This is a genomic window from Leucobacter sp. GX0328 (assembly GCF_053567315.1).
Genome location: NZ_JBSGPC010000005.1, coordinates 1 through 102,721 on the forward strand (window position 1 = coordinate 1; position 102,721 = coordinate 102,721).

96 protein-coding genes, 1 tRNA gene and 1 rRNA gene are annotated in these 102,721 nt (G+C 70.1%); 83 read left to right on the forward strand and 15 right to left on the reverse strand.

Annotation, left to right across the window (positions count from 1 at the left end):
* The 7 genes from rrf to mnhG all read left to right on the forward strand — a co-directional run.
* Positions 1-108, forward strand: a 5S ribosomal RNA gene (rrf, locus tag ACUYTF_RS12915); the annotation flags it as partial.
* A 219-nt stretch (positions 109-327) separates the two neighbouring features.
* Entirely contained in the window at positions 328-3,204 is a 2,877-nt protein-coding gene (locus ACUYTF_RS12920) for a Na+/H+ antiporter subunit A (protein WP_434144107.1), read from the forward strand.
* Positions 3,201-3,719 (forward strand): Na(+)/H(+) antiporter subunit C, encoded by a 519-nt coding sequence (locus tag ACUYTF_RS12925; RefSeq protein ID WP_434144105.1) that lies wholly within the window; start codon positions 3,201-3,203, stop codon positions 3,717-3,719. The genes ACUYTF_RS12920 and ACUYTF_RS12925 overlap by 4 nt, the downstream gene beginning before the upstream one ends.
* Positions 3,716-5,398, forward strand: coding sequence for a Na+/H+ antiporter subunit D (locus ACUYTF_RS12930; RefSeq protein ID WP_449279906.1), 1,683 nt, complete (start codon positions 3,716-3,718; stop codon positions 5,396-5,398). Before ACUYTF_RS12925 ends, ACUYTF_RS12930 begins: the two co-directional genes overlap by 4 nt.
* Positions 5,391-5,960 (forward strand): Na+/H+ antiporter subunit E, encoded by a 570-nt coding sequence (locus ACUYTF_RS12935; protein ID WP_449279907.1) that lies wholly within the window; start codon positions 5,391-5,393, stop codon positions 5,958-5,960. The genes ACUYTF_RS12930 and ACUYTF_RS12935 overlap by 8 nt, the downstream gene beginning before the upstream one ends.
* A complete protein-coding gene (locus ACUYTF_RS12940) occupies positions 5,957-6,271 on the forward strand; it encodes a monovalent cation/H+ antiporter complex subunit F (RefSeq protein ID WP_434144098.1) in 315 nt (104 codons plus the stop codon). Before ACUYTF_RS12935 ends, ACUYTF_RS12940 begins: the two co-directional genes overlap by 4 nt.
* Entirely contained in the window at positions 6,264-6,638 is a 375-nt protein-coding gene (gene mnhG / locus ACUYTF_RS12945) for a monovalent cation/H(+) antiporter subunit G (protein WP_449279908.1), read from the forward strand. Before ACUYTF_RS12940 ends, mnhG begins: the two co-directional genes overlap by 8 nt.
* An 86-nt stretch (positions 6,639-6,724) precedes the next feature.
* On the opposite strand, the gene aceB is transcribed toward mnhG, so the two are convergent.
* A complete protein-coding gene (gene aceB / locus ACUYTF_RS12950) occupies positions 6,725-8,365 on the reverse strand; it encodes a malate synthase A (RefSeq protein WP_449279909.1) in 1,641 nt (546 codons plus the stop codon).
* 152 nt (positions 8,366-8,517) lie between these two features.
* Between aceB and ACUYTF_RS12955 the strand changes: the two genes are divergently transcribed.
* From ACUYTF_RS12955 to ACUYTF_RS12970, 4 genes are all read left to right on the forward strand, one after another.
* The gene (locus tag ACUYTF_RS12955) at positions 8,518-9,987 is read left to right on the forward strand and encodes a helix-turn-helix domain-containing protein (protein WP_449279910.1); all 1,470 of its coding nucleotides are present in this window, start codon (positions 8,518-8,520) and stop codon (positions 9,985-9,987) included.
* Between the two features lie 110 nt (positions 9,988-10,097).
* Positions 10,098-10,562, forward strand: coding sequence for an FHA domain-containing protein (locus ACUYTF_RS12960; protein WP_434144090.1), 465 nt, complete (start codon positions 10,098-10,100; stop codon positions 10,560-10,562).
* Between the two features lies 1 nt (position 10,563).
* Positions 10,564-11,238 carry a transcriptional regulator FtsR gene (gene ftsR, locus ACUYTF_RS12965; protein WP_434144088.1) on the forward strand — a complete coding sequence of 225 codons (675 nt, stop codon included), beginning with the start codon at positions 10,564-10,566 and terminating at the stop codon, positions 11,236-11,238.
* Between the two features lie 151 nt (positions 11,239-11,389).
* Positions 11,390-11,965, forward strand: coding sequence for a MerR family transcriptional regulator (locus ACUYTF_RS12970; RefSeq protein ID WP_434144086.1), 576 nt, complete (start codon positions 11,390-11,392; stop codon positions 11,963-11,965).
* An 85-nt stretch (positions 11,966-12,050) separates the two neighbouring features.
* Here ACUYTF_RS12970 and ACUYTF_RS12975 read toward each other — a convergent pair whose 3' ends face one another.
* Entirely contained in the window at positions 12,051-12,893 is an 843-nt protein-coding gene (locus ACUYTF_RS12975; protein WP_434144084.1) for an AAA family ATPase, read from the reverse strand.
* Between the two features lie 184 nt (positions 12,894-13,077).
* Here ACUYTF_RS12975 and ACUYTF_RS12980 point away from each other — a divergent pair, with 184 nt between their 5' ends.
* Together ACUYTF_RS12980 and def are read left to right on the forward strand one after the other, a co-directional pair.
* On the forward strand, positions 13,078-16,476 hold the full coding sequence (locus ACUYTF_RS12980) for a pyruvate carboxylase (protein WP_449279911.1): 3,399 nt from the start codon (positions 13,078-13,080) through the stop codon (positions 16,474-16,476).
* 97 nt (positions 16,477-16,573) lie between these two features.
* A complete protein-coding gene (gene def, locus ACUYTF_RS12985; RefSeq protein ID WP_434144080.1) occupies positions 16,574-17,065 on the forward strand; it encodes a peptide deformylase in 492 nt (163 codons plus the stop codon).
* Between the two features lie 104 nt (positions 17,066-17,169).
* Here the strand turns inward: def and ACUYTF_RS12990 are convergent, their stop codons facing one another.
* Entirely contained in the window at positions 17,170-18,999 is a 1,830-nt protein-coding gene (locus tag ACUYTF_RS12990; protein ID WP_449279912.1) for an AMP-dependent synthetase/ligase, read from the reverse strand.
* A 151-nt stretch (positions 19,000-19,150) separates the two neighbouring features.
* Here ACUYTF_RS12990 and ACUYTF_RS12995 point away from each other — a divergent pair, with 151 nt between their 5' ends.
* Positions 19,151-19,825, forward strand: coding sequence for a 1-acyl-sn-glycerol-3-phosphate acyltransferase (locus ACUYTF_RS12995; protein ID WP_434144076.1), 675 nt, complete (start codon positions 19,151-19,153; stop codon positions 19,823-19,825).
* A 101-nt stretch (positions 19,826-19,926) separates the two neighbouring features.
* Entirely contained in the window at positions 19,927-21,297 is a 1,371-nt protein-coding gene (locus tag ACUYTF_RS13000) for a class II 3-deoxy-7-phosphoheptulonate synthase (RefSeq protein WP_434144075.1), read from the forward strand.
* Positions 21,298-21,391: 94 nt separating this feature from the next.
* Here ACUYTF_RS13000 and pknB read toward each other — a convergent pair whose 3' ends face one another.
* Positions 21,392-23,299, reverse strand: a complete 1,908-nt coding sequence (gene pknB / locus ACUYTF_RS13005) for a Stk1 family PASTA domain-containing Ser/Thr kinase (protein WP_449279953.1) — start codon at positions 23,297-23,299, stop codon at positions 21,392-21,394.
* 137 nt (positions 23,300-23,436) lie between these two features.
* Here pknB and ACUYTF_RS13010 point away from each other — a divergent pair, with 137 nt between their 5' ends.
* Positions 23,437-23,784, forward strand: a complete 348-nt coding sequence (locus ACUYTF_RS13010) for an Rv2175c family DNA-binding protein (protein ID WP_434144073.1) — start codon at positions 23,437-23,439, stop codon at positions 23,782-23,784.
* Between the two features lie 6 nt (positions 23,785-23,790).
* On the opposite strand, the gene ACUYTF_RS13015 is transcribed toward ACUYTF_RS13010, so the two are convergent.
* Entirely contained in the window at positions 23,791-24,891 is a 1,101-nt protein-coding gene (locus ACUYTF_RS13015) for a polyprenyl synthetase family protein (protein ID WP_449279913.1), read from the reverse strand.
* Positions 24,892-24,966: 75 nt separating this feature from the next.
* Between ACUYTF_RS13015 and ACUYTF_RS13020 the strand changes: the two genes are divergently transcribed.
* The 11 genes from ACUYTF_RS13020 to ACUYTF_RS13070 all read left to right on the forward strand — a co-directional run bounded on the left by ACUYTF_RS13020 (position 24,967) and on the right by ACUYTF_RS13070 (position 37,329).
* Positions 24,967-25,350 carry a DUF3040 domain-containing protein gene (locus ACUYTF_RS13020; RefSeq protein ID WP_434144070.1) on the forward strand — a complete coding sequence of 128 codons (384 nt, stop codon included), beginning with the start codon at positions 24,967-24,969 and terminating at the stop codon, positions 25,348-25,350.
* A 347-nt stretch (positions 25,351-25,697) separates the two neighbouring features.
* Positions 25,698-26,129, forward strand: coding sequence for a division/cell wall cluster transcriptional repressor MraZ (gene mraZ, locus ACUYTF_RS13025; protein WP_449279914.1), 432 nt, complete (start codon positions 25,698-25,700; stop codon positions 26,127-26,129).
* Between the two features lie 12 nt (positions 26,130-26,141).
* Complete coding sequence (gene rsmH, locus ACUYTF_RS13030) at positions 26,142-27,110, forward strand: 16S rRNA (cytosine(1402)-N(4))-methyltransferase RsmH (RefSeq protein WP_434144066.1); 969 nt, start codon at positions 26,142-26,144, stop codon at positions 27,108-27,110.
* Entirely contained in the window at positions 27,107-27,682 is a 576-nt protein-coding gene (locus ACUYTF_RS13035) for a hypothetical protein (RefSeq protein ID WP_449279915.1), read from the forward strand. Before rsmH ends, ACUYTF_RS13035 begins: the two co-directional genes overlap by 4 nt.
* Positions 27,682-29,475 carry a penicillin-binding transpeptidase domain-containing protein gene (locus tag ACUYTF_RS13040; RefSeq protein WP_434144063.1) on the forward strand — a complete coding sequence of 598 codons (1,794 nt, stop codon included), beginning with the start codon at positions 27,682-27,684 and terminating at the stop codon, positions 29,473-29,475. The genes ACUYTF_RS13035 and ACUYTF_RS13040 overlap by 1 nt, the downstream gene beginning before the upstream one ends.
* Positions 29,476-29,492: 17 nt before the next feature.
* Positions 29,493-31,055, forward strand: coding sequence for a Mur ligase family protein (locus ACUYTF_RS13045; protein ID WP_449279916.1), 1,563 nt, complete (start codon positions 29,493-29,495; stop codon positions 31,053-31,055).
* Complete coding sequence (locus ACUYTF_RS13050; protein ID WP_449279917.1) at positions 31,052-32,461, forward strand: UDP-N-acetylmuramoyl-tripeptide--D-alanyl-D-alanine ligase; 1,410 nt, start codon at positions 31,052-31,054, stop codon at positions 32,459-32,461. Before ACUYTF_RS13045 ends, ACUYTF_RS13050 begins: the two co-directional genes overlap by 4 nt.
* The gene (gene mraY / locus ACUYTF_RS13055; RefSeq protein ID WP_434144058.1) at positions 32,458-33,543 is read left to right on the forward strand and encodes a phospho-N-acetylmuramoyl-pentapeptide-transferase; all 1,086 of its coding nucleotides are present in this window, start codon (positions 32,458-32,460) and stop codon (positions 33,541-33,543) included. Before ACUYTF_RS13050 ends, mraY begins: the two co-directional genes overlap by 4 nt.
* Positions 33,544-33,563: 20 nt before the next feature.
* Positions 33,564-35,078 (forward strand): UDP-N-acetylmuramoyl-L-alanine--D-glutamate ligase, encoded by a 1,515-nt coding sequence (gene murD / locus ACUYTF_RS13060; RefSeq protein WP_434144055.1) that lies wholly within the window; start codon positions 33,564-33,566, stop codon positions 35,076-35,078.
* Positions 35,050-36,246 (forward strand): putative lipid II flippase FtsW, encoded by a 1,197-nt coding sequence (gene ftsW / locus ACUYTF_RS13065; RefSeq protein ID WP_449279918.1) that lies wholly within the window; start codon positions 35,050-35,052, stop codon positions 36,244-36,246. The genes murD and ftsW overlap by 29 nt, the downstream gene beginning before the upstream one ends.
* A 12-nt stretch (positions 36,247-36,258) precedes the next feature.
* A complete protein-coding gene (locus ACUYTF_RS13070; protein WP_449279919.1) occupies positions 36,259-37,329 on the forward strand; it encodes a UDP-N-acetylglucosamine--N-acetylmuramyl-(pentapeptide) pyrophosphoryl-undecaprenol N-acetylglucosamine transferase in 1,071 nt (356 codons plus the stop codon).
* Positions 37,330-37,475: 146 nt separating this feature from the next.
* On the opposite strand, the gene ACUYTF_RS13075 is transcribed toward ACUYTF_RS13070, so the two are convergent.
* A complete protein-coding gene (locus tag ACUYTF_RS13075; protein WP_449279920.1) occupies positions 37,476-38,306 on the reverse strand; it encodes an endonuclease domain-containing protein in 831 nt (276 codons plus the stop codon).
* A 389-nt stretch (positions 38,307-38,695) separates the two neighbouring features.
* Between ACUYTF_RS13075 and ACUYTF_RS13080 the strand changes: the two genes are divergently transcribed.
* The 10 genes from ACUYTF_RS13080 to ACUYTF_RS13125 all read left to right on the forward strand — a co-directional run bounded on the left by ACUYTF_RS13080 (position 38,696) and on the right by ACUYTF_RS13125 (position 47,854).
* On the forward strand, positions 38,696-39,895 hold the full coding sequence (locus ACUYTF_RS13080) for an MFS transporter (protein ID WP_449279921.1): 1,200 nt from the start codon (positions 38,696-38,698) through the stop codon (positions 39,893-39,895).
* Positions 39,896-40,006: 111 nt separating this feature from the next.
* Positions 40,007-41,440: a UDP-N-acetylmuramate--L-alanine ligase gene (gene murC, locus ACUYTF_RS13085; RefSeq protein ID WP_434144047.1), complete on the forward strand. Its 1,434-nt coding sequence runs from the start codon at positions 40,007-40,009 to the stop codon at positions 41,438-41,440.
* A gap of 8 nt (positions 41,441-41,448) precedes the next feature.
* Entirely contained in the window at positions 41,449-42,615 is a 1,167-nt protein-coding gene (locus ACUYTF_RS13090; RefSeq protein ID WP_449279922.1) for an FtsQ-type POTRA domain-containing protein, read from the forward strand.
* Positions 42,616-42,785: 170 nt separating this feature from the next.
* On the forward strand, positions 42,786-44,018 hold the full coding sequence (gene ftsZ / locus ACUYTF_RS13095) for a cell division protein FtsZ (RefSeq protein ID WP_434144043.1): 1,233 nt from the start codon (positions 42,786-42,788) through the stop codon (positions 44,016-44,018).
* A gap of 51 nt (positions 44,019-44,069) precedes the next feature.
* Positions 44,070-44,723, forward strand: a complete 654-nt coding sequence (locus ACUYTF_RS13100) for a YggS family pyridoxal phosphate-dependent enzyme (RefSeq protein ID WP_449279954.1) — start codon at positions 44,070-44,072, stop codon at positions 44,721-44,723.
* Between the two features lie 30 nt (positions 44,724-44,753).
* Positions 44,754-45,266 carry a cell division protein SepF gene (locus tag ACUYTF_RS13105; RefSeq protein WP_434144041.1) on the forward strand — a complete coding sequence of 171 codons (513 nt, stop codon included), beginning with the start codon at positions 44,754-44,756 and terminating at the stop codon, positions 45,264-45,266.
* A gap of 3 nt (positions 45,267-45,269) precedes the next feature.
* Positions 45,270-45,566 (forward strand): YggT family protein, encoded by a 297-nt coding sequence (locus tag ACUYTF_RS13110; RefSeq protein ID WP_434144039.1) that lies wholly within the window; start codon positions 45,270-45,272, stop codon positions 45,564-45,566.
* 86 nt (positions 45,567-45,652) lie between these two features.
* Positions 45,653-46,318, forward strand: a complete 666-nt coding sequence (locus tag ACUYTF_RS13115) for a DivIVA domain-containing protein (RefSeq protein ID WP_434144037.1) — start codon at positions 45,653-45,655, stop codon at positions 46,316-46,318.
* A gap of 47 nt (positions 46,319-46,365) precedes the next feature.
* Positions 46,366-46,950: a signal peptidase II gene (gene lspA, locus ACUYTF_RS13120; RefSeq protein ID WP_449279923.1), complete on the forward strand. Its 585-nt coding sequence runs from the start codon at positions 46,366-46,368 to the stop codon at positions 46,948-46,950.
* Complete coding sequence (locus tag ACUYTF_RS13125; protein ID WP_449279924.1) at positions 46,937-47,854, forward strand: RluA family pseudouridine synthase; 918 nt, start codon at positions 46,937-46,939, stop codon at positions 47,852-47,854. Before lspA ends, ACUYTF_RS13125 begins: the two co-directional genes overlap by 14 nt.
* Positions 47,855-47,872: 18 nt before the next feature.
* Here ACUYTF_RS13125 and ACUYTF_RS13130 read toward each other — a convergent pair whose 3' ends face one another.
* Both ACUYTF_RS13130 and ACUYTF_RS13135 read right to left on the reverse strand, forming a co-directional pair.
* The gene (locus tag ACUYTF_RS13130; RefSeq protein ID WP_449279925.1) at positions 47,873-48,703 is read right to left on the reverse strand and encodes a hypothetical protein; all 831 of its coding nucleotides are present in this window, start codon (positions 48,701-48,703) and stop codon (positions 47,873-47,875) included.
* Positions 48,694-49,572 carry a DUF2690 domain-containing protein gene (locus ACUYTF_RS13135; RefSeq protein WP_449279926.1) on the reverse strand — a complete coding sequence of 293 codons (879 nt, stop codon included), beginning with the start codon at positions 49,570-49,572 and terminating at the stop codon, positions 48,694-48,696. The genes ACUYTF_RS13130 and ACUYTF_RS13135 overlap by 10 nt, the downstream gene beginning before the upstream one ends.
* Positions 49,573-50,139: 567 nt before the next feature.
* Between ACUYTF_RS13135 and ACUYTF_RS13140 the strand changes: the two genes are divergently transcribed.
* Together ACUYTF_RS13140 and ACUYTF_RS13145 are read left to right on the forward strand one after the other, a co-directional pair.
* Positions 50,140-50,940, forward strand: a complete 801-nt coding sequence (locus ACUYTF_RS13140) for a DUF4190 domain-containing protein (protein ID WP_449279927.1) — start codon at positions 50,140-50,142, stop codon at positions 50,938-50,940.
* A gap of 52 nt (positions 50,941-50,992) precedes the next feature.
* Positions 50,993-51,820: a hypothetical protein gene (locus ACUYTF_RS13145; protein WP_449279928.1), complete on the forward strand. Its 828-nt coding sequence runs from the start codon at positions 50,993-50,995 to the stop codon at positions 51,818-51,820.
* Positions 51,821-51,865: 45 nt separating this feature from the next.
* Here ACUYTF_RS13145 and ACUYTF_RS13150 read toward each other — a convergent pair whose 3' ends face one another.
* Positions 51,866-53,413: a glycosyltransferase family 2 protein gene (locus ACUYTF_RS13150; protein ID WP_449279929.1), complete on the reverse strand. Its 1,548-nt coding sequence runs from the start codon at positions 53,411-53,413 to the stop codon at positions 51,866-51,868.
* A 542-nt stretch (positions 53,414-53,955) separates the two neighbouring features.
* Between ACUYTF_RS13150 and ACUYTF_RS13155 the strand changes: the two genes are divergently transcribed.
* From ACUYTF_RS13155 to msrA, 7 genes are all read left to right on the forward strand, one after another.
* Positions 53,956-54,363, forward strand: coding sequence for a hypothetical protein (locus ACUYTF_RS13155; RefSeq protein ID WP_449279930.1), 408 nt, complete (start codon positions 53,956-53,958; stop codon positions 54,361-54,363).
* Positions 54,364-54,395: 32 nt separating this feature from the next.
* Positions 54,396-55,709, forward strand: coding sequence for a hypothetical protein (locus tag ACUYTF_RS13160; protein WP_449279931.1), 1,314 nt, complete (start codon positions 54,396-54,398; stop codon positions 55,707-55,709).
* 52 nt (positions 55,710-55,761) lie between these two features.
* On the forward strand, positions 55,762-56,394 hold the full coding sequence (locus ACUYTF_RS13165) for a hypothetical protein (RefSeq protein ID WP_449279932.1): 633 nt from the start codon (positions 55,762-55,764) through the stop codon (positions 56,392-56,394).
* Between the two features lie 5 nt (positions 56,395-56,399).
* Positions 56,400-57,011: a hypothetical protein gene (locus tag ACUYTF_RS13170; protein ID WP_449279933.1), complete on the forward strand. Its 612-nt coding sequence runs from the start codon at positions 56,400-56,402 to the stop codon at positions 57,009-57,011.
* 87 nt (positions 57,012-57,098) lie between these two features.
* On the forward strand, positions 57,099-60,668 hold the full coding sequence (dnaE, locus tag ACUYTF_RS13175; RefSeq protein ID WP_449279934.1) for a DNA polymerase III subunit alpha: 3,570 nt from the start codon (positions 57,099-57,101) through the stop codon (positions 60,666-60,668).
* Positions 60,669-60,714: 46 nt separating this feature from the next.
* On the forward strand, positions 60,715-61,572 hold the full coding sequence (gene nadE / locus ACUYTF_RS13180) for an ammonia-dependent NAD(+) synthetase (protein WP_449279935.1): 858 nt from the start codon (positions 60,715-60,717) through the stop codon (positions 61,570-61,572).
* The gene (gene msrA / locus ACUYTF_RS13185) at positions 61,569-62,090 is read left to right on the forward strand and encodes a peptide-methionine (S)-S-oxide reductase MsrA (protein ID WP_449279936.1); all 522 of its coding nucleotides are present in this window, start codon (positions 61,569-61,571) and stop codon (positions 62,088-62,090) included. Before nadE ends, msrA begins: the two co-directional genes overlap by 4 nt.
* A 22-nt stretch (positions 62,091-62,112) precedes the next feature.
* Here the strand turns inward: msrA and ssb are convergent, their stop codons facing one another.
* The gene (gene ssb / locus ACUYTF_RS13190) at positions 62,113-62,682 is read right to left on the reverse strand and encodes a single-stranded DNA-binding protein (protein ID WP_449279937.1); all 570 of its coding nucleotides are present in this window, start codon (positions 62,680-62,682) and stop codon (positions 62,113-62,115) included.
* Positions 62,683-62,902: 220 nt separating this feature from the next.
* Between ssb and ACUYTF_RS13195 the strand changes: the two genes are divergently transcribed.
* The 3 genes from ACUYTF_RS13195 (at position 62,903) to ACUYTF_RS13205 (ending at position 65,695) form a co-directional block, all read left to right on the forward strand.
* Positions 62,903-63,391 carry a DUF6993 domain-containing protein gene (locus ACUYTF_RS13195; protein ID WP_449279938.1) on the forward strand — a complete coding sequence of 163 codons (489 nt, stop codon included), beginning with the start codon at positions 62,903-62,905 and terminating at the stop codon, positions 63,389-63,391.
* Positions 63,392-63,449: 58 nt separating this feature from the next.
* Positions 63,450-65,129, forward strand: coding sequence for an energy-dependent translational throttle protein EttA (gene ettA / locus ACUYTF_RS13200; RefSeq protein WP_449279939.1), 1,680 nt, complete (start codon positions 63,450-63,452; stop codon positions 65,127-65,129).
* 98 nt (positions 65,130-65,227) lie between these two features.
* Positions 65,228-65,695, forward strand: coding sequence for an acyl-CoA thioesterase (locus tag ACUYTF_RS13205; RefSeq protein ID WP_449279940.1), 468 nt, complete (start codon positions 65,228-65,230; stop codon positions 65,693-65,695).
* Positions 65,696-65,759: 64 nt separating this feature from the next.
* Here the strand turns inward: ACUYTF_RS13205 and ACUYTF_RS13210 are convergent, their stop codons facing one another.
* Positions 65,760-66,650, reverse strand: coding sequence for an acyl-CoA thioesterase (locus ACUYTF_RS13210; RefSeq protein WP_449279941.1), 891 nt, complete (start codon positions 66,648-66,650; stop codon positions 65,760-65,762).
* Between the two features lie 86 nt (positions 66,651-66,736).
* Between ACUYTF_RS13210 and ACUYTF_RS13215 the strand changes: the two genes are divergently transcribed.
* From ACUYTF_RS13215 to ACUYTF_RS13275, 13 genes are all read left to right on the forward strand, one after another.
* Complete coding sequence (locus tag ACUYTF_RS13215; RefSeq protein WP_449279942.1) at positions 66,737-67,378, forward strand: hypothetical protein; 642 nt, start codon at positions 66,737-66,739, stop codon at positions 67,376-67,378.
* Positions 67,378-68,265, forward strand: coding sequence for a hypothetical protein (locus tag ACUYTF_RS13220; RefSeq protein WP_449279943.1), 888 nt, complete (start codon positions 67,378-67,380; stop codon positions 68,263-68,265). Before ACUYTF_RS13215 ends, ACUYTF_RS13220 begins: the two co-directional genes overlap by 1 nt.
* Positions 68,262-69,101 (forward strand): hypothetical protein, encoded by an 840-nt coding sequence (locus ACUYTF_RS13225; RefSeq protein ID WP_449279944.1) that lies wholly within the window; start codon positions 68,262-68,264, stop codon positions 69,099-69,101. Before ACUYTF_RS13220 ends, ACUYTF_RS13225 begins: the two co-directional genes overlap by 4 nt.
* On the forward strand, positions 69,098-69,922 hold the full coding sequence (locus tag ACUYTF_RS13230; RefSeq protein ID WP_449279945.1) for a hypothetical protein: 825 nt from the start codon (positions 69,098-69,100) through the stop codon (positions 69,920-69,922). Before ACUYTF_RS13225 ends, ACUYTF_RS13230 begins: the two co-directional genes overlap by 4 nt.
* Entirely contained in the window at positions 69,919-70,806 is an 888-nt protein-coding gene (locus ACUYTF_RS13235; RefSeq protein ID WP_449279946.1) for a hypothetical protein, read from the forward strand. The genes ACUYTF_RS13230 and ACUYTF_RS13235 overlap by 4 nt, the downstream gene beginning before the upstream one ends.
* Complete coding sequence (locus ACUYTF_RS13240) at positions 70,803-72,437, forward strand: AAA family ATPase (protein ID WP_449279947.1); 1,635 nt, start codon at positions 70,803-70,805, stop codon at positions 72,435-72,437. Before ACUYTF_RS13235 ends, ACUYTF_RS13240 begins: the two co-directional genes overlap by 4 nt.
* Before the next feature lie 42 nt (positions 72,438-72,479).
* Complete coding sequence (locus ACUYTF_RS13245; RefSeq protein WP_434143993.1) at positions 72,480-72,707, forward strand: DUF2997 domain-containing protein; 228 nt, start codon at positions 72,480-72,482, stop codon at positions 72,705-72,707.
* The gene (locus ACUYTF_RS13250; RefSeq protein ID WP_449279948.1) at positions 72,704-73,516 is read left to right on the forward strand and encodes a 4Fe-4S single cluster domain-containing protein; all 813 of its coding nucleotides are present in this window, start codon (positions 72,704-72,706) and stop codon (positions 73,514-73,516) included. Before ACUYTF_RS13245 ends, ACUYTF_RS13250 begins: the two co-directional genes overlap by 4 nt.
* Complete coding sequence (locus ACUYTF_RS13255; protein WP_449279949.1) at positions 73,513-74,067, forward strand: hypothetical protein; 555 nt, start codon at positions 73,513-73,515, stop codon at positions 74,065-74,067. The genes ACUYTF_RS13250 and ACUYTF_RS13255 overlap by 4 nt, the downstream gene beginning before the upstream one ends.
* Positions 74,064-74,918 (forward strand): ComEA family DNA-binding protein, encoded by an 855-nt coding sequence (locus tag ACUYTF_RS13260; RefSeq protein ID WP_449279950.1) that lies wholly within the window; start codon positions 74,064-74,066, stop codon positions 74,916-74,918. The genes ACUYTF_RS13255 and ACUYTF_RS13260 overlap by 4 nt, the downstream gene beginning before the upstream one ends.
* A 105-nt stretch (positions 74,919-75,023) precedes the next feature.
* Entirely contained in the window at positions 75,024-75,278 is a 255-nt protein-coding gene (rpoZ, locus tag ACUYTF_RS13265) for a DNA-directed RNA polymerase subunit omega (protein ID WP_434143985.1), read from the forward strand.
* A gap of 100 nt (positions 75,279-75,378) precedes the next feature.
* The gene (gene metK / locus ACUYTF_RS13270) at positions 75,379-76,572 is read left to right on the forward strand and encodes a methionine adenosyltransferase (protein ID WP_434143983.1); all 1,194 of its coding nucleotides are present in this window, start codon (positions 75,379-75,381) and stop codon (positions 76,570-76,572) included.
* A 21-nt stretch (positions 76,573-76,593) separates the two neighbouring features.
* A complete protein-coding gene (locus ACUYTF_RS13275) occupies positions 76,594-78,804 on the forward strand; it encodes a primosomal protein N' family DNA-binding protein (protein WP_434143981.1) in 2,211 nt (736 codons plus the stop codon).
* Between the two features lie 365 nt (positions 78,805-79,169).
* Here the strand turns inward: ACUYTF_RS13275 and trpB (ACUYTF_RS13280) are convergent, their stop codons facing one another.
* The gene (trpB, locus tag ACUYTF_RS13280; RefSeq protein WP_434143979.1) at positions 79,170-80,378 is read right to left on the reverse strand and encodes a tryptophan synthase subunit beta; all 1,209 of its coding nucleotides are present in this window, start codon (positions 80,376-80,378) and stop codon (positions 79,170-79,172) included.
* Positions 80,379-80,589: 211 nt separating this feature from the next.
* Here trpB (ACUYTF_RS13280) and ACUYTF_RS13285 point away from each other — a divergent pair, with 211 nt between their 5' ends.
* The 3 genes from ACUYTF_RS13285 to ACUYTF_RS13295 are packed head-to-tail and all read left to right on the forward strand — an operon-like array spanning position 80,590 to position 84,112.
* Positions 80,590-81,540, forward strand: a complete 951-nt coding sequence (locus ACUYTF_RS13285; RefSeq protein ID WP_434143977.1) for a formyltransferase family protein — start codon at positions 80,590-80,592, stop codon at positions 81,538-81,540.
* Entirely contained in the window at positions 81,537-83,063 is a 1,527-nt protein-coding gene (locus ACUYTF_RS13290; protein WP_434143975.1) for a transcription antitermination factor NusB, read from the forward strand. The genes ACUYTF_RS13285 and ACUYTF_RS13290 overlap by 4 nt, the downstream gene beginning before the upstream one ends.
* Positions 83,060-84,112: a CPBP family glutamic-type intramembrane protease gene (locus ACUYTF_RS13295; protein WP_434143973.1), complete on the forward strand. Its 1,053-nt coding sequence runs from the start codon at positions 83,060-83,062 to the stop codon at positions 84,110-84,112. The genes ACUYTF_RS13290 and ACUYTF_RS13295 overlap by 4 nt, the downstream gene beginning before the upstream one ends.
* On the opposite strand, the gene ACUYTF_RS13300 is transcribed toward ACUYTF_RS13295, so the two are convergent.
* Complete coding sequence (locus ACUYTF_RS13300; RefSeq protein ID WP_434143971.1) at positions 84,099-85,580, reverse strand: hypothetical protein; 1,482 nt, start codon at positions 85,578-85,580, stop codon at positions 84,099-84,101. The two genes, ACUYTF_RS13295 and ACUYTF_RS13300, sit on opposite strands and share 14 nt — an antisense overlap.
* A 101-nt stretch (positions 85,581-85,681) precedes the next feature.
* On the opposite strand from ACUYTF_RS13300, the gene rpe reads away from it, so the two are divergent.
* The 15 genes from rpe to ACUYTF_RS13375 all read left to right on the forward strand — a co-directional run bounded on the left by rpe (position 85,682) and on the right by ACUYTF_RS13375 (position 97,993).
* Entirely contained in the window at positions 85,682-86,344 is a 663-nt protein-coding gene (gene rpe, locus ACUYTF_RS13305; RefSeq protein WP_434143970.1) for a ribulose-phosphate 3-epimerase, read from the forward strand.
* A gap of 59 nt (positions 86,345-86,403) precedes the next feature.
* Positions 86,404-86,667: a phosphoribosyl-ATP diphosphatase gene (locus ACUYTF_RS13310; RefSeq protein WP_434143968.1), complete on the forward strand. Its 264-nt coding sequence runs from the start codon at positions 86,404-86,406 to the stop codon at positions 86,665-86,667.
* Positions 86,668-86,687: 20 nt separating this feature from the next.
* A complete protein-coding gene (gene hisG, locus ACUYTF_RS13315; RefSeq protein ID WP_434143966.1) occupies positions 86,688-87,530 on the forward strand; it encodes an ATP phosphoribosyltransferase in 843 nt (280 codons plus the stop codon).
* Between the two features lie 31 nt (positions 87,531-87,561).
* The gene (gene hisF / locus ACUYTF_RS13320) at positions 87,562-88,344 is read left to right on the forward strand and encodes an imidazole glycerol phosphate synthase subunit HisF (RefSeq protein WP_434143964.1); all 783 of its coding nucleotides are present in this window, start codon (positions 87,562-87,564) and stop codon (positions 88,342-88,344) included.
* Complete coding sequence (gene hisI, locus ACUYTF_RS13325) at positions 88,341-88,718, forward strand: phosphoribosyl-AMP cyclohydrolase (RefSeq protein ID WP_434143962.1); 378 nt, start codon at positions 88,341-88,343, stop codon at positions 88,716-88,718. Before hisF ends, hisI begins: the two co-directional genes overlap by 4 nt.
* Before the next feature lie 59 nt (positions 88,719-88,777).
* On the forward strand, positions 88,778-90,322 hold the full coding sequence (locus ACUYTF_RS13330; RefSeq protein ID WP_434143960.1) for an anthranilate synthase component I: 1,545 nt from the start codon (positions 88,778-88,780) through the stop codon (positions 90,320-90,322).
* Position 90,323: 1 nt separating this feature from the next.
* Positions 90,324-90,917, forward strand: a complete 594-nt coding sequence (locus ACUYTF_RS13335; protein WP_434144110.1) for a Trp biosynthesis-associated membrane protein — start codon at positions 90,324-90,326, stop codon at positions 90,915-90,917.
* Between the two features lie 199 nt (positions 90,918-91,116).
* Positions 91,117-91,350 carry a DUF6704 family protein gene (locus ACUYTF_RS13340; protein ID WP_434143958.1) on the forward strand — a complete coding sequence of 78 codons (234 nt, stop codon included), beginning with the start codon at positions 91,117-91,119 and terminating at the stop codon, positions 91,348-91,350.
* A 1-nt stretch (position 91,351) separates the two neighbouring features.
* A complete protein-coding gene (gene trpC / locus ACUYTF_RS13345) occupies positions 91,352-92,122 on the forward strand; it encodes an indole-3-glycerol phosphate synthase TrpC (RefSeq protein ID WP_434143957.1) in 771 nt (256 codons plus the stop codon).
* 19 nt (positions 92,123-92,141) lie between these two features.
* Positions 92,142-93,362, forward strand: coding sequence for a tryptophan synthase subunit beta (gene trpB, locus ACUYTF_RS13350; RefSeq protein ID WP_434143956.1), 1,221 nt, complete (start codon positions 92,142-92,144; stop codon positions 93,360-93,362).
* 2 nt (positions 93,363-93,364) lie between these two features.
* Positions 93,365-94,153, forward strand: a complete 789-nt coding sequence (gene trpA, locus ACUYTF_RS13355; protein ID WP_434143954.1) for a tryptophan synthase subunit alpha — start codon at positions 93,365-93,367, stop codon at positions 94,151-94,153.
* Positions 94,154-94,240: 87 nt separating this feature from the next.
* The gene (gene lgt, locus ACUYTF_RS13360; RefSeq protein ID WP_434143952.1) at positions 94,241-95,227 is read left to right on the forward strand and encodes a prolipoprotein diacylglyceryl transferase; all 987 of its coding nucleotides are present in this window, start codon (positions 94,241-94,243) and stop codon (positions 95,225-95,227) included.
* A 28-nt stretch (positions 95,228-95,255) separates the two neighbouring features.
* Positions 95,256-96,728, forward strand: coding sequence for a pyruvate kinase (gene pyk, locus ACUYTF_RS13365; protein ID WP_449279951.1), 1,473 nt, complete (start codon positions 95,256-95,258; stop codon positions 96,726-96,728).
* A gap of 161 nt (positions 96,729-96,889) precedes the next feature.
* Entirely contained in the window at positions 96,890-97,180 is a 291-nt protein-coding gene (locus tag ACUYTF_RS13370; protein ID WP_434143949.1) for a DUF4287 domain-containing protein, read from the forward strand.
* Positions 97,181-97,381: 201 nt separating this feature from the next.
* The gene (locus tag ACUYTF_RS13375; protein ID WP_434143948.1) at positions 97,382-97,993 is read left to right on the forward strand and encodes a hypothetical protein; all 612 of its coding nucleotides are present in this window, start codon (positions 97,382-97,384) and stop codon (positions 97,991-97,993) included.
* Positions 97,994-98,172: 179 nt separating this feature from the next.
* On the opposite strand, the gene ACUYTF_RS13380 is transcribed toward ACUYTF_RS13375, so the two are convergent.
* Positions 98,173-98,254 (reverse strand) — tRNA-Leu (locus ACUYTF_RS13380).
* A gap of 144 nt (positions 98,255-98,398) precedes the next feature.
* Between ACUYTF_RS13380 and ACUYTF_RS13385 the strand changes: the two genes are divergently transcribed.
* On the forward strand, positions 98,399-99,007 hold the full coding sequence (locus ACUYTF_RS13385) for a response regulator (protein ID WP_434143212.1): 609 nt from the start codon (positions 98,399-98,401) through the stop codon (positions 99,005-99,007).
* A gap of 48 nt (positions 99,008-99,055) precedes the next feature.
* On the opposite strand, the gene ACUYTF_RS13390 is transcribed toward ACUYTF_RS13385, so the two are convergent.
* Positions 99,056-99,466, reverse strand: coding sequence for a hotdog fold thioesterase (locus ACUYTF_RS13390; RefSeq protein ID WP_434143213.1), 411 nt, complete (start codon positions 99,464-99,466; stop codon positions 99,056-99,058).
* A 106-nt stretch (positions 99,467-99,572) separates the two neighbouring features.
* Here ACUYTF_RS13390 and polA point away from each other — a divergent pair, with 106 nt between their 5' ends.
* Both polA and ACUYTF_RS13400 read left to right on the forward strand, forming a co-directional pair.
* Positions 99,573-102,206, forward strand: coding sequence for a DNA polymerase I (polA, locus tag ACUYTF_RS13395; RefSeq protein ID WP_434143610.1), 2,634 nt, complete (start codon positions 99,573-99,575; stop codon positions 102,204-102,206).
* 248 nt (positions 102,207-102,454) lie between these two features.
* Positions 102,455-102,718 (forward strand): helix-turn-helix domain-containing protein, encoded by a 264-nt coding sequence (locus ACUYTF_RS13400; protein WP_449279952.1) that lies wholly within the window; start codon positions 102,455-102,457, stop codon positions 102,716-102,718.
* The last annotated feature ends 3 nt before the right edge of the window (positions 102,719-102,721 follow it).

Genomic DNA, 102,721 nt, shown 5'->3' on the forward strand with positions numbered 1-102,721 from the left:
TATAGCGTCAGGGAAACGCCCGGTCACATTCCGAACCCGGAAGCTAAGGCTGACTGCGCTGATGGTACTGCGAGGGGGACCTCGTGGGAGAGTAAGACACCGCCGAACTCCTTTTCACGGAGAAGCCCTGGGAGGGGAGGTCCACGGACCGTCCTTCCCGGGGCTTTTCTTATTTCTGCCCCGATTCCCGCACGCGTATATTGCTCCCTGCGCGGCCGGTGGAACTGATCGGCTTCCGGCCCGCGACACTCAGCGGGGGAGTGCGGATTTCCGATAAACTCAACAGAAGTGCCACCGAGCGGGAGCGAGATGCATTTGAGTGCGATGATGGGAGTCCTTCTCGTCCTCGCGACCGTTTCGATCATCGTGCACCCGGTGATGCGCCGCTACGGCCGGCGCGTCTTCATCGGCCTCGCGGCACTGATGGCCGGCTGCTTCATCGTGCTCCTCGGGCTCGTCGGCCGGGTCTTCGGCGGGGAGACATTGGTCGAGGCCATCCCGTGGGTGCCGGAACTGCATCTCACGCTGACCCTGCGGCTCGACCCGCTCTCCGCGATCTTCGCACTGCTCGTCACCGGGGCGGGCGCACTCGTGCTGCTCTACTGCACGCACTACTTCGAAGACGGCGAGGTCGGCCTCGCTCGGTTCGGGGCCGTCTTCATGGGCTTCGCGACCTCGATGCTCGGGCTCGTGCTCGCCGACGACGTCTATCTGCTCTTCATCTTCTGGGAAGCGACGACCGTCTTCTCCTTCCTGCTGATCGGGCACGCGATCCGCCTCCGCACTGCGAACGCGGCGGCGCTCCAGGCGTTGATGGTGACGACGCTCGGCGGCCTCGCGATGCTCGTCGGCTTCGTGCTGCTCACCCAGGCCGCGGGTACTTCACTGCTCTCGGAGATCGTCGCCGCACCGCCGCGTGGGACGCTCGCGACGGTCGCGGTCTACCTGCTCCTCGCCGGAGCGCTCTCGAAGTCCGCCATATTCCCCTTCAGCTTCTGGTTGCCGGGCGCCATGGCGGCGCCGACCCCGGTCAGCGCCTACCTGCACGCCGCGGCGATGGTGAAGGCCGGCGTCTACCTGATCGCGCGCATCTCGCCCGGGTTCGCCGACGTGCCCGGTTTCCGAGAAACCCTCGTCGTGCTCGGCGCGATCACGATGCTCCACGGCGGCGTGCGCGCGCTGAAGCAGTACGACATCAAACTGATCGTCGCCCACGGCACCGTCAGCCAGCTCGGCCTGCTCATCATGGTCTTCGGCGTCGGCGACCCCCGCGCCAGCTTCGCCGGGCTCGCGCTGCTGCTCGCGCATGCGGTCGCGAAGGCCCCGCTGTTCCTCGCCGTCGGCATCATCGACCACTCGACGGGCACGCGCGATCTGCGCCGCCTCAGCGGGCTCGGGCGCAAGATGCCGGCGCTCGCGGTCGTCACGACCGCGGCCGCCCTGTCGATGGCCGGCTTCCCGCCCCTCATGGGCTTCGTCGCGAAAGAGGCCGCCTTCACCGAGCTCCTCGCGATCGGGGCGGATCACCCGATCGCATATGCTGCCTTCGCAGTCGTGTTCGTCGGCAGTATGCTCACGGTGGCATACATGGGGCGCCTCCTCTGGGGCGCCTTCGCCCGCAAGCCCGGCGTCGTCGAATGCTCGTTCGTGCACCCGCCCGGCTGGAGCATCGGAGCGGCTCCGTTCGTCTTCTCCCTCCTGGCGCTCGCCGGGGGCGTGGCCGCGCCGGCCGTCGACCGATACCTTCAGACCGCGTTCGCCGGGCCCGCCACCGAGCATCTAGCGCTCTGGCACGGGTTCACCCCGGCGCTCTGGTGCTCGCTCGCCGTGCTGGCGCTCGGCAGCGTCATCGCCCTCGTCTCCGTCAGGCGGGGCCGCATGTTCCCGACCCTGCCCGAACGCTACTCGGCGTCGCACGCCTACTGGGTGGTCACCCATTGGATCGACATCGTTGCGGTGCGGCTCACCTCGCTGACGCAGCGCGGATCGCTGCCGTTCTACCTCGCCGTCATCCTCATCGTCGTGGTGCTCGCGCTCGGCGGGTCCGTGCTCGCGACCCCCATGTGGCCCGAGGAGATCGTGTTCGCGGAGTCGCTCATCGAGTGGCCGATCGCCGCCATCATGATCCTCGCCGCGATCTTCGCCCTGCGCGCCGACACCCGATTCCACGCCGTCGTGCTCGTCGGCATCACCGGCTACGGCATGGCCGCGGTCTTCGCCACCCACGGCGCCCCCGACCTGGCCCTCACGCAGGTGCTCGTCGAAACGGTGACGCTCATCGCCTTCGTCCTCGTCATCAGGCGCCTGCCCAAGAAACTCGAACTCCGCGCGACCAGGCGCGTGCGCTGGCTCCGACTGCTGCTCGGCCTCTCGGTCGGTCTCGTGCTCGGCTGCGTCGCCCTCGTCGCCCTCGGCTCGCGCGTCGCCGACCCGATCTCGCTGCAGCTGCCGGCGCTCGCGGTGAACGGCGGTCACGGAGAGAACGTCGTCAACGTGATGCTCGTCGATATCCGCGCCTGGGACACCATGGGCGAGCTCTCGGTGATCGTCGCCGCGGCGACCGGCGTCGCCTCGCTCGTGTTCCTGCGCACCCGCGCCGATCTGCGCCCCATGATCAGCCGGCGCGCGGCACGCTCGCAGGCGCAGGAGCACCTGCTGCGCGTCGCCGATCCCGAGGACCCGACGAGCCGCGGGTCGTGGCTGCTCGCCGGCCCGCACCTCGACCCGTCGCGCCGCTCGATCATCCTCGAAGTGGTCGTGCGCCTCATCTTCCACGGCCTGATCATCCTGTCGATCTACCTGCTGCTCGCCGGCCACAACGCCCCGGGCGGCGGCTTCGCCGGCGGCCTCGTCGCGGGCCTCGCCCTCGTCGCCCGCTACCTCGCCGGCGGACGGCACGAGCTCGGGGCGACCGTTCCGCTCGATGCCGGCCGCATCCTCGGCATGGGGCTCGCGCTCGCCGTGACGATGGGCATCCTGCCGCTCTTCTTCGGGCAGTCCGCCCTCGCCTCGGCCTGGGTCGACGTCGACCTCGGTCCCTTCGGATCCCTGCCCTTCGTCACCTCGACGCTCTTCGACATCGGCGTCTACCTCGTCGTGTTCGCGCTCGTGCTCGATGTGCTGCGCAGCCTCGGAGTCGAGATCGACGAGCATGCCGAAGCCGAGGCGGCGGGCTTCGAAGAAGAGGAGGTGAAGACGCCATGACGATGCCGTTGATCCTGGTCATCGCGATGGTGGTGCTCTACACCGTCGGAATCTATCTCATGCTCGACCGTACGCTCACGCGTCTGCTGCTCGGCTTCCTGCTCGTCGGCAACGCCACGAACCTGCTCATCTTCCTCATGAGCGGCAGCTTCGGCGACGCGCCGATCGCGGGGGCGACGTCGCCCGACGACATGAGCGACCCGCTGCCGCAGGCGTTCATCCTGACCGCGATCGTCATCACCTTCGGCGTGAGCGCCTTCCTGCTCGCCCTCATCTACCGCTCGTGGCGCCTCGCGCACGACCGCGACGACGCCGTGCTCGACGACGAGGCCGACCTCGAGATCGCCACGACCGAGGCGCTCACGACCATCGAGGTCACCGATGAAGACCTCGAGGAGGCGGACGAGTTCGCCGACGACGACGGGCCCGACGACGAGGACGACGATGGCGCCGATCGAGCGGCCGACGCCTCCGGGACCGCGGCCGCGCCTGCGGGAGAGGAAGGAGCGCGATGATCGCACTGGTTCCCCTCGTCGTGCTGCTGCCGCTCGCCGGCGCCGCGCTGACCCTCGCGCTGCCCGGCTACCGGCGGCTGCAGCAGGCGCTCACGCTCGTCGTGCTGGTAGCGACCGTCGTGCTCAGCGGCGTCTACATGTGGCTCGTCGACGCCCACGGCACCCTCGTGATGGAGGTCGGCGGGTGGGCGGCGCCCTTCGGGATCGCGCTCGTCATCGACCGGGTCTCGGCGCTCATGCTCGCGGTCTCATCGGTGGTGCTGCTCGGCGTCTTCCTGTTCTCGCTCGGCCAGGGCCTCGCCGACGGCGATGACGATACCCCGGTGTCGATCTACTACCCGACCTACCTGGTGCTCGGCGCGGGCGTCTTCAACGCCTTCATCGCGGGCGACCTCTTCAACCTCTACGTCGGCTTCGAGATCCTGCTCGTCTCGAGCTACGTGCTGATCACCCTGAGCGGCACGGCGCACCGCATCCGCGCCGGCATCACCTACGTGGTCGTCTCGCTCGTCTCCTCCGTGCTCTTCCTCGCCGCGATCGCCTTCATCTACGGCGCGACCGGCACCGTGAACATGGCGCAGCTGACCCTGCGCATCGCCGAGCTGCCGGCCGACGTGCAGCTGCTGCTGAACCTCGCGCTGCTCATCGCCTTCGGCATCAAGGCCGCGGTCTTCCCGCTCTCATTCTGGCTGCCCGACTCCTATCCGACCGCGCCCGCGCCCGTGACCGCGGTGTTCGCCGGCATCCTGACGAAGGTCGGCGTCTACGCGATCATCCGCACGCAGACCGGGCTCTTCCCGCATTCGAGCGTCGACGGGCTGCTCTTCGTGATCGCCGGCCTCACCCTTGTCGTCGGCATCCTCGGGGCGGTGTCGCAGCTCGACATCAAACGTCTGCTCTCGTTCACCCTCATCAGCCATATCGGCTACATGATCTTCGGCATCGCGATGGCGAATGCGGCCGGTTTCGGGGCGACGGTCTACTACATCGCGCACCACATCATCGTGCAGACCACCCTCTTCCTCGCGGTCGGCCTCATCGAGCGCAACGGCGGTACGACGTCGCTCTCGGAGCTCGGAGGCATGATGCGGCGCGCGCCCGTGATCGCCGTGCTCTTCTTCATCCCGATGCTCAATCTCGGCGGCATTCCGCCGTTCTCGGGCTTCCTCGGCAAGGTCGGCCTGTTCACCGTGGCCGCCGAGCTCGCTTCGCCGGGCGCCTACTGGCTGATGGGCGTCGGCGCGCTCGTGTCGCTGCTCACCCTCTACGCGCTGGCCCGCGCCTGGGTGCTCGCGTTCTGGCGCCCGCGCAAGCGGGTCGAACCGGTCGACGGCGCGGGCAGCACCGGCGCAGTGCCGGCGCTCAGCGCCGAGGCGGTCATGCTGCGCGAGCGCGAGGAGGCGATGCTCGAGCAGCTGCACAATGCGCCGCACGAGCGGCCGCAGCAGGAGCAGAAGGAGATTCCCCGCCTCATGACCGGGGCGACCGCCGGCATGATCGCGGTGAGCATCGCCCTGACGGTCTTCGCGGGCCCGCTGATGGCGTACTCCTGGCGCGCGGGCGACGAGCTCGCCGCACCCGAGGGCCTCGTGGTCTCGGTGCTCGGCGAATCGCCCGCCGGCAGTCCCGGCGGCGGCAGCGGCGACACCCATCCCGGTGGGGAGGTGTCGCATGAGTGAGCACGATCGCGCCGAGGCGCCGCGCTCGGCGAAGCGCATCGAATGGGGCGTGCGCCTGCACGAGCTCCCGCTCCTCGTGGGCCTCATCCTGCTGTGGACGATGCTGTGGCGCGAGATCACGCCGATGTCGGTCGTGAGCGGACTCATCGTCTCGATCGTCGCAATGCGCGTGTTCTACCTGCCGCCCGCGTGGCTCGCCGATCGCTTCAACCCGTGGCGCGCGCTGCAGTACCTCGGCTACTTCTTCTGGCACCTGATGATCGCGTCGTGGCAGGTCGCCTGGCTCTCCGTGCGCCCCGGCCCGCCGCCGCGGACCGCGATCATCGCGGTGCGGCTGCGCACCCGGTCCGACTTCATCATCACGATGGTCGGGCTCACGATCTCGCTCATCCCGGGCTCCCTCGTCGCCGAGGTCGACCGGTTCGCGTCGACGCTGTACCTGCACGTGCTGAACACGCCGACCCAGCGCGAGATCCGGATCATGCGCGAGACGGTCGCGAAGATCGAACGGCTGATCACCCTGACGGTCGGTTCGGCGAGGGAAGTGGAGCGGTGGCGATGAGCACGACGATGACGGTCCTGGTGATCGCGGCGGGGGCCGGGTTCACGGTGACGGCGCTCGCGGCGCTGGTGCGCATCGTGCGCGGCCCGACGATCCTCGACCGCATGGTCGCCTCGGACGTGCTGCTGACGACGCTGATGCTCGCGGTCGGCACCGACATGATCGTGCGCGGCCACACGGCGAGCATCCCGCTCATGACCGTGATCGCGGCGACGGCGACGCTCGCGACCATCGTGGTGGCGCGCTACGTGAAGCGGCGGGCCGAGCAGGAGGAACGTCGCGGCCCGGGCCGGGGGGTGGGGCATGTCTGAGCAGCTGTTCGATATCGCGGCGATCATCTGCGTGGTCGGGGCCGCAGCCCTCTCAGTCGCTGCAGGGATCGGCCTGCTCCGCTTTCCCGACGTGCTGAGCCGCCTGCACGCCGCGACGAAGCCGCAGGTCTTCGGCCTGCTGCTCATCATCGCGGGAATCGCCTTCGACCAGCGCTCGTTCACCACGCTCTTCGCGCTGATTCCGGTATTCGTCTTCCAGTCGCTCACGGCGCCGGTCGCCGCTCACATGGTGGGGCGCGCCGCCTACCGCACGGGGCAGCTCGATGACGAATCGCTCGTGATCGACGAGCTCGAGCCCGCGATCCGCCGGGCGCGGGGCGGCGACGGACCCGTCGACACCGAGTAGCGGCGCAGCCGAGCCGCGGCCGCGCACCCGACGAAGCGGCGGCCGATCGGAGGGACTCCGACCGGCCGCCGCATTCGAATCGGGGTCTACCCCTCGACGAGGTAGCGGTCGTAGGCGTGCACCGTGAAGAACGGTGGGAAGTCGCTGCCGAGCGCGTTCTCGGTGAAGATCTGCGCCGCATCGTCGTAGCGGTCGCCCGCGAAGCGCTCAACCTCGCCGAGCGTCTCGTGCAGCAGGGTCTCGACGCGCTCGCGGGTGATGGGCTGGCCGTCGAAAGTGGTCTGATCCTGGTGGATCCACTGCCAGATCTGCGAACGGCTGATCTCGGCCGCCGATGCGTCCTCGACGATGCCGTCGATGACGACCGATCCCTGGCCCCGCAGCCAGGCCTCGACGTAGCGGAGCGTCGCCGTGATGTTGCAGCGGATGCCGGCCTCGGTGATGCCGCGGCCGATGCGCACGTCGAGCAGCTGCGATGCCGTGACCTCGACGTCCTCGCGCAGCCTGTCGAGCTGGTTGCTGCGCTCGCCGAGCACGGCGTCGAACTCCTCCTGCGCGATCGGGATGAGGCCCGGATGGGCGACCCAGGTGCCGTCGAAGCCGTCGTAGGCCTCGCGGCGCTTGTCCGCCCGCATCAGCTCCTCGGCCTCGGCGGTCGCCTCGGGGTGCTCGGTGTTCGGGACGAAGGCGCTCATGCCGCCGATCGCGAAGGCGCCGCGCTTGTGGCAGGTGCGCACGAGCAGCTCGGTGTAGGCCTTCATGAAGGGCACCGTCATCGCGACCTCGTTGCGGTCGGGGAGCACGAAGCGGGCGCCGCGGCCGCGGTAGTTCTTGATGATCGAGAAGAGGTAGTCCCAGCGGCCGGCGTTCAGACCCGCGATGTGATCGCGCATCACGTACAGGATCTCCTCCATCTCGAACGCGGCGGGCAGCGTCTCGATGAAGACCGTCGCGCGGATGGTGCCGTGCTCGAGCCCGAGCGCCTCCTCGGTCCAGGCGAAGACGTCGTTCCAGAGGCGGGCCTCCTCGCTCGACTCGATCTTCGCGATGTAGAAGTAGGGCCCGCGGCCGCGGGCGACGAGCTCGCGCGCATTGTGGAAGGCGTAGAGGCCGAAGTCGAAGAGGCTGCCCGAGGCCGAACCGGCCTGGCCGCGGTCGTCGACGAAGCGGATGTGGCGCTCGCTCAGGTGCCAGCCCCGGGGGCGCATCACGATCGTCGGCGTGCGCTCGGCCGTCACCCGGCGGGTCCCGCCGTCGGTGCCGGTGCACACGAGCTGGTCGCGCACCGCGTCGTAGAGCGAGATCTGGCCGCCGATGATGTTGCGCCAGGTCGGGCTCGTCGCATCCTCGAGGTCTGCGAGCCAGACCTTCGCGCCCGAGTTCAGGGCGTCGACGCTCGAACAGGGGTCGGTCGGGCCGGTGATCTCGACGCGGCGGTCCTCGAGCCCCGGTGCCGGGGGAGCGACGCGCCAATCCGCATCCTCGCGGATATGACGGGTGTCCTCGCGGAACACCGGATCGCTGCCGTTGCCGACCTCGTAGCGGCGGCGCTGGCGGTCGGCGAGGCGGTCGTAGCGCCGGCTGCCGAAGCGGCGGTGCAGTTCGGCGACGAACTGCAGGGCCTCGGGCGTGAGGATCTCGTCGCTGCGGTCGAAGGCGGCGCCGAGGACCTCGACGCGAGCGCCCGTCGCGGTGGGTGGGGCTGCGGTGGCAGTGAGCGGGTTCATGATGCCTCCATGAGGTTCGGGCCGTGAGGGGCGCTGTTTCGGTGTGGTTCTATCTTGAAGGCCTCCGAACTGCTGAGCAGGTCGATATCGAGGGTGAAGAAGTCAGTTTTTTCTGCTTGTCGAAAGAATCGGCATCTGGCAGCATGGTGAGCATGACGATGACTGATGCTGACCTCCGTGCCGCAGAAGAACCCGGCGATGCGCTGACGCTCGGCCGGCGCATCCGCGAGCGCCGGCTCGCGCTCGGCATGAAGCTCGAGCAGCTGGCGCAGGCGGTGGATCGCGCTCCCTCGCAGCTCTCCGCGATCGAGAACGGCAAGCGCGAGCCGCGACTGCCGCTGCTGCGCGCACTGGCCCAGGCGCTCGATTCGACCGTCGACGAACTGCTGATCGACGAGGCTCCGAGCAAGCGGGCGGCGCTCGAGATCGCGGTCGAGCGCGCGCAGCGCGGCGCGGTGTTCCGCTCGCTCGGCATCGACCCCATCCGCGTGTCGAAGGCGACGAGCGACGAGACCCTCAACGCCATCCTGGGCCTGCACCAGGAGGTGGAGCGGCTGCACAGCGAGCGAGCGGCGACGCCGGAGGAGGCCCGTCGCGCCAACACCGAGCTGCGCGAGGAGATGCGCGCCGCGAACAATTACTTCGCTCACCTCGACCGCGAGGCCTCCGAACTGCTCGCGGGCGTCGGCTACACCGGCGGCCCGGTGTCGCAGCAGGCCGTCGCGGGCATCGCCGAGCGCCTCGGCTTCCAGCTGCACTACGTGCCCGACGTGCCGCATTCGACGCGTTCGGTGATCGATCGCCGCAACGGCCGCATCTACCTGAACAGCAATCTGCCGTCGCGCGACGCGCGCGCCCCGATCGTGCGCGCGCTCGCCAGCATCGTGTTCGGGCACGAGGAGCCGCGCAACTACCGGGACTTCCTGCGCCAGCGCGTGGAGATCAACTACCTGGCGGGCGCCGTGCTCGTGCCCGAGGCCGCTGCCGTCGAGATGCTCGCCGAGGCGAAGCAGCAGCGGCGTATCTCGATGGAGGATCTGCGCGATGCATTCGCGGTGTCGTACGAGATGGCCGCGCACCGCTTCACGAACCTCGCCACCGAGCATCTGGGGCTGCCGGTGCACTTCATGAAGGCGCACGAGTCGGGCACGCTCATCAAGGCGTACGAGAACGACGGCGTGCGCTTCCCCTCCGACGCGCTCGGCAATCTCGAGGGTGCGACGGTGTGCCGCAACTGGACGGCCCGTACCATCTTCACGCAGCCCGACCGCTTCAACCCGTGGTACCAGTACACCGACATGGCGTCGGGCGGCACCTACTGGTGTACCTCGCGCGTCGAGAAGGCGAAGGAGGGGCTGTATTCGGTGAGCGTCGGCGTGCGTTTCGAGGATGTGAAGTGGTTCCGCGGCCGGGAGACGTCGCATCGCAGCAAGTCCGACTGCCCCGATGACGCCTGCTGCCGTCGCGCCTCGAGCACGCTGACGCGCAAGTGGTCGGCGGCGGCCTGGCCCGAGGCGGCGACCCCGACCAGTCTGCTCGCCGCACTGCCGACGGGTACTTTCCCGGGCGTCGATACGCACGAGGTGTACGAGTTCCTTGAGTCCCATGAGCGGAGGCCGTGAGAAACGGGCGGATGAGTGCGAGAAGGTGCGCTGCCGGCCCTGCCTGCGCTAGCGTAGAGGCACGGACCGAACGGTCCAGCGCCAGCACGAGCAGAGGGAATGGTGAGAAATTGGACGCCGAGAACCGAGCCCGTCGCGCAGACGATACCGAGGTGCGGGCCACCCAGCAGTTCCGTGACGATCTCGGCGCGATGATCCGCGCCCGTGCGACCGATCTCTCGGTCGACGAGCGCGAGGCCGTCGAGGCGCTGCCCTCGGGCGCAGCGCTGCTGGTGGTGCGACGCGGCCCCGATCAGGGCGCGCGCTTCCTGCTCGACCGGGACATCACCGTCGCGGGTCGCCACCCGGCCGTCGACATCTTCCTCGACGACGTGACGGTGTCGCGCAAGCACGCCGAGTTCCGCCGTGCGGGCACGCAGTTCAGCGTCGTCGACCTCGGCTCGCTCAACGGCACCTACTGCGACGGCGAACGCATCGACGGCGAGCTCGTGCTCCGCGACGGAATGGAAGTGCAGGTCGGCAAGTTCCGCTTCACCTTCTTCGGTTCGCGCTTCGACCTCTCCGCCGAGGGCTGACGTGGCGGCGGCAAACGCGCGCCCCGAGTCCTCCCACCTGCTCAGCATCGGGCAGGTGCTCGCCCGGCTGCAAGACGACTTCGCCGACGTCACCCCGTCGAAGCTGCGCTTTCTCGAAGAGCAGGGCCTCGTCGCCCCCGAACGCACGAAGTCGGGCTACCGCAAGTTCTCGCAGGAGCACATCGAGCGCCTGCGGCTGATCCTCACGCTTCAGCGCGACCATTACCTGCCGCTCAAGGTCATCGCGGAGGTGCTGGAGGAGATCGATGCGGGCAACGACCCGATCATCCCCGGTGCGGCCGCGCGCAGCGCCTCGAGCGTGCTCGTGCCGAAGCACGTGCTCAGCGGCGACGAGCTGCGACGCGCGACCGGCGCGAGCGCCCGGTTCCTGGGCGAGTCGATCGCCGCGGGGCTGCTGCCGGCGGCCGAGGTCTTCCCGCACGACGCCGTGGCGCAGCTGACCGCCCTCATGAAGCTCGCGGAGCGGGGGATCACCCCGCGTCACCTGCGCGCGGTGCGGGTCGCGGCCGAGCGCGAGGCCGAACTCGTGGCGCACGCGGTGTCGACCCGCGGGGTGAAGAGCAGCACTCCGGCGGGCATCGAGGATTCGCTCGAGATCGCCGGATACCTCGAAACGGTGCGCTCCGGCGTGTTGCGGCGCCGCTTCGGGTCGTAGGGGGAACCGCGATTTCCGCATGAATTCAACCTTAAGGTTCAACTTGAGGTCGACACGCGGAAGATGGAGCCCGGCGGTCGTTGCACGGGGGTGCCCGGCTGGGTACGGTTGATGAAGTTCGACGCGTCGTGTGTCGGTGGAAAGGACCCGCATGGAGACCCCCGAGCAGACCCCCGGTACTCCGGAGCCGGTCTCCATCGACCCCGACCTGCTCTTCGACGACGGTCTGCCGAAGCCGAATCAGGACGGCGGTTTCAAGGGCGCGACCGCTGCGCGCGCGGCGGGTATCAGCTACCGGCAGCTCGACTACTGGGCCCGCACCGGGCTCGTCGAACCGACCGTGCGCGGTGCTGCGGGATCGGGGTCGCAGCGCCTGTACGGCTTCCGCGACATCCTCGTGCTCAAGCTCGTGAAGCGCCTGCTCGACACCGGAATCTCGCTGCAGCAGATCCGCACCGCGGTCGCGCAGCTGCACGAGGCGGGCGTGCGCGACCTCTCGCAGACGACCCTCATGAGCGATGGGGCGAGCGTCTACCTGTGCACCTCGAACGACGAGGTCATCGACCTCGTGAGTCGCGGTCAGGGCGTCTTCGGCATCGCCGTCGGCAAGGTCCTGCGCGAGGTGGAGACTTCGCTCGTCGATATGGACGACCATCGCGACCAGGCGGCGGGAGCCGCGAACGATGAGCTCGCCGCTCGCCGCTCCGCGAAGAAGAAGACGTCGTAGTTCTCGCGGGCACGGCCCGCCGACGAGAACGGCCCCGCGAGCTTTCGAGCTTGCGGGGCCGTTCTCGTTCCGTGACGGGGAGCGCCTATTCGGCGGCCTCCGCGTCGACGGTGACCGTCGTCATGCGGCTCGCGGCCCCGCCGGCCTGCGGCGCGTCCATGCCCGCCGACCGCAGCACCCGGTCGAGCACCGCGTCGAAGTTCGCCGCCATCTCCTGCGATGCCTCGCCCGGCCACATGTGCACGGGCTTCGCGGCGCCCTGCGCCTGCTGCAGCGACGGGCGTTCGGGCAGCTGCGGGTTCAGAATGAGCGGCCCGAACATCTCGCGCAGCTCGCGGATGCGGAACTGGTGCTCGAGCGAACTCGGCTGCGTGCGGTTGATCAGCACGCCGAGGGGCTGCAGCCTGGGGCTCACGCCGCGGCGGATCTCCTCGATCGCGCGCAGGGCGCGGTCGGTCGCGGCGACCGCGAAGAGGCTGGGCTCCGACACGACGAGCACGCGGTCGCTCGCGGCCCAGGCGGTGCGCGTGAGCGCGTTCAGCGACGGCGCGCAGTCGATGAGTACGAGGTCGTACTCGGACTCGACCATCGCGAGCGCCTCCTCCAGCTTCCAGATGTCGCGGGTAGAGGGGTGCGGGCCGTCGAAGTTGATCGCCGACGGGCTGCCGACCAAAAGGTCGATCTTGCCGCCCTCGTGGTACCGGTTCCACCCGCTCTCGGCGATGGCCGCGCGAACGGTCTTCTCCTTCGGGCTCTCGAGCACCTCCGCGACATTCGCGTGGCCCTCGGGGTTCACGTCGAGCCCGGTCGAGACATCGGACTGGGGGTCGAAATCGACCACCAGGGTCCGCAGCCCGCGGGAGAACGCGGCCGAGGCGAGGCCAAGTGTCACGGTCGTCTTGCCGACGCCGCCCTTTAGGGAACTCACACTCAATACATGCACACCACGAGTTTAGTCGATACCCGCGGAATGATCGCTGGAGAAGTGCGGAGCATGACGACCGGTGACCCGCGGCGTGCGCGTGGGCACGTGAATCCATGTATCTTGATATCGAAAGTTCTTCGGTCTGGGCAGCCGCTGATCCGGTCAGATTACAGAGGGGTACTCCTGCATGTTCAAGAAAGTTCTGGTCGCCAACCGTGGCGAGATCGCGATTCGAGCGTTCCGCGCCGCTCATGAGCTGGGCGCTTCCACCGTCGCGGTGTTCCCGTACGAAGACCGGAATTCGCTGCACCGCCTGAAAGCCGATGAGGCGTACCTCATCGGCACCGAGGGGCACCCCGTGCGCGCCTACCTCGATGTCGACGAGATCGTGCGCGTCGCGGTCGAATCGGGCGCCGACGCCATCTACCCGGGCTACGGCTTCCTCTCGGAGAACCCCGAGCTCGCGGGCGCCGCGGAGGCCGCGGGCATCCGCTTCATCGGCCCGGGCCGCCTGGCCCTCGAGATGGCCGGCAACAAGGTCGCCGCGAAGGAGCACGCGATCGCCGCGGGCGTTCCCGTGCTGAAGTCGACCCCGCCGTCGAAGGATATCGAGGCCCTCGTCTCGGGCGCCGCCGAGATCGGGTTCCCGGTCTTCGCGAAGGCCGTCGCCGGCGGCGGCGGGCGCGGCATGCGCCGCGTCGAGCGCGCCGAAGACCTGCGCGACGCACTCGAATCGGCCATGCACGAGGCCGAGAACGCCTTCGGCGACTCGACCATGTTCATCGAGCAGGCGGTGCTGCGCCCCCGCCACATCGAGGTGCAGGTGCTCGCCGATAAGACCGGTGCCACGGTGCACCTCTTCGAACGCGACTGCTCGGTGCAGCGCCGCCACCAGAAGGTCGTCGAGATCGCGCCGGCGCCGAACCTGTCCCAGGAGAAGCGCGACCAGCTGACCGCCGATGCGATCGCGTTCGCGAAGTCGATCGGCTACGAGAACGCCGGCACCGTCGAGTTCCTGCTCGACACCGAGGGCGAGCGCTCGGGCGAGCACGTGTTCATCGAGATGAACCCCCGCATCCAGGTCGAGCACACCGTCACCGAAGAGGTCACGGACGTCGACCTCGTGCGCGCGCAGATGCTCATCGCCTCGGGCTCGACGCTCGAGGAGCTCGAACTGCGCCAGGAGGACATCCAACTGCGCGGCGCGGCGCTGCAGTGCCGCATCACGACCGAGGATCCGGCGAACGGCTTCCGCCCCGACCTCGGCCGCATCACGGCATACCGCTCCCCGGGCGGCGGCGGCGTGCGCCTCGATGGCGGCACCACCGCGACCGGCGCGCAGATCAGCCCGCACTTCGACTCGATGCTCGCGAAGCTCACCTGCCGCGGCCGCAGCTTCGAAGACGCGGTCATCCGCGCCCGTCGTGCGCTCGCCGAGTTCCGCATCCGCGGCGTGGCCACCAACATCCCGTTCCTGCAGGCCGTGCTCGCCGACGCCGACTTCCGCGCCGGCGACCTCTCGACCTCGTTCATCGAGGAGCGCCCCGAGCTGCTCTCCATGAACAAGCCGAAGGACCGCGCGACGCGCATCCTGCAGCACGTCGCCGGCGTGACGGTGAACCGCCCGAACGGCGAGCGCGGCAATCACGGCGACCCCGCCGCGAAGCTGCCGGCCGTCGACCTGTCGCAGACCGTGCCGGTGGGCCACCGCGAGAAGCTCGTCGAGCTCGGCCCCGAGGGCTTCGCCCGTGCGCTGCGCGAGCAGAAGGCGCTCGCCGTGACCGAGACGACCTTCCGCGATGCGCATCAGTCGCTGCTCGCGACCCGCGTGCGCACGAAGGACCTGGTGCGGGTCGCCCCGCACGTCGCACGGCTGACCCCGCAGCTGCTCTCGGTCGAGGCCTGGGGCGGCGCCACCTACGACGTGTCGCTGCGCTTCCTCGGCGAAGACCCGTGGGAGCGTCTGGCGAAGCTGCGCGAGGCGATGCCGAACGTGCCGATCCAGATGCTGCTGCGCGGCCAGAACACGGTCGGCTACACGCCGTATCCCGCGAAGGTCGCGCAGGCCTTTGTGAAGGAGGCCGCGGAGACCGGCATCGACATCTTCCGCATCTTCGACGCCCTCAACGACGTCGACCAGATGCGCGTCGCGATCGACGCCGTGCGCGAGACGGGCACTGCCGTCGCCGAGGTCGCCATGGCCTACACCGGCAACCTCGCCGACCCGGCCGAGACGAAGTACGACCTCGACTACTACCTGCGGCTCGCCGACGAGATCGTCGCCGCCGGCGCCCACGTGCTCGCCATCAAGGACATGGCGGGCCTCCTGCGCCCGGCCGCCGCGACGAAGCTCGTCACCGCACTGCGCGAGCGCTTCGACCTGCCGGTGCACCTGCACACGCACGACACCCCGGGCGGCCAGCTGGCCACGCTGCTCGCGGCCTCCGCTGCGGGCGTCGACGCGGTCGACGTCGCCTCGGCGCCGATGTCGGGCACGACCTCGCAGCCGTCGCTGTCGGCGCTCGTCGCGGCCCTCGCCGACACCGAGCGCGACACTGGGCTGTCTCAGGAGGCGGTCTACGCGCTCGAGCCGTACTGGGATTCGGTGCGCAGCCTGTACAAGCCGTTCGAGTCGGGGCTGCCGTCGCCGACCGGCCGCGTCTACACGCACGAGATCCCGGGCGGTCAGCTCTCGAACCTGCGCCAGCAGGCGATCGCCCTCGGCCTCTCCGACAACTTCGAGAAGATCGAGGACATGTACGCGGCGTCCGACCGCATCCTCGGCCGTATCCCGAAGGTGACCCCGTCGTCGAAGGTCGTCGGCGACCTCGCGCTGCACCTGGCGGCGGTCGACGCCGACCCGGCCGATTTCGAGGCAAACCCCGAGAAGTACGACGTACCCGACTCGGTCGTCGGCTTCCTCGCCGGCGAGCTCGGCGAGATCCCCGGCGGCTGGCCCGAGCCCTTCCGCTCGAAGGTGCTCGCCGGCCGCACGGTCGACATCGCGATCGCCCCGATCTCGGAAGAGGACGCGGAGCTGCTGGGCGGCACGAGCGACGAGCGCCGTTCGGCGCTCAACCGCCTGCTGTTCCCGCAGCCGACGCGGCAGTTCGAGGCGTCGCGCGAGCAGTACGGCGACCTCTCGGTGCTCGAGACCGTCGACTACCTCTACGGGCTCGAGCCCGGCGAGGAGCGGGCCATCGACCTCGCGAAGGGCGTGCGCCTCTACGTCGCGCTCGAGGCCATCGGCGCCGCCGATGAGAAGGGTATGCGCACCGTGATGCTGCGCGTCAACGGTCAGGGCCGCCAGGTCTTCGTCAAGGACGAGCACGTGACCGTGTCGGTCGTCGCGGCGGAGAAGGCCGACCGCACGGTTCCCGGTCAGGTCGCGGCGCCGTTCTCGGGCACCGTGACCCAGAAGGTCGAGGTCGGCGATCAGGTCGAGGCGGGCCAGCCCGTCGCGACGATCGAGGCCATGAAGATGGAGGCCGCGATCACCGCCCCGGTCAGCGGCACCGTGCAGCGCCTCGTCTTCACGGGCGCGCGTCCCGTCGATGCGGGCGACCTCGTGCTCGTCATCGAGTAGGCCGCGGGCCGCGGCCCGCCCATCGCACGCGCAGCGCCCGCCCCTCGGTTCGTCCGGGGGCGGGCGCTGCGCGTGCGTGCGTCTAGACTGGAGTGCTATGGCGATTCGAGATATCCGAGTGTTCGGCGACCCGGTTCTGCGCACCGTGTGCGAGCCGATCGATCAGATCGACGACGGGGTGCGCGCGCTCGTCGCCGATCTCTGCGAGACGGTGGCGTTCGACGGCCGCGCCGGCCTCGCCTCCACGCAGATCGGGTACACCCAGCGCGCCTTCAGCCTGCACATCGACGGGGAGGTCAGCTACGTGCTGAACCCCGAGATCGTCGAGCTGCGCGGCGAACCGGCGCCGACGGGGGAGGGCTGCCTCTCGGTGCCCGAGCTGTGGTTCGATGTGCCGCGCTACCCGTACGCCAAGGTGCGGGGCACCGACCTCGACGGTCGCGAGGTCGTGATCGAGGGGGAGGGTCTCCTGGCGCAGGCGCTGCAGCACGAGTGCGACCACCTCGACGGCAAGCTCTACCTCGCGCGCCTCGACCGCGAGACGCGAGGCGAGGCGATGCGCCGCATCCGCACCTCGCCCTGGTTCTGATGGGGCTCTGCTTCTGACGAGGCCCTGATGCTGACGGGTCCCTGTTCTGAAGCCGCGCAGACGCGTGCGGGCGGCCGGCGACCCGGCCGCCCGCACGACTCGCCCTAGTGGGGCAGCGTGACGGCGATCGTCTCGGGGTTGTCGCCGTAGAGCTTCGCGATCTCATCGGAGAAATCGCGCAGGATGTTGTCGCGCTTGATGCTCATCTTCGGCGTCAGGTGCCCGTTCGCCTCGATGAACTCGGTCGGCAGGATGACGAACTTGCGGATCGACTCTGCCCGTGAGACGTAGGCGTTGCCGCTGTCGACAGCGCGCTGCACTTCCGCGAGCACCTTCGGGTGCTTCGCCGCCTCCTCGAGCGTCATGCCCGGATCCTCGCCCTGATTCTTCAGCCACGCGGGCAGCATCTCGGGGTCGAGGGTGACGAGGGCGGCGATGAAGGGCTTCTGGTCGCCGACGACGACGACCTGGCCGATGATGGTGTTCGAACGGATCGGATCCTCGAGCACGGCCGGTGCGACGTTCTTGCCGCCTGCAGTGACGATGATCTCCTTCGTACGGCCGGTGATCGAGAGGTAGCCGTCCGCGTCGAGCGACCCGAGGTCGCCGGTCTTGAAGAAGCCGTCGTCGGTGAACGTGGCGCGCGTCGCCTCGGGGTTCTTCCAGTACTCGCGGAAGACGTCGATGCCCTTGACCTCGATCTCGCCGCTGTCGGCGATGCGCACGGTGTGCCCGGGCAGGGCCGGGCCGACCGTGCCGATCTTGAACTTGTCGGGCAGATTCACCGTCACCGGCGCCGTCGTCTCCGTGAGGCCGTAGCCCTCGAGGATCTTGACGCCGAGGCTCCGGTAGAAGTGACCGAGGTAGCGGCTGAGCGGCGCCGACCCCGAGATCGCGTACTTGACGCGGCCGCCGAGCTTCTCGCGCAGCTTCGAGTACACGAGCTTGTCGAAGATCTTGAACTTCAGGCCGAGCATGAACGGCACGCTGCCGGCGTCGAGCGCCTCGGAGTGCGCGACCGCGACCTTCGCCGCCGTGCGGAAGATCTTGCCCTTGCCCTCTGCCTCGGTCGACTGCTCGGCCGAGTTGTAGACCTTCTCGAACACGCGGGGCACCGCGAGCAGGAAGGTCGGCTGGAACGTCGCGAGCGACGGCAGCAGCTTGCTCGTATCGGGCTGGTGGCCGACGCGTACGCCGGAGTGCACGGCGAGCACCGAGATGAAGCGGGCGAAGACGTGCGCGAGTGTCACGAAGAGCAGGGTCGACGCCCCCTTTTCCTCGACCACCTCGGAGAGCGAGGCCGCGGCGTTGCGCGAGAGGTCGACGAAGTTCGAGTGGGTGAGCACGCAGCCCTTCGGCCGCCCGGTCGATCCCGACGTGTAGATGAGGGTGGCGATGTCGCTGCCGACCGCGATGCCGCGGCGGCGTTCGATCTCCTCGTCGGTCACGTCGCGGCCGCGCTCCTGCAGCTGCGCGATGCCGCCCTCGTCGAGGCGCCAGCGCAGCGAGATTCCGGGCAGCTCGGTGACGATCTCCTCGAGCCGCTCCGCATGCTCGGGGCTCTCGGTCATCATGCCGCGCGCTTCGGAGTCCTCGAGGATCCAGTGGATCTGCAGCGGCGAAGAGGTCTCGTACACCGGCACCATGATCGCGCCGGCGTAGTGCAGCGCGAAGTCGATCAACGTCCACTCGTAGCTCGTCTTGCACATGAACCCGATGTGGTCGCCGGGCTCGACCCCGTCTGCGACGAAGCCCTTCGCCGTCGCGATGACCTGGCGGCGGAACTCGGCGGCGGTCACATCCTGCCAGCCGCCGTTCGCCGGGACGGCGAAGAGATGCCGTTCGGGCGTCGCCGCCACGCGCTGCTCGAGCAGATCGGTGATGTTGTCCTCGGGAACGGGGTTCACGAGAATCGGGGACTCAGACAGTTGCACGGCAGCTCCTTCGATACCTTCAGTGCCGGTCACTTCCAGGGATCGACGAGTGCGTCCGCGATCCCTGCGCGTACCCATCAGCCTATACTCATTCCCGACGACGACCCGGGCCTCGGCTAGGGTTGTGCGAGTCGAGAGGAAAACGCCGCGCGTGCTGTACTGGATATTCAAACACCTGATCATCGGGCCGTTTATGAAGACCGTCTATCGGCCGTGGGTGGAAGGAGCCGAAAATATTCCGGCCTCCGGGCCGCTGATTATTGTAGGTAATCACCTTTCTGTGATCGACTCCTTCATCCTCCCGCTGATGATCGATCGGCGCGTCTACTTCCTCGCGAAGAGCGACTACTTCACGGGCAAGGGGCTGAAGGGCCGGCTCATCGCATCGTTCATGCTCGGCGTCGGCCAGCTGCCCATCGACCGCTCGGGCGGCAAGGCCTCTGAAGCCTCGTTGAACACCGGCCTCAGCGTGCTCGACCGCGAGGACGTGCTCGGTATCTATCCCGAGGGCACCCGCAGCCCCGACGCGAACCTCTACCGCGGGCGCACCGGCGTCGCGCGCCTCGTGCTCGAATCGGGTGCGCTCGTCGTGCCCGCCGTGATGATCGACACCGAGAAGGCCATGCCGATCGGCGCGCGGCTCCCCAAGATCCGACGCATCGGCACCGTGATCGGCAAGCCGCTCGACTTCTCGCGGTTCCAGGGCATGGCCGCCGACCGTTTCGTGCTGCGCAGCGTCACCGACGAGATCATGCTCGAGATCCAGAAGCTCAGCGGGCAGCAGTACGTGGACGTCTACGCTTCGAGCGTACGGGCCCGCGGGTGATCTTCGCGGCGGGGTTCGGGTAGTAGGCTGAAAGGGTTGCCCGAACCCGGGCGACGCGCGCGACCGCGCGCACTCTCTTCCGATTGATCGAGGGAATCCCGATGACGATGCAGACTCACGACACCGCCTCCGCCAGCGCGTTCGCCGAGCTCGACGCCTATCGGGCTCTCGAAGCGAAGCAGCAGCCGACCTGGCCCGATCCCGCGGCCCGCGATGCGGCCGTCGCCGAGCTTGCCACCCAGCCGCCGCTCGTCTTCGCCGGCGAAGCCGACCAGCTGCGCGAGCGCCTCGCGGCCGCGGCTCGCGGCGAAGCGTTCGTTCTTCAGGGCGGCGACTGCGCCGAGACCTTCGCCGCGGCGACCGCCGACAAGATCCGCGACCGCGTGAAGACGCTGCTGCAGATGGCCGTCGTGCTCACCTACGGCGCGTCGATGCCCGTGATCAAGGTCGGCCGCATGGCGGGCCAGTTCGCGAAGCCCCGCTCGAGCGACTCCGAGACCCGCGAGGGCGTCACGCTGCCCGCATTCCGCGGCGACCTCGTCAACGGCTACGACTTCACCGAGGAATCGCGCACCGCCGACCCGTCGCGCCTCGTGCGCGGCTACCACGTCTCGGCCTCGACGCTGAACCTCATCCGCGCCTTCACCCAGGGCGGCTTCGCCGACCTGCGCCAGGTGCACGAATGGAACAAGGGCTTCGTCTCGAACCCGGCGCGCCAGCGCTACGAGTCGCTCGCCGCCGAGATCGACCGCGCATTGAAGTTCATGGACGCGTGCGGCGTCGACCACACCGCCCTCACGCAGACCGAGTTCTACGTCAGCCACGAGGCGCTGCTGCTCGACTACGAGCGGCCGCTCGTACGCGTCGACTCGCGCACCGGCGACCTCTACGACACCTCGAGCCACATGCTGTGGATCGGCGAGCGCACCCGCGACCTCGACGGCGCGCACGTCGACTTCCTGTCGAAGGTGCGCAACCCGATCGGCGTGAAGCTCGGCCCGACGGCCACCGTCGACGACGCGCTGCGCCTGATCGACAAGCTCGACCCCGAGCGCGAGCCCGGCCGCCTCACCTTCATCACCCGCATGGGCGCCGGCAAGATCCGCGACGTGCTGCCCGGCCTCCTCGCCGGCGTGCGCGACGCTGGCGCCCAGCCGCTGTGGGTCACCGACCCGATGCACGGCAACGGCATCACCACGGCGACCGGCTACAAGACGCGCCGCTTCGACGACGTCATGGACGAGATGCTCGGTTTCTTCGAGGCGCACCGCGAGGCGGGCACCTTCCCGGGCGGCATCCATATCGAGCTCACCGGCGATGACGTGACCGAGTGCCTCGGCGGCTCCGAGAACATCGATGAAGAGGCGCTGGCGACGCGCTACGAATCGCTCTGCGACCCGCGCCTCAACCACATGCAGTCGCTCGAGCTCGCCTTCCTGGTGGCCGAGGAGCTGAAGCGCATCCCGCGCTGACGCACGGATTCCGGCCGACGGGGCGGGGGAGCGGTTCGCCGCGCCTCCGCCCCTCTCGTCTTCGGCCCCGTGCGCGCCGCGGGCGGAAGAATGCTCAGAGGTCGAGGGCGGCCTTGACACGCACGGCCGTGCCCGCGGGTACTTCTTCGCCGGCCTTCGGGTCGGTGCCGCTCGCCCGCGCGAGCGGTCGCAGCGAGTCGGGCACCAGCGTCGATGGCGAGAAGCCGGCCTGGGCGAGCGCGTCCATCGCCTCCTGCAGCCCCATGCCCGAGACGTCGGGCACGGGGAAGAGCTCGGGGCCGAGCGAGACGCGCAGGCCCACGGCGTCGCCCGGGCGCACCGGGTCGGTGGTCGGGATCAGCGCGATCACGCGGTCCTCGGGCACCTGGGCGTCGTACGCCTCTTCACGCAGGCCCTGATCGAGCGTGAGGCCGGCGGCGCTCAGCACCGACTCCGCCTCCTTGGGCTTCAGGCCCGCGACGTCGGGCAGCGGGCCGGCCGAGGCGATCAGGTCGACGCGTCCCTGCTCGGCGTAGGTCTCGCCGAGGCCTGCGCCGTCGCTGTCGAGGGCCGCCACTACGGTGTGCTCGGCCTCGGCCCCGAAGCGCTGCTCGATCACCGAGCCGAAAGTGAACCCGGCGTCCGTGATCGCGCGTTCGGCCTCGTCGACGGTGAGGCCGACGAGGGTCGGTACTGCGATCTGCTCGGGTCCGCTCGACCGGCACAGCCGCACGGTGCTGCCGCGATCGAGACGCGTTCCGGCCTCGGGCTCCGTGCGGGCCGCGAGACCCGCGGCGACGTCGAGGCTCGAGCAGTCGAACACCTCGGCCTCGAGGCGCGCTTCCGCGAGCGCCGCGACGGCCGCATCGACCTCGGCCCCCGTGACCTCCGGCACCGTCGCCTGCGAGCCCGGGCCGAGCCCGAACCACCAGCCGACGCCGCCCGCGAGCAGCACGAGCAGCACCACGACGAGCGCGATCACCCGGCCGCGCACCGCACGGGCCCGCCCGGCGGATCGCGCCCGCTCCGTGGCCGGCGCCGGCGCGATCCGGCCCGTCTCCTCCTGCGATGCGGCGGGATCCTCCGCGAGCAGCTCCCGCTGCGCGGGCGCGAGCACGGCGGTCGCCGGAGTGGCGAGCACCGAGGTCTCATCGGCATAGGGGAGCACGCGGGTGCTCGTCAACGGCGATCCCTGGCGGATCGCCGCCAGATGCTCGAGCGCCTCACCCGCATCGCGGGGCCTGAGCTCGGGGTCGCGCTGCGTCGTCCAACGCACGAACTCGTCGAGCTCGGGCGTCGACTCGGGGCTCTTGAGCGACGGCACCGGCACATCGGAGTGGGCGTGCTGGTAGGCGATCTGCATCGGCTGTTCGCCGGTGAAGGGCTGCTCTCCGGTCAGCATCTCGTAGAGCATGATGCCGAAGGCGTAGAGGTCGCTGCGCGCATCCGCGACGCCGCGCGTCACGAGCTCGGGGGAGAGATAGGCGATGGTGCCGAGCAGCGCCTGGCCCGTGGTCGTATTCGCGCTCACCGCACGGGCGAGGCCGAAATCGCCGAGCTTGATGCGGCCGTCGTCGGCGAGCAGCACGTTCTCGGGCTTCAGATCGCGGTGCACGATGCCCGCGCCGTGAGCCGCTGCGAGGCCCGAGAGCACCGCCTCGCCGATCTCGAGCGCCTGCTCGGTCGTGAGCCGCTTCTGCTGCTTCAGCAGGTGCCGCAGCGTGATGCTCGGCAGATACTCCATCACGAGGTAGGTGCGGCCCGCGTCGTGGCCCTGGTCGAGCACGCTCACGAGGTTCGCGTGCGAGAGCCCGGCGGCGCTGCGGGCCTCCTGCTCGAAGCGCCGCGTGAAGTTCTCGTCCTCGGCGAGGTGCGCGTGCATCACCTTGACGGCGACGCGGCGCTCCAGGCGCAGGTCGTGGGCGAGGTACACCATCGCCATGCCGCCGCGGGCGATGCGCGAACGGATCGCGTATCGCTCGTCGAGCGTCTGCCCGATCATCGGGTCGGTCGGCACGGAGTTCACGCGGTGAGTCTACGGGGAGAAGAGGGGAAGACGCGCGACGCGCGCCGGGGGCGGCGAGAAGTCGTGACGGCTTCGTGTTCCGCGAGCGGTGCGCGCTGCCGTAACATCGAAGCGTGCCCGAGAACATCACGCCCGAAACCGAGTACCTGACGATCCCCGACCTGGTCGAGCTCTTCGAGCTGAACCAGAGCAAGGTGCGCCGGCTGCTCGAAGACCATCACCTCGCCGCCGTGCGCGTGGACGGCGTGCTCAAGGTGCCGGCGCTGTTCGTGAAGGACGGCGAGCCGCTCGCCTCGCTGCGCGGCACGCTGCTCGCCCTGCACGACGCGGGCTTCTCGAGTGACGAGGCGGTGGCGTGGCTGCTCGCCCCGAACGACGAACTCGACGGGCGACCCGTCGACCTGCTGCGGGCGGGGAACAAGAGCGCGGTGCGCCGCGCCACCCAGTCGCTCGCGTTCTGACACGCCCTAACGGCTGCGCTGCGTCGCCCGCTCGGCGAGCTGTGCGAGCTGCGCCGACACGTCGCCCCTGAGCGGCGACTGCTGCAGCGCCCCGATGGCGCGCGCCACGTTGCGCGAGATCATCTCCTCGACCTGCTCGACGGCGCCGCTCTCGCGGATGGTGCGCTGCAGCAGTTCGACCTGCTCGGGGTCGAGGGGGCTGCCCAGCATGTCGTCGAAGATGCGGCGCTGGGTGTTCGGCAGGCTCTCGCGGGCGAGGGCCACGAGCACCGTGCGCTTGCCCTCGACGAGGTCGTCGCCGCTCGGCTTGCCGGTGACCTCCTCGTCGCCGAAGACGCCGAGCAGATCGTCGCGCAGCTGGAACGAGACGCCGATCGGCAGGCCGAAGTCGGCGAGGGTCTCCTCCTGCGCATCGTCCGCGCCGGCGAGGGCCGCGCCGATGAGCAGCGGCGCCTCGACGCTGTACTTCGCGGACTTGTACACGAGCACCCGGGTCGAGCGTTCGAGCTGCACATCGTGCGCGGCGAAGACCGGCTGCTGCTCCTCGAGCACGTCGAGGTACTGGCCGACGGCGACCTCGCTGCGCATGCGGTTGAAGTGGCCCCGCGCGCGACGCGCGGCCTCGCGGTCCGGGGTGGCGTCGCAGGCGCGCTCGAACTGCTCGTCGGCCCACGACTGCAGCAGATCGCCGAGCAGGATGGCGGTCGCGAGGCCGAAATGGTCGGAATCGCCGCGGAGGCCGCCGTCGCGGTGCACGGCGGCGAAATGCCGGTGCACGGCGGCGCGCCCGCGACGGGTGTCCGAGCGGTCGATGACGTCGTCGTGGATGAGGGCGGCGGCGTGGAACAGCTCGAGCGCGCAGGCCGCGTCGAGCACGGCGCCGAATTCGATGCCGACGTCGCCCGCGAGATCGAGCGGGCTCACCGCGCGATAGCCGAGGGCCGCGAACTGGGCGCGGAAGCGCTTGCCGCCCGTGAGGAAGCCGAGCGCCTCCTGCAAGAGCGGTTCGGCGTCGGGGCCGAGCACCTCGAGGGCCTGCCGATGATCGGCGACGATGTCTCCGATGCGCTCCTGTACGAGCCCTGCGAGTCGCGTTGTTTCCTGCACACGACTAGCCTAGCCGGGCCGCGGTCGCGGTAGACTCTCTGGGAACAGCAGTTACATTCTGGACGAGGAGGCGTCATGGCTCTTTCCGAGCACGAGCAGCGGCTGCTCGACGAGATGGAGCGGGGCTTCTACCGGAGCGAGGCCGATGTCGTGGAGACCGGCTCCGTCACCCGCAGGCGGCTGAACTATCGCTCGCTGGTGCTGGGCATCGTCGTGATGCTCGTCGGCATCGGCGCGCTCGTCGCGGGCGTGGCCGCGCAGCAGCTGTGGCTCGGTCTGATCGGGTTCGCAGCGATGGTGGGCGGCGTGCTGCTCATGATGTCGCGCGGCTCCGAGACCGACGAGATCGGCGACGACGCCCGCCGGGTCAAGCGGGGCGGGCCGCAGGCGCAGCCGAGCGAGTCGTTCAGCGAACGCATGGAGCGCCGATGGAACGAACGCATGGGCGAGGACAGCTAGGCGCGGCAGGCGCCGCACTCTCGGCCTGAAGGGATCGTGGTTCGCCACGGTCCCTTTTTTGCTGCCCGGAAACGGGCGGCGGCGCGCTGCCCGGCCGCGCGCCGCCCCGAGGCTCCACTTCGCTCCACCCCAGGCCCCCGAAGCGCCGGAAGCGGTATCGGCGGGCCGGAAACGGAGTGTTCTGGCGCACGGGCGCGGCGCGAGTGCGCCCGACGCAGCGGCCTCCATGCCCCCGGATCTCGCGGGTTTCGAAAGAAAAGGGAGCTTTCGGGAATAAAAAGTCATTGAAGTGGAGGAAAGTGGAGTAGTCTGGGGCGGCAAGGCGCGGCACTGGAAGGAGGACCCGGATGTTTCTCGGTACCTTCACGCCCAGGCTGGACGACAAGGGCCGCATCATCCTCCCCGCCAAGTTCCGCACCGAACTGGCAGACGGCCTCGTCGTCACGCGCGGCCAGGAGCGCTGCCTCTACGTCTTCAGCGAGCGCGAGTTCTCCGAGATGCACGAGCGCATCAGGCAGGCGCCCGTGAACTCCAAGCAGGCCCGCGACTACCTCCGTGTGTTCCTCTCGGGCGCGCACCCCGAGACGCCCGACAAGCAGCACCGCATCACGATCCCCGCCACGCTCCGCGAGTACGCGGGCCTCGACCGCGAGCTCGCGGTGATCGGCGCCGGCTCCCGCGCCGAGATCTGGGACGCGGGCGTCTGGCAGCAGTACCTCGCCCAGCAGGAATCCGCATTCGCCGAGATCGAGGAAGAGGTGATCCCGGGCATGTTCTAGCCCGGAACCACGATGAACGACACCGAACGCGATCCCGCCATGCTCCACACCCCCGTACTGCTCGAACGCTGCCTCGAACTGCTCGCCCCCGCCCTCGGGCGCCCCGGCGCCGTGGTCGTGGACGCGACCCTCGGCATGGGCGGCCACAGCGAGGCGATGCTCGAGGCGTTCCCCGGGCTCACCCTCATCGGTCTCGACAGGGATCAGGACGCGCTCGCACTCGCGGGCCGGCGCCTCGCCCGCTTCGGCGACCGCGCGATCCGCGTGCACGCCGTCTACGACGAGATCGAGCGCGCGGTGCGCGAATCGGGCTTCGACGCGATCGACGGAGCCCTCTTCGATCTCGGCGTCTCATCGCTGCAGCTCGACGAGGCCGACCGCGGTTTCGCCTACGCCCAGGATGCGCCGCTCGACATGCGCATGGACCAGAGCCGCGGCGAGACGGCGGCCGAGGTGCTCGCCACCGCGCCCGAGGGCCGGCTGCGCGCGATCTTCGAACGCTACGGCGAAGAGCCCCTCGCCGGGCGCTACGCGCGCGCCATCATCGCGGCGCGCGCCGAAGCCCCGATCGAGCGCAGCGGTCGCCTCGTCGACGTGCTGCAGCAGGCCACGCCCGCAGCCGTGCGCGACGCCCGCCACCCGGCGAAGCGCGTCTTCCAGGCGCTGCGCGTCGAAGTGAACGGCGAGCTCGTCGCGCTCGAAGCCGCCGTCCCCGCCGCGATCGATCTGCTGAACCTCGGCGGACGCATCGCCGTGATGTCGTACCAGTCGCTCGAGGACCGCATGGTGAAGCGCGAGCTCGCCGGCCGTTCGAAGTCGACCGCCCCGCCCGGGCTGCCCGTCGAACTTCCCGAGCACCGGCCCGAGCTGAAGCTCCTGACCCGGGGCGCCGAGCTCGCCTCAGAATCCGAGCGCGAGCGCAACCCGCGCGCCATCCCCGTGCGGCTGCGCGCCGCCGAACGAGTAAGGGACGTCCGATGAGCGGCATGGCACCGGCAGGGATCGACCTCTCCCGTCTGCTGAGCCCCGCGCCCGCCGAGCGCGACGAGCAGCGGGCCGAACGGCCCCTGCGCCCGGTTTCGGCACCGACGGCGCGTCGCCAGAAGAACCCGCTCACGGGCGCGCTCCTCGCCGTCGGCATCGTGCTCGTGATCCTCGCGACGCAGCTCGGCCTCAGCATCGCCGTCTCGCAGGGAGCCTACGAGAAGCGCGCGCTCGAGCTCGAGCAGCGCGACCTCAGCCGCGTCGAGCGCCTGCTCGCGCAGAACGTCGACAAGCTCTCGTCGCCGCAGAACCTCGCGGAGAACGCCGCGCAGCTCGGCATGGTGCAGAACGCCCGCCCCGCGGCGCTGCGCCTCAGCGACGGGGCGATCCTCGGGTCGCTGGAGACCTCGGCGAGCGAGGCCCAGGCCAACCTCGTGCCCAACTCGACCCTCGCCGACATGCCCGTCGTCGACGCCGAAGGCCTGCTCGTGCCGCGCCAGGCCGCCGCGGCGGCCACGGAGCCCGCGGTGCGCTGGAAGGGCAAACTGCCGGCGCCGGAGACGCACTGATGCGCGACCGCGCCGCGCGGGCCCGCCGCGTCATCGCCCTCGCACTGATCGTGATCGCGGCGCTCGCCTTCGTCGTGCGCCTCGTCGACGTGCAGCTCGTCTCGGCATCGGCGCTCACCGCCGATGCGAAGGACAAGCGGGCCGTGCCGGTCGCCATCCCGAGCGTGCGCGGCGACATCGTCGACCGCGACGGTGACGTGCTCGCGACGACCGACGAACGCTACGACGTGCAGCTGTCGCCGAAGAACACGAAGGTGCAGGGCGGCACGTTCTACCGGATCGACCCGAACGGCAACGGCATCGCCACCGTCGAGGTCACCTCGCAGCAGGCCTTCGCCGAGATCGGCGAGATCACCGGGCAGACCGCCGAGGACATCCAGAAGATCGTCGAGGACGCGCTCGCCGACAACCCGAAATCCGACTTCGCGTACGTGAAGCGCTCGATCGACCTCACCCAGCTGAACCGGCTCAAGGAGCTGCAGATCCCGTGGCTCACCTTCGAGAGCCAGCACACCCGCAGCTACCCGAACGGCGCGATCGCCGGCAACATCCTCGGCTTCTCGGGCAGCGACGGCCTGCCTCAGTCGGGCGTCGAGGTGTCGCAGGACGCATGCCTCGCCGGCGTCGACGGCTCCGAGGAGTACGAGCGCAGCGCCGATGGCGTGCCGCTGCCCGGCAGCGTCGTCGTGACGAAGCAGGTCGAGAACGGCGGCACCGTCGAACTCACCATCGACCGCGACCTGCAGTGGGAGGCGCAGCAGGCGATCAACGAGCAGGTGCAGAAGGTATCCGCAGAGTGGGGCTTCGTCGTCGTGATGGACGTGCAGACCGGCGAACTCGTCGCGGTCGCGGAGGACGGGTCGGTCGACCCGAACGACGTCGACGCCTCCGACCCGACGAAGCGCGAGGCGCGCTCGTTCGTCGCCCCCTACGAGCCCGGCTCGACCTTCAAAGCGATCACCGCGGCCGCGCTCATCGATCAGGGCCTCGCGACGCCGCAGACGCAGCTGCTCACCCCCGACTACGCCGAACCCGAGCCCGGGGTGCGCTTCGGCGACTCGTTCAACCACCCGCCGATGCAGTGGACCCTCACCGGCATTCTCACGCAGTCGTCGAACGTCGGCACCGCGACCCTCGGCACGCAGCTCTCGCCCGAGGTGCGCTACGACTACCTGCGCAAGTTCGGCATGGGGGAGTCGACCCGGGCGGGCATGCCGCTCGAGGATTCGGGCTTCCTGCTGCCGGTCGAGGATTGGGACCGACAGACCGACTACAACACGACTTTCGGGCAGGCGGTGTCGTCGACGATCGTGCAGACCGCGGGCGCCTACCAGGCCCTCGCGAACGGCGGAGTGCGCATCCCGCCGTCGATCGTGCGCAGCTGCACCGATGCCGACGGTCAGAAGACGGCCCTCGATCACGGCGACCCCGTGACGGCCGTCGCGCCCGAGACGGCGTCGCAGATGATGCAGATGCTCGAGACCGTCGCGACCGAGGCGTGGGTGCAGAAGTTCGTCGGCGTGCCGGGCTACCGCATCGCGGGCAAGACGGGCACGGCCGAGCAGCCCGACGGCGCCGGCGGCTACCGGAAGGACTTCGTCAGCTCGTTCGCGGGCATCTTCCCGGCGGACGACCCCCAGTACGTCGCGGTAGCATCGGTGGCGTTCCCGACATCGGGCGACGGCGGCGTCGCAGCGGCCACCGCGTTCCACGACACGGCCGAGGCCACGATCCGCACGTTCCACATCCCGCCGTCGACCGGAACCTACGTCCCACTCCCGACCGAGTACTGAACGCCGCAGGAGGCACCTTGAGCATCGGAGATGCGCTGAGCATTCGCCCTAAGAACCCGCGGCAGGCCCCGCTCGTCGAGATCGCCGCGAAGTTCGCGCTGCGGGCGACCGCGCCGCTCGAGGGGCTCACCGCGAACGGCGTCACCCTCGACTCCCGCGACGTGCGCTCCGGCGATCTCTACCTCGCGCTCCCCGGCACGAACCGGCACGGCGCCGACTTCGCAGCGCAGGCCGCCGACCGCGGCGCGGTCGCGATCCTCACCGACGCGGCCGGCGCGAAGATCGCCCGCGCGGCGAAGACGCCGATCCCTGTGCTCGTCACCGATGCGGCCCCCCGCAGCATCGCCGGAGCGGTCGCGGCCGCCGTCTACGGCACCGCCGAGACCACGGCGAAGACCTTCGGCATCACCGGCACGAACGGCAAGACGAGCGTCGTCTACATGCTTGCCGAGCTGCTCGGCGCCGCCGGCTACACGACCGGGCTCAGCTCGACCGCCGAACGCCGCATCGGCGACGAGGTCATCGTCTCGAACCTCACGAGCCCCGAAGCCCCCGAGCTGCACGGCCTGCTCGCCCGCATGGCCGAGAAGCACGTCGACGGCATCGCCCTCGAAGTCTCGGCCCACGCCGTGGAGCGCCACCGCATCGACGGCGTGCGCTTCGACGTCGTCGCCTTCAACAACTTCTCGCAGGACCACCTCGACGACTTCGGCGACATGGAGACCTACTTCGCGGCGAAGCTCGCGCTGTTCTCGCCCGAGCACGCCGAGCGCGGCGTCGTCGTCGTCGACTCGCCCCACGGCCAGCGCATCGCCCGGGAAGCGCAGATCCCGGTCACGCGCCTGTCGACCGAGTACGGGCAGGAGGCCGACTGGCACCTCGCGATCACGAACCAGAACCTCGACGGCGTCTCGTTCGTGCTGCAGGGCCCCGAGGGCGCGATGTTCCGCGGCAGCGTCCCCGTCTTCGGCCGCTTCATGGCCGAGAACGCGGCCCTCGCCCTCATCATGCTGCACGAGGCCGGCATCCCGCTCGAACAGGTCGACGGCGGCCTCGACCGCGGGCGCATCCCCGTCTACATCCCGGGCCGCCTCGAGCTCATGTCGAACCCGGAGCCCGGGGCGACCGGCCCCCGGTTCTACGTCGACTACGGCCACACGCCCGGCGCGTTCGGCGCCATGCTCGACGCGCTCGGCGAGGTCGCACCCGGCCGCATCATCTTCATGTTCGGCGCCGACGGCGACCGCGACACCACCAAGCGCGAGGAGATGGGGCGCATCGCCGCCGCAGGCTCCGACGTGCTCATCGTCTGCGACTACCATCCGCGTTCGGAGCCGCCCGAGTCGATCCGTGCGCAGCTCATCGCGGGTGCCCGTTCGGCGAACCACGCCGAGATCATCGAGGAGGGCGACCCCCGCGCCGCGATCAGGCTCGCCATTTCTCTCGCGGGCCCCGATGACGTTATCCTGTATGCCGGTCCCGGACACGAGGACTACCAGGAGGTCGCGGGACAGTACATCCCCTATTCCGCGCGAGACGAAGTACGCGGCGCGCTCCGCGAGGCAGGATTGCTCAAGTGATCGAACTGACACTCGCGGAAGCGGCTGCGGCGATGCAGGGCCGCCTGGTCCAGGGATCCGGCGGCGCCGGCCCCGACACCGTCGTGAGCGGCATCTCGCAGACGGACTCCCGCGAAGTGCAGCCCGGCGAGATCTTTTTCGCCCGGCGCGGCGAGGAGACCGACGGCCACCTCTTCGCGAGCAAGGCCGTCGACGCCGGAGCCGCTCTGCTCGTCGTCGAGCGCGAGGTCGACGACCGCGTGCCGCAGATCGTCGTGGCGGAAGCCACCGAGGCGCTCGGCGCCCTCGCGACCGAGGTCGTGCGCCGCGTGCGCGAGGCCGGCCGGCTGACCATCGTCGGCATCACCGGCTCGAACGGCAAGACCACCACCAAGAACCTCGTCGCGGCCATGGCCGAGCGCGTCGGCGAGACCGTCGCCTCCGAGAAGTCGTTCAACAACGAGGTGGGCGGCCCGCTCACCATGCTGCGCGTGCAGCACACCACCGACACCCTCGTCGCCGAGATGGGCGCGAGCGCGGAGGGCGAGATCGCCCGCCTCACCGCGATGGCGCCGCCGCACATCGGCGTCGTGCTCACCGTCGGCCTCGCCCATGCGGGGGAGTTCGGCGGCATCGAGACCACCTTCCGCACGAAGCGCGAGATGGTGCAGGGCCTCGGCGAGACCGACCTCGCCGTGCTCAACCGCGACGACGCCTACGTCTCGCGCATGGCCGAGGCGACCCGGGCCCGCGTGCGCTGGTTCGGCCAGCACCCCGAAGCCGACGTGCGCGCCGACGGCATCGAGTCGGGGGCCGACGGCACCCGGTTCACGATCCATGCCGATGGGCAGAGCCTCCCGGTGCGCTTCCCGGTGCTCGGCGAGCACCACGTCATGAACGCGCTCGCGGCCGCCGCGGTGGCGCTCGAACTCGGTCTGCCGCTCGCCGACATCGTCGAGGTGCTCGAGCACCACACGCGGGCCGCGCGCTGGCGCATGGAGGTCATGGGCGGCCGCGACGGCATCACCATCATCAACGACGCGTACAACGCGAGCCCCGACTCGATGAGCGCAGGTCTCCGCACGCTCGCGCAGGTCCGCCGCGCCGACGGCCGCTCGGTCGCCGTGCTCGGCGCGATGAGCGAACTCGGCGAGTACTCGATCGAAGAGCACATCCGCATCGGCCTGCAGGCCGTGCGCCTGCGCATCTCCGAGCTCGTGGTTGTCGGCAGGGAGGCCCGCCACCTGCACATCAGCGCCATCAACGAGGGTTCGTGGGACGGCGAGAGCGTGTTCTTCGAAGAGCAGGACGAGGCCTTCGAGTACCTGCGCGGCACCCTGCGGCCGAACGACACCGTGCTCGTGAAGTCGTCGAACTCGGCGGGGCTGCGCTTCCTGGGCGATCGACTCGGGGAGACCTTCGCATGATCGCACTGCTGATCGCCGGTGCCGTGTCGCTGCTGTACTCCCTGCTGCTGACGCCCGTGTTCGTGCGCGTCTTCAACCGCCTGCGGTGGGGCCAGCCGATCCGCGTCGACGGGCCGAAGGAGCACGAGGTCAAGCGCGGCACCCCGACCATGGGCGGCCTGATCTTCCTCTCGGGCTCGATCATCGCCTACCTCATCGGCAAGTTCCTCATGGGCGAGACCCCGAGCCCCTCGGCGCTGCTCGTGATCCTCATGGCCGTGGGCGCGGGCCTCGTCGGCTTCATCGACGACTACATGAAGGCCCGCATGCAGAACTCGGCCGGCCTCAACGGCTGGGCGAAGATCCTCGGCCAGGTGGCCATCGCCGTCGCCTTCGCGCTGCTCGGTGTGCGCTTCGCGAACGAGGCCGGGGTGACCCCGGTGTCGACCCGCATCTCGGTGTTCCGCGACCTGCCCGTCGACTTCATGGCGCTCGGCGCCATCGCGGGCACGGCGCTCTTCGTCATCTGGATCGTGCTCATCGTGACGTCGACCACGAACGCCGTCAACGTCACCGACGGCCTTGACGGCCTCGCCACCGGCGCCGCGATCTTCGCGTTCGGCTCGTACCTCGTGATCGGCTTCTGGCAGGCATCGCAGAACTGCCTCACCACCGCGTACGAGGCCGGCTGCTACGTCGTTCGCGACCCCATGGACCTCGCGGTCATCTCGGCCGCCTTCCTCGGCGGCCTCGCCGGGTTCCTGTGGTGGAATACGAATCCCGCGCAGGTGTTCATGGGCGACACCGGCTCGATGGCCATCGGCGGCGCGATCGCGGCGCTCGCGATCCTCACCCGCACCGAAGTGCTGCTGCTGCTCATCGGCGGCCTCTTCATCATCGAGACCGGCTCCGTGATTCTGCAGCGCGCCTACTTCAAGGTCACGAAGGGCAAGCGCATCTTCCTCATGAGCCCCATCCATCACCACTTCGAGCTCAAGGGCTGGGCGGAGGTGACGGTCGTCGTGCGGTTCTGGATCGTCGCGGCGCTGTTCGTCGTCGTCGGAGTCGGCGCGTTCTACGGCGAATGGTTGTTGCAGCAGTGAGTGAGAACGGGAAGGCAGCGATGCACGATCGAGTAGCGGCGCTCAGCAGCTGGCACGACGACTGGACGGGCCTGCGCGTCGCCGTGCTCGGCCTCGGCGTCACCGGGTTCTCGGTCGCGGATACGCTGGTCGAACTCGGCTCGCAGGTGCGCGTCATCGCCGGCGCTCCCGACCCCGACCGCGAGCGCCTGCTCGACGTGATCGGCGCCGAGCGCTTCTGCGCCGAGACGCACCCCGAGCAGCTCGGCGACCTCGCCGCGTTCGGCCCCGACCTCGTCGTGGTGTCGCCCGGCTACCGCCCCGACCACCCGCTCACCGCCTGGGCGGCCGAGCGCGGCATCCCGGTGTGGGGCGACATCGAGCTCGGCTGGCGCCTGCGCGACAAGACGCCGCGCATCGCCGACTGGATCTGCATCACCGGCACCAACGGCAAGACCACCACGACCGGCCTGACGGCGCACATGCTCGCCGAGGCCGGCCTGCGGGTGACTCCCGCCGGCAACATCGGCACTCCCATCCTCGATGCCCTGCGCGACCCGCAGGGGTACGACGTCATCGTCGTCGAGCTCTCCAGCTTCCAGCTCGAGCGGCTCGGCTCGGGCGGGGCGCAGGTGTCGCCCTACGCGAGCGCGTGCCTCAATTTCGCGGCCGACCACCTCGACTGGCACGGCGGCTTCGACGGCTACTGGGCGGCGAAGGCGAAGGTCTACGAGAACACCCAGGTCGCCTGCGTCTACAACCGCGCCGACCCCGAGACCGAGCGCATGGTCGAGCAGGCCGACGTCGTCGAGGGCGCCCGGGCCATCAGTTTCGGCCTCGACACGCCGCCCCCGAGCGGCTTCGGCATCGTCGAGGGCATCCTCGTCGACCGCGGTTTCCACGCCGAGCGCCGCAACGAGGCGTACGAGCTGGTAACGCTCGACGAGCTTGCCGAGCGCGGCATCGGCGCCCCCCATATGGCGCAGAACGTGCTCGCCGCGAGCGCCCTCGCCCGTGCCCGCGGCGTCGAGCCCGCCGAGATCGCGCGCGCCGTACTGAGCTTCCACCCCGACCCGCACCGCGCCCAACTGCTCGGAGTGCACGCCGGCATCCGCTACATCGACGACTCGAAGGCGACGAACGCGCACGCCGCAGACGCGTCGCTGCGCGCAATGCACGACGTCGTCTGGCTCATCGGCGGCCTGCTCAAGGGCGTCGACATCGACGAGCTCGTGAGCGAGCACGCGTCGCGCCTGCGCGGCGCCGTGGTGATCGGAGTCGAGCGCGCCGAAGTGCTCGCCGCGCTCGCACGCCATCTCGGCGACCGCCCGGTGCTCGAGGTCGATGTCGTCGGGGGCGGCGGCGCCGTGATGGCCGAGGCCGTGCGCCTCGCCGCGCAGATCGCCGAACCCGGAGACACGGTTCTGCTGGCACCCGCGGCGGCGTCGATGGATCAGTTCTCCGACTACGCCGATCGCGGCCGCGCATTCCAGGCCGCCGTGGCCGAGCACACCGGGGGTGAGGCGGGTGGCGGCGCCGCACGAGCCGAGGGCTGACGGCCCCGGCCAGGCGCGCATCAGGCTCGGCGGCCTCGCAGGCGGGTCGACCGACGCCACGGTGGTGGCGCTCTACGCGCTCACGTTCCTGCTCGTCGGGTTCGGCCTGATCATGGTACTCTCGTCGTCGTCGATCACCTCGTACCTCGACGACCAGGGCTTCTTCGGCGGCTTCTGGCGCCAGGCGACGTTCGCGCTGATCGGCATTCCGCTGATGCTGATCGCGGCGGCGATGCCGATCTCCTTCTGGAAGCGCTGGGCGTGGGTCGTCCTGTTCGCGGGCATCGTGCTGCAGCTGCTCGTGTTCACGCCGCTCGGCATCGAGGTCTACGGCAACCGCAACTGGATCCAGATCGGCAGCTTCGGCGGTCAGCCCTCCGAAGCGCTGAAGCTCGCGCTCGTCGTGTGGATCGGCGCCGTGCTGCTGAAGAAGGAGCCGCTGCTCGGGCAGATGCGCCACGAGATCATCCCGGTCATTGTGCCCGGCGCGGTACTCGTGCTCGGCCTCGTGCTGCTCGGCAAGGACCTCGGGACGACGATGATCATGGCGGCGCTCGTCATCGGCGCGATGTTCTTCGGCGGCGTCAGCTGGAAGACGCTCGGCGTGATCGCGGGCGGCGGACTCCTCGCCGTGCTGCTCTTCGTCGTGACGAGCCCGAACCGCCTGCAGCGCATCTTCGGTTTCGCGGGCGGGCACGAGGACTACAGCGGGCTCGGCTGGCAGCCGCTGCACGGCCTGTGGGCGCTCGCAGGCGGCGGTCTCTTCGGCGTCGGGCTCGGCGGGTCGAAGGCGAAGTGGTCGTGGCTGCCCGCTGCCGACAACGACTACATCTTCGCGATCATCGGCGAGGAGCTCGGCCTCATCGGCGCGCTGCTCGTGATCGTGCTGTTCATCGCGCTCGCGCTCGTGATGCTGCGCGTCATCTCCCGTGCCCGAGACCGCTTCGGCCGTGCGGTCGTCGGCGGCGTGCTCGTGTGGATCATCGGCCAGGCCTTCGTGAACATCGGCGTCGTCATCGGCATCCTGCCCGTGCTCGGCGTGCCGCTGCCGCTCATCAGCGCGGGCGGCACCGCGCTCCTCGCGTGCCTCCTCGCGATCGGCGTCGTGATCTCGATCGCCCGCGACGGCGCGAAGTACCAGCAGGAGCTCGCCGACGGCGGCTTCTGAGAGAATCGACGGGTGACCACCTATCTGCTCGCCGGCGGGGGCACCGCCGGCCACGTGAACCCCCTGCTCGCGCTCGCCGACCTGATCCGCGCGGAGGAGCCCGGCTCCGAGATCGTCGTGCTCGGAACGAAGGAGGGCCTCGAGGCGCGCCTCGTCCCGGAGCGCGGCTATGAACTCGTCACGATCGAGCGCCTGCCGTTCCCGCGCCGCCCGAACCTCGACGCGCTCAGATTCCCGGTGCGCTTCGCCCGCGCCGTGCGGCGCACCCGCGAACTCATCCGGGCGCGCGGCGTCGACGTCGTCATCGGATTCGGCGGCTACGCATCCGCGCCGGCCTACCGTGCGGGAGCGAAGGAGGGCGTACCCGTCATCATCCACGAGGCCAACGCCAAGCCCGGCATGGCGAACAAGCTCGGGGCGCGCAGCACCGAGTACGTCGCTGTCACCTTCCCCGGCACGCCGATCGCCCATGCGCGAGTGACGGGCATGCCGCTGCGCCCCGAGATCACCGGCCTCGACCGCGCCGCGCTGCGCGAAAGCGCCCGAGAGCACTTCGGACTCGACCCCGACAAGCGCACCCTGCTCGTGACCGGCGGATCGCTGGGCGCCCGCGCCATCAACCGCGGCATCTCGGGTTCGGCCCCGGCGATCACCGGCTCGGGGGCGCAGGTGCTGCACGTGTGGGGCGGGCTCACGGAGATCGAAGATCCGGGAATCGACGGCTACTCGGTCATCGAGTACTGCGACCGTATGGATCTCGCGTTCGCCGCATGCGATCTCGTCGTGTCGCGCGCCGGATCGACCACGGTCAGCGAGATCTCGGGCCTCGGCATCCCCGCAGTTTTCGTGCCGTACAGCCACGGCAACGGCGAGCAGCGCTTCAACGCGGCCTCGACCGTCGAGGCCGGCGGCGCGCTGCTGGTCGAGGACGCCGAACTGACCCCCGCCTGGGTGGAAACCGTGCTGCTGCCCCTCCTCACCGACGGCGGTCGGCTCGCGCAGATGGGGGAGCGGGCGCGCGCGGCCGGATCCCTGGACGGTACGGAGCGGCTGCTCGATCTCGTACGCGAGGCGATCACCTAGGCCCCGCGCCCGCAGAACGCCGTTCGCGCCCGGCGCTCATCGCCCGAACTTCGGCTCTCACCCGTCGTTCGGATGGAAGCCCCTGTTGTGCTCCGAAATACGGGTGAGAGCCGAAATACAGGCGCATGCTCGGATGCCGGCGTTCGTCAGCGGGCCCGCCGCAGGTGCAGACCCCGGGCGACCGCCGAGAGCACCAGGCTCTGCACGTCCTCCCAGCGGTGCACGACGAGGGCGTAGGTCACGCGGATCACCGTGTACCCCTCGGCCCGCAGACGCGCGTCGTGCAGGATATCGGCGTCGCGCTGCACGCCCGAGTGCTGCTTGCCGTCGATCTGCACCACGAGGCGTTCGCCGAGCAGGAAATCGACGCGGTGCCCGAGCAGATGCACCTGCGCGCGGATCGCGATGCGCAGCCAGCCGAGCCGGGTGCGGAAGAGCGTCTCGAGGCCCGAATCGGCGAATGGCGAGGCCTCGCTCAGCAGGTCGTCGAGCCGCGGTATCCGCAACCGCTCGAGCGCCGGGAGCGAGGCGATGCGCTGATTCAGTGCGGAATCGATGATGGCGAGCGCCGTCTCGTGCGGCTGGCACTCGGCGACGAGCGCGAGCACGTTCTCCGGGTGGTCCTCGAGCATCTCGGGCGGCCGGGGCAGCGGCGGTGCGCGCCAATGCACCGTGCCGGGGCCGGCGACGATATGGCTGTCCGGCCGCGGAGCAGCGTAGTGCGGCGCGTCGGAGGCGGCGAGCACCCAGAGCCCGAGCCTGCGCGCCTGCGAGATGCAGCTCACCACGGCGCCGCGCCTCGCCGCGGCGAGCAGTTCGGGGTCGGCCGACGGCAAGGCGACCCAGCCGCGGCGCGGGCGGATCACCGCGCCGTTCGCGAACGCCGATCGGAGTTCGGTACGGGTGATCCCTGTACGCAGGAGCAGCCCCGTTCGGGTGACGCCGTTCGCGCGGCGCAGCGCAGTTCTGAGGTCCACACGACCGAGCATCGGCGATTTCGATGCGCGAGAACACCTGGAATGCGCGAATGTGGAGAACTGGGCGATGCTGCGGAGTTCGGCGGCCTGTGGAGGAGTGTGCGGCGGTACCCCAGTCCCTTCGGCCGACCCGTATTTCGGCTCTCACCCGTCGTTCGGATGGAAACCCCTGTTCCGCTCCGAAATACGGGTGAGGGCCGAAGTCCGGGTGCGAGCGGAAGCGTGCTCTCGCCGCGCTCGCCGCGCTTGCCGCGCTCGCCTCGCGCTAGAATCGTCACCATGCCACGGAACCTCCTGCTTCGGAGCCGCGGCGGGGTCTGAGACCGACCGGCGCCCCGCACGCGGTGCCGTTCGTCGTGCCGGTCCACGCTCGGAGACCGGAGAATCCCATGCACGTCCCAGCCCGCCTCTGGCTGATGCTCGCCGCGATGGTGCTGGCGCAGGCCGCGACCACCGTCGTCGCGGCGGCGCCCGCGTTCCTCATCCCGTACCTGCACGCGAGCGAGGGCATGAGCCTCGCCGCGGCGGGAATGCTCGCGGGGGCGCCGAACCTCGGCCTCGTGATCGCTCTCGTCGCCTGGGGCGCCGCCACCGACCGCTTCGGCGAGCGCCGCGTGCTGCTCGCGGGTCTCGCCCTCACAACGGCGACCGTGGCGGCGTCGATGCTCCTGCCGCTGGTCGTGCCGGCGGCGGGGAACGGCTTCGCCGTGCTCGGCATCGCGCTCGTCGCGAGCGGTGCGGCCTCGGCCTGCACGAACAGCGCGAGCGGGCGGCTCATCACCGGCTGGTTCCCTCCCGAGCGACGGGGGCTCGCGATGGGCATCCGCCAGACGTGCCAGCCGCTCGGCATGGCCGTCGCAGCGCTCGGCGTGCCCCCGCTCGCGACCGCTTTCGGTCTGCCCGGGGCGCTCGGCCTCGGGGGTGCGCTCACGGTGCTCAGCCTCGGCGTGTGTGCCCTGATCGTGCGCGACCCCGAACGGGCGGCACCGAGTGCGGCGGCCGTCGGCAATCCCTATCGAGGGTCGGGTGCGCTCGCCCGCATCCACGCCGTGTCGGTGCTGCTCGTCGTGCCCCAGTTCGCGCTCTCCACCTTCGGGCTCGTGTGGTTCACCGTCGGTTTCGGGTGGAGCGCGCTCGCCGCGGGCGCCCTCGTCGCCCTCGCCCAGTTCATGGGCGCCGCCGGCCGCATCGTCGTCGGCGTCTGGAGCGACCGTGCGGGGTCGCGCCTCGGGCCGCTGCGCATCGTCGCCGTCGTCGGCATCGCGACGCTGCTGCTGGCCGCGACGTTCGGTTGGGCCGAGTGGAGCGCCGCCGCGGCAGTCGCGTATGTCGTGGCGAGCTGCGTGAGCGTCGCCGATAACGGGCTCGCGTTCACGGCCGTCGCAGAGCTCGCCGGGCCCGGATGGGCGGGGCGCGCGCTCGGCATCCAGAACACCGGGCAGTTCCTGGCCGCCGCGGCCGTCGGGCCCGTCGTCGGCGCTGCGATCGGCGTCATCGGCATTCCGGCCGCCCTCGCCTGCACTGCGCTCGCTCCGCTCCTCGCGGTTCCGCTCGTGCCGCGCCCGGACGTCGAGATCGTACGCCGCTGAGAGCGCAGCCGAGAACGGCTCCGGGAGCGGCCCGAAGAGCGGCGCGGTCGCGGCGCGCTCGCAGGCCGAGGCGGTACGCTGGAGTGTCGATTCGCGCCGCTAGGAGGCCACATGATCTATCCGGATCTGGAACTCGAGATCCCCGAACAGCTCGGACGAGTGCACTTCGTGGGAATCGGCGGCTCGGGCATGAGCGGCATCGCGCGCATGCTGCATGTCGCGGGCGTCACGGTCACGGGCTCCGACCGCTCGGCCAACTACTCGACCGAGGCGCTCGAGGCGCTCGGCATCACGATCTTCATCGGCCACGACGCCGCGAACGTCGGCGATGCCGACACGCTCGTCGTGACCGGCGCCCTCTGGCAGGACAACCCCGAGTACCAGTACGCGCTCGCGCAGGGCATCCCGGTACTGCACCGCTCGCACGCGCTCGCCTGGCTCACGCGCGGCAGCCGGCTCGTCTCGGTCGCGGGGGCCCACGGCAAGACGACGTCGACCGGCATGCTCGTCACGGGGCTGCTCGGTCTCGGCGTCGACCCGTCGTTCGTGAACGGCGGCATCATCGAGTCGCTCGGCGCGTCGTCGGGTTCGGGCAGCGACCCGATCTTCGCGATCGAGGCCGACGAGAGCGACAAATCGTTCCTGATCTACGACACCGCCGTGGCGCTCATCACGAACGTCGACCCCGAGCACCTCGACTTCTACGGTTCGCGCGAGAACTTCATGCAGGCGTTCGTCGACTTCGCAGCCGGCGCCGGCGAGACCGTGGTCATCTCCGCGGACGATGCGGGCACGCGCGAGGTGCTCGCGGCGCTCGAGGCGCTTCGCGGCCAGGGATCGCGGCTGCCCGCCATCCGCACCTTCGGCGAGTCCGAGGGCGCGGATGTGCGCATCGTCTCGATCGACGACTCCGGCCCCGTGCGCTACGAGGTCGAGATCGACGGGGTGCGCTACGCGGGCTCGCTCGGCATCTACGGCCGGCACAACGCCGTCAACGCCGTCGGGGTGGTCGCCGCGCTCACCGGCCTCGGCTACGACGCCGAGCGGTCGATCGCCGCAGTCGGCGAGTTCGGCGGGACCAAGCGCCGTTTCGAGCTCCACGCCGACGTCGGCGGCGTACGCGTGTACGACGACTACGCCCACCACCCGACCGAGGTCGACGCGCTGCTGGCTTCGGCCCGCGCCGTGTCGGGCGAGGGCCGCCTCATCGCGATCCACCAGCCGCACCTCTTCAGCCGCACGAGCATGTTCCATCGCGAGTTCGCGGAGGTGCTCGAGGCCCGCGCGGACCACACCGTGGTGCTCGAGGTCGATGGTGCGCGCGAGGATCCGGTGCCGGGAGTCACCGGCGCCCTGGTGTCGAACGACTTCCACGATGCATCGCGCGTCGCCTACATCGACGACTGGCAGCGCGCGGCGGACTACCTCGCCGAGATCGCCCGACCGGGCGACGTCATGGTGACGATGAGTTGCGGCAGCGTCTACCGGATCATCCCGCAGGTCGTCGAGGCGCTGCGCGGGCGCTTCGAGGCCGAAGGCCGATAGCCGGCGCGATGAAACGACCGAGCGGTTTCGATCGCGCCCCCGAGCGGCGGGAACCTCCCGTGCGCGCGGACGCGCCCGCGCGCCGTCGTACCGTGTCGGGGTTCTTCGGGGGGCACCGGGCGGAGCGGGGCGCGCCGGCGGCGTCGGAGCCCTCCACGCATGCAGACGCCTTCGATGCCGCGGATGCGCCCGGTGCCGCGGTTTCGCCGGAGCATCCGGAGACTCCCGAAACTCCCGAGCGGGAGCGGGCCGCCGAGGGCGGAGCATCGTCCGGGGCGGAGCGGGCGCCGTCGGCACCCGATTCCGACGGCGAGGGAGCGGGGGAGCAGCTCGCAGCGACGGTCGATCTCAGCGAAGTGCGCTCCGGCGGCGGGGCGCTCGTTCGAGCGAACCGCTCGGCCGACCCCGTGCGCGAGGCCGAGCAGCGCATGCGCACGGCGCAGCGGCAGCTCAAGCGCCGCGAACGCCGCGAGCGGCGCCGGTTCTCGTTCGCCTCGCGCAGACGGCGACGGTGGTGGCTCGTCGCGGGCGGTGCGGTTCTCGCGCTCGCGATCTTCGTGCTCGCCGGGGTGTTCACGCCGGTGATGTCGGTGCGCAACATCGAGATCTCGGGCGCGTCGGCCGTGAACCCCGCCGACCTGCAGCAGGCGCTCGACCGCTTCTCGGGCACGCCGTTGGCGCTCGTCGATGACGGCGAGGTGCGCGGCGCCCTCGAGCCGTTCGCGCTGGTCGAGCGATACGCGGTCGAGCGGATTCCGCCCGACACGCTGCTCGTGCGCATCGAGGAGCGGGTGCCCGTCATCTCGATCGGCGACGACGGCGCCTATCAGCTCTACGATGCGGCGGGGGTGCTGGTCGGCAGCGCGGAGGCGCCGCCGGCGGGCGTTCCGGTCGCCGACGGGCGGGCGAAGGATCTCGGTTCGGAGGCATTCGCCTCGGCGGCGCGCGTGCTGCGCGACATGCCGGCCGAACTGCGCACGCAGGTGACCGCGGTGTCGGCGTCGAGCGGGCAGGACGTGCTGCTCGCCCTGACGAACGGCGCCGAGGTGATGTGGGGCGGTCCCGAGGAGACGGCGCGCAAGGCGATCGTGCTCACGACCATGTTCTCGTCGCTCGCCGACCGGCCGGTGAGCTATCTCGACGTCTCGTCGTCCGAGGCCCCGGTCTTCCGGTAGCGGCGTCGAGGCGGCGCTTCGGAGCGCGTCTCGGAAAGTTCGCCGTCGAATTCGGCGTGTCTGCGAGGCGCGCGGGGCAATGCCGCATACCTTGGTGCCCAGGAAACGTATACGGCGATACTAACACTTAACTTCAGGTAGAGGTTGAGAGTTAGGGGCGGAGGAACCAGGTGTCAACGAACCAGAACTACCTCGCGGTGATCAAGGTGGTCGGCGTCGGCGGCGGCGGCGTCAACGCCGTCAACCGCATGATCGAGCTCGGCCTGCGCGGGGTGGAATTCATCGCCGTGAACACCGACGCCCAGGCCCTGCTGCTGAGCGACGCCGACGTCAAGCTCGACGTCGGCCGCGAGCTCACCCGCGGTCTCGGTGCGGGCGCCGACCCCGAGGTGGGCCGTCGCGCCGCCGAGGATCACGCCGAGGAGATCGAAGAGGCGCTCGCCGGAGCCGACATGGTCTTCGTCACCGCCGGCGAGGGCGGCGGCACCGGCACCGGCGCGGCCCCCGTCGTGGCGCGCATCGCGAAGTCGATCGGCGCGCTCACCATCGGCGTCGTCACCCGCCCCTTCAGCTTCGAGGGCAAGCGCCGCGCGGCTCAGGCCGATGCCGGCGTGCACACGCTGCGCGAGGCCGTCGACACGCTCATCGTCGTGCCGAACGACCGCCTGCTCGACATCAGCGAGCCCGGCATCAGCATGATCGAGGCATTCGCCGCCGCCGACCAGGTGCTGCTCGCCGGCGTCTCGGGCATCACCGACCTCATCACCACGCCGGGTCTCATCAACCTCGACTTCGCCGACGTGAAATCCGTGATGCAGGGGGCGGGCTCCGCCCTCATGGGCATCGGCTCGGCGCGTGGAGCCGACCGCGCGATCAAGGCGGCCGAGCTCGCCGTCGCCTCGCCGCTGCTCGAGGCCTCGGTCGAGGGCGCCCACGGCGTGCTGCTCTCCATCCAGGGATCGTCGAACCTCGCGCTCAGCGAGATCTACGAGGCCTCCACGCTGGTGCAGGACGTCGTGCACCAGGAGGCCAACATCATCTTCGGCACGGTCATCGACGACACCCTCGGCGACGAGGTGCGCGTGACCGTCATCGCCGCGGGCTTCGACATCGACCAAGTCGCGTCCGCTCCGGCGCCCGAGCGCGGGCGCCGCGGCAGCCACATCGAGAGCATCGACGACGTCCCGTCGCAGAACTCGCACACGGCGGCGGCCGTCGCGAGCGGCGAGGCCACCGGGCTCGGCTTCAAGGGGTTCAACGCGAACCGCGGCGAGGCCGACCAGTCGGCGACCGGCCAGTTCGGCGAGGTGCTCTCGAACCCGCCGGTCGAGGCGCAGCTGACCGACCCCGCGTTCGACGGCGACGATGACGACGATCTCGACATCCCCGACTTCCTGAAGTAGGCGGTCTCGGTGACGGACACGCAGCCCGGCCTCGCCGAGCGCCTCGCCTCGATGCGCGCGGGCATCGCCGATGCCTGCCGCGCCTCGGGCCGAGCGCCCGAGGAGACGACGCTGATCGTCGTCACGAAGTTCCACCCCGCGAGCCTCGTCGCCGAGCTCTCGGCGCTCGGGGTCCGCGATGTCGGCGAGAACCGGCACCAGGAGGCCCAGGCGAAGGCCGCCGAGCTCCAGGACCTCGACCTGCACTGGCACTTCATCGGCCAGCTGCAGACGAAGAAGGCGCGCCAGGCCGCGCAATACGCGCGATCGATCCACTCGATCGATCGGGACCGGCTCGTCGACGCCCTGTCGACGGCGGAGGTCGCCGAGCCCATCGACGCCTTCATCCAGGTCAACCTCACGAACGATCCGGGCCGCGGGGGAGCCGCCCCCGAGGCGCTCGAGCCGCTCGCCGAGCAGATCCTGGCCACTTCGACGCTGCGCCTGCGCGGCGTCATGGCGGTCGCTCCGCTGCCCGAGGAGGAGGCCGCGGCCCGCGCGTTCGCGCGTCTCGCCGGCTACTCGGAGCGCCTCCGCGCGATCGATCCCGAGGCCACTGCGATCTCCGCGGGCATGACCCACGACTACGCGGAGGCGATCGCGGCCGGCGCGACACACCTGCGTATCGGCAGTGCAATCACCGGCAAACGGCCGGAACCCCGATAGTCTCGGAAGAACTCACCGTTGGGAGAGAAAATGAGCAATCCGCTGAAGAAGACCATGGTGTTCCTGGGCCTCGCCGAGGAGGATCTCGAGGAGCAGGGCGCGCAGCCCGTCGCGCAGAAGGAGACGCCCGCTGCCCGTGCGGCGAGCCCGGCACCGGCGGCGAAGTCGTCGGCCCCCGCACAGCGACCCGCACCCCAGCGCGCGCAGGTCACGCCGCTGCGCCGGGTCACGCCGACGAAAGCCGCGCCCGTGCAGGCGATGAACGAGATCCTGACGGTGCACCCGTCGGAGTACAAGGACGCCAAGGTCATCGCCGAGAGCTTCCGCGAGGGCGTGCCCGTCATCATCAACCTCTCGCGCATGGAGGAGCACGACGCGAAGCGTCTGATCGATTTCGCGAGCGGCCTGACGATGGGCCTGAACGGCCGTATCGAACGCGTGACGAGCAAGGTCTTCCTGCTCTCGCCCGAACACATCGAGGCGTCGAGCGATGAGGATCGACGGAACGAGAGCGGCTCATTCTTCGTCGCACCCACCGCGTAGCACGTGGAGATCGTGCTCATCGTCGGAACAGCGATCCAAGCGCTGCTCCGGCTCTACACCCTTGTGCTGTGGGGGCGTCTCGTCTTCGACTGGGTCACCGTGCTGAACCGCAGATTCCGCCCGCGGGGCGCGCTCGCGGTGCTCGTCGAATCGATCTACACCGTCACGGATCCGCCGATCCGCATGTTCCGGAAGGTGCTTCCCCCGATCCGGCTCGGCAACATCTCACTCGACCTCGGCTGGATGCTCACGATGGTCGCGTGCTGGTTGCTGATCGCGATCATTCCCGGCTGGTGGTGATTCCGCACTGCGCGGAACCGCCGTTATTTGCTAGCGTAGATATTCGACCACGGCAGTGGTCTCCCGAAAGCGAAAGAGACTGAACGATGGCACTGACCCCTGAAGACGTCGTGAACCAGAAGTTTACGATCACGAAGTTCCGTGACGGTTACGACCTCGATCAGGTCGACGACTTCCTCGATTCGATCGTCGAGGAGTTGCGTCAGCACGAGCAGGAGAAGGCCGAGCTGCGTGCGCAGATCGAAGACCTCACCGCGAAGCTCGAAGCCGCCGAGGCCAGCTCGGACGACGCTCCCACCGTGGCCGCCTCCGAGCAGACGATCGTCGTCGACACTCCCGCACCGGTGCCCGTTCAGGCGCAGGCGGCGGCTCCGGCACCCGCGACCGCGGCGCAGCCCGACGCCGTCAAGTCGAGCGCGATGCTGCAGCTCGCACTCGAACTCCACGACAAGCACGTCAGCGAAGGCGAGACCACTCGCGACCGCCTCATCAACGAGGCCGAGAACAAGCGCGACGAGATGATCTCGGATGCCGAGCGCACCGCGAAGCAGATGGTCGAAGAGGCCCAGGGCAAGCGCGCCGAAGAGCTGCGCCTGCTCGGCGAGGAGCGCACCGACCTGCAGAGCCGCATCAAGGATCTGCGCTCCTTCGAAGGCGAGTACCGTTCGACGCTGCGCTCGTACATCCAGTCGCAGTTGCGCGGCCTCGACGGCTCGCCCGAGCCCTCGGGCGCTCCTGAAGGCCTGAGCTGAGCGAGCGCGCGGACGACCTCCTCGAGGGAGCAGCGGTCGGACGTCGGGTGACCCGACGATTCGCTCCGCTGCTCCTCTTGTGCGCCGCGGCGGTCGTCTACGCCGGCGACCAGCTCTCCAAGAACTGGGTCGTCTCGCACCTCACCGAGGGCGAGACCGTCCCGGTGCTCGGCGACTTCCTGCAGTGGCACTTCGTCAGGAACCCCGGCGCAGCATTCTCGATGGCGAGCGGCTCCACGTGGATCTTCACGATCCTCGCGGCCGCGGTGGTCGTCGTGATCCTCTGGCAGTTCAAGCGCCTCGCATCGTTCGCCTGGGCGCTCTTCCTCGGTCTGCTGCTCGGCGGAGTGCTCGGCAACCTGACCGATCGGCTCATGCGGCCCCCGGGGTTTCCCGAGGGTCACGTCGTCGACTTCATCCTCACCCCGTGGATGTGGCTCGGGTTCAACCCGGCGATCTACAATGTGGCCGACATCGGCATCGTCACGGGGATGGCGGTCTTCATGATCGTGACCCTGCGCGGGATCCCCATCGACGGCAGCCCTCGCAGCTCGAGCGCCGCCGCCGATGACGCCGCCGCCGACGACGCCCCGAACGACGATGAGGATGGCGAGCGCGATGGAGCAGCGTAGCCTCCCGGTGCCCGACGGGCTCGTCGGCGAGCGCGTCGACGCGGCCCTCGCGAAGATGCTCGGCTTCTCGCGCAGCTTCGCCGCCGAGATCGCGCAGGCCGGCGGCGTCGTGCTCGACGGCCGCGAACTCGGCAAGTCCGACCGGCTGACGGCCGACGGCTGGCTCGAGGTCGCGTGGGAAGAGAAGACCGGGCCCGAGATCGTGCCCGTGCACGTGCCGGAGCTCGGCATCATCCACGACGACGACGATATCGTCGTCGTCGACAAGCCCGCGGGCGTCGCAGCGCATCCGTCGCTCGGCTGGCAGGGCCCGACCGTGCTCGGCGCGCTCGCCGGCGCCGGCTTCCGCATCGCGACCTCCGGGCCTCCCGAGCGGCAGGGCGTCGTGCACCGCCTCGACGCCGGCACGAGCGGGCTGATGGTGGTCGCGAAGAGCGAGCGCGCGTACAGCGGGCTCAAGCGCGCCTTCAAGGAGCGCGAGGTCGACAAGATCTACCATGCCGTCGTGCAGGGCCACCCCGACCCCCTTGCAGGCACCATCGAGGGCCCCATCGGCCGGCATCCCGGCCACGAATGGAAATTCGCCGTCACCCGGGACGGCAAGCCCTCCATCACGCACTACGAGACGCTCGAGGCGTTCCCGTTCGCGAGCCTGCTCGAGATCCACCTCGAGACGGGGCGCACCCACCAGATCCGCGTGCACATGTCCGCGCAGCGGCACCCCTGCGTCGGCGACGCCATGTACGGCGCCGACCCGACGCTCTCGGAGCGGTTGCGGTTGACCCGGCAGTGGCTGCACGCGAAACGCCTCGGCTTCCGCCACCCCGGCACCGGCGACGCCGTCGAGTTCGAGAGCGTCTACCCGGCCGACCTGCAGTACGCGCTCGACGAGCTCGCGCGCTGATCGGATCCGGCGATCGCGCTAGCCGGCCGCTCCACCCGGTGTGAGGCAGTCAGGATCGCCGGGAGACGCAGGCGGGTACTCCCGGCGCTGCTCGTCGTTGCCGCTCGCGACATCGTATTCGAGAGCATCCGAGACGCACCGATCGGGCGCCGGTGCGCGGAGGAACGTCGCCGTGCCGTCGCCGTACACCGGGTATCCGGGCTCCTTGACCCAGACCTCCGTACCGCGGACCGCGTCGACGCCGATCACTCGGCTCTCGGGCGTACCGCCGGGAACGAGTTCGCCGTCGAGATGCACGGCCACGACGCCCAGATCGGAGCGGCCGGCGAAGGCCGCCGCGTGCGGCCCGCCCCGGAGTACGCGCGTACGCGAGACCTCGCGGGGCTGCGCTTCGGCGCTGATGCCGAGCACGAAGGTGACGTGCTCGAACTCGGAGTACCCCCGATAGACCATCTCGTGGGAGGTCTGGACGATGCCGACGATGACGGGGCTGTCGCCGTCCGCATCCTGCGTGTAGGAGTAGCTCTCGGCGACGATCTCGTTGTCGTCGCGCGCGGGCAGCGCGATCCCGCCTCCGAGCAGCTCGCTCGCATCGAGCTCGGCGGCAGTGCCGTCGGGGAGGCGGATCGTCCCCGGACCCGTCAGATACGGTTCGGCGGTGTCACCGGCCGGTCGCTCGAAGGGGCCGAACTCCGCCCACTCCGGCGCGCCGGATGCCGCTCCGGCGCTGTCGCCGGCGGGGACGCATCCGACGACGGCGCCGACGATCAGTGCGGCGCACACGCCGACTCCGAGCACGCGGAACGCGGGCGGCGGCGATCCCTTCCCGGGGCTCCCGATCAGATGCACAGCATCGGCCCGAGGTCTTCGGTGCGACCGTCCACGGTGATGGTGGCCTGCCCGCAGACGCGCGCCGTGACGTCGGGCTCGACGATCATCGGCGTGTAGAGCGACTGCAGATTCACGTCGGAGCGCGACTGGCTGCGCCCGCTCTGCGGGTCGTCCATCGGCCAGATGCGCATCGTCATCGAATTGCCCTCGGCCTGGTTGTCGTAGCGCGTGACCCGGCCCCAGACCGCGAGGCAGTTGTTGGAGTACATCATCTGCACGTGCACCTGGTTGTCGAGCTTCGCCTCGCTCGCCGCGATCACGGCATCGTCCTTGCATTCGGTGCGCATGGGGTCGACGCCGTTCGCGGCCGCGAGGTACGGGCCTTCCGCGTTCTCCGGCGTCGGAGCTCCGGGGGCCGCGGGCGACGCCAGCGCACCCCAGACGAGGCTGGTGACGACGGCGGCGACGATCGCGGCGCCCGCTGCGATGCCGATGGTCTGGGGGAGCGAGAACCGGCGCCCCGGCGGCTCCGACGCGCTCTCGGATGCCGTCGCGGGGAGGGTCTTCTTCGGATCGAGCGCATCGCGTCGGGCACGCCAGACCTGCTGATCACCGCCGAGCGCGGCGACGACCTTCAGCACCGTGCGTTCAGTCGGCAGAGCTCGCCCCGAGAACGCGACGGAGAGCACGCTCTTCGAGATGTCGGTCTCGAAACTGAGGGCGGTGAGCGTCGGATCGCCCGCCGCGGAGCGCAGATCGCGCAGTCCTGCGGCGAACGCCGTGATCGAGTCCGCGCCGCCGTCGGAACCGACCGGGCCCGGATGACGGAGGCGCTCGGTGTCGACTCCTGGGATCCGTGGAGCGTCGTGGGTGCTGGAGCTGGACATACTCACCTTCATGCCGTGGAGGTACGGTTGGCCGAACGCCGCTGTTCGGCCTGCGGAAACGATCATCGCAACCTTGGTGATAGCGTATCCACCCCTGTGCGGCCGCAATGCGCGTCGGCCGCCATCTCGCTGGATATGCTCCGGGAAACCGCGGAATCATGCGGATTCGAATTTTCCGAACGGTGTTCGAACGGTCCGAAAACCGAGGACGATTCCGCTGCGCACCGCCCGCGAGCCCGAGTCCCCGGGCAGCCTGGCGTTCGAAGTTCCCGACTTTCCCGATGCGCTCCCGAACGGCCTCGAACCCGCCCGTCGCGTGCTTGACTGAGGCCCGGTCATCGATGCGGAGACCGCCGGATGCGGCGTCGTCGGCGGCCGCGACGAGAGAGGAAGCGCACATGGCGATGTACACCGGGAGTATCGGCCCGTCGGGCGGAATGCAGAGTCGGGTGACCTGCCGGCACTGCGGTGGGGCGTTCTACATCGACCCGCATTTCGCGAGCGCTGCCGGGCGATGGAACTGCCCGCACTGCACGCGCGAGAACTGAGTCGGCCGGAGGACGCCTCGTGGCCTACCCGCCCCTGCCGCCCCCGCCGCCGGCCCCCGAATGGCGAGCGCCGGCGGCCGGCCGCTTCCAAGCGCCGCCGCTGCCCGCCGCGGCTTCCGCGCAAAGCCCGCCGCCGCGCACGCCGTCTCCGGGTGTCGGCCCGAGCGCACCGATCGCGACTCCCGCGGTGCTGGCGCTCGTCTTCGGATTCCTCTTCGCTCCGCTCGGCATCGTCCTCGGCCATATCGGGCTCAGTCGTGTGAAGCGCACCGGGGAGCGCGGACGGGGACTCGCCATCGCCGGTCTCGTGCTCGGATACGTCGGTCTGGTCGGCGGAGTCATCGCGATCGCGGTGACCGCGGTCGGGCTCGCGCAGCTCGGCTCCGCCCCGACGGCGTCGATCCCGTACGAGGCCGACGAGGGCGGCTCGACCGGCATCGGGTCGGCGACGGACGGCGTCGCCGAAGCGCCCTCCGAAGACGAGGGGACGACCGCGAACGAAGCACCGGTGCCCGCGGCCCCCCAGCTGAGCCGGATGGCGCAGGAGTACTGCCCCGCGGGCGACAGCATCGCGTTCGAAGGCGAATCGACGTCGTTCGCGGTCGTCGTCTGCGCGGGGACGTCGGGCTACACCTACGCCGGCGGCAACGCCGAGTTCGGCTACATCGCCGTGCCCGCCGTGCCGCGGAACGGCGGCTGGGTCGCGGCGAACTCCGCCGTCGAGTACAGCGTCAGCGACGCGGTGCTCCGCGCGGTCGATCGGCAGACGGGCGAAGCGATCGTCGCCGAGCCGATGCTGTGGAGCACACGATTCGAATGACGCGCGAAGGACGACAGACGGCGGTACGACTGCCGGGAGAAGAGGCGGGGCCATGACGGAATCGATGATGCTGGTGAAGAAAGGCGTCGTCGAGGGGTCACTCGACAACCTCGCCGACGATCTGTTCACCATGTGCGGGTTGACCTGGGTGTATACGAGCGCGGGGCCGCTGGAGCATACCTATGCGCATCTGGCCGCGAAGACCCGGCTCTTCGCGGAGACGCGGGTGCTCGCGAGCGGCATCGGTCGCTTCGAGGACCTCGCGGGTCTGCTCTGGACCGCGGGCGAGGGCCCGCTGGGCAGCTACGTCGCCGTGCACTGCATGCCCGACGCCGATAGCCACATGCTCATCGACCGGCTGGTGATGCCGACCGATCGGCTGGAGGGCGGGGTGACCCGCGATATGGTGCAGCTCGGGGAGGCGCAGGAGGCGTTCGCGAGGCTGCATTCGGCCGCCCTCACGGTGCCGGTGTGGGAGATCGCACCGTTCAGGAATGCCGCACCGATCGCCTTCCCGGTGGCGCTCCGCGCCGAAATGCTGCAGGCGGGGTGGGAAGCGGTCAGCGATGTGCTGCTCAAATCGATCGTTCCCGGAGTCGCGACGCGCACGCAGGTGCTCTACTTCGGAACCGCGGATGCGGACAGCTGCACGCTCTACTCGCCGATACTGCAGAACGACGGCGAGACCGTGCCCGAGTTCTTGCGCGGCCAGGATACCGGGCGCTACGAGTTCGAAGCCGTCGGCGACAAGGTGTTCCTGCGCCTCACGATTCCGAGATATCCCGTGCCGCCGATCGAGCAGATCCATGCGGAAGGGCTCGTGCTCGCCGAGTATGCGGACCGATGCGAGGCGCTGTTCTCGGAACAGGATCTGCTGTGATGCTGCGCTGGCCCGAGGCGTTCGAGCCGGGGGCGGCGCGCCGCACTACGCCCTCGACGAGCTCGCCCGCTGATCGACATGCCGCCGCAGGTCCAGGCTGAGATTGCCGGCATCGGTCGCGTAGACCCGCGGGGTCGACGCCGCAGCGGTCGTGCCGCCCGCGCCCACGCGGGTGCGCTCGCCGATGAACCCCGCCCGCGTCTCGACCGCGGTCCAGAGGTCGATGCGCTGCCGCCCGAGCGTGCGCAAGAGCCCCTGCGAGAGCGAGAAGCGCACCCGGTACGCCGGGGCGCCGCCGCTCTCGTAGCCGACGACCGTGCCCGGCACCGTGCGCAGTCGCCCGTCGCGGCGGCCGCCGAGCAGCAGCGAGAACCTCGGGGTCGGGCCCGAGAGCGCGGCCGACAGTGCGCGCCCGGCCCGCCGCACGGATCCGTGGCGCGACAGCTGCGGCACGGCGGCCGCGTTCGCCCGGAGCATGCGCAGCCGCGCACGGCTCGGACGGTCGTCGACGAGCGGCGATCCCTGGCCCGGAGCCCGCACCAGCACCTCGAGCTCGATGCCGCGCCCCGCCTCGACCGCGCGAGCGCAGACCGACTCGTGCGCGAGACGTGGCCCCGCCTCGATGAACGCGTTCAACCCTGTGAGATCGCCCGCACGGATGAGCCCGAGGAGGCGCCGCTTGCACGGGTCGGTCGTGTGCGCATCGAGGGCGACCGGCACGAGATCGTCGAGGAACTCGCGATGCAGGTCGATCCAGACCGCACGTCGCTTCGGCGACATGCGCGACCACTTGCGCGGCGCGTAGAAGCGCAGCCCCTTGCGCAGGAAGAACTGATGCACGAGCGCGTCGGCGCGCGCCGGGTCAGCGACTCCGGCTCTCAGGATGCCGGCGATGCGCCTACAGGATTCCACGTAGTTCCGCGGGTCGATCGCGCTCGACGAGATGTTGCCGCCGTCGTCGCGGCGCGCGATGCAGTACAGCGGCTCCCGACCGCAGAACGCGATGCGTCGCGCCAGCACGTAGGCCCTCGCGACGAAGATGCCGTCTTCGAGGCGCACCTTCTCCTCGGGGAAGCGCAGGCCGTCGCGTTCGATGATCTCGCGGCGGAACAGCTTCTGCGGCGAGATCGTCTCCATCGCCCGTTCGAGCCGCATCGTGCCGTGCGGGTGCGTCTTGAAGACCGACTGCACGTCGCGCCCTCCGGTGCCGACGAAGCGGGGCACGACGACATCGATCGGCTCGTCGTCAGTCTCATCGACCATCTCGATCATGCTGCGCAACGCCTGCGAGGGCATCGTGTCGTCCGAGTCCATGAAGAACACGAACTCGCCAGAGGCGCGTTCGAGACCGCGATTGCGCGGCGAACCCGGCCAGCCGCTGTTCGGCTGATGCACGACGGTCAAGCGCGCATCGAGGGCCGCGAAACGGTCGAGCTCCGCGCCCGAGCCGTCGGTGGAGCCGTCGTCCACCGCGATGACCTCGAGTGCCGCGAGATCCTGCGCGAGCACCGACTCGAGCGTGCCCGTGAGGTACGGCATCGAGTTGTAGACGGGGATGATGACACTGACCCGCGGGGTTCTCGGATCGTTCAACTGCGGCCTCCTCACGCGCGGCGCCTGTCTCGGAGCCGCTCTCGTCGCGGAGGGATTCCGCAAGCGACACAGTAGCGCCGTGCGGAGCGGCCCGGCTGGGCGCCGGCATGAGGTTCGCTGTGAGCCCGCCCGGAAACGTCGCTGTGGCGGCCCATCGAACGGAAACCGACGATCTCGGCCCGGCTGCCGGGCTCTCGGGGCAAGGGCTCGGATTCCGGGTTTTCCGGATTGTTCGGAAGCGACCGGAACCCGCTCGTACGGGCGCTTGCGGATGGTTTCCTGAGGTCGAGCCGTCACGATCGGCGCCGCCTTCAGGAGGGAACTCGCATATGGCCGTGTTCACGAGGAACAGCACTAGCACTGCCGGGAGAAGATGCTCGCGTGTTCTCGCCGTCGTCGTTGTGAGCGTCGCATCACTGGGCTTGGCCGCGTGCAGCGGTACTGGCACAGGGCAGAGCTCTGGCAACGGCGCCTCAAGCATCGAACACACCGGGGAACTTGAGTCGGCGAACGGACCAGCCCCTCGCTTCGATGAGGGCGAATTGATCTTCTCGGGATGCGGCGAGATCGAGAGCTTGGTCTCCGAATATCTGGACGGGCTGGTGCTCGAGCCCGAACTGCTCGAATACGGTGACGGGACCGAAGACTGCTTCTGGGGCTGGGAAGCCGCTCACGGCGGCCCGAGCATGCAGATCCAGATCGTTCACGGCGACTCGTACGACGCATCCGAGTACTGCGCCCAATTCGAGGAATCGGGCACCGCGGAGGTGCTCTCTTCCGAAGTGTTCGAATCGCTCGGCGGTTGCGCCACTGCCCCCGACGAGCTTCGTGTGAATGGGAGCGCAGGGAACGCCATGATCCGCGTGTACGCGGATCCGGAGATCGCCGCCGCTCAGAGTGACATGCTTGCGATGGCGGAGGCAGTCATGCAGCGGGCCGCAAACCCATGACCGCCGGACGGAGAGGCCGGCGAAGGAAGCCTGTGGCGGCGATCGGAGCATCGCTGCTCGCGATCGAGGCGCTGCTGCTCACCGCATGCGCCGCACCGTCCGAGCTGGAAGCAGCGGAGCCGCCGGCGAAACCGGCGGAACGCCCGGCGGCCTCCGAAGTCGAAGCCGAGCCGCAGGGCTTCGACGGGCGGCTCGACGAACTCCGAACCCATGAATGGGTCGTCGGCTACCTGCAGCCCGCCGAACTGCGATTCGGCCCGCGCACGGTCGCCTTCGACGAAGATGGCGTGAGCACGACGGTCCTCGGTGCGGAGAGCGAGATGCCCGGGGTAGTGACGCCTCCGAACGACCCGGACCGCGAGATCAACGGACGCTCGATCGGCGTGCAGCAGGATGCATCGTTTGACTCCGCTCTGATCGCCGCTTCGCTCGAGCGCAAGCGCTCATCCGGCCTGCAGGCGGGCGCGTCAGTCTTCGTGGCGCGCAGCTACGACGACTCCGGCACCATGACCCATGAAGTCGAGGTGCCCGGGCCCGAGCGCGGGTACATGGGGTCGACCTCGCTGTTCGGGGGCGTGGCCGTGCTCGACGCGCATGATGAGGATACGGATCAGGATCTGTACCTGGCGATCGACCTCGAAATGGGCGAACTGCTCTGGCAACGCGCCTGCGATGGCCGCTTCTACGCCAACGACTCGGTGATTGGTGCCGACGGCACCTACGTGATCAAATGCGGTCAGAACTATCAAGGCCTCGGCCTGCGCGACGGGGCTGTGAAATGGGAGCGCTCGACCGCCGAGCACAGCGACCGCGACGTCATGCGGCTGCCGAGCACCGGCGACTTCTTCACCTGGTACGGGGAAGACGGCATCTTCGATGCGGCGACCGGCGAGCAGCGGGTGCCGGGGCCTCTGGGCGAGATGGTGTTCGACCCCGTCACCGGTCTGCTCTCGGCCATCGTCGGCACGAGGACGGAGAACGGCATGTCGACCCCTGGCGGGCTGCACGTCATCGACCTCGACACCGGCGAAATCGTGTTCGAGGTGCCGGCGGCGGAGCTCGAGAGGCTCGGCGAGGTCGAGCTGCTCGGGACGTTCGACCAGCGCCTGTGGTTCTGGGGCGGCGACGGCCTCGACATCGTCGACATCCGCACCGGAGCCCAGGATCCGCTCGCGCCCGCGCGCACCGACGAGCCCGGTGGCGCCCGCAACATTCCGCTCGCCGCGGGAGAGACCTGGGTGCTCATAGGCGATGTCGACCCGTACAGCGGTCTCAGCGTCACCGGTATCTACCGAGACCCCGCGGGCGGTATCGAACTCGCGGACATCCCGCAGACCACCAGATGATCCCTGACGGCTGCATGAATACCCGTACACACGAACAGGAAGGCCGAACACTATGGCTCGGACATCGAAGCTCGTCGGCGCCGCAGCGCTCGCCGCGCTGCTCGCGACCACCGGATGCTCGGGCGGCGTGCCCGGTCTCTCGTTGGGAGGCATCAGCGACGACGACGTGCTGAGCAGGGTCGAGAGCCAGGAGTTCCCCCTCTGCGCGTGGATCTTCGCCAGCGCGAATGCGAGCGAAGAACCGCTGCGGCTCATGGCGGAGCAGTTGTACGCGCTGGACGATCCGATTCTCACGGACCAGATCGTGATCGACCCGTACGGCTCCGAGCAGTACTCGGTGGAGGGGAGCCGGACGACGCTCGAATGCGGCGGCACCGGCTACGCGACCGACCTCAGATACGGCGACATCATCGACGCCGATATCGATGTCGAGCTCGTGGTCAGTTCAGAGGACCTGGAGCGCCGGAGCAGCGAGGCCGAGGACTACCGCGGAGCCGAGCTCCGCACGGACTTCAACGAGGTCATCGTGACGCTCTCCGATCGGACCGTGCTGTCGATCACCGGTCCCTTCGACAGCCTCGAGGCCACGACCGATCCGCTCGCGCGGCTGATGGTCGACAGCTGGGAAGACGGCACGCTGAAGAAGCTCATGGCGGACCCGCCGGTCGAGATGCAGGGGGATTGAGCAGGATGAGAAAAGCTCTCATAGGGATCGCCGTGGCCGCCGCAATGCTGCTGAGCGGATGCGCCGGCGGCGGGTCGGACGGGCCGACGCGCGCGAGTGGCGGCGTGGAAGCCGATTGGAGCAAGCCGCTGACCGTGTGCAGGGGAGTCGACGCGGAGCTGCTCGACACGCTCGTGCGACCCTACTCGGAGGGACTCGAGTGGCAGATCGACGTCTCGTCGGGCGACACGTACGGCGACGCGCTCTCGTCGGTCGGGTGCACGTTCTCGTACGGGTCGTCGCATCGCGTCGAAGTCTCGATCGCTGAGAGGAGCAGCTCGCAGGATGCCGCCGCGGTGATGTCGGCGATGCAGGACGACGAGTGCCAGTCGATCGGCGACGTCGTATTCGTGACATGCGCCGAACCGGGGGAGGCCACCCAGGACTCCCTCGAGTCGCTGAGCCGGCTGGGGCCGGTGCTCGTGACCGTGCAGGCGTACTTCTGGCAGGAGGCGATCGCCGACCGGGACGAGTACGAAGCGAAGATGGCGGAGCTGCACGAAGACGCGACCCGCCTCGCGATCTCCTTCGGGATCGCCGCGGAGGACGATCCGAGGGGCGCGGAACCGGCCGGGTAGGGCATCGCCGGGCGCGACGCCCGAGCCGGAGCGACGCGGCGGCATCTCCCGGTCGGGCGCGGTACCCTGGAGGGCGTCGATGGAGGGATGGTTCGGGTGTCCGAAAAAGACGGGTTCGTGCATCTGCACGTGCACAGCGAGTACTCGATGCTCGACGGCGCGGCTCGCGTCGGCCAGCTCATGGACGCGGTCGCCGGCCAGGGTATGAACGCGATCGCGGTGACCGATCACGGCAACACTTTCGGCGCCTTCGATTTCTGGAAGCAGGGCAGGGATCGCGGCCTGAACCCGATCATCGGTATCGAGGCCTACCTCACGCCCGGCACGCATCGCAGCGACAAGACGCGCGTGCGCTGGGGCGACGGCGGCGGCGATGACGTGTCGGGCGCCGGCGCGTACACGCACATGACGATGCTCTCGGAATCGACCGAGGGCATGCACAACCTCTTCCGCCTCTCGAGCTACGCCTCGATGGAGGGCTACTACTTCAAGCCGCGCATGGACCGCGAGCTGCTGCAGACCTATTCGAAGGGCCTCATCGCCACGACGGGCTGCCCGTCGGGCGAGATCCATACCCGCCTGCGGCTCGGGCAGTACAACGAGGCGCGCCAGGCGGCGGCCGAGTTCCAGGATCTGTTCGGCAAGGAGAACTTCTTCTGCGAACTGATGGACCACGGCCTCGAGATCGAGCGCCGCGTGAAGACCGACCTCTTGAAGATCGCGAAGGATCTCGGCATTCCGCTCGTCGCGACGAACGACCTCCACTACGTGCACGAGCAGGACGCGGAGGCGCATTCGGCGCTCCTGTGCGTGCAGTCGGGATCGCGGCTCGACGACCCGAACCGCTTCCAGTTCAGCGGCTCCGGCTACTATCTGAAGTCCGCCGCCGAGATGCGGCACATCTTCCGCGACCTCCCCGAGGCCTGCGACAACACGCTCGCGATCGCCGAGCGGTGCTCCGTCGAGTTCAACACCTCCGCCAACTACATGCCCCGCTTCCCGGTGCCTGAGGGGGAGAGCGAAGACAGCTGGTTCGTGAAGGAGGTCGAGAAGGGGCTGCACTACCGCTACCCGAACGGCATCCCCGACGCGGTGCGCAAGCAGGCCGAGTACGAGATCGGCATCATCATCCAGATGGGCTTCCCCGGCTACTTCCTCGTCGTGGCCGACTTCATCAACTGGTCGAAGGACAACGGCATCCGCGTCGGCCCCGGCCGCGGCTCGGGCGCGGGGTCGATGGTCGCCTACGCCATGCGCATCACCGACCTCGACCCGTTGCAGCACGGCCTCATCTTCGAGCGCTTCCTGAACCCCGACCGCGTCTCCATGCCCGACTTCGATGTCGACTTCGATGATCGCCGCCGCTCCGAGGTGATCCATTACGTCACCGAGAAGTACGGCGACGCGCGCGTCGCGCAGATCGTCACCTACGGCACGATCAAGTCGAAGCAGGCGTTGAAGGACGCCTCGCGCGTGCTCGGCTTCCCGTTCGGCATGGGCGAGAAGCTGACGAAGGCGATGCCGCCCGCGGTGATGGCGAAGGACATCCCGCTCTCGGGCATCACCGACCCGAAGCACCCGCGCTACAAGGAGGCCTCCGAGTTCCGCGCCGTGCTCGAGGTCGACTCGGAGGCGAAGCAGGTGTACGAGACTGCGCTCGGCCTCGAGGGCCTGAAGCGCCAGTGGGGCGTGCACGCCGCCGGCGTCATCATGTCGAGCGACCCGCTGATCGACATCATCCCGCTGCAGAAGCGGGAGCAGGACGGGCAGATCGTCACGCAGTTCGACTACCCGACCTGCGAGGGCCTCGGCCTCATCAAGATGGACTTCCTCGGGCTGCGCAACCTCACGATCATCTCGGACGCGCTCGAGAACATCGAGCTGAACCGCGGCGAGACGCTCGATCTCGAGCATCTCGCCCTCGACGACCCTGCCTCGTACGAGCTGCTCGCCCGCGGCGATACGCTCGGCGTCTTCCAGCTCGACGGCGGGCCGATGCGCGGCCTGCTCAGGCTGATGAAGCCCGACAACTTCGAGGACATCTCGGCCGTTCTCGCGCTCTACCGCCCCGGCCCCATGGGCGCCGACTCCCACACGAACTACGCGCTGCGCAAGAACGGGCTGCAGGAGATCACGCCGATCCACCCGGAGCTCGAGGAACCGCTGAAGGAGATCCTCAACACCACCTACGGCCTCATCATCTATCAGGAGCAGGTGATGTCGATCGCGCAGAAGGTGGCGGGCTTCTCGCTCGGCCAGGCCGATATTCTGCGCCGCGCCATGGGCAAGAAGAAGAAGTCCGAGCTCGACAAGCAGTACGAGGGATTCTCGGGCGGCATGAAGGAGCGCGGCTACTCGGAGGCCGCGATCAAGGCGCTGTGGGACATCCTGCTGCCGTTCTCGGACTACGCGTTCAATAAAGCGCACTCTGCGGCGTACGGCGTCGTGAGCTACTGGACCGCCTACTTGAAGGAGCACTACCCGGCCGAGTACATGGCCGCCCTGCTCACGAGCGTCGGCGATTCGAAGGACAAGCTCGCGCTGTACCTCAACGAGTGCCGCCGTATGGGCATCAAGGTGCTGCCGCCCGCCGTGAACGAATCGTTCGTGAACTTCTCGGCGGTCGGCAGCGATATCCGCTTCGGTCTCGGCGCGGTGCGCAACGTCGGCGCGCACGTCGTCGAGGCGATCCGCGAGGCGCGCGAGGGCCAGGGCCGATTCGAGTCCTTCCACGATTTCCTCAAGAAGGTGCCGCTCACGGCGCTGAACAAGCGCACCGTGGAGTCGCTCATCAAGGCGGGCGCATTCGACGGCCTCGGCGGCACGCGCCGGGCGCTCGTCGAGATCCACGAGCAGTCGATCGAAAGCGTCGTGAAGGAGAAGCGGGCCGAGGAGAAGGGCGACGTCGGGTTCGATTTCGACAGCCTCTTCGCCGAGGCGGCCGAGGCATCGGGCGAATCCGCCGAGGCGGTGTCGCAGGTACCGGACCGGCCGGAGTGGACGAAGAAGGACAAGCTGGCGTTCGAACGCGAGATGCTCGGCCTCTACGTGTCGGACCACCCGCTGCGCGGACTCGAGAGCGTGCTCGCGAAGGAGGCGTCGGTATCGGTCGAACAGGCGACGAACACGGAGGCCAGCCCGAACCTCGACGGCGAGATCGTCACCCTCGCGGGTCTGCTCACCAGCGTGCAGCACCGTACCGCGAAATCGGGCAACCTCTACGGCATGGTGACCCTCGAAGACTTCACCGGCGAGGTGCAGGCGCTCTTCATGGGCAAGTCGTACCAGGAGTTCGGCAGCCTGCTCCAGTCCGACGCGATCGTGGCGCTGCGCGGCAAGATGAATGCGCGCGACGATGGCATGTCGATGCATGCGTACGGCGTGCGCCCCATCGACGTGGGGGCGCAGGACGACATCGCGACGCTCGAGCTCACGATCTCGGAATCGCGGGCCACCGAACCCCTGATGGAGGAGCTGCGCTCCACGTTGAAGCGCCATCCGGGGGAGAGCGAGGTGCACCTGAGCCTCATCACGCCGCACGCCGTGCGCATATTCGAGCTGCGCGAGCAGGTGCGCATCTCGGCAGACCTGTTCGGCGAGCTGAAGGGCATGCTCGGGCCGCGCTGCCTGCTGTCCGTCGAAGAAGTGCTCGCCTGAGCGCTTGTCGAATGCCGGGGCCGGGAGGCCGGAGTAGGCTGGGGGCGTGAGCGAGATGCAGCAGCGGATCATCGAAGAACTCGGTTCGAAGCCCGAGATCGACGTGTCGGAGGAGATCGAGCGCCGCGTCGCCTTCCTCGCCGACTACGCCCGATCGATCCCCGGGGTGCGCGGCTACGTGCTCGGCATCTCGGGCGGCCAGGATTCGTCGCTCGCCGGGCGCCTCGCACAGCTCGCGGTCGAGCGCCTGCGCGCCGAAGGCCGGGAGGCGGAGTTCGTCGCGGTGCGGCTGCCCTACGGCACGCAGCGCGACGAGGACGACGCGCAGCTCGCGCTCTCGTTCATCGGCGCCGACCGCGTGGTCGCCGTCGATATCGCTCCCGGCGTCGATGCGCTCGCGGAGCAGGTCTCTGCGGCGATGGGGGAGCCCGTCACCGATTTCAACAAGGGCAATGTGAAGGCGCGCGTGAGAATGGTCGCGCAGTACGCGATCGCGGGCGACCGTGCGCTGCTCGTGCTCGGCACCGATCATGCCGCCGAGGCCATCACCGGCTTCTTCACGAAGTTCGGCGACGGCGCCGCCGACGTCGTGCCGCTCGCGGGGCTCAACAAGTCGCAGGGCGCCGCGCTCCTGCGCGGGCTCGGCGCCCCCGACCGGCTCTGGGAGAAGGTGCCGACGGCGGATCTGCTCGACGGCGAGCCCGGCCAGAGCGATGAGGCGAGTCTCGGGGTGAGCTATCCCGAGATCGATGCGTATCTCAGCGGGGAAGAGGTCTCGGAGGCGGCCTCCGCCAACCTCGAGCGCCGCTTCCGCATGAGCGCGCACAAGCGGCGCCAGCCGGTCGGGCCCGACGACGATTTCTGGCGCGACGCGAACACTCACGGACAGGGGGAGCGCTCATGACGACTTTCGTGCTCGCCGGGGGCTGCTTCTGGTGCCTCGACGCCGCGTACCGGCCGCTCGACGGAGTGACGGAGGTGCTCTCCGCGTATACGGGCGGCAGTGTGCCGCACCCGAGCTACGAGGCGGTGTGCACCGGCGCGACCGGCCACGCCGAGGCCGTAGCGGTCACCTTCGACGAGGCCGTGATCCCTGCGGAGGTCATTCTCGATGCCTTCTTCACCATGCACGACCCGACCCAGCTGAACCGCCAGGGGGGCGACGTGGGTACGCAGTACCGCTCCGCGATGTTCCCGGCCGATGCCGCGCAGCGCGCGCAGTTCGAGGCCGCCATCGAGCGCGCTTCGGAGTGGTTCAGCGCGCCGCTCGTGACGACCATCGAACCGCTCGGCGAGCTGTACCCGGCCGAGGAGTACCATCAGGATTTCTTCGCGAAGAACCCGACGCAGGGCTACTGCCTCGCCGTCGCCGTGCCGAAGGCCAACAAGGTGCGGGCGCGCTTCGCGGAATACCTGAAATAGAGGCCGCCCGCGCAGCCGCTACTCATGCGGCCTCGGCCCGTGCGGTCTGCGCGAATCCGCCGATGCCCGCGTTCGGGTCTGCGAAGCCGTTCTGCTCGGTGCCGGAGCCGTGATCGCCGTCGGCGTCGCCCGCGCCACCGTTCGACCCGGCACCATCGCCCGCCGCGGGCGCGGGGTCGGCCAAGTGCTCGCGCCGCTCGGCGCCTTCGCCCGCCGGCGCGGGGGCTGCGCCGGCGTCGGTCGTCCTCGTGAACCGCGACGTCCCCCAGCGCAGGTCGTGGCCGAGCGCGTCCGCGTCGATCTCGACGGAGGTGCCCGATCTCTCGTTCTTCTCCCAGTTGCGCACGCGCAGCCGGCCCGAGAGCACAACGCGATCGCCCTTCGCGAACGAGTGCATCGCGTGCTCGCCGAGGCTGCGGAAGGCGAGCACGGTGAACCAGTTGGTCGGCCCGTCCGTCCACTCGTTCTTCTCGCGGTCGTAGCGGCGTTCGTTGCTCGCGAGCCGGAAACTGCAGAACTTCGCGGCAGTGCTGGTGGTGATGCGCTTCGGGTCGGTGGCGATGGTGCCGACGACGGTGATCTGGTTCGACATGATGGGCTCCTCGGTCGGTTGCTCTCGGGTCTCGTGATTCTGGGTTCGGGCGAGGGGCGCGGCGCGCCGTGCCGGGTTCGCCGCGCTCCTCGTCACCAGCTTCGGCCGCGCGGGCGCCATCCGCCACGGCAGAACCGCGATTGTGGAGATCTCGCCGCGAGAGTCCGGCAATCGGCAATTGTGGAGGAAGGTGCGATGGCCGCCCGGTAACATAGCGTTCGTGCTCACGACCCCCCGCCTCCGCGCCCGTCTGGTCGGCCCCCTCGTCGCGCTCAGCGCGGTGGCCGGGCTGCTCTCGGGCTGCGCGCTGCTCGAAGGGCCGACGCCCGAGACGCCGAAGCGCGAGGCCCCCGCGGCACCGGCCGAGGCGCCGCAGTTCTTCCCCGAGGGCACGGCGCAGGACAACCTGCCGTACTTCACGGAGGTGCTGCGCGGATACGGCGCCGGAGCCGAGCCGGTGATGGGGGAGCCCATCGTGAACGCCGTGACCGCCGCCGGCTTCGACCGCGCCGCGATGCAGGTCACCTACGACCGGACGAAGACGAATCTCGAGGCCGACAGCATCTACGTCTCGGTGCGCATCGGCGCCGAGTGCCTCATCGGCCAGGTGGTCGCCGGCGACCGCAGCACCGTCGCGGTCGTGGAGCCCGCGGTCGGCCCGAACGCCGACATATGTCTGATCGGGAATACGCGACCCATCGACTGGTGATGCCGCTCGCGCCGCACCGCATCGAGCGGCCAGCGGAACATTGGTAGGCTTGGGAACCATGGCTGAGTACATTTACCAGATGGTCCGCGCCCGCAAGGCGGTCGGCGAAAAACTCATTCTCGACGACGTGACCATGGCGTTCCTGCCCGGCGCGAAGATCGGCATGGTCGGCCCGAACGGCGCCGGCAAGTCGACGATCCTGAAGATCATGGCGGGCCTCGACACGCCTTCGAACGGCGAGGCCGCGCTCGCGCCCGGCTACACCGTCGGCATCCTGATGCAGGAGCCCGAGCTCGACGAGTCGAAGACGGTGCTCGAGAACATCCAGGACGGCGTTGCGATCAAGGGCAAGCTCGACCGCTTCAACGAGATCTCGGCGCTGATGGCCGAGCCCGACGCCGACTTCGACGCGCTGCTCGCCGAGATGGGCACGCTGCAGGAAGAGATCGACGCGGCAGACGGCTGGGACCTCGACAACCAGCTCGAGCAGGCCATGGACGCGCTGCGCACCCCGCCCGGGGACGCCGAGATCCAGCACCTCTCGGGCGGCGAGAAGCGCCGCGTCGCGCTCGCGAAGCTGCTGCTCCAGAAGCCCGACCTGCTGCTGCTCGACGAGCCCACGAACCACCTGGACGCCGAGAGCGTGCTCTGGCTTGAGCAGCACCTCCAGAAGTACCCCGGCGCCGTCATCGCGATCACGCACGACCGGTACTTCCTCGATAACGTCGCCGAATGGATCGCCGAGGTCGACCGCGGCCGCCTCATCGGCTACGAGGGCAACTACTCGACTTACCTCGAGCAGAAGGCCGCGCGCCTCGAGGTGCAGGGCAAGAAGGACCAGAAGCTGCAGAAGCGCCTCAAGGAGGAGCTCGAGTGGGTCCGCTCCAGCGCGAAGGGCCGCCAGACGAAGTCGAAGGCGCGTCTCGCCCGCTACGAGGAGATGGCGGCGGAGGCCGAGCGCACTCGGAAGCTCGACTTCGAGGAGATCCAGATCCCCGCGGGCCCGCGCCTCGGCAACGTGGTCATCGAGGCGAAGGATCTCGTCAAGGGCTTCGACGGTCGCACGCTCATCGACGGGCTGTCGTTCTCGCTGCCGCCGAACGGCATCGTCGGCGTCATCGGCCCGAACGGCGTCGGCAAGACCACGCTCTTCAAGACGATCGTGGGTCTCGAGCCGCTCGACGGCGGCGATCTGAAGGTCGGCGAGACCGTGAAGATCAGCTACGTCGACCAGAACCGCGCCAACATCGACCCCGACAAGAACCTCTGGGAGGTCGTGTCGGAGGGGCTCGACATCATCATGGTCGGCAAGACCGAGATCCCGTCGCGCGCCTACGTGTCGAAGTTCGGGTTCAAGGGGCCCGACCAGCAGAAGAAGGCCGGCGTGCTCTCGGGCGGTGAGCGCAACCGTCTGAACCTCGCGCTCACGCTGAAGCAGGGCGGCAACCTGCTGCTGCTCGATGAGCCCACGAACGACCTCGACGTCGAGACCCTGCAGTCGCTCGAGAACGCGCTGCTCGAGTTCCCCGGCTGCGCCGTCGTCATCACGCACGACCGCTGGTTCCTCGACCGCATCGCCACCCACATCCTCGCCTACGAGGGCACCGACGAGAACCCGTCGAACTGGTACTGGTTCGAGGGCAACTTCGAGGCGTACGAGGCGAACAAGGTCGAGCGCCTGGGCGCCGAGGCCGCGAAGCCCTCGCGCGTGACCTACCGCAAGCTGACGAGGGACTGATCGCAGGGGCGAAGCCGCGGCTTCGCCCGATCGCTCCCCGGCCTGCCCGCAGGCCGGTTTCGGAGACCCCTGCCCGGTAAGGGCGATTGGAGCACCGTATGGCCCGCACGAGCGTCGAGATCGAGCTGCGCTGGGGCGATCAGGACGCGTACGGCCACGTCAACAACGTGGCGTTCGCCCGGTTCGTCGAAGAGGCCCGCGCGCGCACCTTCTGGCTCGATGCGGGCCATGAGCGTACGGGGATGGACGCGTACTTCAACGAGCGCGAGCCCGGTTCGCCGAAGATGCTCGTCGCGAGCCAGCAGATCGAGTTCTTGCGCGTGCTCGCCTATTCGGCGCGGCCGATCACGGTCGAGCTGTGGATCGGGGGGCTCGGCGGTTCGAGCCTCGAGATCCACTACGAGATCCTCGACGGCGCGGCCGCCGAGCGCACGGTCGTCGCGCGCGCCGTGACGACCGTGGTGATGGTCGACGGCAGCACGCTCGAGATCACGCGCATCTCGGACGAGGGCCGAGCAGCGATCGAGCCGTGGATGGACGAGCCGCTGCGGCTGCGGCGCGCCTAGCGAACCCGGCGGGCGGGGCGAGGGATCGCCGATCCCTGTACCGGGTGCCGCCGGGCGAGCGGCGCTACCCCTCGCCCCCGGCGTCGCCGCCATCGCCGGGCAAGTGCACCATCGACTCCTGCGCGACGCTCGCGACGAGCGTGCCCCGCGCATCGTAGAAGCGGCCGTGGGTGAGGCCCCGAGCACCCTGCGCGGTCGGCGATTCGAGCTCGTAGAGCAGCCACTCGTCGACGCGGAAGGGGCGGTGGAACCACATGGCGTGGTCGAGGCTCGCCCCGCGGAAGCCGGGAGTCGCCCACGGGACTCCGTGGCGGCGCAGCACGGGTTCGAGCAGCAGGTAGTCGCTCGCGAACGCCAGCGCGGCCGTGTGCAGCGCGTAGTCGTCGGGCAGGGTGTCGCGCGAGCGCATCCACACCCGCTGGCGGCTCGTGCGCTCGGCGACCGACAGGATGATGTCGGATTCGACGTAGCGGAAGTCGAAGGGGCGGTTCAGCACCCACGAGGCGCGCCCGCCGTCGGCGAGGTGACCGTACTTCTCCCACACGCTCGGCAGGCCCTCGGGCTCGGGCACCGTCGACATGTCGATTGCGTCCTGATGCTCGACGCCCGTGTCGGCGACCTGGTACGACGCGATCATCGACATCAGCGGCGCGCCCTCCTGGAAGGCCTGCGTGCGCCGAGTCGAGAACGAACGGCCGTCGTACAGCCGCGACACCTCGAAGGTCATGCGCGTCTCGCTGTCGCCGGGCCGCAGGAAGTAGCCGTGCATCGAGTGCAGACGTCGCTCCTCGGGCACCGTCGTCGCGGCGGCGGCGAGCGCCTGACCCATGACCTGGCCGCCGAAGGCGCGGCCGTGCGGGGTGGGCAGCGCCGGCCCGGTGAGCACGTCGTACCGGGTGCGCGCTCCCGAGTCGATCACGGAGAGCATCGAGACGAGGTCCGGTGCTTCGGTCATAGTGCCTCCCTCGGTGGGCCGCGCGACGCGGCCCCTCCTCATCCACCCTACTGGCCCCGCCGTCGCCGCGCGGTAGGCTGATTGCGATGTCCGCCCCTCTTGTGCTCGCCGATGCCGCGACCCGCGACGACCTGAAGATCTTCCTGCAGCGGCTGCTGCGGATGGGCGAACCCGAGGTGCGTCTGGTGTCGCGCGGCCGGGCGCTCGCGGTGTTCGGGTGCACGCAGGCGCCGCGCGGCCTGCTCGATGCGCTGCAGGTCGTGCTGGTGATGCGGGCCTTCGGTCTCGCGGAGGAGCCCGGCGCCGCGGTCGATGCGACGGTGCCGGGGCGCGCGCTGCTCGACCGGCTGGCACGGCTCGGCATCGCGGGCCGCGAGCTGGAGCTGCCCGATGCGCCCGCGTTCGCGGCGTGGGCCGGGGTGCTGCCCCCGATGTCGGGGTGGTCGGCGGCGGGGGCGCTCGACGCGGCTTCGCTGCGCGCGGTCGCTTCCGAGGGCATCGCGCGTGTTGCGGCGGCGCTGCCCGAGCAGCCGGGCGATCCGGTCGTGCATCGGGTGCGCTCGGAGGTGTGGGGCGCCCCGGTCGCCGATGGCGTACCCGCGGGGGCGGCGTTCGCGGCTGAGGCGATGGGGTTTCTCGGCGATGAGCCGGTGCGTCTTGCGACCTCGCGCTCGTGGACCCGCTTGACGACGGCGCGCGGCAGCGTGCTCGTGCGGGGGCGCGGCTGATGAGCGGCTCGCATCGCGGGGAGCGCCTCACGGCGGGTGAGGCCGTCGTGGCCTCGCAGCGCCGCATCCGGGTGTTCTCGGTCGTGGTCGGCGTGCTGCTCGCGGCCGCGGCGGTGGTCTTCGGGGTGCTGACGCTGCCCGAGGGATCGGCGGGCGGTCAGACGCAGCGCGTCGTGACCGATGACGACTACAGCTCCCCGTGGGAGAACCCCGACCCGCGCGCCGCCGAACTCGACGACGGCGTGTACTCGGGTGCCGGTCAGGCGGTCATCCGCCTCGACGGCCTCGACCCCGAATGGCCGCTGCTGATCGAGCAACTCGACGAGTTCGAGGCCGACAGCCCGTATCTGGACGTCTCGCTCACCGGCCCGGACGCGAAGCCGCTGCCGTTCTCGGATCGGCCGGTCGACGTCGACCTGATCTCGGCGCCCTACTACGCGATTCCCGGCGCCGCGAGCATCGAACTGTGGGTCGGCACCTACGACGATGCGCCGTGGCGGCTGCGCGTCACGGTCGACGACGACATGGAGACCCGCGGCGGCACCGTGAGCGGCGTGGGCTCCGCCTCCTTCCTCTACACGGGCGACGCGACCTCGGCACGGGCGAGCGCCCGCGGCTCCAGCACGGTGCGCATCGAGCAGGTGACCGCGGCGGGGCGCGCAGACCTCTTCGACAGCCACGAGCAGCGCGACCGCACGATCGCGTGGCCCGATTCGCCGTCGTCCGTGTTCATCGTCGAGGCGTACGGCTCCGAGACCCCGTGGACCATCAAATTCCACGAGAGCGAGCAGTCCGAGACCGCGAACGGGACCGCGGCCGGGACCGAGGCGCCTCAGGAACCGGCGTCTGCGGACGAGGGCGATGCAGCGGGCGGGGCCGCGGGATGAGCGGCGCCGATCACCCGGCAGAGGCCCGGCTGCGCCGCTTCTCGCGCCTCACCTGGGGCGCCGGTATCGCGGCGGTCGCGATCGTCGGCATCGTGCTCATGCCGGGCATCGGCTTCGACCCGGGTTCGGGGCGCGTCTTCGTCGTCGATCAGGGCTGGACCGGCGAGGCGGAATACGACCGCCCGTGGCTGCACGACGACCCCGTCGAACTCGAACTCGTCGACGGCGTCATCGCCGGGGGAGCGGAGGGCGGCTACTTCACGCTCGAGCCCGGTTCGAAACCGCTGCGCCTCACCGCTGAATCGATCGAGAACGTGACTCCGCAGTACGGCGGCTCCTGGGTGACCGTCTACCAGGGCCGCGACGACTTCTTCGCCGACCGTCCTGGCGACGACGAGTCGGGCACCGGCGAGCAAGCGGACCCGTGGGAGCGGGCCGACGGCATCGCGCAGGTCGGTCCGCTCGAGGACGACGACGATTCGGTGCTCTACGTCGTGCCGACGGACGAGCGCACCCAGGTCTGGTTCACCGGCGAGCTCGGCGACTGGAGCATCCGCGCGGAGGAAGTGGATGCGACGCCGCTCGACGGCTCGGTCACGGGGAGCGGCAACGCCGTGCTCGAGTACCGCGGCGAGGGGCTGAGCGCGAAGCTCGAGCACACGGGCACCGGCATCCTCAACGTGCGCATGTTCGTGCCGGGCGAGCGCTCGCTCGACCCCGTCGTCGGAGCCGACGACTTCGTGCAGCGCGTCTCGTGGGATGCGCCGGGCAGCGTGCTCTTCGTCATCGAATCGGATACCGGCGAGGGCGAATGGACCGCCACGGTGAACGAATGAGTTCCACCGCAGACCCGGCCCGAGCCCGCATCCGCGGCTTCTCGCGCGCTTTCTCGCTCGCCGCGGCTGGTGTCATGCTGCTCGTGCTGCCGTTCGTCTTCCCACTGCTCGGGGGCTCGCAGCCGCCGTACGGCGGCGGTTTCGACGGGTGGCCGTGGGAGCGCGCCGACCCCGCGGTCGCCGAGCGCAATGGCGACACCTGGGTCGGAGCGGACGCGGCCCTGATCGATCTCAGAGACCTCGACACCTCCCGCCCCCTGCAGATCGACCCCGTGCGCGAAGACGGTCGCTATCTGCCGCTCGTCGCCACGGCGCCCGGAGGCGCCCCAGCGCCGACGGGCGACCGCATCGACCTCAGCCACTACCACTCGTACCACTATCTGGTGCCGTGGAGGTCGGATATCGACCTCTGGAGCTACCGCGACGAGACCGGGCCGTGGTCGGTGACGGTGACGGCCCCCGAGCTGCCCGACTGCGGAGGCCGCGTCGAGGGATCGGGCGGCGCGGTGTTCGTGTACCGGGGCGACGCGACCTCGGCGCGCTTCGTCGCCGACGACCAGCTCACCTACTCGACGGTCACGACAGAGCTCGGCACCGACTACCTCGGCACCGAGTACCCCTACCAGGGGCCGTACGACATGTCGGTCGCCTGGGACGACACCCCGTACGCCGTGTTCGTCATCGCCGAGGGGCGCGCCGACTGGAGCACCGAGTGGAGCCTGGTCTTCGACGAGCACGGCTCCGCGGCGGGCGACGCCGGACCCTCCTGCGTCTTCCCGGTCGAGCCGGTGGGAATCGCAGCCGAGGAGGAGCAGCCGTGACCGGGGATCCGCGGCCCGAATCGGCGGCCGGCAGAGTCGCCCGCTTCTCGCGCATCATGTGGTTCGTCGCGGGCGCCGGCGTGCTCGTGCTCGCGCTCGCCGCGGCCCCTGCGATCTGGGTCGACCCCGCCACCGACGAGATCATCGTGCAGCAGCCCGAATGGTCGGCCGACCCCGACGTCGCACTGCCCGACGGGATGCCGTGGGAGGGCGCAGGCGCGCCGGACGCCGTGCTCGAGGCGGGCGTCTGGCACGCCTCCGGAGCCGCCCGCATCCGGCTCGACGGGCTGACGCCGGGCGAACCGCTGCGTATCGCCTCGCCGAACGAGCTGCTGCGGCCGACCCGCGCCTGGGTGTTCACGGGCACCGAGACCCCCGGCGAACCCGGGGACGACCCCGTGAACCTGCGCCTCTTCCGCGACGAGAACTACCTGATCCCTGCAGCCGCGACCGCCGAGCTGTGGGTCGCCCCCAGCACGACCCGCCGCTGGGAGCTCGAGATCGCCGAGGCCCGGCTGCCCGAGCGCAGCGGCGACATCCAGGGATCGGGGCCCTCCGCGTTCCGCTACCGCGGCGATGCCACCGTCGCCCGTGCGACGCTCGCTCCCGGCGAGGGCAACGAGATCAGGGTGTTCGGGGCAGGCGCCGAGACCGTCGTCGAGTTTCCCGAGGGGCGCGGCGAGCGCACGGTCTCGTGGCCCGACCCCGGCCCGGGCGGGGCGGTCGTCGTCATCGCCACGGCCCGGCCCGACGATGCCTGGTCGCTGCGGCTGCAGGATGAGGAGCACCGGAACCGTTACGGTGGTACGGGTACGGGTACGGGTACGGGTACGGGTACGGGTACGGGTACGGGTACGGATGACCGGAATGAGGGCGGCGCATGACATTCGAGAAGCAGTTCGATGAGGCGCTGAAGGCGCGCCTGCCCCTCGTCGCGCTCGAGACCGGCGAAGAGGTGCGCGCGCTCGAAGCCATCGCCGCGGGCGCCGCCGCCCAGCGCAACCCGCGCCAGGTCTGGGTGTGGAGCTCGTCGACCGGGCTCGTCGGCCCCGACGGCAAGGCCGCGCCGAACACCGCTGCTCCCGGTCGCGCCCTCGAGCACGCCGCAGGAGTGGCCGAGCACGGCGTGTTCGTCTTCTGCGATCTGCAGCCCTACCTCGGCAGCGAGACCCGGCCGGGCGACCCGACCATCGTGCGGCAGACCCGCGAGACCGCCATGGACTTCCGCCACGGCGAGGCCTCGCGCATGCTCGTGCTCGTCTCGCCCGCGAACAGCATCCCGCCCGAACTCGACGAAGTCGCGCACGCGTTCCGATTCCCGCTCCCCGCCGCCGCCGAGATCCGCGAACTGCTCGACCTCATGATCGACAACAACTCGAGCGGCCGCGGCCGCATCGACACGGGCGGCGCCGACGACGGCGTGCGCGAGCAGCTCGTGAACGCCGCCCTCGGGCTCTCGATGGCGGAGGCCGAGAACGCCTTCGCCCGGGCGATGGTGAACGACGGCGCCCTCGGCCCCGACGACGTGAAGGTCATCCTCGACGAGAAGAGCCAGGTCGTGCGACGCTCGGGCCTGCTCGACTTCGTCGACGCCGGCATCGACCTCGACGACGTGGGCGGCCTCGACAACCTGAAGCGCTGGCTGTCGCGCCGCGAGGGATCGTGGCTCGACGGGGCCCGGGCCTACGGGCTGCCGGCGCCGAAGGGCGTGCTCATCACCGGCGTGCCCGGCTGCGGCAAGTCCCTCACCGCGAAGGCCACAGCCGCCTCGTGGGGCCTGCCGCTGCTCCGCCTCGACATCGGCCGCGTCTTCTCGGGACTCGTCGGCTCGAGCGAGCAAAACCTGCGCAATGCCATCGCCGTCGCCGAGGCCGTCGCGCCGAGCGTGCTCTGGGTCGACGAGATCGAGAAGGGCTTCTCGAACGTGACCGGCCAGGGCGACTCCGGCACCTCCGCCCGCGTCTTCGGCACCTTCCTGACCTGGCTGCAGGAGAAGCAGAAACCGGTGTTCGTCGTCGCGACCGCGAACACGATCGCGTCGCTCCCTCCCGAGTTCCTGCGCAAGGGCCGCTTCGACGAGATCTTCTTCGTCGACCTGCCGACCGCGACCGAACGCGATGCGATCTGGCGCATCCAGCTGCGCTCGCACGCTTCGCCCGCCAACGGCCTCGTCGCGATCGCCGAAACCGACAGCGCGATCGCCCGCCTCGTCGCCGAGAGCGACGAGCTCTCGGGCGCCGAGATCGAGCAGGCCGTCGCCGCAGCGCTCTACGACGGCTTCGGCAGCGGCCGCCCCGTCGAACTCGACGGGCTGCTGCACGCCATCGCCACCATGGTGCCGCTCTCGGTGACCCAGGCCGAAGAGATCGCGCGCCTGCGCGACTGGGCCGAGAAGCGCGCCGTCGGCGCCACCGGAAGCGAACACCTCGACGCCTCGACGGCGGTCGCCGCCGCAGTCGACGCCGCGGGAGAACGCATCGCCGGCCGCCGCGGCGGCCGCACGGTCGACTACTGAACCGCCCGCACCGCGGGCCCACGAGAAGAAAGGCACTGGCGCATGGCGAACCGAACCCAGCAGCAGCTCATCATCACGCTGCGGCCCGACGGCGGCGTCGAAGCCGAGACCGTCGGCATCACCGGGAGCGCCTGCCTCGACTACATCGCGCGGCTCGAAGACCTGCTCGACGCCGAGACCGCCGAATCGGCGTTCACCGCCGACTACACCGCAGCGCAGCACCAGGGGAGTCGCACGTCGGCGCAGCAGTGGAGCGGGGCGGAGCGATGACCGGCGCTTCCGCGACCGGTGCCCCCGCCGCGCGCGGCGTCGTCGCGGCGTCGCTCGGCACCCCCGAGCAGAGCGCGCTCGGCCGCTCGCGCCCCGCGCCCGTCGACGCCGCACGCCTGCGCTGGTCGCGCTTCCTGCCCGCCACCGAAGCCGAAGGGCCCGGACGCCGGGCGGCCCTCTGGGTGCAGGGCTGCTCCGTGCACTGCCCGGGATGCTTCAACCCGCAGCTGTGGGCGGCCGCGGGCGCGCAGACCTCCGACCCCGAAGCGCTCGCCGCTCGCTGGGTCGCCGAGGCGCTCGCCGCAGGCAGCACCGGCATCACGCTGCTCGGCGGCGAGCCCTTCGACCAGGCCGCACCGCTCTCCGTCGTAGCCCGCGCCTTCCGCGAGGCGGGCCTCGGCGTCATGAGCTTCAGCGGCTACCGCTACGAGCAGCTGCTCGACTGGGGGCGCGGGCGCGATGACATCGCCCGCCTGCTCGGCGAGACCGATCTGCTCTGCGACGGGCCGTTCCTGCGCGACCATCCCGACGCCGAGCGGCCCTGGATCGGCTCCACGAACCAGAGCATCCGCGCCCTCGGCGCACGCTACGCCGACGACGTGCGGGCCATCGCCCGCACGGGCAGCGGCACCGACCGGCTCGAGGTGCGCATCGACGCCGACGGCCTCGTCTCGGTCAACGGCTGGGCCGACGTCGCAGCGCTCGAGGCGCTGCTGCACGGCCTCGGTCGCCGCGCCGATCGCCCGCTGCCCGGCCGGGCGGCCCCCGCGCGCCCCGGCCGATCGACCCGAGAGGAGCGCGCCGCATGAGCGTGACACTGCTGCTGATACCCGGAGCCCTCGCGATCGCGGGGGCCGTCGGCGGAGTCGGCGCGCTCGGAGCCGCCGTGCAGGCGCGCGACGCCCGCCGCGCCGACGAGCACGAGCCGGTCGACGCGAGCGCTGCCGAACACGGCGCCCGGGGCGGCGACGAGCGGGCAGCCGCGCCGGTGCCGGTGCCGGTGCAGGTGCGCACGCGCATGAAGGATGCGACCCTCCTCGCGGCCGCGCTCGCGGATCTCGGAGCGGCCGACCTCGCCGTCGCCGACGACGAGGTCTCGGCGGCCCTCGGCGAGCGCCGGCTCGAGATGCAGCGCGGCGCCGACGGCATCTGGGAGGCTCACGTCACCGGCGCGAACGAGGCCGAGGCCGGCGAACTGATCGCTTCGCTCGATGCGGCGTACGCGTTGCGGGTGCAGCAGACGGTCGCCGAGCGCATCCGGCAGCGGGCGGGCGCCGCGGGCTTCTCGCTGCTCTCGGAGACGCGGCAGGAGGATCGGTCGCTGACCATGGTGCTCGAAGTGCGCGGAGGCGCCGAATGAGCGCGAAGGCTCGGACCCGCGACGGCATGGTGCCCGGCTACGGCTGGCTGCTCGGGATGAGCTCCTGGATCCTCTGCACCGCCGTCCCGAACTCGGCGACGGCATGGCTCGGGTTCCTCATCATCGGCATCGTCGCCAGACGCTTCTCCTGGGGCGTGCTCGGCGTCGCCGCCGGAGCGCTCGCGATCCTCGCCCACCTGCCGATCTGGGGGCAGTTCGGCCCCGTCGCGGTGCTCGTCGTGTATCTCGCCGGCATGCTCGCAGCGCTCTGGGTGAATCCCGCATGGTTGCGCCTCATGTGGGGGCGTCGCGCGTCGCGCGCCGCGAACTCCTCCGCGAGCGCGCCGAGCTCCTCGAGAACCGCGACGACCGATGCCGCAGCATCCCGGCAGAGGCAGAACCGTGCGGCGAAACGGCGCACGGCCGCTGCGCAGACCGCGAAGCGGAAGCGCGAAGACGCCGAAGCCGAACGACCGCGCTCGCGGACGACGGCCGCGGCGCCCGCCGCAGCACCCCCGAAGGTCGCCGCCGAATCGGAGCCGCAGCGCCTCGCCGAACGCGCCGGCGCCTCGACCGAGGGGATGCTGGCCGGGAACCCCCGTACCGACGCCGGGGAGCCCATCGACGTCAATGAAGCCACGGCCGCGCAGTTCGCGAAGCTGCCGGGCCTCACCCGCAGCCGGGCGCAGCGCGCCGTGCGGCTGCGCCGCGATGGCCGCTACACCTCCCTCGAAGACTTCGCAGCCCGTCTCGAGCTGCAGCCGCACGAGCTCGTGCGCCTGCGCCCCGGCCTCAGCTGCGCTCCGCCGCCCCGCGGGCCGCGCTCGTTCGGCCGCCGGGTCGACTACTGAGCCGGGCGCACCCGCAGGGTCTCCTCCGAGCACGCATGACGGCGACGATTACCCAGACACACCCGGGTCGGCTAGAATAGCCAGGTCAACCGGAGGAGAGTTTTCATGGCCAATGTGAACGGCATCATCGACCCGCCCATCGACGACCTGCTCGAGAAGGTGGATTCGAAGTACGCTCTCGTGACCTTCGCGTCGCAGCGCGCCCGTCAGATCAACGACTACTACACCGATCTGCACGACGGCAACCTCTTCGACAACGTCGGACCGCTCGTCGACTCGTCCGTCGACGACAAGCCGCTGTCGATCGCCCTGCACGAGATCGTCGAGGGCAAGCTCACGATGACGAAGCGCGCCGAATAACCGCGCGCCGTCAGCGTTGTCGGTGGCGTCGGATACCCTGATGAGGGTCCGACGCCACCGACGTTTTATGCACCAACCACCGAATCCAGCAGGGAGTACCGTGACACTGCGCCAGTTCACCTCCGAGTCCGTCACCGAGGGGCATCCCGACAAGATCTGCGACCGCATCTCCGACTCGATCCTCGACGCCATGCTCGAGCAGGATCCGGGTGCGCGCGTGGCCGTCGAAACGCTCGTGACGACCGGTCTGGTGCACGTCGCCGGCGAGGTGCGCACGAGCGGCTACGTCGAGATCCCGCAGATCGTGCGCGGCGTCATCCGCGACATCGGCTACGTCAACTCCGACATGGGCTTCGACGCCTCATCGTGCGGCGTCTCGGTCTCGATCGGCCAGCAGTCGCCCGACATCGCGGGCGGCGTCGACTCGTCGCTCGAAGAGCGCTCCGGCGCTGCGGGCATCGACGACCTCGACCGCCAGGGCGCCGGCGATCAGGGCATCATGTTCGGCTACGCCACCGATGAGACCCCCGAGCTGCACCCGCTGCCGAGCTGGCTGTCGCACCGCCTCGCCGAGCGCCTCACCGAGGTGCGCAAGAGCGGCGTGCTGCCCGAACTGCGCCCCGACGGCAAGACCCAGGTCACCATCGGCTACGACGGCGACCGCGCCGCATCAATCGAGGCCGTCGTCGTCTCGACCCAGCACTCGGCCGACATCTCGCAGCCGGCGCTGCGCGACGCCATCGAGCGCGAGGTGATCCGCCCCGTGCTCGGCCGCGTCGAGCTCGACAGCACGAACGCCGAGCTCTTCATCAACCCCGCGGGCCCCTTCGTCGTCGGCGGGCCGATGGGCGATGCGGGCCTCACCGGCCGCAAGATCATCATCGACACCTACGGCGGCGCGAGCCGGCACGGCGGCGGTGCGTTCAGCGGCAAAGACCCGTCGAAGGTCGACCGTTCGGCCGCCTACGCCATGCGCTGGGTCGCGAAGCACGTCGTCGCCGCTGGGCTTGCGAAGCGCGCCGAGCTGCAGGTGGCGTACGCCATCGGCGTCGCGGCGCCCGTCGGCCTCTACGTCGAGACCTTCGGCACCGAGACCGTGCCGCTCGAGCGCATCGAGGCCGCCGTGCGCGAGGTCTTCGACCTGCGTCCGCTCGCGATCATCCGCGATCTCGACCTGCTGCGCCCGGTCTACGCCCAGACGAGCGCATACGGTCACTTCGGCCGCGAGCTCGCCGACTTCACCTGGGAGGCGACCCCGCGGGTCGCCGAGCTGCGCGCCGCAGCGGGGCTCTAGGCGCTCCAGACAGGGCAAACGATGAGCCCGGCGAGCGCCTTCGACCGGGCGGAGGCTGCGAACGGCCGCCCGGTCGCGCGAGTGCTGCTCGATTCGGCGCTGCCGCAGCTCGACCACCTCTTCGACTACGCCGTGCCGCCCGAGCTCGCCGAAGAGCTGCGCGTCGGGCAGCGCGTGCGCGTGCCGTTCCGGTCGCAGCAGCGCAAGAACTTCGGCTACGTCATCGGCTTCGCCGAGCGCAGCGAGTTCTCGGGGTCGCTCTCGCCGATCGCCGACATCGTCGGCCCGGTGCCCGTGCTGGCCCCCGAGGTATGGCGGCTCGCGCGCGCCGTCGCCGACCGTGCCGGCGGGTCGGCCGGCGACATCCTCCGCCTCGCCATCCCGACCCGGCAGGTGCGCGTCGAGAAGAAGCACCTCGCCGCGGCCGCTGCGGTCGGCCAAACCGAAGCCGAGCCGGACGGCGCTCCCGCCGCCGAGCCTGACGCCGGTACCGCATCCAGTACCGCCTCCGGTACCGCTATTACTGCTGAGGCTCCGGTGTCTGCGACGGCTGCCGCAGGAGATTCCGCTCCCGAGCCGGCTGCCGGGGAGTCCGCGCTCGTCGACGAGCTGCTTACCGGCGGCAGGCTCGCGCACACGGCGTCGCACGGCCCCGAACGCCTGCCGACCGGCGAATGGGTGGGCGGCTGGGCGGCGCAGCTCGCGCGCGTCGCCGTCGAGGTGCACGGCCGCGGCCGCAGCGCGATCCTCGTCGCCCCCGATTACCGCGACCTCGATCAGCTGCGCGACGCACTGCAGGCCCTCGGGCATACCGAGTTCGTGCGCGTCGACTCCCGGCAGTCGAACGCCGAGCGCTACGCCGGCTTCCTGCGCGCGCTCGACGCCGAGCCGCGCATCATCCTCGGCAACCGCTCAGCCGTCTACGCGCCAGCCCACCGCCTCGGCGCGATCATCGTCTGGGACGACGGCGACCCGCTGCTCGCAGAACTGCTGACGCCGTACGTGCACGCGCGGGATGCTGCGCTCGTGCGCGCCTCGCTCCCGGTAGAGGTTGCGCGCAGCGCGGAGGCCTCTGAGAGCGCAGAGCATGTAGAGAATGCAGCGCATGCAGAGGGTGCACGCGGGTCCGAATCCACCGGGCTGCTCTTCGCCTCGCACGCGCGCAGCGCCGAGGTGCAGCGCCTCGTCGAGATCGGCTACGTGCGGGCGCAGCAGAATCCGCCGAAGCGCGCCCGCATCATCCACGCCGACGCCTCCATGACTCCCGACGCTTTCGCCGGGCGCGTGCCCGAGATCGCGGCGCGCACCATTCGCGAGGGGCTCAAGCGCGGGCCGGTGCTCGCGCAGGTGGCGACACCGGGGTATGCGCCCATCGCGGTGTGTGTCGACTGCGGCGATCTCGCCCGCTGCAACTCCTGCACCGGGCCGATCGGCTTCCGCGTCGTCGGGCGCGCATCGTGCCGCTGGTGCGGCGAGTTCGCGAACCAGTGGCACTGCGCCACCTGCGACGGCCGCGCGTTCCAGGAGCGCGGCATGGGCGCCGGCCGCACCGTCGAGCAGTTCGAGCAGCAGTTCCCGGGCGTGCGCGTGCTGCTGAGCGACGGCGAGCACCCGCGCGAGAGCGTCGACGCGCGCCCCGCGCTCGTGGTCGCCACCCGTGGCGCGGAGCCGCTCGCCGCCGGCGGATACCGGGCCGTCGTGCTGCTCGACGCCGAGCGCCTGCTCGGTCTCGAGAGCCTGCGCGCGGGGGAGGACTGCCTGAGATGGTGGGAGAACGCCGCCGCCCTCACCGCCCCCGAGGGGCGCTGTCTGATGGCGGCGGGCGGCGGCCCGGTCGTGCAGGCGTTCGTCACGGGCCGCACCGAGCAGTGGCTGCAGCAGGAGCTGCGCGACCGGACCGCGCTGCGGTATCCGCCGGCGGTGCGGGTCGCCAGCGTGAGCGGCGGCCCGAACGAGGTCGAGCGCGCGCTCGCACAGCTCGAGGGGCTCGCGGGCGTCGACCACGTCGGGCCCGCGCCCGTGCCGCCCGGCGGCAGTGCGAACGTGCCGCGCGGTCTGGTGCGCGCGATCGTGCGCTTCGACTACGCTCGCGGCGCCGAAGTCGCGCGCAGGCTCCGAGGCGCGCTCGTCGCCGACGCCGCCGGATCGTCGGCGCGCGGCAAGCCGACCGGCCGCGCCCGTCCCGAGGCGCTGCGGCTGCGCTTCGACGACCGCGGCGTCTTCGACGGGTAGGGCGTCGTCATCGCCGGCGGCCTGTTCGCTCGAACCGCGTGTGAGCGCGTGCAACGCGCGCAGTGCGTGAGCTCGTTCGGATCAGAGCGGTCGTTCGGACGAAAACGCCTCGAATCGTCCGAACGAACTCGCATCTCCGAACGAGCTCACGGCACACTGCAGTGGACGTGCGCTGTGGCGCACGCGGAGCAGCCCGCTGAACGCACCGCGTTCTTCAGCCGCTCCCGCCCCGCGCTGCGCTCCGTGGGCAGGCGCTGTGGCGCCTGCGGAGCGGGTTCAGAACGCACCGCGTTCTTCAGCCGCTCCCGCCCCGCGCTGCGCTCCGTGGGCAGGCGCTGTGGCGCCTGCGGAGCGGGTTCAGAACGCTACGCGTTCTTCAGCCGCTCCGCTACGAAGTCGACGTCCTTGTCGCCGCGGCCCGACAGGTTCGCGATGATGATCTGATCGGGGCCGAGCTCGGGTGCGAGCTTCACGACGTGGGCGAGCGCATGCGACGACTCGAGCGCGGGGATGATGCCCTCGGTGCGGGTGAGCAGCTGGAACGCGTCGAGCGCCTCGGCGTCGGTCACGGTCACATACTCGCCGCGGCCGATCTGCTCGAGGTGCGCGTGCTGCGGCCCGACGCCGGGGTAGTCGATGCCCGAGCCGATCGAGTGCACGGGGGCCGGATCGCCCGCCTCGTCGAGCAGCACCTTCGTGTGCATGCCGTGGATATCGCCGATGACGCCGAGCGTCATGGTCGCGGCGTGGCGCTCGGTGTCGAGGCCCTCGCCGGCGGGCTCCACGCCGATCACGCGCACCGACTCGTCCTCGAGGAACGCGTCGAAGAGCCCCATCGCGTTCGAACCGCCGCCGACGCACGCCACGAGCGCGTCGGGCAGGCGCCCCTCGGCCTCGAGGATCTGGGCGCGCGCTTCGCGGCCCACGACCGACTGGAAGTCGCGCACCATCGAGGGGAAGGGGTGCGGGCCGACGACGGAACCGATCGCGAACAGATACTCCTCGGGGTTCGCGGCGTACACGCCGAAGGCCGAGTCGACGGCCTCCTTCAGCGACCGGCCGCCCTCCTCGACGGCGACGACCTTCGCGCCGAGCAGCTCCATGCGCACGACGTTCGGGTGCTGCTTCTCGACGTCGATCGCGCCCATGTGGATCTCGCATTCGAGGCCCACGAGCGCCGCCGCGGTCGCGAGGGCGACGCCGTGCTGACCGGCGCCGGTCTCGGCGATGACCTTCTTCTTGCCCATGCGCTTGGCGAGCAGTGCCTCGCCGAGGCAGTGGTTGATCTTATGCGCGCCCGTGTGGTTGAGGTCCTCGCGCTTCAGATAGACCTTCGCGCCGCCGAGCTTCTCGGTCAGATTCTCCGCGAAGTAGAGCAGCGACGGGCGGCCGACGTACTTCGACAGCAACGACTGCAGCTCGTCGGTGAACGCCGGATCCTGCTTCGCCGCCTCGTACGCCTCGGCGACCTCGGCCATGGGGCCGACGAGGAACGGCGGCAGCACGGCTCCGCCGAACTCGCCGAAGTAGCCGCCCGCATCGGCGCGGTAGATGGAGTTGTGAGATTCGCTCATGGTGGAGATCCTTTGCTTCATTGCGCCCACCGAGGAGGACAAAAAAAACCGCCTGCGGCAGGCGGTGTCGTGTTCATGCATACGTGACAGCTCGCCCTCAGACGAGCCACCACTGATTCACGATATGCATGCCGGGAATCATATCAGGATCGCCGGCGACACGGGCTCGCGCCCTCGCGACCGGGCATCGGCAACTGCAAGAATGGGGGCCATGCGCATCGTCTTCGCCGGAACTCCGGAATTCGCGGTCCCGAGTCTGCACGCCCTCGCGAAGACGCACGAGCTCGTCGGCGTCATCACGCGCGAGGACGCGCCGTTCGGCCGCAAGCGAGTGCTGACGCCGTCGCCGGTCGCCGTGGCGGCAGAGCAGCTCGGTCTGCCGGTGCTGAAGGCGAACCGGCTCGATGACGCCGCCACCGACTGGGTGCGCGGCCTCGACGCAGAACTGGGAGTCATCGTCGCGTACGGCGGGCTCGTGCGCGAGCCGCTGCTGTCGCTACCGCTGCACGGTTGGGTCAATCTGCACTTCTCGGAGCTGCCGCGCTGGCGGGGAGCCGCGCCGGTGCAGCGGGCGCTCGCGGCGGGGGAGCAGCGCCTCGGCGTCACGGTGTTCCGGTTGGTCGAGGCGCTCGACGCGGGCGCCGTCGTCACGCGCGACGCGCTGACGTTCGCGGAGGGCACCTCCGCGGGAGAGGCGCTCACGGCGCTGTCGGAGTACGGCACCGACGCGGTGCTCGCGGCGATCTCGGCGCTCGAGGCCGACCCGGGTGCGGGCGAGGAGCAGACGGGCGGGGCGAGCACCGCGCACAAGCTGAGCCGCGACGACGGCAGGCTCGATCTCGCGCGCGATGCGACCGAGGTGCTGGCGCACTGGGCGGGCATGACCCCCGAGCCGGGGGCGTTCGCGATGTTCGACGGGCAGCCGCTCAAGCTGCACGAGCTGCGCAGATTCGGTGCGGCCGCCGACGCTGCTGCGGCGACCGGGGGCGATGCTCGCCAGGGATCGCCGAGCGCGGGCACGGTGCGCCTCGTCGCGGGGCGGGCCGTGCTGCGGCTCGACGGCGGCGACCTCGAACTGGTGCGGGTGCAGCCGGCGGGGAAGCCGGCGATGGACGGGGCCGCCTGGTTGCGCGGCCGCAGTGGAGAGGCGGTGCTGTCATGAGCGAGAACCGAGGGGAGCGGCGGGGGCCGGGCAACCGGTCGGGCCGGTCGCATCGTCCGGAGCGGGGCTCGGCGCCGCGGCGCCATGCGTCGCGGGTGGCGATCTCGCCCGCGCGCCTCGTCGCCTACGACGTGCTGCGCGACGTCGAGGAGCGGGACGCCTACGCGAACCTCGCGCTGCCGTCGCGCATCCGCGAGGCCCGGCTCGACGGCCGCGATGCGGCCCTCGCGACCGAGCTCGCCGCCGGGGCGCTGCGCGGCCGCGGCCGCTACGACCGCATCATCGAGCTCGCGGCAGACCGCCCGATCGACGAGATCGATGCGCGCACGCGCAACGTGCTGCGCCTCGGAGTGCACCAGCTGCTCGGCATGCGCACCGCATCGCACGCGGCCGTGAACGAGAGCGTCGAGCTGCAGCGCCGCGTCGCGAACGAGAACGCGGCCGGCTTCGTGAACGGCGTGCTGCGCACCGTGGGCCGCAGCACCAACGAGCAGTGGGACGAGCGTATCGACGACGCCGCCGACACCGCGGACGGCGCGCTGAGCGCCCGCACCTCGCACCCCGCATGGATCGTGCGGGCGCTGCGCGCAGCGCTCCGATCGGAGGGGCGCGAGCACGAGCTCGAGGAGCTGCTCGCGGCCGACAACGCCGCCCCGTCGGTGCAGCTCGCGATGCTGCCGGGCGTCGGCGTCGTGCCGCTCACGGCCGAGGAACGCGGGCGGGAGGCGGGCTTCGAGGTCACCGCCGAAGGGCCGTCGCCGATGGGCCTCGAGCTCGCCGGCGGCGACCCCGGCCGAGCCATCGAGGCCATCGGCGCCCCCGAGGGGTTCGTGCGCGTGCAGGATCAGGGGTCGCAGCTCGCGGCCCTCGCGCTGACCCGGCTGCGCCCGGTGCGGCCGGGGGAACGCTGGCTCGATCTGTGCGCGGGGCCGGGCGGCAAATCGGCCGTGCTCGGCGCCGAGGCGCTGCGGGGCGGCGCGACGCTGCGCGCGAACGAGGTGTCGCAGCATCGCGCCACTCTCGTGCGGCGCTCCGTCGAGCCGGTGGCGGATGCGGTCGAGGTCGTCGCGTTCGACGGCCGCGGCCCCGGGGCGTTCGGTGACCGCGGCCCGCAGCGCGCGATGTTCGACCGCATCCTGGTCGACGCGCCGTGCTCGGGGCTCGGCGCACTGCGCCGTCGGCCCGAGGCCCGCTGGCGCAAGCAGCCGTCCGATCTGCCCGAGCTGACGGCGCTGCAGGAGGAGCTGCTCGAGGCCGCGGTCGCCCATCTCGCGGTCGGCGGCACGCTCGCCTACGTCACCTGCTCGCCCCACCTCGCCGAGACCCGCGTCGTGGTCGACCGCCTGCTGCGCACCCATCCCGGGCTCGTCGAGCTCGACGCGAAGCGGGCCGTGGACTCGATCACCCGTTACGGCGTCGACCTCGCCGGCGATGCGCTCAGCGCGCAGTTGTGGCCGCACCGGCACGACACCGATGCCATGTTCATCGCGCTCATCGAACGGCAGGAGGCCGATTCCGCATGACCGACGACCTGCGCGAGCAGTCACCCGAGATGCACTCCGCGGGAGCGCGGCCCGACCGGTTCGATGAAGTGCCGTGGCCCGCGGTCGCCGTATTCGTGGCGGTCGCCTATGCGCTCGCCTGGCTCGTCGCCCTGCCGCTCTGGTTCGTCGACTTCGAGCCCTCGGCCTATGCGACGCTCTTCGGAGTGCTCGCCGGCGCGATGATGTTCACGCCGACGCTCGCCGCTCTCGTCGTGGTCTTCCTCATGAAGCGGCCCGGACGCGAGCGCATGCGCCTGCTCGGCATCTGGCCGCTGCGCCCGGCGAAGCGCGTCGTCTGGTTCTCGGTCGTGATGAACTTCGTGCCGGTGCTGCTCGTCGCGGCCTGCCTCGGCATCTCTGCGATGTTCGGCTGGCTGCAGCTCGACCTGTCGGGCTTCTCCGGCTTCCGGCAGGCCGTCGACGCGCAGATCGATGGCCTCGGCCTCGACCCTGCGGCCACTGCCGCGGCGCGGGCGGCGATGCCGCCCATCGGCATGCTCGTCGCCGTGCAGATCGGCGTCATCCTGCTCGGCGGCGTGCTCAACATGATTCCCGCGCTCGGCGAGGAGATCGGCTGGCGCGGCTGGCTGCTGCCGGCCCTCCGACCGCTCGGCGCCTGGCCCGCCCTGCTCGTGTCGGGCGCCATCTGGGGCCTCTGGCATGCGCCGGTGATCCTGCTTGGCTACAACTTCAACCGCACCGACTGGGTGGGTGTCGTGCTCATGATCGCGGGCTGCACGGCTTGGGGCGTGTTCTTCGGCTGGTTGCGGCTGCGCACCGCCTCGATCTGGCCGTCGGCGATCGCCCACGCCTCGTTCAACGCCGCGGGCGGGCTGCTGGTCATCGGCATGGCGGCGACCGACACGCCGCCCGACATGCTGTTCGTGAACCCCCTCGGGGTGCCCGGCTGGATCCTGCTCGCAGTCGTCGTCTCGGCGCTGCTCGTCACCGGACAGTTCTCGCGGGAGCCGCAGCTGGCTCCGGCGAAGCCGAAGTGGGCGCCGCCCGGCCCGGTCACTCCCAGCTGACCGTCGGCCGCGCGGACGAGAAGTCGACCGTCGGGGTCAGCGGGTCGGCGCCGTACCCCACCTCGCCGGTACTCCGTTCGCCGTCCAGCTCGACCTCCACGACGATCTTCACCGGAATGAAGTCGTATGCGACGACGACGGTCGGCCGGTCGAAGTCGAAGCGCGGTTCGAGCGCGGCGATCGCCGCATCGGTCTCGGAGGTCAGCGACCGCTGCACGGTACCGTCGATCGCGACCTCGCCGCCGTCGAAGGTGCCGTCGACATCCATGCCGCAGGGCGTCGTCAGCGAGGTCCGCGCGACGCACTGCGTGAGCGACTCCGTGACGAGCATGCGGAAGATCGTCACGGACCGATCGGTCAGCGCGGGTTCGAGGTCGTAGAAGGCCATGTCGTCTGCTTCGTCGGCGATGACGAGCGGATCGCTGCCGCCCGACGTCTCGAAGGCCGTATTGCCGAGCTCGACCTCGTACGCCCCCGGGAACAGGCTGAACGAGTCGTCGGTCACGGACACGCCGTTCACCATCGGTTCGAGCCCCGAGAACTGCGACAGGGAGAAGGTGAACATCGCGTTCGAGATCTCCCAGTCCTCGCCGTACTGCCACACCTCGAACTCGCGCTCGACGGTGCGGTCGCCGATGTCGAACGCGGCGCTCACGATCGTCTCGTCGTACTCGCCCCGGTACGTCGCTTCGGAGTCGATCTCGATGCCGCCGAGCGGGGCGAGCCCATTCGACGCGTCGAGCACCTGATCGGTCAGCAGCGGGTCGGAGAGATCGCCGCCCGAAAGGCTCCGCGCCGTCTCGGCATCCCCGTCGGCGAGCGCCGTCAGGAACTGCTCGACGGTCTGCTCGGCCTCGGCGGCTTCGGAGGATCCGGGGCTTCCCGGCGGGGCCGAGAACTTCGGGCCGATGAAGACGATGCCGATCAGCACGATCGCGAGGATGCCGACGCCTCCGCCGATGAACGAGATGGCCCGGCGGGCCCGGCCGCCCGCGCCGCCCCGGCTTCCGCCTCCGCTCGACGCCGGGATCCTGGTCTGTGCGGGCGCCGCGGTCCGCGGGCGGGTCGGCGACGGTGCCGAGACGGGCTGCGCAGGAGCGGCCGGCGCCGGGGTGCTGCGAGGCGCCGAGCGGGGTGGCGGCGCAGATGCAGACGGCACCGCGGCGGGCGCGGGCGCGGCTGCGGCGGGCACGGGAGCAGCGGCGGGCGCCGCGACGGCCGCGGGGATCGGGATCTCGGGCGCCGCGGGCGCGGCGGATCGGTCGGCGGGCGCCGCGTCCGTCGGCGCCCGGAGGCCCGTGGGCGGCTGCATGCCCACCGGGGCCGGCATCCCGGCGGGCGCCTGGAGGCCCGCTGGTGCATCCAGCCCTTCCGGCGCCGGCAGCCCCTGCGGCGGCCGCATCCCGGCGGGAGGCTGCAGACCGGCCGGCGGTGCCGACTGATCCGGTCGGTCGCGTTGCGCATCCATGGCAGACACTATACGAGCCGTGCGGCGGGTCGTGGCGCATCGGGCCGTCGCGATTCCGCCCGGTCCGGCGGCGCGGCGTCCGCATCGAATAGGCTGGCATCGTGACCGCACAGCGCATCAACCCGAGCATCCTCTCCGCCGACTTCGTGAACCTGCAGGCCGAACTCGAGGCGATCAGCACCGCCGACCTCGTGCACGTCGATGTGATGGACAACCACTTCGTGCCGAATCTCACGATGGGCCCGCCGATCGTCGAACGCATCCAGGCCGTGTCGCCCGTGCCGCTCGACGTGCACCTCATGATCTCCGACGCCGACCGCTGGGCGCCCGGGTACGCCGAGCTCGGAGCCTACTCGGTGACCTTCCATGCCGAGGCGGCCGAGGAGCCGGTGAAGCTCGCGCGCCGCCTGCGCGATATCGGAGCGCGCGCCGGCATCGCGCTCAAGCCCGGCACCGACCCCGAACCCTACCTCGAGCTGCTGCCCGAGTTCGATCAGGTGCTCGTCATGACCGTCGAGCCCGGCTTCGGCGGGCAGTCGTTCATGCACGACATGATGCCGAAGCTGCGCCGCTTCGCCGAGGCGCGCGAGCGGCTCGGCCTCGATGTGTGGCTGCAGGTCGACGGCGGCATCTCGAAGGATACGATCGCGATCGCCGCGGAGGCGGGAGCCGACACCTTCGTCGCCGGATCCGCCGTCTACGGCGGAGTGCCCGAGGACCGGATCGCCGAGCTCCGTCTCGCCGCCGCTGCCCACGCGCATTGAACCCGCGACCTGTTCCGCGCACGCGGGGCGACGCCGGGAGAACCCGGTAGGCTGGACGGGTGAAAACTTTCGATGATCTCTTCTCGGAACTCAGCCGCAAGGCGGAGACTCGCCCGGAGGGCAGCGACACGGTCGCGCGCCTCGACGCCGGCGTGCATGCGATCGGGAAGAAGATCGTCGAGGAGGCGGCCGAGGTCTGGATGGCCGCGGAGCACGAGGGCGACGACGCCTGCGCCGAAGAGATCAGCCAGCTGCTCTACCACCTGCAGGTGCTCATGCTCGCCAAGGGCCTGAAGCTCGAAGACGTCTATCGCTACCTCTGAACCGTAAGGAAACATCGCGCATGCTGCGTATCGCAGTCCCCAACAAGGGATCCCTGTCGGAAGTCGCCGCCGAGATGCTCACGGAGGCCGGGTACTCCGGTCGACGCGATAGCCGCAAGCTCGTGCACGCCGACACTCGCAACGACGTCGAGTTCTTCTACCTGCGCCCGCGCGACATCGCGACCTATGTCGGTTCGGGCGCACTCGACGTCGGCATCACGGGCCGCGACCTGCTGCTCGACTCGGGTTCGGATGCGACCGAGATCGAACAGCTCGCGTTCGCCGATTCCACCTTCCGCTTCGCCTCGCCCGCGGGCGACGGCATCACCGACATCTCGCAGCTCGCCGGCCTGCGCATCGCGACCAGCTACCCCAAGCTCGTCGACGACTTCCTGCGCGCCCGCGGTGTCGAGTCGGTGCTCGTCAAGCTCGACGGCGCCGTGGAGTCGGCGGTGCAGCTCGGCGTCGCCGACGCGGTCGCCGACGTCGTGTCCACCGGCGCCACGCTGAAGGCCGCGGGCCTCGAGATCTTCGGCCCCGTGATCCTCGAATCGACCGCCGTGCTCATCGGCGGCCCGAACGAGCATGCTGGCATCGAGCGCCTGCTGCGCCGCCTGCGCGGCGTGCTCGTCGCCCGCAAGTACGTGATCATGGACTACGACCTCCCCGTCGCGCGCCTCGAGGCCGCCACCGCGGTCGCGACGGGAATCGAATCTCCCACCGTCTCGCCGCTGAAGGACGAGGAATGGGTGGCCGTGCGCGTCATGGTGAGCGCCGACGAGGCGAACACCATCATGGACGAGCTCTACGACCTCGGCGCACGGGCCATCCTCGTGACGCCGATCCACGCGGCGCGCCTGTAGCGGCCGAGCACCCGATGAGCAGGAGAGCAGCATGAGCGTCGCGGTCCGCGTGATCCCGTGCCTCGACGTCGCGGGCGGCCGCGTCGTCAAAGGCGTCAACTTCTTGAACCTGCAGGATGCGGGCGACCCCGTCGAACTCGCCGCGAAGTACGCCGAGCAGGGGGCTGACGAGCTCACCTTCCTCGACGTCACCGCCACGGTCGACGGCCGCTCGACGACCTACGACGTCGTGCGCCGCACCGCCGAGCAGGTGTTCATCCCGCTCACCGTCGGCGGCGGAGTGCGCGAGGTCGACGATGTGGCGAGACTGCTCGAGGTCGGCGCCGACAAGGTCGGCATCAACAGCGGTGCGATCGCGCGCCCGGACGTGATCGGCGAGATCGCCGACCGCTTCGGCGCGCAGGTGCTCGTGCTCTCGCTCGACGTGAAGCGCAGCGATCGTATGCCCTCGGGCTTCGTCGTCACCACGCACGGCGGTAAGCAGGAGACCGACCTCGACGCGCTCGCATGGTGCCGCGAAGCGGTCGACCGCGGCGTCGGCGAACTGCTCGTGAACTCGATGGACGCCGACGGCACCCAGGACGGCTTCGACCTGGAGCTCACGCGCGACGTGCGCGCGCTCTCGCACGTTCCCGTGATCGCGTCGGGCGGCGCCGGGGAGCTGGAGCACTTCGCGCCCGCCGTCGACGCCGGCGCCGACGCGGTGCTCGCGGCCTCCGTGTTCCACTACGGCAAGCTCACGATCGGCGAAGTGAAGCGCGCCCTCCACGAGTCCGGGCACGAGGTGCGGCTGACCGCGGGGGAGCGCGCATGAGCGCCGTCGACCCCGTGCCCGCCGGCCTCGTCTTCAACGCCGACGGCCTGCTGCCCGCGATCATCCAGGACGACGATTCGGGCGAGGTGCTGATGCTCGCCTGGATGAACCGCGAATCGGTGCGCCGCACGCTCACCACCGGGCGCGTGACCTTCTGGTCGCGGTCGCGGCAGCAGTACTGGCGCAAAGGCGACACCTCCGGGCACCGGCAGTACGTGCGCGGCGTCTCGATGGACTGCGACGGCGACACGCTGCTCGTGCGCGTGATCCAGCTCGGCGCCGCCTGCCACACCGGCACCCGCACCTGCTTCACCGGCAGGGAGATCGCGGCCCTCATCGGCGACCCGGCGCAGGACGACGCGGCCGACGCCTGACCGCAGCGCGGACGTCCGACCGCGGCGGCGGCCCTGAGCCGCCGCGATAGGCTGGAGGAGTGACCCTCACTACCTCACGCAGCGACTTCGAAGCCGCGCGCGCCGCCCACCCGGTCGTTCCCGTCTGCCGCGAGATCTTCGCCGATGCGGATACTCCGGTGAGCATCTACCGCAAGGTCGCCGCGTCCCGTCCCGGTACCTTCCTGCTCGAATCGGCGGAGCAGGGCGGCGTCTGGACCCGCTTCAGCTTCGTCGGAGCCGGCAGCTTCGGCGTGCTCGGCGAGCGCGACGGCCGTGCGCACTGGAAAGCCGTCTCGGATGCTCTCGACGAGGAGCGCCTGCTGCCCGGAGGCGTCGCATCGCTCGCCCCGGTCGAGGCGCTGCGCGCGGTCTACGAGCGGTGGCGGTCGCCGCAGGTCGAGGGCCTGCCGCCGCTCGCGAGCGGCTTCGTCGGCTACCTCGGGTGGGAGACCGTGCATCAGTTCGAGCGCCTCGAGGGCGGGCCCGCCGAGGGCCCGGGGCTCCCGACGCAGGGTCTCGGCTTCGTCTCCGAGCTCGTCGTGATCGACCACCGCGAGGGCTCGGTCGTGCTGCTCGCGAACGTGCTCTGCGACCGGGCAGACAGCGAACCGGCCGACGCGCAGTGGGCCGACGCCCAGGCGCGCCTGGATGTGCTCGAGGCCGCGCTCGCGGCCCCCGTGCCGTCGCCGCTCGGATCCCTGGACCGCACCGCCATGCCCGACGCCGCGCGCCTCACCTCGACCCCGGAGTTCATGGCCGCCGTCGAGATCGCCAAGCGCCACATCGTCGACGGCGACATCTTCCAGGTCGTGCCGTCGCAGCGCTTCGACCAGCCCTGCGAGGCCGACCCCCTCGACGTCTACCGGGTGCTGCGGCACCTCAACCCGAGCCCCTACCTCTACCTGCTGCAGCTCGAGGACGCCTCGGGCGCGCCCTTCGCGGTCGTCGGGTCGAGCCCGGAGGCGCTCGTCACGGTGCAGGAGTCGGGTCACGTGATGACACACCCGATCGCCGGCTCCCGCCCCCGCGGCGCCACCGTCGACGCCGACCAGCAGCACGAGCGCGACCTGCTGGCCGACGAGAAGGAGCGGGCCGAGCACCTCATGCTCGTCGACCTCGCCCGCAACGACCTGCTGCGGGTATGCGAACCGAACTCGGTCGAGGTGACCGAGTTCATGACGGTCGAGCGCTTCAGCCACATCATGCACATCGTGTCGTCGGTCGAGGGCCGGGTACGGGGCGAATGCAACCCGGTCGACGTCTTCCGAGCCACCTTCCCGGCAGGCACCCTCTCGGGCGCCCCGAAACCGCGCGCCCTGCAGATCATCGGCGATCTCGAGCCCGTGCAGCGCGGCGTGTACGGGGGAGTCGTCGGTTACTTCGGTCTCGGCGGCGCAGCCGATCTCGCGATCGCGATCCGCACCGCGACCATCAAGGACGGCGTCGCGATGATCCAGGCCGGTGCGGGAATCGTCGCCGACTCCGTGCCCGAGACCGAGGACGCGGAGTGCCAGAGCAAGGCGGCCGCTCCGCTCCGGGCCGTCGCCATCGCCAATACTCTGCACGAACTGGGCGGTGCCTGAGATGCGCATGAAGCCGCTCGTGCTCCTCGGTACCGCGGTCGTCGGGGCCGCGGGGCTCCTGGCCGGCTCGCAGACGTGGGTGTCGTTCGCGCTCGACGGCGCGTCCGCGACCGAGACCGTCACCGGCCACGAGGTGAACGCGGCCCTCACCCCGATCTTCATCGCCCTGATCGCGGCCGCCCTCGCCCTCACGATCGCGGGGCCCGTGTTCCGGCGCATCCTCGGCGCCCTCGTCGCGCTGCTCGGGGCCGGAGCGACCGCGCTCACCATCGGCGTGCTCGCGAACCCGCTCGCGGCTCTCTCGGGCCGCATCACCGAGCTGACCGGCATCAGCGGCGACCGGAGCACCGCGGCCGTCTCGGCGCTCGAAGTCGCCTTCTGGGGCTATCTGAGCGCCGCAGCGGGCGCCGCGGCGGTCGTGCTCGGCCTCGTCGTCCTCATCACCTCGGGGCGCTGGGCGGCGGCGGGGCGCAAGTACGACGGCGCCGAGGCGCCGAAGCGCTCGGGCGGGGCGCCCGACCGCATCTCGGACTGGGACGCGCTGTCCGAAGGCGGTGACCCGACGGATTCGGACGGGCCGAACCCGTCGGCGTGAGTCATCCTGAACGGCTCGCGAGGCGCGAGCCGCGGCGTGGGCGCGAAACGCGGTGCGTTTCTTCGGTGCGCCCGGCCGGGCGGTGACCCGACGGATTCGGACGGGCCGAACCCGTCGGACGACCCGGGCCCGGCGGATGACAACCCGGCCGACGATTTCAGGTAGGATCGAAGCATTCAAATCTGTTCAGAGGAGATTCATGAGTACCCAGCACGAAGAGCCCGGTCACGGCGATTCACCCGCGGCATGGACCGCAGTTGTAGTGATGCTGATCGGCATCGCAGCCGGCACCGTCTTCTTCTTCCTGCACATGGCAGCCATGGTGTGGGTCTGCGCCGGTGTGGTGCTGGTCGGCGCATTGCTCGGCTTCATCCTCGCCAAGGCCGGTTTCGGCGTGAACGGCCCCCGTTTCACCCCCAAATCGCACGACTAGAGTGTTAGACGAACTGCTCGCAGGGTCGCTGGAAGACGCGCAGGCCCGCAGGGAGCTTCGGCCGTACGCGCAGGTCGAGGCCGACGCGCTCGCGAAGACCCCCGCGCTCGACGCGCTGGCGGCCCTGTCGCCCGCCGATCACATCAAGGTGATCGCCGAGGTGAAACGGGCGAGCCCGTCGCGCGGCGACCTCGCCGAGATCGCCGAACCGCAGGCCCTCGCCTCGCAGTACGAGGCCGGCGGCGCCAGCGTGGTCAGCGTGCTCACCGAGCAGCGCCGGTTCAAGGGGTCGATCGCCGACCTCGAGGCCGTGCGCAAGGCCGTCAGCATCCCGGTGCTGCGCAAGGACTTCATCGGCGACGAGTACCAGGTGCTCGAGGCGCGGGCGGCAGGAGCCGACCTCGTGCTGCTCATCGTCGCTGCGCTGCCGCAGGATCGCCTCGCGCAGTTGTACACGATGATCCGCGAACTCGGCATGACGCCGCTCGTCGAGGCGCATTCCGACACCGAGGTCGCCCGGGCGGTCGACCTCGGCGCCGAGCTCGTCGGCGTCAACGCCCGCAATCTGCAGACGTTCGAGCTCGACCGGGAACTGTTCGGCCGCGTCGCCGACCAGATTCCCGCCGGGGTCATCCGCGTCGCCGAGTCGGCGGTGCTCGATGTCTCCGATGTCGAGCGCTATCGCGAGGCAGGCGCCGACGCGGTGCTCGTGGGCGAAGCCCTCGTCACCAATGACCCCATTGCGACGCTCGCCTCGTATCTGAGCGTCTGAAACCCCGAGCAGGTGTGAGATGACAGCGAAACTCCGCGATCAGCACGGTCCGTTCTTCGGCGACTACGGCGGCCGGTACATGCCCGAATCGCTCATCGCCGCCATCGACGAGCTCACCGAGGCCTACGACGAGGCGAAAGCCGACCCGGCGTTCCAAGCCGAGCTGCTCGACCTGCTGCGCGATTACGCCGGCCGGCCGTCGCCCATCACCGAGGCTCCGAGGTTCGCGGAGCACGCCGGCGGGGCGCGCATCTTCCTGAAGCGCGAAGACCTCAACCACACCGGCTCGCACAAGATCAACAACGTGCTCGGCCAGGCGCTCTTGACCCGCCGCCTCGGCAAGCAGCGCGTCATCGCCGAGACCGGAGCCGGTCAGCACGGCGTCGCGACGGCGACCGCGGCCGCGCTGTTCGGCCTGGAGTGCACCATCTACATGGGCGAGGTCGACACCGAACGCCAGGCGCTCAACGTCGCACGCATGCGCCTGCTCGGCGCCGAGGTGGTGCCCGTGAAGACGGGGTCGCGCACGTTGAAGGACGCGATCAACGAGGCCTACCGCGACTGGGTGGCGAGCGTCGAGACCACGAACTACATCTTCGGCACCGCTGCCGGCCCGCATCCGTTCCCCGCGATGGTGCGCGACTTCCAGAAGATCATCTCGGAAGAGGCGCGCGCCCAGCTGCTCGAGAAGGCCGGGCGCCTGCCCGATGCGGTCGTCGCCTGCGTCGGCGGCGGCTCGAACGCGATCGGCATGTTCGACGCCTTCCTCGACGACGCCGATGTGAAGCTGTACGGCGTCGAAGCGGCCGGCGACGGCGTCGACACCGAGCGACATGCCGCCTCGATCGAGCGCGGCCGCCCCGGCGTGCTGCACGGGTCGAAGACCTATGTGCTGCAGGACGAGGACGGCCAGACGATCGAATCGCACTCGATCTCCGCCGGCCTCGACTACCCGGGGGTCGGCCCCGAGCACTCGTGGCTCGCCGACATCGGACGCGCCGAGTACATCCCGGCGACCGATGACGAAGCGATGCAGGCGCTGCGTCTGCTCAGCCGCACCGAGGGCATCATTCCGGCGATCGAGTCGGCCCACGCCCTCGCAGGCGCGCTGCGCATCGGCCGCGAGCTCGGCGCCGAAGGCGTGATCGCGGTGAGCCTGTCGGGCCGCGGCGATAAGGATATGGCGACGGCGGGCCGCTACTTCGGCCTGCTCGACGAGCACTCGGGAATCGAGGGTTGAACGTGACTGCCTCGCAAGTCGAAACCGCCATTCGTGCGGCCCAGCGGCATCGCAAGGGCGCGCTGATCGGCTACTTGCCGGTCGGTTTCCCCGATCTCGATACGAGCGTCGATGCGGCGATCGCGATGGCGCAAAACGGCGTCGACGTGATCGAGCTCGGCCTCCCGTACTCCGACCCGGTGATGGACGGCGTCGTCATCCAGAAGGCGACCGAGACCGCGCTCGCCCGGGGCTTCCGCGTGCGCGACGTATTCGAGGCCGTGCGCCGAGTGCGCGAGGCGGTCGACGTGCCGGTGCTCGTCATGACGTATTGGAACCCGGTGATGCAGTACGGCGTCGAGCGCTTCGCCCGCGACCTCGCCGAGGCCGGCGGCGCGGGGCTCATCACGCCCGACATCACGCCCGACATCGCCGCCGACTGGATCGAGACGAGCGAGCGCTTCGGCCTCGATCGCGTCTTCCTCGCAGCCCCGAGTTCGAGCGACGAGCGCCTCCGCCTCGTCGTCGGCGCATCGACCGGCTTCGTCTACACCGTCTCCACGATGGGCATCACGGGCGAGCGCGCCGAGCTCGATGCGGCCGCGCGCGGGCTCACGGCGCGTCTGCGCGAACAGGGATCGTCGGTCGCCTGCGTCGGTATCGGCCTCTCGACCCCCGAGCAGGTCTCGTCGGCGCTCGAGTACGCGGACGGAGCCATCGTCGGCACCGTCTTCGTGCGCGCGCTGCTGGACGGCGGTGTGGAGCGCCTGGCGGAAGCGGTGCGCACCATCGCCTCAGGAACCGCACGGTAGCGCGCAAGCTAGAATTGTCCCGTCCACCGCGTCGAGCGGTACGCACAACAGGTTCCGGCGGAGCGGCCGCCGGTGAAAGATGAGTGAATGATCCTCCCGTCGAGTATTCCGAGCCCCGAGATCCAGTTCATCGAACTCGGTCCACTGCGCATCTACCTCTATGCGCTCTGCATTCTGCTCGGCATCGTGCTTGCGGGCTTCTGGACGGCGAGCCGTCTCGGCCGTCGCGGCGGTGAGCGCGGCGCGACGCTCGACTTCATCGTCTGGGCCCTCGTGCTCGGTATCATCGGCGCGCGCCTCTACCATGTGCTCTCGCACTGGAGCGACTACTTCGGCGCCGGGAAGAACCCGCTCGAGATCTTCGCGTTCTGGAACGGCGGCATCGCCATCTTCGGTGCGCTGCTCGGCGGCGGCATCGGCGTACTCATCGCCTCCCGCATCACCGGCATCCGGTTCGGCTCGTTCGCCGACGCCCTCGTGCCGGGCCTGCTGCTCGCGCAGTCGATCGGCCGGTTCGGCAACTGGTTCAACCACGAACTCTTCGGCGGCCCGACCACTCTGCCGTGGGGCCTCGAGATCGAACCCTCGAACTCCGCTTTCCCCGTCGGCCTGCCCGCGGACACGCTCTTCCACCCGACGTTCATCTACGAATCGCTGTGGAACGTGCTCGGCATCATCGTGCTGCTCGCCATCGAGCGCCGCTGGCGCCCGCGCTGGGGCATGTTCTTCGGCTGCTACCTCATCTGGTACGGTCTCGGCCGCGCATTCACCGAATCGCTGCGCGTCGACCCGAGCCTCATCATTCTCGGCCTCCGCACCAACGTGCTGACCGCACTGCTCGCGGTGCTTCTGGGCCTCATCATCATCTTCGTACAGCGTCATCGCCATCCCGGGCTCGAGACCAGCGTCTACCTGCCCGGGCGCCGCAACCCCGCCGACTCGGTGCTCGCGGATACCGCGAACCCCGACGAGTTCTTCCACGTCATCGATCGTGGCGACTCGACCCCGGCGGCAGCGGCCGATGACGATGTCGAAGACCTGGCGGCTGCCCCTGCCGAACCCACCACCAAATAATCGACACATCGCACTTCGAGGAGAACAATTGCGTCACGCGAAGATCGTTGCAACATGGGGACCGGCCGTATCGAGCTATGACCACACCCTCGACCTGATCCGGGCGGGCGTGAACGTCGCCCGTCTCAACATGTCGCACGGCACGTACAACGTGCACGAGGGCATCTACCGCAATATCCGCCGCGCCGAGGCCGAGGTCTCGCGCCCCATCGCGGTGCTCACCGACCTGCAGGGCCCGAAGATCCGCCTCGCCACCTTCGAGAACGGGCCGTACGAACTCGCCGAGGGCGACGAGTTCGCGATCACGACGCGCGACATCGTCGGCGACCGCACTATCGGCGGCACCACCCACAAGGGGCTTCCCGGCGACGTGAACCCCGGCGACCCGCTGCTCATCGACGACGGCAAGGTCGCGCTGCGCGCCACCCGAGTGACCGACGACACCGTCTACACGGTCGTCGAGGTGCCCGGCGCGATCTCGAACAACAAGGGCATCAACCTGCCCGGCGTCGCCGTGAACGTGCCTGCGCTGTCGGACAAGGACGAGGCCGACCTGCGGTGGGCGCTGCAGCTGGGGGCCGACTACATCGCGCTCTCGTTCGTGCGCGACGCGGCGGACATCACCCGGGTGCACGAGATCATGGAGGAGGAGGGCAAGCGCCTCCCCGTCATCGCCAAGATCGAGAAGCCGCAGGCAGTGGACAACCTCGAGGAGATCGTCGCCGCATTCGACGGCATCATGGTCGCCCGCGGCGATCTGGGCGTCGAGCTGCCCCTCGAGCGCGTGCCGCTCGTGCAGACCGAGGCGATCGCGCTCGCGCGACGCAACGCCAAGCCGGTCATCGTGGCGACCCAGGTCTTCGAATCGATGATCGAGAACCCGCGCCCGACGCGCGCCGAGGCCTCCGACTGCGCCAACGCCGTGCTCGACGGTGCGGATGCCGTGATGCTCTCGGGCGAGACGAGCGTCGGCGCGTACCCCGTCGAGGCCGTCGCCACCATGGCGCGCATCATCGAAGCCACCGAGGATCACGCGCTCGACCGCATCGACCCCATCGGCACGGCTCCCCGTACGCAGGGCGGCGCGCTGACACTTGCGGCCTCCGAGGTCGCGGACTTCATCGGCGCGAAGTTCATCTGCGTGTTCACCGAGTCCGGCGACACCGTGCGCCGCATGTCGCGTCTGCGCAAGCCCATCCCGATCATCGGGTTCACCCCCAGTTACGCCATCCGACGCAAGATGGAGCTCACCTGGGGCGCCAACAGCTACGAGGTCGACCGCGTCGGATCGACCGATGAGATGTTCGACCAGGTCGACGAGGTGCTGCTCTCGCACGGCCTCGCCGAGCTCGGCGACAAGGTGCTCATCATCGCCGGTTCCCCTCCCGGGGTCACCGGTTCGACGAACACGCTGCGCATCCACCGAATGGGGGAGACGACGGGCGAGCTGCCCGACGCGCAGCCCCGCAAGCACGTCATCGAGGCCGCGGCCGCCGAGTAGAACGGGTTCACCCCGCCTCGCGCCTGCGGCGTTCACGAGAGGCGCCCTCCAATACTGGTCTGGAGGGCGCCTCTCGTGCTGTGCTGAGGCTTCCGATGCCATCGCCCTGGCCGGTACTCTGAACAGGTTCGCCGAGATCACTCGACCGAAGGAGCCCGCAGATGTCATTCCAGGCGTACCTCGACACCATCGAGGACAAGACCGGCCTCGTGCCCCGCGAATTCATCGACATCGCCCAGAGCCGCGGATACGATGCGCCCGACGTCAAGGCGGGGGTCATCCTCGACTGGTTGAAAGAGGAGTACGGGCTCGGGCGGGGGCACGGCATGGCACTCGTCCACGTCATCAAGAAGGGGCCGCAGATCGACGGCAAGCACGTCGGCAGCACGGGGTCCCATCGTGACGAGTCCGATACGCTCTGGCTCGACGGCAAGGCGACTCGGCCGCAGTGACGGCCGACGGGGCAGGGCGGACGGAATGGCTCCGGGCGCTGTAGCGCGAGCGGTGCTCAGTGCGACTGCTGCTCGGTCGTGCGCGCCATCGATGAGCTGCGCGCTCCGTTGCTCGCTTCTCCGGTAGCCTGTGCGGGGAAGCCTCTCCTGTGAGGCATCGATGCGGAGGCTGTGATGTCGGTGTTGAAGCACGATGGTGCATTGAGAACCAGGCTGCTTCGCGCCTGGGCGGCAGCGGCTGTGTTCGGCGTGCTCGCGGTAACGGGGTGCTCGGCGCAGCTCTCCGTCGATGTCGGCGGATCCAAGAATTCGGATGCCGAATCGGACCGGCGGCCTTCGCAGACGGCCGAACCCGAGGCGTCGGGCGATCAGAGCGCCGGGGCATCGTCGGCCTCGGAGACCTCCAGCTGCGCAGACGGGTCGGTGCGCCGCGACTTGCGGATGGCCGGCCCCTCCGGGGTGCGCGACTATCGCGGCCATGTGATCGAACCGCACGGCGCGGAGTACGATCTGCGTGCGACGGTGACCGACGACGGCTGCACTGTCGGTGGGACGTTCGAGTACGTGGAGCTCGAGTGCTCGGGCGCCTGGAGCCAGGTGGGAATCGAGGATGGTTCTCGTGTCGCGGGGCAGCCGGCGAGCGTGCGCGTTCGCCTGGCCGAGAACGTCACGACCAACCCCCGGGGCGCCTGCGCGGCGGCGGCCGAAGTGACCTTGCTCACGGGCCCGGCCGGAACGTTCTATTTCTCGAGCTGGGTGCGCGCCGACGGCGACGCGACCGAGTTGAGAACTTTCCTCGAGCCCCAGAACTGAGCGTTTCGGAGTCATCTCCGAAGCCGCGTCGGCACGAGACGCCCCGAGTGCACGAGACACGCCCTTGCGTGCGGTACGCATGCCGTCATCTCGCGCCGTAGGGCGCGTCTCGCGGTGAGAGTTCCGCTTCGAGTGCCGCGGAGGCGGTTGGAGTCGCTTGCGGCAGCAAGCGACGGAGGTGCCGGATGCGGGACTCGAACCCGCACACCTTTCGGCAGCGCATTTTGAGTGCGCCGTGTCTGCCAATTCCACCAATCCGGCGTGTCGTTCTTGGTGCGGCCCCGATGTTTCGCGGGGCACAGGAGACTACATTAGCGCAGTCCGCGGACCGATCCGGGCACGGGCAGCGCGCCGACTCATCGCTTTCCCACGAGAGCGGCGCCGCGATGTCCTAGACTGGGGTGCGTGAATGACCAGAGCACCGCATCGAGCACCCCGCGTCGCGTCGTTGTAGCGGAAGATGAGTCCCTGATCCGTCTCGATATCGTCGAAACTCTTCGCGATAACGGATTCGATGTCGTGGGCGAAGCCGGCGACGGCGAGGAGGCGGTGCGCCTCGTCGAGGAGCTCCGCCCCGACCTCGTCGTGATGGACGTGAAGATGCCGAAACTCGACGGCATCTCGGCGGCCGAACGCATCAACAAGGATCACATCGCCCCCGTGGTGCTGCTGACCGCGTTCAGCCAGCGCGAGCTCGTCGAGCGCGCCAGCGAGGCGGGCGCGCTCGCGTACGTCGTGAAGCCGTTCACCCCGAACGACCTGATCCCTGCGATCGAGATCGCGCTCTCGCGCTTCCAGCAGATCGTCGCGCTCGAGAGCGAGGTCTCCGACCTGGCCGAGCGCTTCGAGACGCGCAAGCTGGTCGACCGCGCGAAGGGCATTCTGAACGACAAGATGGGTCTCTCGGAGCCCGAGGCGTTCCGCTGGATCCAGAAGGCGTCGATGGACCGCCGCCTCACCATGCAGGACGTCGCGAAGACGATCATCGACCAGCTCGGCCCGAAGAAGGACTGAACCGGTCGCGGGCTGCACGGGCCCGGGCAAGGCCGCCCTGCCGGCGGATTACGCCTCGAACTTCTTGTAGTGGTTCGTGATGCGAATCGTCGAGCAGCGGCGGCCTTCGTCGTCGCTGACGACGATCTCGTGCACGGCAATCGATTTGCCGATGCGGATGGGGTGGCAGACGCCCGTGACGATGCCCTTCGTGGCCGAACCGGTGTGCGTGGCGTTGATGTCGACGCCGACGGCGACGTAGCCTTCGCGGGCGAGCAGGTTCGCATGCATCGAGCCGAGGCTCTCGCCGAGCACCACGTAGGCTCCGCCGTGCAGCAGCATGACCGGCTGCGTGTTGCCCTCGACGGGCATGGTCGCGACGGCGCGCTCCTCGGTGAACTCGATCATCTCGATGCCCATGCGGTCTGCGAGGGCGCCCATGCCGCGCCAGCGGATGTAGTCGAGGCGGTCTTCGGCCATACCGATCCCTTCGTGATGCGCTCGCGCGCGAACTCCAAGCGGCGCACTCCCGATCGTCGGGAGCGGCTTGTAGGCTTGGCACGTGTCGAATCCTCAGCCTACCCTCATGATCATCGATGGCCATTCCCTGGCCTTCCGAGCGTTCTACGCCCTGCCGGTCGATAGCTTCCAGACCCGCACCGGCCAGCACACGAACGCCATTCACGGCTTCATCTCCATGCTCATCAATCTGCTCGGCAACGAGCGGCCCGATGCGCTCGCCATCGCGTTCGACATCTCGCGGCATTCGTTCCGCACCGAGGAGTACCCGGAGTACAAGGGCACGCGCGGCGAGACGCCGGTCGAGTTCAAGGGGCAGGTGCCGCTGCTGCAGGAGGCGCTGCACGCGATGGGCATCCGCACCCTCGAGAAGGAGAACTACGAGGCCGATGACATTCTGGCGACGCTGTCGACCCGCGCGGCGAACGCCGGGTACCGGGTGCTCGTCGTCTCGGGCGACCGCGATACCATCCAGCTCGTCGACGACCGTGTGACGCTGCTCTACCCGTCGAAGCAGGGCGTGAGCGAACTCACCCGCTACGACGCGGAGAAGGTCATGGAGCGCTACGGGGTGCGCCCCGAGCAGTACCCCGAGATCGCGGCGCTCGTCGGCGAGACGAGCGACAACCTGCCCGGCATCCCGCGCGTCGGCGAGAAGACCGCGGTCAAGTGGATCACCCAGTTCGGCTCGCTCGAGGAGATCCTGCGGCGCCAGGACGAGGTGGGCGGCAAGGTGGGCGAGAGTCTGCGCGAGCACGCGCATCTCGCCGAACGCAACCGACGTCTGAACCGCCTCGTGCGCGATGTCGAGCTCGATGTCGAGCTCGACGAGCTGAAGCGCGGCGAGATCGACATGGATGCCGTGCAGGAGGTCTTCGCGCGGCTCGAGTTCCGCACGCTGCTGCAGCGCGTCGGCAAGCTCGCGGGCGTCGAGGTGACGGGTGCCGGCGCCGGCGCGGGCGGCCCCGCGGCCGCGCCACTCGTGCCCGAGAAGCCCGAGGCGAAGCTGCTGCTCGACGAGGAGCTCGGCGACTGGCTCTCGAAGGTCGACCGCCCGGCGGTGCGCATCACCGAGATCGGCGACGGTTTCGAGGTGGGCGTCGCGACCGCCGAGGCGTCGACGCTCATCCAGTGGCAGCCCGGCGGGCGCGATTACGCCCAGTTCGAGGCCTGGCTCGCCTCCGATGCGCCCAAGATCTTCTTCGACGCGAAGCAGCAGATCGGTGCGGCGCGCCGCGCCGGCTGCGAGATCGGCGGCATCGACGGCGACGCGCTGCTCGCGGCATGGCTGCTGCGGCCCGCCACGGCCGAGAAGAATATCGCCGAGGCCGCTCTGCGGTTCCTCGGCGAAGAAGTGCCGGTCGGCGACCCGAACCAGCTCGTACCCGACGAGGCGAGCACCTCGGACTCGGCGGCGCTCGCCTGGTACATCGTGCGCACGCACGCGGCGATCCTCGAACGGTTCGAATCGCGCACCGCAGAGGTGTACCGCGACATCGAGCTGCCGCTCGTGAGCGTGCTCGCGGCGCTCGAGCAGCGCGGCGTCGAGATCGACCTGCCGCTGCTCGAGGCGCACGACGCCGAACTGCGCGAGCGTGTCGCGGCCCTCGAGCAGCGCGCGTTCGACGCGATCGGCCGCGAAGTCAACCTGTCGTCGCCGAAGCAGCTGCAGGAGGTGCTCTTCGATCAGCTCGACATGCCGAAGACCCGCAAGACGAAGAGCGGCTACACGACCGACGCGGCAGCGCTCGCCGACCTCCAGGCCAAGAACCCGCACCCGTTCCTCGACGCGCTGCTCTCGCACCGCGAGGCGAACAAGATGCGGCAGATGGTCGAGACGCTCATCAAAGCGGTGCAGGGCGACGGCCGCATCCACACGACGTTCCTGCAGACCGGTGCCAGCACGGGGCGGCTCGCGTCGACCGACCCGAACCTGCAGAACATCCCGGTGCGCTCGGAAGAGGGCCGCCGGATTCGCGAGGGCTTCATCCACGACGCCGAGTACGAGACCCTGATGACGGCCGACTACTCGCAGATCGAGATGCGCATCATGGCGCACCTGTCGGGCGACGCAGGCCTCATCGAGGCGTTCAACGCGGGCGAAGACCTGCATCGCTTCGTCGGGTCGCGCATCTTCGGCGTACCGCCCGAGGAAGTGACGAACGAGATGCGTTCGAAGGTGAAGGCGATGTCGTACGGCCTCGCCTACGGTCTGTCGGCCTTCGGTCTGTCGAAACAGCTCGGCATCACGGGTGCCGAGGCGAAGCAGCTCATGGTCGACTACTTCGAACGGTTCGGCGGAGTGCGCGACTACCTCCGCTCGGTCGTCGACCAGGCGAAGCGCGATACCTTCACCGAGACCATCTTCGGGCGGCGCCGACCGTTCCCCGATCTCGCGAGCCCGAACCGCATCCTGCGCGAGAACGCCGAGCGCGCGGCGCTGAACTCGCCCATCCAGGGCACTGCCGCCGACATCATCAAGCGCGCCATGATCCGGGTCGAATCGCGCATGCGCGAGGCGGGGATGCGCTCGCGCATGCTGCTGCAGATCCATGACGAGCTCATGTTCGAGGTCTCGGCGGGGGAGTGGGACGCCCTCGAGGCGCTCGTGCGCGAAGAGATGGCCGGGGCTGCCGAGTTGTCGGTGCCGCTCGAAGTGCAGGTCGGCGGCGGCGCGAATTGGAATGCCGCGGCGCACTAGGGCGTAGCTGCTGCATCTTCGCCGTGTCGCGTCGAGGCCTGGCAGCGTGCGGTGCGAGGCGCAGGAGGTCGCAGGCAGGCCCGAGTATCGGATCCGCGATTCGGGCCCGGTGAGGGGTGTCGGTTCGCGCCGGCGCCGCTCGGAACCGAGCGCGACTTCCGCGTGATTCTGCGACTGGCCGAACGGTCGAGTCGCAGAATCACGCGTTTCGGGGCGGCCGGCGCGCCCGCGCTGATTGAATCGAGAACATGAACAGAGACATCACCAAACAGGATTTCGGACGGTTCGTCACGGAGCACCGTCGCGCTGCCGGTTTCACGCAGCGCCAGCTCGCCGAGCGACTGCACGTGACCGAGTCGGCCGTATCCAAGTGGGAGCGCGGTCTGTCCTATCCCGACATCACTGTGAGGCTTGTTCTTGGCTGGTCTGGGACTGGCTGGCAGGGTAGGCGTTGGCCGTTCCCTGACGATTGTGGCTCGCTACACCACTGGCCCTCCGGGTGCCCTGCTTGAGAC

Bases quoted from the DNA above. Each gene is read 5' to 3' on its own strand.
- ACUYTF_RS12940 (WP_434144098.1), top strand. From the start codon at position 5,957: ATGAGCACGACGATGACGGTCCTGGTGATCGCGGCGGGGGCCGGGTTC.
- ettA (WP_449279939.1), top strand. From the start codon at position 63,450: ATGGCTGAGTACATTTACCAGATGGTCCGCGCCCGCAAGGCGGTCGGC.
- ACUYTF_RS12930 (WP_449279906.1), top strand. From the start codon at position 3,716: ATGATCGCACTGGTTCCCCTCGTCGTGCTGCTGCCGCTCGCCGGCGCC.
- ACUYTF_RS13210 (WP_449279941.1), bottom strand. From the start codon at position 66,650: ATGACCGAAGCACCGGACCTCGTCTCGATGCTCTCCGTGATCGACTCG.
- ACUYTF_RS13370 (WP_434143949.1), top strand. From the start codon at position 96,890: ATGTCATTCCAGGCGTACCTCGACACCATCGAGGACAAGACCGGCCTC.
- ACUYTF_RS12970 (WP_434144086.1), top strand. From the start codon at position 11,390: ATGGAGACCCCCGAGCAGACCCCCGGTACTCCGGAGCCGGTCTCCATC.
- mraY (WP_434144058.1), top strand. From the start codon at position 32,458: ATGATCGCACTGCTGATCGCCGGTGCCGTGTCGCTGCTGTACTCCCTG.
- ACUYTF_RS13250 (WP_449279948.1), top strand. From the start codon at position 72,704: ATGACCGGCGCTTCCGCGACCGGTGCCCCCGCCGCGCGCGGCGTCGTC.
- msrA (WP_449279936.1), top strand. From the start codon at position 61,569: ATGACGACTTTCGTGCTCGCCGGGGGCTGCTTCTGGTGCCTCGACGCC.
- ACUYTF_RS13220 (WP_449279943.1), top strand. From the start codon at position 67,378: ATGAGCGGCTCGCATCGCGGGGAGCGCCTCACGGCGGGTGAGGCCGTC.
- dnaE (WP_449279934.1), top strand. From the start codon at position 57,099: ATGGTTCGGGTGTCCGAAAAAGACGGGTTCGTGCATCTGCACGTGCAC.
- ACUYTF_RS13260 (WP_449279950.1), top strand. From the start codon at position 74,064: ATGAGCGCGAAGGCTCGGACCCGCGACGGCATGGTGCCCGGCTACGGC.
- ACUYTF_RS13080 (WP_449279921.1), top strand. From the start codon at position 38,696: ATGCACGTCCCAGCCCGCCTCTGGCTGATGCTCGCCGCGATGGTGCTG.
- ACUYTF_RS13215 (WP_449279942.1), top strand. From the start codon at position 66,737: ATGTCCGCCCCTCTTGTGCTCGCCGATGCCGCGACCCGCGACGACCTG.
- def (WP_434144080.1), top strand. From the start codon at position 16,574: ATGGCGATTCGAGATATCCGAGTGTTCGGCGACCCGGTTCTGCGCACC.
- lgt (WP_434143952.1), top strand. From the start codon at position 94,241: ATGATCCTCCCGTCGAGTATTCCGAGCCCCGAGATCCAGTTCATCGAA.
- ACUYTF_RS13230 (WP_449279945.1), top strand. From the start codon at position 69,098: ATGAGTTCCACCGCAGACCCGGCCCGAGCCCGCATCCGCGGCTTCTCG.
- ACUYTF_RS12935 (WP_449279907.1), top strand. From the start codon at position 5,391: ATGAGTGAGCACGATCGCGCCGAGGCGCCGCGCTCGGCGAAGCGCATC.
- polA (WP_434143610.1), top strand. From the start codon at position 99,573: ATGATCATCGATGGCCATTCCCTGGCCTTCCGAGCGTTCTACGCCCTG.
- ACUYTF_RS13125 (WP_449279924.1), top strand. From the start codon at position 46,937: ATGGAGCAGCGTAGCCTCCCGGTGCCCGACGGGCTCGTCGGCGAGCGC.
- hisF (WP_434143964.1), top strand. From the start codon at position 87,562: ATGAGCGTCGCGGTCCGCGTGATCCCGTGCCTCGACGTCGCGGGCGGC.
- ACUYTF_RS12925 (WP_434144105.1), top strand. From the start codon at position 3,201: ATGACGATGCCGTTGATCCTGGTCATCGCGATGGTGGTGCTCTACACC.
- ACUYTF_RS13225 (WP_449279944.1), top strand. From the start codon at position 68,262: ATGAGCGGCGCCGATCACCCGGCAGAGGCCCGGCTGCGCCGCTTCTCG.
- mraZ (WP_449279914.1), top strand. From the start codon at position 25,698: ATGTTTCTCGGTACCTTCACGCCCAGGCTGGACGACAAGGGCCGCATC.
- ACUYTF_RS13135 (WP_449279926.1), bottom strand. From the start codon at position 49,572: ATGTCCAGCTCCAGCACCCACGACGCTCCACGGATCCCAGGAGTCGAC.
- ACUYTF_RS13040 (WP_434144063.1), top strand. From the start codon at position 27,682: ATGCGCGACCGCGCCGCGCGGGCCCGCCGCGTCATCGCCCTCGCACTG.
- ACUYTF_RS13145 (WP_449279928.1), top strand. From the start codon at position 50,993: ATGACGGAATCGATGATGCTGGTGAAGAAAGGCGTCGTCGAGGGGTCA.
- rsmH (WP_434144066.1), top strand. From the start codon at position 26,142: ATGAACGACACCGAACGCGATCCCGCCATGCTCCACACCCCCGTACTG.
- trpB (WP_434143956.1), top strand. From the start codon at position 92,142: ATGACAGCGAAACTCCGCGATCAGCACGGTCCGTTCTTCGGCGACTAC.
- pknB (WP_449279953.1), bottom strand. From the start codon at position 23,299: ATGATCGGGCAGACGCTCGACGAGCGATACGCGATCCGTTCGCGCATC.
- ACUYTF_RS13035 (WP_449279915.1), top strand. From the start codon at position 27,107: ATGAGCGGCATGGCACCGGCAGGGATCGACCTCTCCCGTCTGCTGAGC.
- ACUYTF_RS13105 (WP_434144041.1), top strand. From the start codon at position 44,754: ATGAGCAATCCGCTGAAGAAGACCATGGTGTTCCTGGGCCTCGCCGAG.
- ACUYTF_RS13335 (WP_434144110.1), top strand. From the start codon at position 90,324: ATGCGCATGAAGCCGCTCGTGCTCCTCGGTACCGCGGTCGTCGGGGCC.
- hisG (WP_434143966.1), top strand. From the start codon at position 86,688: ATGCTGCGTATCGCAGTCCCCAACAAGGGATCCCTGTCGGAAGTCGCC.
- ACUYTF_RS13340 (WP_434143958.1), top strand. From the start codon at position 91,117: ATGAGTACCCAGCACGAAGAGCCCGGTCACGGCGATTCACCCGCGGCA.
- ACUYTF_RS13295 (WP_434143973.1), top strand. From the start codon at position 83,060: ATGACCGACGACCTGCGCGAGCAGTCACCCGAGATGCACTCCGCGGGA.
- ACUYTF_RS13205 (WP_449279940.1), top strand. From the start codon at position 65,228: ATGGCCCGCACGAGCGTCGAGATCGAGCTGCGCTGGGGCGATCAGGAC.
- murC (WP_434144047.1), top strand. From the start codon at position 40,007: ATGATCTATCCGGATCTGGAACTCGAGATCCCCGAACAGCTCGGACGA.
- ACUYTF_RS13400 (WP_449279952.1), top strand. From the start codon at position 102,455: ATGAACAGAGACATCACCAAACAGGATTTCGGACGGTTCGTCACGGAG.
- ACUYTF_RS13390 (WP_434143213.1), bottom strand. From the start codon at position 99,466: ATGGCCGAAGACCGCCTCGACTACATCCGCTGGCGCGGCATGGGCGCC.
- ACUYTF_RS13170 (WP_449279933.1), top strand. From the start codon at position 56,400: ATGAGAAAAGCTCTCATAGGGATCGCCGTGGCCGCCGCAATGCTGCTG.
- ACUYTF_RS13000 (WP_434144075.1), top strand. From the start codon at position 19,927: ATGACGATGCAGACTCACGACACCGCCTCCGCCAGCGCGTTCGCCGAG.
- ACUYTF_RS13245 (WP_434143993.1), top strand. From the start codon at position 72,480: ATGGCGAACCGAACCCAGCAGCAGCTCATCATCACGCTGCGGCCCGAC.
- ACUYTF_RS13255 (WP_449279949.1), top strand. From the start codon at position 73,513: ATGAGCGTGACACTGCTGCTGATACCCGGAGCCCTCGCGATCGCGGGG.
- mnhG (WP_449279908.1), top strand. From the start codon at position 6,264: ATGTCTGAGCAGCTGTTCGATATCGCGGCGATCATCTGCGTGGTCGGG.
- ACUYTF_RS13240 (WP_449279947.1), top strand. From the start codon at position 70,803: ATGACATTCGAGAAGCAGTTCGATGAGGCGCTGAAGGCGCGCCTGCCC.
- ACUYTF_RS12980 (WP_449279911.1), top strand. From the start codon at position 13,078: ATGTTCAAGAAAGTTCTGGTCGCCAACCGTGGCGAGATCGCGATTCGA.
- ssb (WP_449279937.1), bottom strand. From the start codon at position 62,682: ATGTCGAACCAGATCACCGTCGTCGGCACCATCGCCACCGACCCGAAG.
- rpoZ (WP_434143985.1), top strand. From the start codon at position 75,024: ATGGCCAATGTGAACGGCATCATCGACCCGCCCATCGACGACCTGCTC.
- aceB (WP_449279909.1), bottom strand. From the start codon at position 8,365: ATGAACCCGCTCACTGCCACCGCAGCCCCACCCACCGCGACGGGCGCT.
- trpB (WP_434143979.1), bottom strand. From the start codon at position 80,378: ATGAGCGAATCTCACAACTCCATCTACCGCGCCGATGCGGGCGGCTAC.
- ACUYTF_RS13100 (WP_449279954.1), top strand. From the start codon at position 44,070: ATGCGCGCGGGCATCGCCGATGCCTGCCGCGCCTCGGGCCGAGCGCCC.
- ACUYTF_RS13115 (WP_434144037.1), top strand. From the start codon at position 45,653: ATGGCACTGACCCCTGAAGACGTCGTGAACCAGAAGTTTACGATCACG.
- murD (WP_434144055.1), top strand. From the start codon at position 33,564: ATGCACGATCGAGTAGCGGCGCTCAGCAGCTGGCACGACGACTGGACG.
- ACUYTF_RS13290 (WP_434143975.1), top strand. From the start codon at position 81,537: ATGAGCGAGAACCGAGGGGAGCGGCGGGGGCCGGGCAACCGGTCGGGC.
- ACUYTF_RS13275 (WP_434143981.1), top strand. From the start codon at position 76,594: ATGAGCCCGGCGAGCGCCTTCGACCGGGCGGAGGCTGCGAACGGCCGC.
- ACUYTF_RS12920 (WP_434144107.1), top strand. From the start codon at position 328: ATGGGAGTCCTTCTCGTCCTCGCGACCGTTTCGATCATCGTGCACCCG.
- ACUYTF_RS13300 (WP_434143971.1), bottom strand. From the start codon at position 85,580: ATGGATGCGCAACGCGACCGACCGGATCAGTCGGCACCGCCGGCCGGT.
- ACUYTF_RS13165 (WP_449279932.1), top strand. From the start codon at position 55,762: ATGGCTCGGACATCGAAGCTCGTCGGCGCCGCAGCGCTCGCCGCGCTG.
- hisI (WP_434143962.1), top strand. From the start codon at position 88,341: ATGAGCGCCGTCGACCCCGTGCCCGCCGGCCTCGTCTTCAACGCCGAC.
- ACUYTF_RS13090 (WP_449279922.1), top strand. From the start codon at position 41,449: ATGAAACGACCGAGCGGTTTCGATCGCGCCCCCGAGCGGCGGGAACCT.
- ACUYTF_RS12955 (WP_449279910.1), top strand. From the start codon at position 8,518: ATGACGATGACTGATGCTGACCTCCGTGCCGCAGAAGAACCCGGCGAT.
- ACUYTF_RS13285 (WP_434143977.1), top strand. From the start codon at position 80,590: ATGCGCATCGTCTTCGCCGGAACTCCGGAATTCGCGGTCCCGAGTCTG.
- ACUYTF_RS13020 (WP_434144070.1), top strand. From the start codon at position 24,967: ATGGCTCTTTCCGAGCACGAGCAGCGGCTGCTCGACGAGATGGAGCGG.